Origin of the sequence: Arthrobacter sp. cf158, assembly GCF_900106835.1 — a bacterium.
In the GTDB taxonomy this organism is placed as follows: Bacteria; Actinomycetota; Actinomycetes; order Actinomycetales; family Micrococcaceae; genus Arthrobacter.
The window spans coordinates 322453-437795 of the sequence record NZ_FNNR01000001.1 but is presented as its reverse complement, the minus strand read 5'-3'; the positions used below and the strand labels follow the sequence as shown (position 1 = coordinate 437795).

General features: G+C 63.3%; 101 protein-coding genes and 2 tRNA genes (2 of these 103 only partly in view). 38 read left to right on the top strand and 65 right to left on the bottom strand.

Going from position 1 to position 115343, the window contains the following annotated elements; all coding sequences use genetic code 11:
• From BLW08_RS02040 to BLW08_RS02010, 7 genes are all read right to left on the bottom strand, one after another.
• Positions 1-1654: the 5' portion of a helix-turn-helix transcriptional regulator gene (locus BLW08_RS02040; RefSeq protein WP_091323076.1), read on the bottom strand. Its footprint begins 1007 nt before the window's first position; the window shows 1654 of its 2661 coding nt (coding positions 1-1654); it begins with the start codon at positions 1652-1654; the stop codon falls past the left edge of the window.
• 41 nt (positions 1655-1695) lie between these two features.
• The gene (locus BLW08_RS02035) at positions 1696-4428 is read right to left on the bottom strand and encodes a helix-turn-helix transcriptional regulator (protein WP_254779621.1); all 2733 of its coding nucleotides are present in this window, start codon (positions 4426-4428) and stop codon (positions 1696-1698) included.
• Between the two features lie 141 nt (positions 4429-4569).
• A complete protein-coding gene (pth, locus tag BLW08_RS02030; RefSeq protein ID WP_091323071.1) occupies positions 4570-5154 on the bottom strand; it encodes an aminoacyl-tRNA hydrolase in 585 nt (194 codons plus the stop codon).
• A gap of 121 nt (positions 5155-5275) precedes the next feature.
• Positions 5276-5845 (bottom strand): 50S ribosomal protein L25/general stress protein Ctc, encoded by a 570-nt coding sequence (locus BLW08_RS02025; RefSeq protein ID WP_090819715.1) that lies wholly within the window; start codon positions 5843-5845, stop codon positions 5276-5278.
• Positions 5846-6161: 316 nt separating this feature from the next.
• A complete protein-coding gene (locus BLW08_RS02020; protein ID WP_011774071.1) occupies positions 6162-7142 on the bottom strand; it encodes a ribose-phosphate diphosphokinase in 981 nt (326 codons plus the stop codon).
• A 2-nt stretch (positions 7143-7144) separates the two neighbouring features.
• The gene (gene glmU, locus BLW08_RS02015; protein ID WP_091323069.1) at positions 7145-8638 is read right to left on the bottom strand and encodes a bifunctional UDP-N-acetylglucosamine diphosphorylase/glucosamine-1-phosphate N-acetyltransferase GlmU; all 1494 of its coding nucleotides are present in this window, start codon (positions 8636-8638) and stop codon (positions 7145-7147) included.
• Positions 8639-8758: 120 nt separating this feature from the next.
• Positions 8759-8830: transfer RNA gene (locus BLW08_RS02010), tRNA-Gln, on the bottom strand.
• A gap of 277 nt (positions 8831-9107) precedes the next feature.
• Between BLW08_RS02010 and BLW08_RS02005 the strand changes: the two genes are divergently transcribed.
• Positions 9108-9707 (top strand): TetR/AcrR family transcriptional regulator, encoded by a 600-nt coding sequence (locus tag BLW08_RS02005; protein ID WP_091323307.1) that lies wholly within the window; start codon positions 9108-9110, stop codon positions 9705-9707.
• Positions 9708-9907: 200 nt separating this feature from the next.
• Positions 9908-10324: a VOC family protein gene (locus tag BLW08_RS02000; protein WP_091323067.1), complete on the top strand. Its 417-nt coding sequence runs from the start codon at positions 9908-9910 to the stop codon at positions 10322-10324.
• A gap of 145 nt (positions 10325-10469) precedes the next feature.
• On the opposite strand, the gene BLW08_RS01995 is transcribed toward BLW08_RS02000, so the two are convergent.
• The 5 genes from BLW08_RS01995 to BLW08_RS01975 all read right to left on the bottom strand — a co-directional run bounded on the left by BLW08_RS01995 (position 10470) and on the right by BLW08_RS01975 (position 16566).
• Complete coding sequence (locus BLW08_RS01995; protein ID WP_091323066.1) at positions 10470-12299, bottom strand: ABC-F family ATP-binding cassette domain-containing protein; 1830 nt, start codon at positions 12297-12299, stop codon at positions 10470-10472.
• A 35-nt stretch (positions 12300-12334) separates the two neighbouring features.
• Positions 12335-13327: a 4-(cytidine 5'-diphospho)-2-C-methyl-D-erythritol kinase gene (locus tag BLW08_RS01990; RefSeq protein ID WP_090819727.1), complete on the bottom strand. Its 993-nt coding sequence runs from the start codon at positions 13325-13327 to the stop codon at positions 12335-12337.
• Positions 13324-14205 (bottom strand): 16S rRNA (adenine(1518)-N(6)/adenine(1519)-N(6))-dimethyltransferase RsmA, encoded by an 882-nt coding sequence (gene rsmA / locus BLW08_RS01985; RefSeq protein ID WP_091323064.1) that lies wholly within the window; start codon positions 14203-14205, stop codon positions 13324-13326. The genes BLW08_RS01990 and rsmA overlap by 4 nt, the downstream gene beginning before the upstream one ends.
• A gap of 26 nt (positions 14206-14231) precedes the next feature.
• On the bottom strand, positions 14232-15380 hold the full coding sequence (locus tag BLW08_RS01980; RefSeq protein ID WP_091323062.1) for a resuscitation-promoting factor: 1149 nt from the start codon (positions 15378-15380) through the stop codon (positions 14232-14234).
• A gap of 289 nt (positions 15381-15669) precedes the next feature.
• Positions 15670-16566 carry a TatD family hydrolase gene (locus BLW08_RS01975; RefSeq protein ID WP_091323060.1) on the bottom strand — a complete coding sequence of 299 codons (897 nt, stop codon included), beginning with the start codon at positions 16564-16566 and terminating at the stop codon, positions 15670-15672.
• 186 nt (positions 16567-16752) lie between these two features.
• Here BLW08_RS01975 and BLW08_RS01970 point away from each other — a divergent pair, with 186 nt between their 5' ends.
• The 3 genes from BLW08_RS01970 to BLW08_RS01960 are packed head-to-tail and all read left to right on the top strand — an operon-like array spanning position 16753 to position 21795.
• Complete coding sequence (locus BLW08_RS01970) at positions 16753-17841, top strand: AAA family ATPase (RefSeq protein ID WP_090820653.1); 1089 nt, start codon at positions 16753-16755, stop codon at positions 17839-17841.
• Between the two features lie 13 nt (positions 17842-17854).
• Positions 17855-19297, top strand: coding sequence for a DUF58 domain-containing protein (locus BLW08_RS01965; protein ID WP_091323059.1), 1443 nt, complete (start codon positions 17855-17857; stop codon positions 19295-19297).
• Positions 19294-21795, top strand: a complete 2502-nt coding sequence (locus tag BLW08_RS01960) for a transglutaminase TgpA family protein (RefSeq protein ID WP_091323057.1) — start codon at positions 19294-19296, stop codon at positions 21793-21795. Before BLW08_RS01965 ends, BLW08_RS01960 begins: the two co-directional genes overlap by 4 nt.
• A 138-nt stretch (positions 21796-21933) precedes the next feature.
• On the opposite strand, the gene BLW08_RS01955 is transcribed toward BLW08_RS01960, so the two are convergent.
• Together BLW08_RS01955 and rsmI are read right to left on the bottom strand one after the other, a co-directional pair.
• Complete coding sequence (locus BLW08_RS01955) at positions 21934-23415, bottom strand: NAD-dependent succinate-semialdehyde dehydrogenase (RefSeq protein ID WP_091323055.1); 1482 nt, start codon at positions 23413-23415, stop codon at positions 21934-21936.
• 160 nt (positions 23416-23575) lie between these two features.
• A complete protein-coding gene (gene rsmI, locus BLW08_RS01950) occupies positions 23576-24451 on the bottom strand; it encodes a 16S rRNA (cytidine(1402)-2'-O)-methyltransferase (protein WP_254779645.1) in 876 nt (291 codons plus the stop codon).
• 125 nt (positions 24452-24576) lie between these two features.
• Between rsmI and BLW08_RS01945 the strand changes: the two genes are divergently transcribed.
• Entirely contained in the window at positions 24577-26388 is a 1812-nt protein-coding gene (locus BLW08_RS01945; RefSeq protein WP_091323054.1) for a dolichyl-phosphate-mannose--protein mannosyltransferase, read from the top strand.
• Positions 26389-26398: 10 nt separating this feature from the next.
• The gene (locus tag BLW08_RS01940; protein ID WP_091323051.1) at positions 26399-28231 is read left to right on the top strand and encodes an AMP-dependent synthetase/ligase; all 1833 of its coding nucleotides are present in this window, start codon (positions 26399-26401) and stop codon (positions 28229-28231) included.
• A gap of 60 nt (positions 28232-28291) precedes the next feature.
• Here the strand turns inward: BLW08_RS01940 and BLW08_RS01935 are convergent, their stop codons facing one another.
• Both BLW08_RS01935 and BLW08_RS01930 read right to left on the bottom strand, forming a co-directional pair.
• A complete protein-coding gene (locus BLW08_RS01935; protein WP_254779620.1) occupies positions 28292-29524 on the bottom strand; it encodes a TIGR01906 family membrane protein in 1233 nt (410 codons plus the stop codon).
• A 159-nt stretch (positions 29525-29683) separates the two neighbouring features.
• Positions 29684-30676 carry a stage II sporulation protein M gene (locus BLW08_RS01930; protein WP_175538545.1) on the bottom strand — a complete coding sequence of 331 codons (993 nt, stop codon included), beginning with the start codon at positions 30674-30676 and terminating at the stop codon, positions 29684-29686.
• Positions 30677-30782: 106 nt separating this feature from the next.
• On the opposite strand from BLW08_RS01930, the gene BLW08_RS01925 reads away from it, so the two are divergent.
• The gene (locus BLW08_RS01925; protein WP_090819754.1) at positions 30783-31586 is read left to right on the top strand and encodes an RDD family protein; all 804 of its coding nucleotides are present in this window, start codon (positions 30783-30785) and stop codon (positions 31584-31586) included.
• Positions 31587-31591: 5 nt separating this feature from the next.
• Here the strand turns inward: BLW08_RS01925 and BLW08_RS01920 are convergent, their stop codons facing one another.
• The 5 genes from BLW08_RS01920 to BLW08_RS01895 form a co-directional block, all read right to left on the bottom strand.
• Positions 31592-32416 carry a pentapeptide repeat-containing protein gene (locus BLW08_RS01920; RefSeq protein ID WP_090819757.1) on the bottom strand — a complete coding sequence of 275 codons (825 nt, stop codon included), beginning with the start codon at positions 32414-32416 and terminating at the stop codon, positions 31592-31594.
• A 187-nt stretch (positions 32417-32603) separates the two neighbouring features.
• On the bottom strand, positions 32604-33824 hold the full coding sequence (locus tag BLW08_RS01910) for a L,D-transpeptidase (protein ID WP_090819764.1): 1221 nt from the start codon (positions 33822-33824) through the stop codon (positions 32604-32606).
• Positions 33825-33941: 117 nt separating this feature from the next.
• Entirely contained in the window at positions 33942-35420 is a 1479-nt protein-coding gene (ahcY, locus tag BLW08_RS01905; RefSeq protein WP_091323049.1) for an adenosylhomocysteinase, read from the bottom strand.
• Between the two features lie 44 nt (positions 35421-35464).
• Entirely contained in the window at positions 35465-35683 is a 219-nt protein-coding gene (locus BLW08_RS01900; protein ID WP_090819770.1) for a Trm112 family protein, read from the bottom strand.
• A gap of 187 nt (positions 35684-35870) precedes the next feature.
• Positions 35871-36269 carry a DUF3499 domain-containing protein gene (locus tag BLW08_RS01895; protein ID WP_090819773.1) on the bottom strand — a complete coding sequence of 133 codons (399 nt, stop codon included), beginning with the start codon at positions 36267-36269 and terminating at the stop codon, positions 35871-35873.
• Between the two features lie 120 nt (positions 36270-36389).
• On the opposite strand from BLW08_RS01895, the gene BLW08_RS01890 reads away from it, so the two are divergent.
• Positions 36390-36908, top strand: coding sequence for a metallopeptidase family protein (locus BLW08_RS01890; RefSeq protein WP_091323046.1), 519 nt, complete (start codon positions 36390-36392; stop codon positions 36906-36908).
• 39 nt (positions 36909-36947) lie between these two features.
• On the opposite strand, the gene BLW08_RS01885 is transcribed toward BLW08_RS01890, so the two are convergent.
• The 3 genes from BLW08_RS01885 to BLW08_RS01875 are packed head-to-tail and all read right to left on the bottom strand — an operon-like array spanning position 36948 to position 42503.
• Positions 36948-38585 (bottom strand): DUF5719 family protein, encoded by a 1638-nt coding sequence (locus tag BLW08_RS01885; protein ID WP_254779619.1) that lies wholly within the window; start codon positions 38583-38585, stop codon positions 36948-36950.
• Positions 38578-41946, bottom strand: a complete 3369-nt coding sequence (locus BLW08_RS01880) for a glycosyltransferase family 2 protein (RefSeq protein ID WP_091323042.1) — start codon at positions 41944-41946, stop codon at positions 38578-38580. Before BLW08_RS01880 ends, BLW08_RS01885 begins: the two co-directional genes overlap by 8 nt.
• Positions 41947-41957: 11 nt before the next feature.
• A complete protein-coding gene (locus BLW08_RS01875) occupies positions 41958-42503 on the bottom strand; it encodes a WhiB family transcriptional regulator (protein ID WP_091323041.1) in 546 nt (181 codons plus the stop codon).
• Positions 42504-42879: 376 nt separating this feature from the next.
• Here BLW08_RS01875 and BLW08_RS01870 point away from each other — a divergent pair, with 376 nt between their 5' ends.
• A complete protein-coding gene (locus BLW08_RS01870; protein ID WP_091323039.1) occupies positions 42880-43575 on the top strand; it encodes a TIGR03089 family protein in 696 nt (231 codons plus the stop codon).
• A 3-nt stretch (positions 43576-43578) separates the two neighbouring features.
• Here the strand turns inward: BLW08_RS01870 and BLW08_RS01865 are convergent, their stop codons facing one another.
• Positions 43579-44148, bottom strand: a complete 570-nt coding sequence (locus BLW08_RS01865) for a GtrA family protein (RefSeq protein ID WP_090819791.1) — start codon at positions 44146-44148, stop codon at positions 43579-43581.
• A 203-nt stretch (positions 44149-44351) separates the two neighbouring features.
• On the opposite strand from BLW08_RS01865, the gene BLW08_RS01860 reads away from it, so the two are divergent.
• The 5 genes from BLW08_RS01860 to BLW08_RS01840 are packed head-to-tail and all read left to right on the top strand — an operon-like array spanning position 44352 to position 49980.
• Positions 44352-45539, top strand: a complete 1188-nt coding sequence (locus tag BLW08_RS01860; RefSeq protein ID WP_090819794.1) for a 5-(carboxyamino)imidazole ribonucleotide synthase — start codon at positions 44352-44354, stop codon at positions 45537-45539.
• Positions 45536-46099, top strand: coding sequence for a 5-(carboxyamino)imidazole ribonucleotide mutase (purE, locus tag BLW08_RS01855; RefSeq protein ID WP_091323037.1), 564 nt, complete (start codon positions 45536-45538; stop codon positions 46097-46099). Before BLW08_RS01860 ends, purE begins: the two co-directional genes overlap by 4 nt.
• A gap of 20 nt (positions 46100-46119) precedes the next feature.
• Complete coding sequence (locus BLW08_RS01850; protein ID WP_091323035.1) at positions 46120-47736, top strand: LCP family protein; 1617 nt, start codon at positions 46120-46122, stop codon at positions 47734-47736.
• A gap of 54 nt (positions 47737-47790) precedes the next feature.
• Positions 47791-49041 (top strand): mannose-6-phosphate isomerase, class I, encoded by a 1251-nt coding sequence (gene manA / locus BLW08_RS01845; RefSeq protein ID WP_091323033.1) that lies wholly within the window; start codon positions 47791-47793, stop codon positions 49039-49041.
• 3 nt (positions 49042-49044) lie between these two features.
• Positions 49045-49980, top strand: a complete 936-nt coding sequence (locus BLW08_RS01840; protein ID WP_090819806.1) for a lipid II:glycine glycyltransferase FemX — start codon at positions 49045-49047, stop codon at positions 49978-49980.
• Between the two features lie 275 nt (positions 49981-50255).
• Here the strand turns inward: BLW08_RS01840 and glpX are convergent, their stop codons facing one another.
• Positions 50256-51278, bottom strand: a complete 1023-nt coding sequence (gene glpX, locus BLW08_RS01835) for a class II fructose-bisphosphatase (protein WP_011774031.1) — start codon at positions 51276-51278, stop codon at positions 50256-50258.
• A gap of 199 nt (positions 51279-51477) precedes the next feature.
• Here glpX and BLW08_RS01830 point away from each other — a divergent pair, with 199 nt between their 5' ends.
• The 5 genes from BLW08_RS01830 (at position 51478) to BLW08_RS01810 (ending at position 56871) form a co-directional block, all read left to right on the top strand.
• A complete protein-coding gene (locus BLW08_RS01830; RefSeq protein ID WP_254779618.1) occupies positions 51478-52179 on the top strand; it encodes a DUF4245 domain-containing protein in 702 nt (233 codons plus the stop codon).
• 69 nt (positions 52180-52248) lie between these two features.
• Positions 52249-52863, top strand: a complete 615-nt coding sequence (locus BLW08_RS01825) for a carbonic anhydrase (protein WP_090819809.1) — start codon at positions 52249-52251, stop codon at positions 52861-52863.
• 87 nt (positions 52864-52950) lie between these two features.
• The gene (locus BLW08_RS01820; protein WP_090819812.1) at positions 52951-54378 is read left to right on the top strand and encodes a class II fumarate hydratase; all 1428 of its coding nucleotides are present in this window, start codon (positions 52951-52953) and stop codon (positions 54376-54378) included.
• A 142-nt stretch (positions 54379-54520) separates the two neighbouring features.
• On the top strand, positions 54521-55207 hold the full coding sequence (locus BLW08_RS01815) for a TetR/AcrR family transcriptional regulator (protein ID WP_091323031.1): 687 nt from the start codon (positions 54521-54523) through the stop codon (positions 55205-55207).
• The gene (locus BLW08_RS01810; protein WP_091323029.1) at positions 55204-56871 is read left to right on the top strand and encodes an MDR family MFS transporter; all 1668 of its coding nucleotides are present in this window, start codon (positions 55204-55206) and stop codon (positions 56869-56871) included. The genes BLW08_RS01815 and BLW08_RS01810 overlap by 4 nt, the downstream gene beginning before the upstream one ends.
• On the opposite strand, the gene BLW08_RS01805 is transcribed toward BLW08_RS01810, so the two are convergent.
• From BLW08_RS01805 to BLW08_RS01795, 3 genes are all read right to left on the bottom strand, one after another.
• Complete coding sequence (locus BLW08_RS01805) at positions 56872-57348, bottom strand: NUDIX hydrolase (protein ID WP_090819819.1); 477 nt, start codon at positions 57346-57348, stop codon at positions 56872-56874.
• A gap of 2 nt (positions 57349-57350) precedes the next feature.
• Positions 57351-57851: an META domain-containing protein gene (locus BLW08_RS01800; RefSeq protein WP_091323027.1), complete on the bottom strand. Its 501-nt coding sequence runs from the start codon at positions 57849-57851 to the stop codon at positions 57351-57353.
• Between the two features lie 124 nt (positions 57852-57975).
• Positions 57976-58521 (bottom strand): prepilin peptidase, encoded by a 546-nt coding sequence (locus BLW08_RS01795; RefSeq protein ID WP_091323025.1) that lies wholly within the window; start codon positions 58519-58521, stop codon positions 57976-57978.
• 61 nt (positions 58522-58582) lie between these two features.
• Between BLW08_RS01795 and BLW08_RS01790 the strand changes: the two genes are divergently transcribed.
• On the top strand, positions 58583-59344 hold the full coding sequence (locus BLW08_RS01790; RefSeq protein WP_091323023.1) for a hypothetical protein: 762 nt from the start codon (positions 58583-58585) through the stop codon (positions 59342-59344).
• 71 nt (positions 59345-59415) lie between these two features.
• Complete coding sequence (locus tag BLW08_RS01785; protein ID WP_091323022.1) at positions 59416-60081, top strand: GNAT family N-acetyltransferase; 666 nt, start codon at positions 59416-59418, stop codon at positions 60079-60081.
• 105 nt (positions 60082-60186) lie between these two features.
• Here BLW08_RS01785 and BLW08_RS01780 read toward each other — a convergent pair whose 3' ends face one another.
• Both BLW08_RS01780 and BLW08_RS01775 read right to left on the bottom strand, forming a co-directional pair.
• On the bottom strand, positions 60187-61554 hold the full coding sequence (locus BLW08_RS01780) for a PhoH family protein (protein ID WP_090819834.1): 1368 nt from the start codon (positions 61552-61554) through the stop codon (positions 60187-60189).
• Positions 61555-61819: 265 nt separating this feature from the next.
• The gene (locus BLW08_RS01775; RefSeq protein ID WP_090819837.1) at positions 61820-62581 is read right to left on the bottom strand and encodes an isoprenyl transferase; all 762 of its coding nucleotides are present in this window, start codon (positions 62579-62581) and stop codon (positions 61820-61822) included.
• Between the two features lie 153 nt (positions 62582-62734).
• Between BLW08_RS01775 and BLW08_RS01770 the strand changes: the two genes are divergently transcribed.
• Positions 62735-63376, top strand: coding sequence for a PAQR family membrane homeostasis protein TrhA (locus BLW08_RS01770; RefSeq protein WP_090819840.1), 642 nt, complete (start codon positions 62735-62737; stop codon positions 63374-63376).
• 28 nt (positions 63377-63404) lie between these two features.
• On the opposite strand, the gene BLW08_RS01765 is transcribed toward BLW08_RS01770, so the two are convergent.
• From BLW08_RS01765 to mca, 3 genes are all read right to left on the bottom strand, one after another.
• Positions 63405-65600 carry a thioredoxin domain-containing protein gene (locus tag BLW08_RS01765; RefSeq protein ID WP_091323020.1) on the bottom strand — a complete coding sequence of 732 codons (2196 nt, stop codon included), beginning with the start codon at positions 65598-65600 and terminating at the stop codon, positions 63405-63407.
• Positions 65578-65868, bottom strand: a complete 291-nt coding sequence (locus tag BLW08_RS01760) for a hypothetical protein (protein WP_091323304.1) — start codon at positions 65866-65868, stop codon at positions 65578-65580. Before BLW08_RS01760 ends, BLW08_RS01765 begins: the two co-directional genes overlap by 23 nt.
• Before the next feature lie 105 nt (positions 65869-65973).
• Positions 65974-66879, bottom strand: a complete 906-nt coding sequence (gene mca, locus BLW08_RS01755; protein WP_090819847.1) for a mycothiol conjugate amidase Mca — start codon at positions 66877-66879, stop codon at positions 65974-65976.
• 74 nt (positions 66880-66953) lie between these two features.
• Here mca and BLW08_RS01750 point away from each other — a divergent pair, with 74 nt between their 5' ends.
• Both BLW08_RS01750 and greA read left to right on the top strand, forming a co-directional pair.
• On the top strand, positions 66954-67412 hold the full coding sequence (locus BLW08_RS01750) for a DUF4307 domain-containing protein (protein ID WP_091323018.1): 459 nt from the start codon (positions 66954-66956) through the stop codon (positions 67410-67412).
• A 152-nt stretch (positions 67413-67564) separates the two neighbouring features.
• Positions 67565-68059 carry a transcription elongation factor GreA gene (greA, locus tag BLW08_RS01745; protein ID WP_090819852.1) on the top strand — a complete coding sequence of 165 codons (495 nt, stop codon included), beginning with the start codon at positions 67565-67567 and terminating at the stop codon, positions 68057-68059.
• A gap of 84 nt (positions 68060-68143) precedes the next feature.
• Here the strand turns inward: greA and BLW08_RS01740 are convergent, their stop codons facing one another.
• The 4 genes from BLW08_RS01740 to BLW08_RS01725 all read right to left on the bottom strand — a co-directional run bounded on the left by BLW08_RS01740 (position 68144) and on the right by BLW08_RS01725 (position 72321).
• Complete coding sequence (locus tag BLW08_RS01740; protein WP_091323016.1) at positions 68144-68758, bottom strand: rhomboid family intramembrane serine protease; 615 nt, start codon at positions 68756-68758, stop codon at positions 68144-68146.
• A gap of 14 nt (positions 68759-68772) precedes the next feature.
• A complete protein-coding gene (gene ilvA / locus BLW08_RS01735; protein ID WP_089594164.1) occupies positions 68773-70011 on the bottom strand; it encodes a threonine ammonia-lyase in 1239 nt (412 codons plus the stop codon).
• Positions 70012-70014: 3 nt separating this feature from the next.
• Entirely contained in the window at positions 70015-71295 is a 1281-nt protein-coding gene (locus BLW08_RS01730) for an AI-2E family transporter (protein WP_091323014.1), read from the bottom strand.
• 75 nt (positions 71296-71370) lie between these two features.
• A complete protein-coding gene (locus BLW08_RS01725; protein WP_254779617.1) occupies positions 71371-72321 on the bottom strand; it encodes an aldose 1-epimerase family protein in 951 nt (316 codons plus the stop codon).
• Positions 72322-72419: 98 nt separating this feature from the next.
• Between BLW08_RS01725 and galT the strand changes: the two genes are divergently transcribed.
• The 3 genes from galT to BLW08_RS01710 are packed head-to-tail and all read left to right on the top strand — an operon-like array spanning position 72420 to position 76019.
• Positions 72420-73568: a galactose-1-phosphate uridylyltransferase gene (galT, locus tag BLW08_RS01720; RefSeq protein ID WP_090819864.1), complete on the top strand. Its 1149-nt coding sequence runs from the start codon at positions 72420-72422 to the stop codon at positions 73566-73568.
• On the top strand, positions 73565-74725 hold the full coding sequence (galK, locus tag BLW08_RS01715) for a galactokinase (protein ID WP_091323010.1): 1161 nt from the start codon (positions 73565-73567) through the stop codon (positions 74723-74725). Before galT ends, galK begins: the two co-directional genes overlap by 4 nt.
• Positions 74726-74780: 55 nt before the next feature.
• Complete coding sequence (locus BLW08_RS01710; RefSeq protein ID WP_091323008.1) at positions 74781-76019, top strand: acetyl-CoA C-acetyltransferase; 1239 nt, start codon at positions 74781-74783, stop codon at positions 76017-76019.
• A 127-nt stretch (positions 76020-76146) separates the two neighbouring features.
• Here the strand turns inward: BLW08_RS01710 and BLW08_RS01705 are convergent, their stop codons facing one another.
• The gene (locus tag BLW08_RS01705; RefSeq protein ID WP_091323006.1) at positions 76147-77058 is read right to left on the bottom strand and encodes a Bax inhibitor-1/YccA family protein; all 912 of its coding nucleotides are present in this window, start codon (positions 77056-77058) and stop codon (positions 76147-76149) included.
• Between the two features lie 354 nt (positions 77059-77412).
• On the opposite strand from BLW08_RS01705, the gene BLW08_RS01700 reads away from it, so the two are divergent.
• The 4 genes from BLW08_RS01700 to BLW08_RS01685 are packed head-to-tail and all read left to right on the top strand — an operon-like array spanning position 77413 to position 81544.
• Positions 77413-78810 (top strand): branched-chain amino acid ABC transporter permease, encoded by a 1398-nt coding sequence (locus tag BLW08_RS01700; protein WP_090819873.1) that lies wholly within the window; start codon positions 77413-77415, stop codon positions 78808-78810.
• Between the two features lie 9 nt (positions 78811-78819).
• The gene (locus tag BLW08_RS01695; RefSeq protein ID WP_090819876.1) at positions 78820-79788 is read left to right on the top strand and encodes a branched-chain amino acid ABC transporter permease; all 969 of its coding nucleotides are present in this window, start codon (positions 78820-78822) and stop codon (positions 79786-79788) included.
• Positions 79785-80777, top strand: coding sequence for an ABC transporter ATP-binding protein (locus tag BLW08_RS01690; protein WP_090819878.1), 993 nt, complete (start codon positions 79785-79787; stop codon positions 80775-80777). The genes BLW08_RS01695 and BLW08_RS01690 overlap by 4 nt, the downstream gene beginning before the upstream one ends.
• On the top strand, positions 80774-81544 hold the full coding sequence (locus BLW08_RS01685) for an ABC transporter ATP-binding protein (RefSeq protein WP_090819881.1): 771 nt from the start codon (positions 80774-80776) through the stop codon (positions 81542-81544). Before BLW08_RS01690 ends, BLW08_RS01685 begins: the two co-directional genes overlap by 4 nt.
• A 57-nt stretch (positions 81545-81601) precedes the next feature.
• Here the strand turns inward: BLW08_RS01685 and BLW08_RS01680 are convergent, their stop codons facing one another.
• The 25 genes from BLW08_RS01680 to BLW08_RS01560 form a co-directional block, all read right to left on the bottom strand.
• Positions 81602-82540 (bottom strand): lipid kinase, encoded by a 939-nt coding sequence (locus tag BLW08_RS01680; RefSeq protein WP_091323003.1) that lies wholly within the window; start codon positions 82538-82540, stop codon positions 81602-81604.
• 123 nt (positions 82541-82663) lie between these two features.
• Complete coding sequence (locus BLW08_RS01675) at positions 82664-84022, bottom strand: ABC transporter substrate-binding protein (RefSeq protein ID WP_090819887.1); 1359 nt, start codon at positions 84020-84022, stop codon at positions 82664-82666.
• Between the two features lie 265 nt (positions 84023-84287).
• A tRNA-Leu gene (locus BLW08_RS01670) sits at positions 84288-84361 on the bottom strand.
• 21 nt (positions 84362-84382) lie between these two features.
• Complete coding sequence (locus BLW08_RS01665; protein WP_091323001.1) at positions 84383-85303, bottom strand: N-acetyltransferase; 921 nt, start codon at positions 85301-85303, stop codon at positions 84383-84385.
• Positions 85304-85409: 106 nt separating this feature from the next.
• Positions 85410-86864: an NAD(P)/FAD-dependent oxidoreductase gene (locus BLW08_RS01660; protein WP_090819893.1), complete on the bottom strand. Its 1455-nt coding sequence runs from the start codon at positions 86862-86864 to the stop codon at positions 85410-85412.
• Positions 86865-86902: 38 nt separating this feature from the next.
• Positions 86903-88294 carry a S8 family serine peptidase gene (locus BLW08_RS01655; RefSeq protein ID WP_091322999.1) on the bottom strand — a complete coding sequence of 464 codons (1392 nt, stop codon included), beginning with the start codon at positions 88292-88294 and terminating at the stop codon, positions 86903-86905.
• Entirely contained in the window at positions 88291-89247 is a 957-nt protein-coding gene (locus BLW08_RS01650) for a Ppx/GppA phosphatase family protein (protein ID WP_091322998.1), read from the bottom strand. Before BLW08_RS01650 ends, BLW08_RS01655 begins: the two co-directional genes overlap by 4 nt.
• Positions 89244-89927 (bottom strand): DUF501 domain-containing protein, encoded by a 684-nt coding sequence (locus BLW08_RS01645; RefSeq protein WP_175538543.1) that lies wholly within the window; start codon positions 89925-89927, stop codon positions 89244-89246. The genes BLW08_RS01650 and BLW08_RS01645 overlap by 4 nt, the downstream gene beginning before the upstream one ends.
• A gap of 68 nt (positions 89928-89995) precedes the next feature.
• A complete protein-coding gene (locus BLW08_RS01640) occupies positions 89996-90772 on the bottom strand; it encodes an FtsB family cell division protein (RefSeq protein ID WP_091322994.1) in 777 nt (258 codons plus the stop codon).
• Between the two features lie 133 nt (positions 90773-90905).
• Complete coding sequence (eno, locus tag BLW08_RS01635) at positions 90906-92186, bottom strand: phosphopyruvate hydratase (protein ID WP_090819908.1); 1281 nt, start codon at positions 92184-92186, stop codon at positions 90906-90908.
• Between the two features lie 116 nt (positions 92187-92302).
• Positions 92303-92983: a MazG nucleotide pyrophosphohydrolase domain-containing protein gene (locus BLW08_RS01630; RefSeq protein ID WP_091322993.1), complete on the bottom strand. Its 681-nt coding sequence runs from the start codon at positions 92981-92983 to the stop codon at positions 92303-92305.
• Positions 92961-94103: an adenosine deaminase gene (locus tag BLW08_RS01625; RefSeq protein ID WP_090819913.1), complete on the bottom strand. Its 1143-nt coding sequence runs from the start codon at positions 94101-94103 to the stop codon at positions 92961-92963. Before BLW08_RS01625 ends, BLW08_RS01630 begins: the two co-directional genes overlap by 23 nt.
• Positions 94104-94131: 28 nt before the next feature.
• Positions 94132-94815 (bottom strand): DedA family protein, encoded by a 684-nt coding sequence (locus BLW08_RS01620; RefSeq protein WP_091323302.1) that lies wholly within the window; start codon positions 94813-94815, stop codon positions 94132-94134.
• Positions 94816-95008: 193 nt separating this feature from the next.
• Positions 95009-95659, bottom strand: a complete 651-nt coding sequence (locus tag BLW08_RS01615; RefSeq protein WP_090819916.1) for a DedA family protein — start codon at positions 95657-95659, stop codon at positions 95009-95011.
• 87 nt (positions 95660-95746) lie between these two features.
• Positions 95747-97057 (bottom strand): thymidine phosphorylase, encoded by a 1311-nt coding sequence (locus BLW08_RS01610; protein WP_090819919.1) that lies wholly within the window; start codon positions 97055-97057, stop codon positions 95747-95749.
• A complete protein-coding gene (locus tag BLW08_RS01605) occupies positions 97054-97458 on the bottom strand; it encodes a cytidine deaminase (protein ID WP_091322991.1) in 405 nt (134 codons plus the stop codon). Before BLW08_RS01605 ends, BLW08_RS01610 begins: the two co-directional genes overlap by 4 nt.
• Before the next feature lie 2 nt (positions 97459-97460).
• Entirely contained in the window at positions 97461-98750 is a 1290-nt protein-coding gene (locus tag BLW08_RS01600) for an ABC transporter permease (RefSeq protein WP_090819925.1), read from the bottom strand.
• Positions 98747-100087 carry an ABC transporter permease gene (locus BLW08_RS01595; protein ID WP_090819928.1) on the bottom strand — a complete coding sequence of 447 codons (1341 nt, stop codon included), beginning with the start codon at positions 100085-100087 and terminating at the stop codon, positions 98747-98749. The genes BLW08_RS01600 and BLW08_RS01595 overlap by 4 nt, the downstream gene beginning before the upstream one ends.
• Positions 100080-101597, bottom strand: a complete 1518-nt coding sequence (locus tag BLW08_RS01590) for an ABC transporter ATP-binding protein (RefSeq protein ID WP_090820666.1) — start codon at positions 101595-101597, stop codon at positions 100080-100082. The genes BLW08_RS01595 and BLW08_RS01590 overlap by 8 nt, the downstream gene beginning before the upstream one ends.
• 133 nt (positions 101598-101730) lie before the next feature.
• Positions 101731-102969, bottom strand: coding sequence for a BMP family lipoprotein (locus BLW08_RS01585; RefSeq protein WP_090819930.1), 1239 nt, complete (start codon positions 102967-102969; stop codon positions 101731-101733).
• A gap of 112 nt (positions 102970-103081) precedes the next feature.
• Entirely contained in the window at positions 103082-104095 is a 1014-nt protein-coding gene (locus BLW08_RS01580) for an NADP-dependent oxidoreductase (protein ID WP_091322989.1), read from the bottom strand.
• On the bottom strand, positions 104092-104523 hold the full coding sequence (locus BLW08_RS01575; RefSeq protein ID WP_090819936.1) for an organic hydroperoxide resistance protein: 432 nt from the start codon (positions 104521-104523) through the stop codon (positions 104092-104094). The genes BLW08_RS01580 and BLW08_RS01575 overlap by 4 nt, the downstream gene beginning before the upstream one ends.
• Before the next feature lie 53 nt (positions 104524-104576).
• Positions 104577-105011 carry a MarR family winged helix-turn-helix transcriptional regulator gene (locus tag BLW08_RS01570; protein WP_091322987.1) on the bottom strand — a complete coding sequence of 145 codons (435 nt, stop codon included), beginning with the start codon at positions 105009-105011 and terminating at the stop codon, positions 104577-104579.
• 121 nt (positions 105012-105132) lie between these two features.
• Complete coding sequence (locus BLW08_RS01565; protein ID WP_090819941.1) at positions 105133-106338, bottom strand: amidohydrolase; 1206 nt, start codon at positions 106336-106338, stop codon at positions 105133-105135.
• A 110-nt stretch (positions 106339-106448) separates the two neighbouring features.
• Positions 106449-107582: a mannose-1-phosphate guanylyltransferase gene (locus tag BLW08_RS01560; RefSeq protein ID WP_090819944.1), complete on the bottom strand. Its 1134-nt coding sequence runs from the start codon at positions 107580-107582 to the stop codon at positions 106449-106451.
• A 253-nt stretch (positions 107583-107835) separates the two neighbouring features.
• On the opposite strand from BLW08_RS01560, the gene sdhC reads away from it, so the two are divergent.
• From sdhC to BLW08_RS01535, 5 genes are all read left to right on the top strand, one after another.
• Complete coding sequence (gene sdhC, locus BLW08_RS01555; RefSeq protein WP_089594138.1) at positions 107836-108216, top strand: succinate dehydrogenase, cytochrome b556 subunit; 381 nt, start codon at positions 107836-107838, stop codon at positions 108214-108216.
• Between the two features lie 3 nt (positions 108217-108219).
• Positions 108220-108696: a succinate dehydrogenase hydrophobic membrane anchor subunit gene (locus tag BLW08_RS01550; protein WP_090819946.1), complete on the top strand. Its 477-nt coding sequence runs from the start codon at positions 108220-108222 to the stop codon at positions 108694-108696.
• A 100-nt stretch (positions 108697-108796) separates the two neighbouring features.
• Positions 108797-110596 carry a succinate dehydrogenase flavoprotein subunit gene (sdhA, locus tag BLW08_RS01545; RefSeq protein ID WP_090819949.1) on the top strand — a complete coding sequence of 600 codons (1800 nt, stop codon included), beginning with the start codon at positions 108797-108799 and terminating at the stop codon, positions 110594-110596.
• Positions 110596-111378, top strand: coding sequence for a succinate dehydrogenase iron-sulfur subunit (locus BLW08_RS01540; protein ID WP_090819952.1), 783 nt, complete (start codon positions 110596-110598; stop codon positions 111376-111378). The genes sdhA and BLW08_RS01540 overlap by 1 nt, the downstream gene beginning before the upstream one ends.
• Before the next feature lie 113 nt (positions 111379-111491).
• Positions 111492-112268 carry an alpha/beta hydrolase gene (locus tag BLW08_RS01535; protein ID WP_090819955.1) on the top strand — a complete coding sequence of 259 codons (777 nt, stop codon included), beginning with the start codon at positions 111492-111494 and terminating at the stop codon, positions 112266-112268.
• 81 nt (positions 112269-112349) lie between these two features.
• Here BLW08_RS01535 and BLW08_RS01530 read toward each other — a convergent pair whose 3' ends face one another.
• The gene (locus BLW08_RS01530) at positions 112350-113651 is read right to left on the bottom strand and encodes an ABC transporter substrate-binding protein (protein ID WP_091322985.1); all 1302 of its coding nucleotides are present in this window, start codon (positions 113649-113651) and stop codon (positions 112350-112352) included.
• A gap of 109 nt (positions 113652-113760) precedes the next feature.
• On the opposite strand from BLW08_RS01530, the gene BLW08_RS01525 reads away from it, so the two are divergent.
• Positions 113761-115343, top strand: the 5' portion of a protein-coding gene (locus BLW08_RS01525) for a glycoside hydrolase family 43 protein (protein WP_254779616.1). It continues 1531 nt past the right edge of the window; only the first 1583 of its 3114 coding nucleotides appear in the window; the start codon lies at positions 113761-113763; the stop codon falls past the right edge of the window.

Genomic DNA, 115343 nt, shown 5'->3' with positions numbered 1-115343 from the left:
CATCCGTGTGCTCATCCAGCAGCATCAGCGCCTCGCGTCCTGCCTCCAGTGCTTCGGCAGCTTGGCCCTGAACCGTCAGGAGCTCACAGTGCATGGCAAGCAGGAAGACCCGGTTCATCACCAGATCCGGCTGGTCCTCTCCCAGTCCGTCAGCAAATTCCACCAAGCCTGCACGGAGTTCTTCATAACGTCCGTCATGGGCCAGCGCCGCCAGCTCCAAGGCTCTGGCATGCCTTCCCACCAGCCCGACCACCGGGTCCGACGACGGCATTCCCTCGACCAGTGCCGTGGCCGCAGCCTTGGCGTCAGAGACGATGTCCGCAGAAGCATCCCCCATCGCCGCGCGCGCAGCAGCCCACAACAGCCCTGCGCCCAGTGGTCCGGAAGGATCAGCGTCCAGGAACCCGGCATCGTCTTCAAGCAATCGTGCCGCACTGCGGAAGTCGCCGTCGTTGTAATTGACCATGGCCATCACGGCACGGGCCCTCGGTTTCAGCGCCTCCGAGCGGACCTTGCCGGCTGCAGCCATCGCCAGCGGGTTCTGGAGCAGTTTTGCGGCCAGGAAGGCTGCCTGCAGCAACTGTTCATCCTCGACGTCGGCGCCACAGTCCAGCGCCCAACTCACCGAGCGGAGCAAACCTTCAGCCGTTGGCGGCTCAGCGAGCAAGTGCTGCACCATGCGCTGGCGGATCTGGAGGCTGCGGGCAGGGGAAACAATCTGGCGCAGGGCCTCGCTGTACATCGGGTGCCACATTTTGAGGGGACTGCCGGGTCCATTGGTGGAGAGCACCAAGCGGCTGTCCATCAGCGCCCGCACGGTGTCCCTGCCCACCTGTGTATCCAGCACGGCGGCAGGGACGGGCTCGGACAACGCAATAACGTACATCGCCTCCCGCTCAGCTTCGCTTGTTCTGAGTACCCGGTTGCGCACTACCTCAGCCAAGCCCTCGCCGCTGCCCGAGAGTGCGCGGGTAAGGAACCAGACTCCGTTCCGCCGCACCAGGTTTCCATCCGCCCTCGAGTCGTCCAGGAGGCAGCGCAGCAGGAGCGGATTGCCCTCGGACACCGAATGCAGGACGTCGGCCGCGCTGGCCATGACGGTTCCGCCCAGGGTCTTTTCCGCAAGCTCGGTGACGCTCTCCCGGTCAAGGGGATGAAGTTCCAGCCTCTCCGCCAGTCCGTCATACCAGAGCTGAAGCAGTGCCGCTGGAAGGCCGGGCCGTTGCCTGCTGGTGGCCACCAGCCGCGCCCACCCTGCCGTTACCAGCTCGGCAAGGATCTGGGTGCTGCCTTCATCGAGGTCGTGGGCGTCGTCCACGATCAGCAGCAGCCGTGCGCCTGCACCGCCGCGCCGTTTCTCGAACTGGGACCAGAATTCGCGGAGGATGGCCACAGGCGATGTTGCCTGCTCCACGGGGAGGTCCAGGAGGTAGGGAGCCAGGACACCATAGGGCACAGCGGACAGGGCTGGACTCCCGTGGACCCGCATCACCACCATTTCCCCGGCCAGGCGGGCCGCAATTTCGGCGGCCAAGGCCGTTTTGCCGATGCCCGGATCGGCGATCAGGAGCACAGCTCCCGCGCCTTCCTGGCGCAATATTTCCGTCGCCAGATCCAGTTCGGCGTTCCGGCCTACAAGGTGCTCAGCCTGCATGGGCAACCCGAACCAGATTTACGGATATCGTGCTCCTTGCCTCATAGGAGCCCATTGAGCTCGCCTCGAGACGAAACACCGAGCTTGGTGAACACTTGGTACAAATGGCCTTCGACGGTTCGCACAGACACCCCAATATCCATCGCGATTTCACGGTTGCTGACACCCTTTCCAGCGAGCTTAGCAATTTGGCGTTCCCGTTCAGTCAATACCGGCGCGTCGCTGCGTGGTTGGATCGGCAATGTCGAGACGGAATGCTCCAGCCGCTCGAGCCTCAGTTGGGCCGTCCGGGCCGCAGTTGTCTCTCCGGCGTCCCGGGCGTAGTCCAGTGCCATGGCCACACACCTGGCCTCAACAACCAGCAGATCCAGGGATGCTGCGGCGTCCGCGGCAGCCAGCAACGACTTGGAACTGCGGTTGCGTGCGCCGCGGGCCAAGTCACCTGAGATCTGGGCCAGGGGCCCTTGGCGGCGGCTTGCGATGTCTTCCAGGAGGCGGTATTCCTCATCGGTACCTTCCACGGTGGCTCCGAAGAGGCAGATGCCCGCTGTGGTGAACCGCTGATTTTCGATGTCGTTGGTTACCCGCGCCAGGAGCCGCTGCTTCACATCGGGATCGCCCATCCAGCGTCCTGCCATTTCCGCGCAGAACTCCGCGACGGATTCGGAGAAGTACGTTCCCACTCCCCGGCAGGTCCTGTACAGGTCCAGGTACCGGCCGGCTTCCACCGAATTGCCCAGTTGAGCGTAGGCAAAGGCCGTGGCCGCATAGGCCACTTTGTTCATGTTCATGGCGGGCCGGAGCTCAAGTTGGGCCACGGCGGAGCGGAGGGGTTCAATGGCGCTGGCCGGTTTTCCCGCGTACGCGTAGGCCAGGCCAATGCCCAGTTCAGTCAGTGCACCCCGGTACTGAAGGCGTGAGGACCTGGACGGTGCCCGACGCATCAGTTCGATGCACTGCCTCCACTGTCCGGACAACAACAGCACCTGGAACGTGTGCCTGGCGAAGGCTTCCTCCAACGGCGCCGGGCTGGCGGCTTCCCCCAAATGCCGGGACACGGTCCTGGCAAGCTCCTGCGCCTCAAGCTCCCGGCCCAGGATGCACCGGGCCTCCACCAGGAACAGGGCTGACCGGAGCCAATGCTCGCGATCCCCGGCAGGGTCCTTGGCCACTTCCTCTTCCAAGGCCCCCACCACCGAGGCGTACTCGCCCATGTAGGTGTTGTACTCGTACCCGCACAGCTGGAGCCGGTTGCGTGCCTTGGCCAGCTTCTCAGCCGGGTGGGCATCGGCCATGGCGTCGAGCCTCTCCAGGGCATCGGAGACAACCCCCGGAACCATGCCGGCACGGCCATCGATCCATGTCATGGCCTGGCATTTTGCGGCCGTGATCTCTGCGAACTCCAGCGGGTCCAGGGTGGCAAGGTGGGCTTCGGACACCTCATCCAGCGCCTGTGCGGCATGCAGGGGCAGGTCCAGCATCAGGTACGCGGCAGCTTTCAACCGCTGCCCGGGCACCCACTCAGACTCATTGGGGTCCAAGGACTGTGTGCATTGGATGGCGAAGTTGGGATCGTAATCATCCAGCGCCGCACGTCCGGCCGCGAGTGCATGGGCAGGGGACGGCATGGGCTCGTCTTCGGAAGCGTGCATCCAGGTCGCATAGCTCAACAGGTCCTGCGACGCCATGCCATGGAGTTCGGGCTCTTTGGGCCCGTGGAGCATCAGGCGCAGTTCCCGCATCCGGCGTGTACTCAGCCATCCCCGGACGACTTCGCCAACGTAGGGGTCGCGAAGGGACACGCAGTGATCACCGGCCCGCTCCACCGTGAGCAGGCCGGATTCCTCCATCTCCACCAGGACTTCAGTCCCGAAAATGGCCGCCAGATCCGTCAGTGGTGCGCGCTGCGCACAGGCCAGGATTTCGACGACGGTCCTGCTGGCCTGTGTTTCGCGCGCCAGCCTGGAACGGACAAAGTCCTCCACCACCGTGGCGCCTTCAAGTTTAATCCGGTCACGAAGCGTCCACACGGAGTCGTTCAGGACCAGGTTGCCCGTGTGGCGCTGCTCCTCGAGGAGGGCGTGCAGGAGCATGGGGTTGCCGCCCACGGCGGAGTGCAGTGAACCAACCAGCGTGGAGGAAACATAGTGCCCCAGGACGGATCCAAGGACCTGCTTGGTCTGTTCCTCGCTCAACGTGTTGAGGTGGACTTCACCCAGTTGACCCTCAATCACCAGCCGGTGGAAGTCGGCCGGGAGGTCGCTGGCGCGCTGGACCGTTGCCACCACTTTGGCAGTGCCCGTCGCCATGAGGTTCAAGAGGACACCCGTGCTCATGGGATCCATTCCGCCCGCGTTGTCCACAATGAATACGGTGTCCCGGCCCGCGGCCTCTGTCCGGATCAGGCTGGTGACCGCATGAAGGATGCCGGTGGGAGAACTGACAGCCTCGGATGGCAACCTCGCCAGGAGGAAGCCGAGGCAACCGTAAGGGGTCTGCCCGTTCGCCACGGTGTTCCGCAACTGAAGGCTGTGCACCTTGGGGCCGAGTGAGGAGACGACGGCGCGCGCCAGGCCTGACTTACCAATTCCCCGTTGGCCGGTAAGGACCACGCCATAGGATTCGGGTACTTCAAGAAACTTGCCTGCCTTGGACAAATCGTGGCTGCGGGCCAGCAGTGACCACGTTTGGCGGTCTGTTGGTCCGCCCACAAGATCAGGAGCCGCAGCCCTCGCTGCGCCTCCACCGCTCTTGTTTAGCAACTCCGCCGACATCTGCATCCTTCGCTACACATCCGCGACAGTCCCCCACCGCTTACCTGCGTACCATGCACACTACCTTTGGGCGCCGACAGTTTGTAGGCCTTGGACTCATCCTGAGGGTCAGGCTTTGATCAGTCTTTCCTCAAGATTTGCTCAAGTTTTAGCGGGGTGGTGCTTCTGCTGGGCAGCCAACAGGCCCTGGGCCATGAGCAACTCCACAGCATCTGCCGCTTCATCCAGGAGGAACGGCAGTTCCTTCTTTTCGGCAGCAGCGAAATCGCGGAGTACGAAGTCCGCGGTTTCCATGCGACCCGGCGGCCGCCCCACCCCCACCCGCACACGCAGGTAGTCCTTGGTGGCGAGTGCCTTGGAGATGTCCCTGAGGCCGTTGTGCCCACCCTCGCCGCCACCAAGTTTTAGCTTGACTGTGTTAAAAGGGATGTCGATCTCATCATGGACGGCGATCACGTGATCCGGCGCAATGTCGAAGAAATTGCACAGGCCTGCTACAGGTCCCCCGGATACATTCATATAGGTCATGGGCTTGGCCAGCACCACGCGGGGTCCACCGACGCCCAGCCGGCCTTCCACCACCTGGGCACGCGCCTTGTGGACCTTGAATTTTCCGCCCATGCGGGAGGCCAGCTCGTCCAGCACCATGTGGCCCACGTTGTGCCGGTTGTTGCTGTACTCATTGCCGGGGTTGCCGAGGCCAACAATCAGCCAAGTGTCAGTCATGGTCTCATCCTAGGGAGGCTTCGTTAATCAGCGGGGACTCTGGACAAAGGTCAAAAAGAAAGTGGCCGGGACCCTTAGGGACCCGGCCACTCCAAGGCAAGAGCCTCAAGCAGTCAAAAGACTACTCGGCGGCCGGTGCTTCTTCTTCAGCTTCGGTAGCAGCTTCAGCGATGCGGACCACCAGGGTGTCGCCTTCGGTGAGCAAGGTGGAACCCTTCGGCAGAACCAGGTCTGCAGCATGGATGCTCTCTCCGGCCTTGAGGCCTTCGATGCTGACCTCGACGGCGGTGGGAACGTGGGTTGCCTCGGCTTCGAGGGAAACCGTGGTGGCTTCGAGGCTGGCGACAGCACCCGGAGCAACTTCACCGGAAACGTGGATGGAGATATCGACGGTAACCTTCTCGCCGGCCTTCACGGTCTGGAGGTCAACGTGCTCGATGATCTGCTTTACGGGATCGCGCTGGATGTCCTTGACCAGCGTCAGGTGCTGCTCGCCGTCGACGTCGATTGCGAGGAGGGCGTTGGAAACGCGCACTGCCAGCGTGGTGGCGCGGCCCGGCAGGTTGATGTGGATGGGCTCTGCGCCGTGGCCGTAGATGACAGCCGGGATCTGGCCGGCCATGCGTGCACGGCGGGCGAAACCCTTGCCGAATTCGGTGCGCAGTTCTGCGGTGAGCTTCTGCTCAGACATGTGTACTCCTTGATTACTGTGGCGCCCGGTGAAGTCCGGGCTGGTCTATCAGCAAGGGCGGAGGTCTGGAGACCTTCTACGCCCGGCTGAGATCGGCCGCCGAGCAGCCGTTCCGCCTGTGTTGAAGGAGATGCAGACCCAGTCGATAACGGAGACCCGCAACCCTGGTCCACAAAATGCGGACCGGATGTGCTCTCCCTCGCCAAGGTATCCCCACGAGTTTAGCAGCGCTTGGCGCTCTTTCTGAAACGGGCAAAGAAAACGGACCACCCGCACGCCCGGAGGCTGCGGATGGCCCGTCCTGAGTCAGTCAGGCTTATGCCTTGCCGTCGAACAGGCTGGTGACCGAACCGTCGTCGAACACTTCACGGATGGCGCGGGCGATCAGCGGCGCGATCGACAACACCGTCAGCGACGGGAAGCGCTTTTCGGCCGGGATGGGCAGCGTGTTGGTAACAACCACCTCGCGGGCGCCGGAATCGGCCAGTCGCTGGGCTGCGGGATCGGAGAAAACCGCGTGGGTGCAGGCGATGATGACGTCCTTGGCACCGGCGTTCTTCAGCACCTGCACAGCACCGGAGATGGTTCCACCGGTATCGATCATGTCGTCGATCAGTACACAGGTGCGTCCTTCAACCTGGCCAACAACTGTCTTGGAAACGGCCTGGTTGGGAACGGTAAGGTCGCGGCTCTTGTGCACGAACGCGAGCGGGGCACCGCCCAGGCGCTCGGCCCACTGCTCGGCTACCCGGACGCGGCCGGTGTCAGGGGAAACCACGGTGATGTTGTCGGCTTCCACCTTGGTGCGGATGTAGTCAGCCAGCAGCGGGATGGCCATCAGGTGGTCAACAGGTCCGTCGAAGAAGCCCTGGATCTGCGAAGTGTGCAGGTCCACGGACATGATGCGGTCCGCGCCGGCCGTCTTGTAAAGGTCGGCAACCAGGCGGGCGGAGATGGGCTCGCGGCCGCGGCCCTTCTTGTCCTGGCGGGAGTAAGGGTAAAACGGGGAAACAACCGTGATCCTCTTGGCAGAGGCACGCTTGAGGGAGTCGATCATGATCAACTGCTCCATGAGCCAGTTGTTCAGCGGAGCCGGGTGGGCCTGGATGACGAAGGCGTCAGTGCCCCGCACGCTCTCGGCCGAACGAACGTAGATTTCCCCGTTGGCGAAGTCGTAGGCGTCGATGGGCAGGAGCTCGGTCTCCAGCTCCTTCGCGATTTCCTGCGCCAGCTCCGGATGCGCCCTTCCGGCGGCGAGAATTAACTTCTTCTCTCCGTGTGCGGTAATTTCGCTCATGCCTATTTGCCCTCTTCTGTGGTTGCCGGGGATTGTGAGGATGTGGAGGCGGATGCCAGTTCCTGGGCGGCCTCTGCCAGCGTGGCGGATGCAGTACCCGGGCGGTTGGTGATGACCCAACCTTCGGCGTTCCGCTGGGCGGCCAGGCTGAGGGCGAGGGCACCTGCGGGAACATCCTTGCGGATGACGGCCCCGGCACCGCTGTAGGCGCCGTCGCCCACAGTCACGGGTGCTACGAAGACCGTGTTGGAACCAGTCCGGACGCCCGAGCCGATCACCGTGCGGTGCTTCTTCTCGCCGTCGTAATTCGCCGTGATGTTACCGCAACCGATGTTGGTGTCTTCGCCGATTTCGGCGTCGCCGGCGTAGCCCAAGTGGGAGAGTTTGGAACCGCGGCCGATGGTCACGTTCTTGGTCTCGTAGAAGGCGCCGATCTTGCCGGTCTCTCCAAGGACCGTGCCGGGGCGGAGGTAGGTGAAGGGTCCAACGCTGGCCTTGGCACCAATCGTGGAACCGGAGCCGTGCGTGCGGGTCACCTTGGCGCCCTCACCCACCGTGACGTCAGTCAGGGTGGTGTCCGGACCCACGACGGCGTCGCGCGCCACAGTGGTTGCACCGTGCAGTTGGGTGTTGGGCAGCAGGCGGACGTCTTCGTCGAGGGTGACGGTGGAGTCGATCCACGTGGTGGCGGGGTCCACCACGGTGACGCCTGCGCGCATCCAGGATTCGATGATGCGGCGGTTGTGCTCGGCGCCCAGCGCGGAAAGCTGGATGCGGTCGTTGGCACCCTCAACCTGCCAGCGGTCTTCGGTCACGACGGCGGCTACCCGGCCGCCGGCGTCGCGGGCCAACCCGAGGACGTCAGTCAGGTACATCTCACCCTGCGCGTTATCCGTGGTCACCTTCGACAATGCGGTGCGGAGCACGGCGGCGTCGAAGGCATAAATGCCGGAGTTGACCTCGCGGATGCTGCGCTCGGCCTCGCTGGCGTCTTTGTGCTCACGGATGCCCGTAACCGTGCCGTCCTCGGCGCGAAGGATCCGGCCGTATCCCGTGGCGTCGTCCAGGACCGCGGTAAGCACGGTGACGGCGTTGCCCTCAGCCTCATGGGTGGCCACGAGTTCGCCCAGCAATTCGCCGGTCAGGAGGGGCACATCGCCGTAGGTAACAACAACAGTGCCAGTAAGCTCAGCCCCGGCGTCGAGGGCCTTGAGGGCAACCTCAACCGCGCGGCCCGTTCCGGGAACATCGTCCTGGTCAACAATGAGGGCTTCCGGATCTGCAGCGGATACGTGCTCTGCCACCCGGTCACGTTCGTGACGGACAACCAATGCCAGCTTCAGCGGAGTGATGGACCGGGCTGCCAGGAGAGCGTGACCCACCATGGAGCGTCCGCCGATTTCGTGGAGAATCTTGGGGGTCCGGGACTTCATGCGCGTTCCAGCGCCTGCAGCCAAAACGATGACCGCTGCGGGACCGGTGGATTCGGGGCTCACGTACTGGCTCTCCTTGCTCGGTATGTCCCGGGTAACCCGGCTTCGGAATGCTGCCATCCCAATGGACCCAGGCACCGTTCGAGCCATTACAGGTACAGAGAGGAGCGCATTTTCCGACCGTTCCGCCCATAGGATTCGAACCTATACTCCACGGCTCCAAAGGCCGGGGTGCTGCCATTACACCAGAGCGGACCGTGCATGATTCACACCCTCAGACGGCAGGGTCTGACGGTTTCCCGGGTCACCGGGATGCACACACAAGAATCTAGTTTGCCATGACCATCGCGTGCTTCGCGACTTGACCCCCTGGAGCCGCTCCCCCGACGCACCATTGCGCCCGTCCATCACCCGCTCCAGAGGCCACCTGGGGCATGATGGTCAGGTGAGAAAGCGCACTGAATTCCTCCGCACGCCGCCCGCCGTCGAGCCCGTCGAGCATGTTTCCGCAAGCCCGGCGGCCCGTATCAGGATGACCGGACCACAGCGCAAATCCCAGCTCATCGGCATTGGCAGGGCCCTCTTTGCAGCCCGCGGTCTCGACGGCACCACCATCGAGGAAATCGCCGCCAGCGCCGGAGTTTCCAAGCCCGTGATCTACGAGCATTTCGGGTCCAAGGAAGGCCTGTACCGGCAAGTGGTGGAGACCGAATTCAGGATTCTGCTGGATTCGATCACCGAAGCCCTCAGCACCGAAGCCAAGCCCCGGGTGTTGGTTGAACGTGCTGCCCTGGCCCTCCTCGGCTACATCGAGGACCGCACCGACGGATTCCGGATCCTCATGCGGGACGCGCCACCGTCGCAACCCGAAGGCGCCTTCTCCACACTTCTCTCCCACGTCACCGCCCGGGTGGAACACCTGCTCTCCGACGAATTCGCGCGCCGTGGTTTCAGCGCGGCAGATGGCGCCATGTACGCGCAGATGCTCGTCGGCATGGTGGCCATGACCGGCCAATGGTGGCTCGACAGCCGCACGCCGGACAAGAGGGCCGTCGCAGCGCACCTGGTTAACCTGGCGTGGAACGGACTCACCGGGCTTCAGAAGGAGCCGGAGCTCCGCAGCGACGGCTAGCCCAACCCTCTCTCACCTCCCACCCCAAAAAACCCAACCCTCTCTCACCTCCCACCCCAAAAAACCCAACCCTCTCTCACCTCCCACCCCAAAAAACCCAACCCTCTCTCACCTGCGCGAGTGGTCGCTGGGCTGAGGTGCCTCCCGCGTTGTCGTCGTGTCAGCGAACCGGCGTCCCGGACTCTTCGTAGGATGTGAGCATGTCAGCGCCCCAGATCTACATCAGCTTTCCCGGCACAGCACGCGAAGCCCTTGGTTTCTACGCGGAGGTATTTGGCGGGGAACTAGCCCTTCACACTTACCAGGACTTCGGACGCAACGACGGACCGCCTGGGGCCATTGCCCATGGGACACTCAGCGGAGTAGTCACATTGGGTGGATCGGACGCTGCGAACGGAGAAAAGCCCGTAAGAATCGAGGGCGCCATGCTCTCTCTGCTGGGTGCAGCCGAACCCGATGTCCTCCACGAATGGTTCAACAGGCTCGCCGACGGAGGGCGGATCGTGGACCCTCTCGCCCCGAAACCGTGGGGTGCATCAGACGGCCAGGTAGTAGACCGCCACGGCTTGCAGTGGCTCATAGGCTACGAGCCGGCGTCGTCATCACGCAAAAGGTGAGAGAGCGTCCGCCCCAACACGGCGAAAGGTGAGAGAGCGTCCCACCCACCACCGCAAAAGGTGAGAGAGCGTCCGCCCCAACACGGCGAAAGGTGAGAGAGCGTCCCACCCCCCACCGCAAAAGGTGAGAGAGCGTCCGCCCCTCTTACTCGCCGAGGATTTCCGCGGCCTCCAGCCATTCCAGCTCCAGGCCCTCTTTCTCCTCGAGCAGCTCCTGCAGCTTGGCGTTCAGCTCGCCCAGGGCGTCAAAGTCACCGGACTCGGACTTGGCTGCCATTTGGGTGTGGAGTTTTTCTTCCTGCTGGGAGATCTTGCCGAGTTGGCGGTCGATCCTGTTGAGGTCCTTGCGGGCTTCACGTTTTTCGCCCTCGCTGGCGCCCGACGGCACGGCAGCGGACCCGGACCCACTGGCGGAGGTCGGCGCGCCGGATCCCCCACCGACGGCGCCGGAGGCAAGTGCCGCTTCCCGCAGCTCGAGGTACTGGTCCACGCCGCCGGGCAGGCCACGGAGTTTCCCGTCGCCCAGTAATGCCATTTGATTGTCGGTGACGCGTTCCAGCAGGTACCGGTCGTGGCTGACTACCACCAGGGTCCCGGGCCAGCCGTCCAGGACGTCCTCCACCGCGGCCAGGGTGTCGGTGTCGAGGTCGTTGGTGGGTTCGTCCAGCATGAGGACGTTGGGCTCCCCTACCAGCAGCCGCAGGAGCTGGAGGCGGCGCCGCTCACCACCGGACAGGTCTGAAACGGGCGTCCATTGCTTTTCCTTGGTGAATCCGAGCTGCTCCACGAGCTGGCCGGCGGTGAACTCCTTGCCGCCCACGCTGAAGGACCGTTTCTCGCGTTCGATCACCTCGATAACGCGCAGGTCGGAGACCTCGTCCAGCTCCTTGACGTCCTGGGTGAGGACCGCGGTGACCACGGTCTTGCCGCGCTTGACTTTGCCCGAGGTCGGCTGGATTTCGCCGTTAAGCAGTTTCAACAGGGTGGACTTGCCGGCGCCGTTAACGCCCACCAGACCGAGCCGCTCGCCCGGTGCCAGCCGCAGGGTGATGTTGTTGAACAGCTTCTGGCCGCTCTCGCCGCCTTGGAAGTCCAGGGTGACGTTTTCGAGGTCCAGCACGTCCTTGCCCAACCGGGCAGTGGCCATTTTGCTGAGCGCCACGGAGTCGCGGGGATCGGGCACGTCAGCAATGAGGTCGTTGGCGGCTTCAATACGGAATTTCGGCTTGGCAGTGCGGGCGGGCGCGCCGCGTCGTAGCCAGGCAAGTTCCTTTTTGACGAGCTGCTGGCGTTTGCTTTCGACGACGGCGGCCGTGCGGTCACGCTCGGCGCGGGCCAAAACGTAGGCGGCGTATCCGCCGTCGAACATGTCCACCATGGCGTCGTGGACTTCCCAGGTGTAGTTGCAGACTTCGTCCAGGAACCAGCGATCGTGGGTGACCACCAGGAACGCACCCTGGTTGGCACGCCAGCGCGTTTTCAGGTGCCGCGCCAGCCAGGCGACGCCCTCGACGTCGAGGTGGTTGGTGGGTTCGTCCAGCATGATGACGTCGTGGTCTTCGATGAGGAGCTTGGCCAGCGCAACACGGCGTTTCTGGCCACCGGAGAGGGCATGGACGTTGGCGTGCCAGTCCACGTCGCCCACCAGTCCGCCCATAACTTCGCGGATCTTGGGATTGGCAGCCCATTCGTGATCCGCGCGGTCGCCGACGATCGCAGCGCCGACTGTGAGGTCGCCGTCGAGCACGTCCCCTTGATCCAGGTAGCCGACGTTAACGTCTCCGCGTTTGGTGACCCGGCCGGAGTCAGGCGTCGAGCGCGAGGCGAGCAAGCGCATCAGGGTCGACTTGCCGTCGCCATTGCGCCCCACCATGCCGATGCGGTCGCCATCCTCCAAACCGAGGGTGACGCCGTCGAGGACAGTGCGGGTCGCGAACGAAACGGTGAGGTTTTCGCCGCCAAGCAGGTGGGCCAATGGGTACTACTTTCTACTGCTGGAATGCGGAGGTACTAAAGGAGGGTATCTGAGATGATCCGGGCGCCGGGCACCGGGCCATGGACCGCCAGGGCAGTGTGCCCGCGGTGGCCCAGTTCCTCGGCGAGGACGCTGGCGGAGACGGAATCCCTTGCCAACAACGCGATGGTGGGGCCGGACCCGGACACCATCCCGGCCAGGGCGCCGCGCGCTTCGCCCAGGCCGATGGTGTCCCGGAGTTGCGGTGCAAGGGTGATGGAGGCGCGCTGGAGGTCGTTGATCAGGACCCGGCTGAGGGTCTCAGGATCGCCGTTGCGCAGGGCCTGGAGGATGGTGGGATCCACGTCAACTGGTTCAGGAATCTCCAGCCCCTCGGAATCCCTGAGACCGTCCAGGGTGCGGAACACATCCGGCGTGGAGAGGCCGTAGTCCGCGAAGACCAGCACCCAATCCATTTGCGCTTTGGCCAGGGCGGGCGACAACTCGTCCCCCACTCCAAGCCCGACGGCGGTGCCTCCCAGAAGCGAAAACGGAACGTCCGCGCCGAGTTCGGCTGCAAGATGCGCGAGTTCCTCGCGCGACAGGCCGCTGTTCCACAGGGCGTCGCAGGCCAGCAGGGTTGCCGCGGCGTCGGCAGAGCCACCGCCCATGCCACCGGCCACCGGCACGCGCTTGGTGATCTCAAGATGGACGCCCGTGGGTTTCTCCGACAGTTCCGCCATGATGGCCGCAGCTTTGTAGGCAAGGTTGCGCTCGTCCAGGGGAATGTCCACGCCGTCCAAATCCAGCGTGCTGTTGGGGCTGATACTGACCGTGATTCCGTCGCCATCGGTGCTGGTGGCGGCCACTTCCTCGTACAGGGAAACGGCGAGGTAGACGCTGGCCACCGAGTGATAGCCGTCAGGCCGCAACGGGCCCACACTCAGGGAGACGTTGATCTTTCCCGGAGCTTTAACCCGGACAGTCCGGGCATGGAAGCGGTCCCCCACGACCGGGAGGCTGCCTGGCTTGCGGGCGCCCGGGTTCATGCGTCCACAGGGTGGCGGGCTTCGGCGATCTTGACGTACGCGGTGATGTCCAGGACCTCGCCGCGCGCTGTGGGGTCAACGCCGGCGGCTACAAGGCACCGCTCAGCTTCCGCTGCGCTGCCTGCCCAACCGGCCAAAGCAGCGCGGAGGGTTTTCCGTCGCTGCGCGAAGGCAGCGTCAATCACTGCGAAGACCTGTTCGCGGGTGGCGTGCGTCCGCGGCGGATCGTGGCGGGTAAAGGCCACGAGCCCTGAATGAATCTTGGGTGCCGGCCAGAACACGTTCATGCCAATGACACCTGCCTTGCGCATATGCCCGTACCAGGCTGCCTTGACTGACGGAACGCCGTAGATCTTGGACCCGGGTGTTGCGGCGAGCCGGTCGGCAACCTCGTCCTGAACCATCACCAGGCCGTGCTGCAGGCTGGGAAAATGCTGCAGCAGGTGCAGCACCACGGGAACGGCAACGTTGTAGGGCAGGTTGGCCACCAAGGCGGTGGGCGGCACGGGAAGTTCCGTGACCTTCATGGCGTCGGAGAGCACCAGATGGAAATTGTCCTCCGCCTCAGGTCGCCAGGCCCGCACTGTCTCGGGCAACTTGCCGGCCAGCACAGGATCGATCTCCACAGCCACAACGGCCTTGGCGGCGTCCAGCAACCCCAGAGTGAGCGAGCCCAATCCCGGGCCCACCTCCAGCACGGTTTCGCCAGCGTCGATATTGGCTGCGGCCACGATCCTGCGGATCGTGTTGCCGTCGATCACAAAGTTCTGCCCCAGCGTCTTTGTGGGGCGTACACCGATTTCTTCGGCGAGCCGTCGGATGTCTGTGGCGCCCAGCAGGGGCGCGACGGCGGCGGGTTCGGAATTCGGTTCAGTCACCTAGGTATCGTATCGCCTGTGCGGGCTCAGGCTGCGTGCGCGCAGCCCCAGTCACTGAGGCCGTTCTTGGCGTAGAGGCGGTTGGCGATCTCAATCTGCTGCGCTTTGGTGGCGAGGCTGGCGTTGGGAGCGTACGCTCCACCACCGTTGGCGAGCCACGTGGGGCTGGAGAACTGCAGACCACCGTAGTAGCCGTTACCCGAGTTGATGGACCAGTTTCCACCGGACTCGCACTGGGCGATCCTGTCCCACATTGCTTCGTTCGGGGCTCCTGTGGGGCCGCTGGATGCCGCAGCCCTGGCGGGAGTAGCCGCAGGGCGGGCCTTGGTGCCGACGCTCACCTTCTCGGTCACCGGCTTCGTGGTGACGTTGCTGGAGACAAGTGCTCGGGAGGCTTCACGTCCATCCACGAGGACCAGCTTGAAGGTTTTCACGAGGGATCCGGCCACACCGGCCTGCGTTACCTTCTCTTCGCCCTTGTAGAGCTCGGCAGACTCGGTCTTTACGCTTTCGAAAGGCACTTCCTCAGTGGCTTCTGCGGTCTTGCTGGTGTCCACGCGGGAGACCTTGATCACCATGTCCTGGACGATGGGCGCATTGCCGGGCTGGGAGATGCGGTCGTTGGCGCCAACAGTGATGCCGGTGTCCTTCAGCACGGTGGCGACGTCGGCCGCCGTCGTGGTGGTGCTGGTGTCCTTGCCGTCAGCTACAACGCTGATGGTCTTGGGCGTGGAGATGGATACGAAGGAACCGCTGACCTCCAGGGAGGCTTCCTTCGGTTGGGAGATCTCGGAGGAGCTGGCAACGCCAAGTTCACTGACCAGCGCGGCGACGTCGGGAGCGTTGGTATTGACCGTCTTGCGGGCGCCGTCCAATTCGATGGAGACCGCCTTGGCAAGGTTGATGTTCACCACGGAGCCGTTGTCCACGCGGGAGTCCAGGGCCGGCGAAACGCGGTCTGCGTCCTTCAACTCAACCTTGGCCGCCTTGACCACCTGGTCCACGGTGCCGCCAAAGGTCTGGATGGAGCTCACCTTGCCGTCGACGTTGAGGGTGACTGTCTTGTTGTTGCCGACGAAGGCAACAACACCGACAACCAGCGCTGCAACAACCAGCAACTGGGCACCGACTTTGAGGAAGCTGAACTTGCCATCCGTTGTGAAGAACTTGATCACGATCGCCCATAACTCTCAGACCATCCGGGCACGGGGAAAAGCACAGAAACAATGCCAGCCGCAAAAACTGAGGGCCAGGCACTGCGCCTGGTCCCACTCTTGCTGCCGGCATCTGTGCCGCCAAAAAATTCAACTAATAGGCCCGGATTCACCCGGGCCAGTTGTCCGAAGGCCTTCCCCGACCCCGGCTATTTGTTTAACACAGTAACCGATCCGTTATAAACGAACCAAGACTTCTGCATACCGGGTATTCATCCAGACGCCTCCCAACGGTGTCAGTACAGGCCCGTCAAGCCCATGAACCGTAGGCCTGGAGCGTGTTTTCGGCCAACCGCGAACATAGTTCGGAGAGGTCATTTCCTGTCACGTCCGCCATGGACCGGACAGTGTAGGGGACCATGTAGCTCGCGTTCGGGCGCCCGCGGTACGGGTGCGGTGTCAGGAAGGGCGAGTCGGTTTCCACCAGAATCCGGCTGGGCTCGGCGATGGCCAGGGCGGCGCGCAGGTTCCCAGCATTCTTGAACGTCATGGTGCCCGCGAAGGACATGTACCACCCGTTCTCGTTGCAGATGCGGGCCAGGTCTTCGTCTCCGGAGAAGCAGTGGAACACCACCCGCTCCGGCGCTCCTTCTTCATGCAGTACTTGGACAACGTCGTCGTGGGCGTCACGGTCATGGATCTGCAGGGTCAGTCCGAGCCGCTTGGCGATGTCGATGTGGCGCCGGAAAGAGTATCGCTGGTGAGTCAGCCCGTCGCCGTGGGTCCGGAAGAAATCCAGGCCGGTCTCACCGATCGCCCGGATCCGCGGGTGGGACGCCAACTCCTCGATCTCGGCGAGCGCCGAGTCCAGTTCACCTCGTCCTGCGTACACGGGGGCGTCGTTGGGGTGGATGGCTACGGCGCCAAGCAGGCGCGGATCCGCGTCCACCGCTTGCACTGTGAAGCGGGACGATTCCAGATCACAGCCAACCTGGACGGCACCCTGCACCCCTACAGCTTGAGCCGCGTCCATGGCATCCCGCACGGAAACTTCGATCAGTCCGTGCCGGAAGTCCAAATGCGTGTGGTTATCCATGACCGGCACGGGCAGGGGTTCCGGTGCCGGCGGGTACTCCCTGCGGGAATCCGGTTCAGGTGTGGCGTCCGAAGACGCACGGTACGGAGCAGGCGCGAGGGAATTACACATGCTTCCACCTTAATCGGACCGCGGTCCTCCTCCGGCAGTGATGGATAAATTCCACTTGGCACATAAATTCGGGAGCACTATGTCAGGGACGGCCAATGTCTGGGTAGTCTGGAACGGACAGGCGGCCAACATCCGCAGTGCTTAGCGAAGATTGCTGATGCAATGGCCACGGCTGAAGGGCAATCCATGGAGTCCAAGCGACAACTATCCGTTGAACCTACCCCGCTTCAAGGCGAGGCTTACAGTGCGGCGCCCCGGGATGGTGCTGCCCTCAACGGACACAAGCCGCAACTCATGGACGCTGAACGGTTCCACGATGCCAGCGAACGCATCCTCAACTCCATCAACACAGTGATTGACGGCAAAGCCGATGCCGCCAAGCTGGCCCTCACGGTGTTGCTGGCCCAAGGACACCTTCTGCTGGAAGATGTACCCGGCGTCGGCAAGACCCTGCTGGCAAAGACGCTGGCACGTACCGTGGACTGCACTGTCTCCCGCATCCAGTTCACTCCCGATCTCCTTCCATCCGACGTCACGGGCGTCTCCATCTACAACCAGTCGTCCCGCCAGTTCGAATTCCGGCCCGGCGCGGTATTTGCCAACATCGTGATCGGCGACGAAATCAACCGGGCATCTGCCAAAACCCAGTCCGCACTCCTGGAATGCATGGAAGAGCACCAAGTCACGGTGGACGGCCATTCGTACCAGCTGGGATTGCCTTTCATGGTGGTAGCCACCCAGAACCCCATCGAGATGGAGGGCACATACCCGTTGCCCGAGGCCCAGCGCGACCGATTCATGGCCAGGATTTCCATGGGCTACCCGGACAAGGAAGCCGAGATCGAGATGTTGGAGACGCACCAGGCGTCCTCGCCGCTGGTCAAGGTGACGCCTGTGGTCACGGCCAGTGATGTGGCTGCCATGATCGCCACTGTGCAGCAGGTTTATGTGTCCACGGCGATCAAGGAATACACGGTGGCCATAGGACGCGCTACCCGTGACAGCGCGCGCCTTCGCCTTGGCGCGAGCCCGCGGTCGTTGCTGCAGTTGTTGCGCGCGGCCAAAGCGACGGCCGCACTGGATGGCCGCGACTTCGTTCTTCCGGACGACGTCGTGGACGTGGCGGAATCCGTGCTGGCACACCGGATCATCCTGGACCGCAAAGCGGCAAGCTCAGGTGATACGCCGCAGAGCATCCTCCGTGGCATCCTTGCCTCCCTGCCGGTAGCCCAGGAACCGCCTGGCGCCTGGCGCAGGGACAGGCACACCGCATAGGAGGCAGGCAGTCATGGCGCTGGTGGATCGGCTCCCCAAGCATCTGTTTACTACCCGCGGCTGGGGATTGCTTGCGGCGGGGGCGATCTCCCTCGGATGCGCCTACGTCATGGGAAGGCGGGATCTCCTCAGCTTGGCCGTGCTGTTGCTGGTCCTCCCGTTGGTGGCCCTGGCTGGAGTCCGGGTGCTCAAGCCCAAGTTCCAGGTGTACCGGGAGTTCAATCCCTCAACAGTGGAAACGGCCAGTACCACCACTGTCCGGCTCGCCGTGGCGCGCTCTTCCTACTCCACCGGCCACGTGATCATGGAAGAGCAGTTGCCTCCACGCTTCGGGGAGCCTCCCGCTTTCCGTTTCCCGGCCAGGTCGGCATCCGGAGGCACCAGCCGCTATGAGTACCATTTGCGGTCCGGCAAGCGCGGGCAGTTCCGGATCGGTCCGGTCACAGCGGAGTTCAGTGACCCTTTCGGCTTGTCCTTGCGGCGGCATTCAATCGACGACGGCGATATCCTCACCGTGACGCCGGCCGCCGTCGAGCTTCCCGTCACTGGACTGGCCGGCGCGCGCGGCAACGACGGCGTGACAGCGACACGTATCCGCGCCAACCCCAGCGACGACGACATCATGACCCGCGAGTACCGGCACGGCGATCCCATGCGCCGGGTTCATTGGGCGGCCACTGCGCGCCACGGGCAGCTCATGGTGCGCCAGGAGGAATCCGTCACCACGCCGGAGGCCACCCTGGTCCTGGACCAGCGTTTCACCGCCTTCGCCGGCGGAACGGGGTCCGTTTTCGGCGGCCATGACGACGACTCGGACCTTGTGACCAGTCCTTCGTTTGAATGGATCGTCACGGCAGCCATGTCCATCACGTCCCATCTGGCAGAACGCAACTATTCGTTGCGGGTCCTGGACGCGTTTGGCAGCCCGGCGTTCAGCCGTTCCCGCTCGGCACCGGAGCCGGATGCGGAGGAATTCGCGGGCGCAGGTGGCCTGCAGGCCATTGCGGAGGGACTGGCGGCCATTGAACTCAGCGGCCCCAGGCATGCCCGGGGTGAGCACCACCGCACTGACCACAGCACCGAGCACCGGGAGACCGGAACGTCCACCGCAGACTCTGCCGATTCTGCCTTTGACGACCGGCTCATGGACAAGCTCGCAGCACACCGGCTCCGCGGCCCGCTCCTTGCCTTGCTGGGATCCTTGACGCCCGCAGAAGCCAGGGCACTGGCCCCTGCCGCCGCGTACGGAGCCAATGCTTTTGCCCTTGTGGTTGCCGATGCTTCACGGAGCAACGAGGAAGTGCTGGAAATTCTCCGCCTGGCCGGCTGGCGCGTGGCCGCAGTGACCCCCAAGACCCACCTGACGGCTGCCTGGTCTTCCTTTGATGAAGGTGGAATCGTGGCCGCTGCCGGAGCAGCCATGGATGTCCGTCGTGGAGCGGCGGTACCACGATGACCGCAACGTCCCACCGTGGCTCCCCCGGTGCCCCCAGCCAATCCGGTGGAACGCCGGGCCACAAGCAGGCCACCGGATCAGTGCGGTCCCGGACTCCCGGGCCGGGTCCCTATCCGTGGGCCATGGCAGGGTCCATCACGGTGGCCGTCCTCGGTTCCGCTCTGTCCTTGAACGGTGTCCTCAGGGGCTGGGCCTGGTTCATGCCGTTGATCACCACTGTGGTGGTGGTTGCGCTGACGTTGGCTGTCCTGCGCGCACTGCGTGCCCAGCCGCTGATTGCTACCCTCGGGTCCTTCGCCGCTCTGGCCGGCGTGCTCAGCTTCATCTTCTGCCGCCAGGACAGCCTGGCGGGTTTCATCCCCACCACCGGAACCTTTACCGCCGTCGGGCGCCTCATCAAACGTGCCGCCGAGACAGTGGTGTCGGAGAGCGCGCCAGTGGCGCCCAACGCCGGGATCGTTTTCGTCGTGTGCGCCTGCCTGGGTTTGCTGGTGATTCTGATCGATGCCTTGGCCGTCCCCCTGTCCATGCCCGCCGCCAGCGGCATTGGACTCCTGGCGGTCATGGTGGTTCCGGCCACCATCAAACCCCAGAGCGTGGGAGTGGCCGGATTCATCGGTGCCGCGGTGGGCTATCTGCTCATTCTGGGCTGCAGCCACTGGTTTGCACCCGATGCCCGGCTGCAATCCGGGGCAGCGCGGGGCGTCGGCCAGTTCAGGCGGTCAGTGGTCACAGGTGGGCTGGCACTGGCCCTGACCATGGTGGTCCCGTTGGCAATCCCCGGTTTCGAGACCGGGACTTTCCCCCAAGGTTCACGGCTGAGTCCGTGGGGCACCTCCAACGGACTCAATCCCATGATCACCCTGGGCAACAGCCTCCGGAGTCCCGTCGGCTCGGGCCGCATCACCTACGCCACCAGTTCCAGCTCTCCCCTGTATCTACGATCCGTCACCATCGATCATTTTGACGGCGAAACCTGGGCCCCGGACGATCGCGCGGCAGAGCGGCGCGTCGGTGCCGACAGGATAGAGACGGGCTACGCCGTGCAAGGCGAGGTGGTCAACGCCGTGACGTCCGTCAACGCCGGCCTGTTCACCAGCCCCTATCTCCCCGCGCCGTTCGCGCCGGCGTCGGTGAACGGCCTCAACGGCCGCTGGACCTGGGATCCGGCCACGCTGAGCATCATGAGCACCGAAACCACCACGCGCGCCCAGCGGTATGTGGTGTTCTCCGCCGCGCCCAAGGTGACGGCGCAGTCCCTGGCACAGGCCACAGCGGTTCCGCAGGGCATCCCGGAAGACTTCCTGCGCATTCCCGGCAACCTGCCGGATATCGTGCGGCAAACCGCGGATTCCGTCACGGCGTCGGCGAACACCAACTACGGCAAGGCCCTGGCACTCCAGAAGTACCTGCGCTCCGGCGAGTTTACGTACTCCCTGCAAGCGCCGGTCCAGAACGGCTATGACGGCAACGGCCTCTCTGTCCTGGCCGATTTCCTTGCCGTCAAGAGCGGCTACTGTGTCCATTTCTCCTCGGCGATGGCCGTCATGGCCCGGGCTGAGGGCATTCCCAGCCGTATCGCTGTGGGTTACGCGCCGGGCCGCCTCACGGGTGAGTCAGTGGCCTTGGTGGGTCAGGGATCGTTCCCGGAGTACGAGGTAGATGCACGCGATGCCCATGCTTGGCCGGAGCTCTATTTCGAGGGCCTCGGCTGGGTTCCGTTTGAGCCCACCCCTTCACGCGGCGTGGTTCCCGAGTACGCGACGGAATCTTCTGTTCCCGGCAATCTGAGCACCAACGCCGATGAGAAAGAGGTGCTGACCACTCCGGCGCCGGCAACCCCCGCTCCTGTCCCGCTCCCAGGTGTGGACACACCGGCCGGAGGGTCCGCCAGCGTGAACCCCCTCCCCGCCATCGGTGCCGCCGCGGGTGGCGTGCTTCTCCTGGTGGGCTTCCTGTGGTCCCCACGGCTGAGCCGGTCCGTCCTTCGTCGGCGCCGCCTGAACCGCAAGCCCGTTGACGACGCCGAAACAATCCTGCCCGGCTACAAGGATCCCGCCCCCGAACTGGCCTGGGCTGAGTTGCAGGACCTCGCCACCGATTACGGATTGCCGTCGACGCCCAGCGAAACTCCGCGGCACTTCTCGGCCAGGCTCCGTTCCAGTACCGCCCTGGGCGATGCCAACGGAATCGACGACGCCGCCCACAACGCCGTGGCGTCCCTCACCTCGGACTTCGAACGCCAGCGCTATGGCCGCCCGGCGGTGGCGTCCCAGGCAGCGGCGTCGCGCATCGCCGTCGTGCGTGAAGCGTTGCGGAACAACGCCCGCTGGTTGGTCCGCTTCCGCGCGGACTGGCTGCCGCCCTCGATGATGCACCGTTGGGTCCATGCCCTCGGCGCGCCGTTCCGGGCTCTGGGAGCGTTCATGAAATCAGTCGGATGGGCTGTGGCAAGGGTGTGGCGAACCGTCCGTGGCCTGCTACCGCAGCGCCGCTGACCATCCCCCAACGTTGCTAACCATCCCCCAGCGCAGAAAAGCAAAGGGCCCGACGCCGGAACTTGTGGTTCCGGGGCCGGGCCCCTGCATGTGTCAACCGTTCTTGTTGCGAGAGCGGTGGACCGGATCCTGCGCAGCCTAGTCGGCGTACGGGTCCGCGATACCTACGTACTGGGTGTACAGGTACTCTTCGATGCCTTCGGAGCCGCCTTCGCGGCCCAGGCCGGACTGCTTGACGCCACCGAACGGGGCGGCCGCGTTGGAGATCACTCCGGCGTTCAGGCCCAGCATGCCGGTCTCGATCCGCTCGCTGATGCGCAGGCCACGGTTGAGGTCCTTGGTGAAGACGTAGGCAACCAGGCCGTATTCGGTGTTGTTGGCCAGGCGAACGGCGTCGTCTTCCGTGGAGAAGGTGATGATCGGCGCTACCGGTCCGAAGATTTCTTCCTGCAGGATACGGGCGTCGGCGGCGACGTTCTTCAGCACGGTGGGCTGGTAGAAGTAGCCGGGGCCATCCACGTGGGCACCGCCGGTGACGGCGGTCGCGCCACCCTCCACAGCTTCGGTGACCAGGGCGTGCACGCCGTCGCGGGCCTTGCCGTCGATCAGCGGTCCAACCTTGGACTCAGGCTCGGTGCCACGGGCAGTGGTCAGTGCACCGATCTTGGCGGCGAACTTCTCTGCGAAGGAGTCGGCGATGGACTCGTGCACAATGAAGCGGTTGGCTGCGGTGCAGGCCTCGCCCATGTTGCGCATCTTCGCCGCGATGGCGCCTTCAACAGCCTTGTCCAGGTCAGCGTCTTCGAAGACGACGAACGGGGCGTTGCCACCGAGTTCCATGGAGGTGCGAAGGACCTTATCCGCCGCTTCACGGATCAGAGCCTGGCCCACCGGGGTGGAGCCCGTGAAGGAGATCTTGCGGAGGCGGTCGTCCTTGATCAGCGGACCGGTGACAGCGCCGGCCGTGGAGGTCTGGATGACGTTCAGTACACCGGCGGGGAGGCCGGCTTCCTGCATGACCTGGGCGAACAGCAGGCTGGTCAGCGGGGTCAGGTTGGCGGGCTTGAGAACCATGGTGCAACCGGCGGCGACGGCGGGGGCTACCTTGCGGGTGGCCATGGCCAGCGGGAAGTTCCACGGGGTGATCAAGAGGCAGGGACCAACCGGCTTCTTCTGCACGAGCAGGCGGTTCTTGCCGTCGGGTGCTGCGGAGTAGCGGCCCGAAACGCGGACGGCTTCCTCGGAGAACCAGCGCAGGAACTCGGCACCGTACGCGACTTCGCCGCGGGCTTCGGCCAGGGGCTTACCCATTTCCAGGGTCATCAGCAGGGCGAAGTCTTCGGCGCGCTCGGTGACCAGCTCAAAGGCACGGCGCAGGATCTCGCCGCGTTCGCGCGGCGCGGTGCGGGCCCAGTCGGCCTGGGCCGCGGCAGCGGCATCCAGGGCTGCGGCGCCGTCTTCAGCACCGGCGTCGGAGATGCTGAGCAGGACCTTGCCCGTAGCGGGGTCCTCAACATCAAAGGTCTTTCCGGATCCGGCCGGGCGCCACTGACCGTTGATCAGCAGGCCGGTGGGGACGGAAGCCAGCAGTTCGCTTTCGCGTTCAACCGTGACAGTCATGGCGACTCCTTCGTCTTGGGTGCTTTGGAGAATTGCACCACTGGGGTTCGTTGCCGGAAGTGGCTTGAATTACTGCCACGGTACTGCCACGCGAGAAGCAGTGTCTACGCCTTCACGCACTGCCAAGCAGACGCCAATTTGTGCAGCTGCACAGCGCCGGTCAACGGGCCGCAAGAACCGCCGAGTACAGCTCACGCTTGCTGACCCTGGCGTCCTCGGCCACGGCTGCCACGGCTTCCTTAAGGCGGATACCTTGTGAAATAAGCTCGTTCACGGCTGCGACGTGGTCTTCGGGCTTGCCGGGCTCCTGTTCAGGCGCACCGCCAACCACCACGGCGATTTCGCCCCGGACCTCGTTGTTCTCTGCCCACTCGAGCAGTTCACGCAACGTGCCGCGAATGACTTCTTCGTAGGTCTTGGTCAGTTCACGGCAAACGGCCACGCGACGGTCGGCCCCGAAACGCTCATGCAGGGCACGCAACATCACTTCGAGCCGGTGAGGGGCCTCGAAAAAGACCATGGTGCGGCGCTCGTCGGCAAGATCGGACAATCGGGAGTTCCGATCCCCTGACTTACGCGGCAGGAAACCCTCAAAGCAAAAGCGGTCAGTTGGCAAGCCGGACAGGGCAAGCGCCGTCAGCACAGCGGACGGCCCGGGAACAGCAGTGACTGTCAGACCTGCAGCGACGGCCCCCTCCACCAAGCGGAAACCTGGGTCCGAGACCGCAGGCATCCCGGCATCGCTCACCATGAGGATGGTCTTGCCCGCACGCACATGGTCAAGGAGTTCCCCGGTCTTGGCCACTTCATTGTGTTCGTGATAGCTGATGACGCGGCCGGAGACCTCAACACCCAGGGCCGTGACCAGCCGGTGCAGGCGACGGGTATCCTCGGCTGCAACGATGTCCGAGGTAGCCAGGAGTTCAATCAAACGCGAGGACGCATCCCCTACGTTTCCGATGGGAGTCGCTGCCAGCACAATCCTGCCAATGCCCGGGGTTGCGCCGGCACCAGCGGCAGGAGTTTCCTGGTCCAGGTCATCGCTGAAGGAAGTCTGGTCCGGGGTGCTGCGTTGTTCGTCCACCTGCCAAGCCTAATGCCGCGCCGCCTTCAGCGCCGCACCTCAACGCTGCAGCAAGGATGGAAAGGTAGCATGGGCGGGTGAACCAGTCGCCCGTTCCTGCCACCACTTCCGGAACTCCTGTGGCGTCCCCTGCACCCACCGGAGCCGGTGATACTGTGCCGGGCAACAACACACCAGAGTCTGAACTACGGAGAGCAAGTGGCTCGCCGCAGGCCCGGCGGACCACGCTCGTGGACGATGACGCGCCCTTGCCTGGCCGGGGACTGGAGCGCCATGGGTGGGTGGCCAGGCCTGCCGAGGCATACACCGCCCAGGCGTTGAAGGAACGCCTGATCGGCAGCGTGCAAAGCTGGCGCGACTATCCACCCACTTTGCGTTTGTGGTTCTGGCTGATCCCCACCATAACGGCAGTCCTTGGCGGGATTCTCCGGTTCTTCCGGCTGGAGGCCCCCCACAGCTTGGTTTTCGACGAAACCTACTACGTCAAGGATGCCTATTCCTACCTGGTAAGCGGCTACGAACGCAGCTGGCCCGCCAACGCCAACGACTCCTTCAACGCCGGAAACCCGGACATCCTCCTGAACACTCCGGAGTATGTGGTCCATCCTCCGGTGGGTAAGTGGATGATCGCCTTCGGAATGTGGCTGTTCGGGGCTGACAACCCCTTTGGCTGGCGCTTCGGGGCCGCACTCATAGGCACGCTGTCCGTCTTCCTTGTCTCGCTCATTGCACTGAAACTGTTCCGCTCACACACTCTTGGTGCTGTTGCCGGGCTCCTGCTCGCCATCGACGGCCACCACTTGGTGCTGTCCCGGACTTCACTGCTGGATATCTTCCTGGCGTTCTGGATCCTCGCGGCTTTCGGTGCCCTGCTGATGGACCGCGACGACGGCCGTCGTCGTCTTGCTTCCAGGCTCGCCGCGCAAGCGGCTTCGTCGCCACGAGGCGTCCCCTCGCCCACGCAGCTGGTGGCCGGTCCCTGGCTTGGAATGCGTTGGTGGCGCCTGGTAGCCGGACTCTGCCTGGGCCTGGCCGTGGGAACCAAATGGTCCGCGCTGTTCTTCGTGGCTGCCTTTGGCCTGATGACCGTCCTGTGGGACCTGAGCGCACGGCGCATTGCCGGCATCCGCAGTTGGTTCAGCGCCGGCGTCATCAAGGACGGGCTGCCGGCATTCGTGACCATCATCCCTGTCGCTGCCGTCACCTACGTGGCCACGTGGACCGGCTGGTTCCTGTCCAAGGACGCCTATTACCGCCAATGGGCCGCCACCAATCCCGCCCCGGGGTGGGATTGGCTACCGAACTCCGTGCGGTCCCTGGCGCATTACCACTTTGAAGCGTTCAAGTTCCATCAAGGCCTGAGCTCCGACCATCCATACGAGTCAAGCCCCTGGACGTGGCTGGTCATGGGGCGCCCGACGTCGTTCTTCTATCAGTCCCCCAAGCAAGGCACCCCGGGCTGCGTCGTGGAGACTTGTTCCTCCGCTATCCTGCCGGTGGGAAATCCGGTGGTCTGGTGGGGTGGGACCATCGCCCTGGTCATCCTGTTGTTCTGGTGGGCAGGCCGCCGCGATTGGCGCGCGGGCGCCATCCTTGCCGGTGTCGCGGCCGGTTACCTACCGTGGTTCATGTATCCGGAACGCACCATGTTCATCTTCTACGCCGTATCCTTTGAGCCCTTCCTGGTGCTGGGCCTGACGTACGTGCTGGGGTTGGTCCTGGGCCGCAGCAGCGATCCCCCATGGCGGCGGCGGTCCGGGCTCTACGTTGTGGGCCTGGTCCTGGTGCTGGCCGTCCTCGCGACCGCATTCTTCTATCCGGTACTTACCGCTGAAGTGATCAGCTACCAGGAGTGGCGAATGAGAATGTGGATGCCATCGTGGATCTAGGAGGCAGGCAGTGAGGGAAGCGAGCACGGAGCTTCTGGTCGAGGCTGACCCCGATACCAACGTGACGGACCTCCTCTTGGAACGCTGTGCCAAGGATCCGTTCGGCACCCTGTACGCCCACAAGACGGCTAACGGATGGCTGAACGTTTCGGCTGCCAGGTTCCTTGCCGACGTCACGGCGCTGGCCAAAGGGCTGATTGCCGGCGGCCTTAATCCAGGCGACCCTGTGGCTGTCCTCTCCCGGTCAAGCTTCGAATGGACGCTGGTGGACTTCGCCATCTGGATGGCGGGCGGAGTAACCGTGCCCATCTACGAGACGTCGTCTGCAAGCCAAATCGAATGGATCCTGGCCGATTCAGGTGCCCGGCGCATCTTTGTGGAGGACACCGCTAAAGCGAGCCTCGTCCACTCCCTGGTGAACCGGTCCACGGCATTGGGCGACGACCCCGTAGCGATCATGCGGATGGAGCACGACGGCGACGCCCCCAACCTGACCAGCGTCTCCGCCGTCGGCGTCGGCATCATGGACGCCGAATTGGAGCGGCAGCGCAGTGTCGCCAAACTGGCCGACGTCGCCTCCATTGTTTACACCTCGGGAACCACGGGCAAGCCCAAAGGCTGCGAAATCACCCATGGCAACTTTGTCCTGGTGGCGCGCAACGTCATCCCGTTCCTCCCCGAACTGCTCATGCAGCAGGGTGCCCGTACGCTGATGTTCCTCCCTTTGGCGCACGTCCTGGCCAGGGCAGTGCAGGTTGTATGCCTCACCGCGGGAATCACCTTGGGACACAGCGCCGGTGCCAGCGGACTGATGGCGGATCTCGGATCTTTCAAACCCACCTTCCTGCTGGCCGTGCCCCGGATTTTCGAGAAGGTCTATGCCGGCGCCGGCCACAAAGCGGCCATGAGTGGGAAGTCTGCGCTTTTCGCGGCAGCGTCGGCAACAGCCGTGGAATATTCGACGGCGGTGGACCTCGCCGCGCGTGGCCGGGGCTCCGGTCCGGGTTGGCTGCTGGATATGAGGCACCGTTTGTTCAACAAGCTCCTGTACCCCAGGGTCCGGGAGGTGTTTGGCGGGGATGTGGGCTACACCGTTTCCGGAGCGAGTCCCCTCAGCCTCCGGGATAACCATTTCTTCCATGGTGCCGGCATTCCGGTGCTGGAAGGATACGGCCTCACGGAGACCACGGCCCCCTGTACCGTGAACACGCCCGGCATGACCCGGATCGGGACCGTCGGAATCCCGCTCCCCGGGACCACCATCCGGGTGGCGCCGGACGGCGAAGTCCTGGTCAAGGGCATCGGTGTCTTCAAGGGCTACCACGCCAACGCGGCCGCCACAGAGGCAGCCTTCGTGGACGGATTCTTCCGCACTGGTGACCTCGGCGAACTGGACCAGGATGGCTTCCTGACCATTACCGGCCGCAAGAAAGACCTTTTGGTAACCGCAGGCGGGAAGAACGTCGCACCGGCTCCTTTGGAGGAGAAACTGCGCGAACATCCTCTGGTGGGCCAGGCCGTCGTCGTGGGCGAAGGCCGGCCATTTGTCGCAGCGCTGGTAAGCCTGGACCCCGAGGGCCTGGCGAACTGGTGCGCGGAGAACAAGGCCGGTTCCCTGTCCCCCGCCGAGGCGGCAGCTGACGACCGGGTGAAGGCCGCCGTGCAGTCGGCAGTGGATGAGGCAAACACGCTCGTCTCTGCGGCTGAGTCCATCCGGAAATTTGCATTCATCACGGCTGAGCTAAGCGTCGAGTCCGGACACCTGACGCCGTCCCTCAAACTCAAGCGGGCCGCGGTGGTGGGCGATTTCTCGTCCGTCGTGGAAAAGCTCTACGAAAAGTAAGGCTTCACCCCTCCACCCGGGCGTCCCCGGATCACCACGTGGTGGCGCTACCTCACGGTTCTACCGCTTGGCGTCCGTCGATTCCTTGACGTCGTGCTCGAGGGCAGTCAACCCGGCAGCTTCCTCCGGTTCCCCGGTGATCTCGCCGTCTGATTCTGTGCCGGCGACTCCCCGGCGCCGCTTGGTGGGCCACGTGAAGATGAACGTCAGCGTGGCAGCGAGGAACACCAACGCGCCGATGACGATGCCTGCGTCAACCCAGAACTGCCCTGGGAAGAGGCGGATAAGAGTGTCCTCCAGAGAGAACGTCCACGTGCCGTTGGCGAAGAAGATCCGGTGGAACTCGGTGAAGAACTGCTGCCAGCTCAGGGCTGCCAGGACGGCAAGCCCAATGATGATGACCAGCGTGACGATGGAGCCGGCAAAGAGACCGCGACGGACCCCGCCGCTGCTCCGCTTACGAAGGTAGATGATGGCGATGATGCTGAGGATGATGAGCAACAAACCTGCGCCGAAAGATGAGAGGATCACCAGTTTGACGTCGGCCATGTGGGCTACTTCGCTGTCCTTAAACAGCTTTGCGCCGTCCTGGTTGACCAAGCCACCCAGGTAGCGGGGACCGGCCCAGTTACTCAGGTAGTCCACGGCATACGAGCCGTACGTCATGCGGTCGTCAGTGCTGAAGCCGTAACCGTCGCCGGGAAAACCGGGTCGGTTGTACTCCACCCACAGGAAAAGGGGGCTGGTGACGGCCCTGACAGCCAGCACCAAGAGCACCACCGGGAAGAAAACAGCCAGGAGGACCTGGAATACCCGGGGCCCGATCGGCTTCACCTTTGCTGCCTGCTCGCGTTCGGCATTGCGTCTGGCCACTTCGTCTTCCGGCGGACGGACCTGGAGGGCCGACGTCGGCAATGGTTCCGAATAGTGCGACGGCTGCTTTTCTGTGGACGTACTGGCCAGCGTGTCCGCGAACAGCGGCGGCTCGGCCTCTGTGTCAGCGGCCTCCGCAGCCTTGCGATCCGCACGGCTTTCGGGCTGGCCTGTTCCTGCTGACGTTGTGCTTGCCGTCCCCGAGCTTGCTGAAGCCGCCGGAGTGGACCCCGTAGTGGTGGATGCAGGAGCTGCCGGGGACTGCGGGGCAGCCGCGGCTGTGGGTACGTCCTTGCCCGCAGGAGCTGCCGAGGAGGCACCGCTGGACGCCTTCGGCTTCATCCAGTCGAAGGCCGGTTCGTTGGGGTCCTCGTGGACGTCCGTGTCCGGTTCTTGTGGTTTCGGGCTCTTGTCGCTCACAGCGGGTTTCACTTCCGTAGGCATCCACCGGCGATTTGGGGTGCGGCCGGCTCTCTTGTCTGCATTCGAGCCTACCGCCCGGCAATACGCAGACACGCGGAGCCACCCCGGCTGCGACCAGATCGCAACGCAACTGTAAGGTCTCCGCGTCTGTCAGGCCTAGGCGGCGATGCTGCGATAACCGGCGTCGTGGGCTTCCAGGTCCCCTGTGACACCGGCACGGGCTGCCCGCCCGCCAAGAATCAGGGTGTACACCCAATAACCAGCCAGGACCAAGGCCCCAATGGTGATCTTGGCCCATACCGGGAGCGGACTCGGCGTCACGAAGCCCTCCACAATTCCGGAAATGAGCAGGACCAGCACCAAACCGAGGGCAATGGTGATCAAGGACCGTCCTTCATCGGCCACGGCCTGGATCCGTGTTCTGGGACCCGGACGCACCATGGCCCAAAAGATCTTGAGCCCGGCCGCGCACGCAATGAAGACCGCAGTGAGTTCCATCAGCCCGTGCGGAAGGATGTAACTGAAGAAGACATCCACCTTCCCCGTCGCGATGAAGAGCCCCGCCGCCATTCCCGTGCTTTGCGCGTTCATGAAGAGGATGAATGGCACCCAGAATCCTGTGACGCCGAACGCCACCGCCTGCGCAGAGATCCAGGCATTGTTGGTCCACACGGCCCCGGCGAAGGACGCTGCAGGATTCTCCGAGTAGTAGTCAATGAAGTCTTCCTCCACGTACTGCTGCACTTTCGCATCACTGGCTACTGCCCTGAGCGCTTCGGTTGAGGTACCTATCCACAGTGCGTAGGCCCCTGCGACCAGCACGAACGCGATACCACACCATAAAGTCAGCCACCGGATCCGATAGAACGCGGCCGGGAGGGAGATGACGAAGAACCGTGCCAGGTCCTCCATGAAGTTCGACCTCGCTCCCGTGAACCGGGTCCGTGCCTGCGCCAGTGCAGCAGACAAGGAAGCCGACAAGCCGGTCTCGGGAGCCACCGAGCGAATCAGGGACAGATGGCTGGACACCGTTTGGTACAGGCGCAGCAGTTCGTCCGCTTCAGCTCCCGTCAGCCGCCGCTTGTGCGCCAGGAAATGAAGCCGGGCCCACTTGTCCCCATGTACGGCCGAGAAGGCATCGATGTCCACGGCACCACCCTAGCGCCTGTTCCAGCCACTGGGTCAGAGCCGCGGCTAGACTCGAGATGCGGGCACGCCGGGCGCCTGCATTGTTTGCGGGTCATGGGGGCGGAGCATGAGTTCAATCATCACGGGCGAGGCAGTGGTCCTTGAGTTGCGCCCTGCGTCCTTTGCCGCCCGTGGCCTCGGCCTCATCATCGATGTCGTCTCCCAACTCGTCCTCGCGGTTCTCCTCATCATCCTGATCTCGGCAGCCTCCCGCGACCTCGACGATTCCGCCATCCGGGCCCTCATCCTCAGCAGTGTCGTTTTCTCCTTCGTCGTGGCTCCGGTTGCCGTTGAGACGCTCACCCGAGGACGATCCCTAGGCAAGCTCGCCACAGGTCTCCGCATTGTCCGCGACGACGGCGGTTCCATCCGCTTCCGGCATGCCCTCATCCGCGGACTCCTTGGCTTCCTGGAGATCTACATGACCTTCGGGGGCCTCGCCATTGGCGTTGCGCTGTTCAATGACAAGTCCAAACGGCTCGGTGACATCGTTGCCGGAACCTATTCGCTACGGCAACGGGTCCCTTCCAAGCCCCGGATCATGCCCGTAGCTCCCCACTATCTGCAGTCCTGGGCAGCAATGGCGGATATTGGGAGAGTGCCCGACGCCACCGCACGCCGGGCGGGTACGTTCGTGCAGCAGGCCTACCTCATGGCCCCCGCGTCACGGGTCACCATGGCTGTCTCCCTCGCCTCCGAACTCGCCCGGTACGTCGCCCCGCCGCCGCCCGCTGGGACCATCCCCGAGGACTACATAGGGGCGGTCCTCGGGGAACGGCGTAACCGCGAACTGGTCCGGCTTCGCCAAGCCGAGCAAAGGAACGCGAGCGTCGGTGAACGGCTGCGCAAGCTGCCGTTCACCAACCACTAGCGCCCCTACTCCCAGTGGTCCGGAGTGGTGATTCGTGGCGGCAGGAGTGTCCGCCTGTCACCTTCCGCAGCGTTGACCTGGGGTTGCGTCAGGTAGAGCGCCTTTGACAGGTCCGCTCCACTGAACTGCGTTCCCCGGAGATCTGCTCCCAGGAGATCTGCCGCCGTCAGGTCGCTGCTGCTCAGGTTTGCTCCGATCAGGTTGGCGCCGCGGAGATCGACTCCGCACCATCGTTGGTTCGCAAGGTCCGCCCCCATCAGGTCGGCGCCCGCGCAGGGCCCGCCGTCGGGTGCGTCCTTATCCTCTGCTGCATAGGCGGCGCGGACTTCCTCACTGACCTCCATCAGAAGTGTCCGCACCTCGGCATGCAAGCTTTCGACGTCGGTGCCGAGGATCGCTGAAGCATCGCCCAGGGCGGTGGTGGCTATACGCCGGGAAAGACCGTCCGCCGCCACAGCGAGGTCCGGATCGAAGGTCCGCTGCTGGGCTTCAGCCAGGTACCAGAGCATCTCGTGCAATTGCCTGACCACCTTGAAGACGGCGAACATCGACGCTGCGGATGACGGGTCATCAACCCAACTGGTCCCGGCGAAGGTGCGTTGGGACACCACTTGGCCGGCCCCGAAGCAATCGAAAACAGTGCAGCCCCGGAAGCCCCGGGGCCGTAGGCGCTGGTGGATGGCACAGGAGAAATCCTCCGCCATGTTCGGGCAGGCTGTGGCAGCCGGTTTGTCTACTGCGAAGTCAGCTGAGCGGGCAAATCCGAGCGCTGTACAGCACAGCGCAAAGCAGTCACCGCACTCCGGGCGAAGAGTTGGTTTTGTGGTCATGGGTGCTCCAAGGGGTGAAGAGGGATCCGGGGGAAGGAGCCGGGGAACCCGCAAACGGGTTCCCCTCAGGGACACCCGGAATCACCACAGAGGGCAGCACAAAATAGAGGGCCAGCGCAGGGTCAGCACTCGAGGAATGGGTCAAAGCGTGCAGGAAATAATCACTGCTTCGATCCTAACCGCAGGATTACCGCTGGGCGTAGCTGGCCCAGGGAATGTTCCAGTCGCCAAAGCCTTCCAGCGGTTCCACCGCCGGCGCTCCAGTATTCAGGATCTGGACCACGTCACCGGTCTTCATGTTGTTGAAGAACCACGCAGCGTCATCCGGCAACAGGCCCACGCACCCATGGGAAACGTTCACCCTCCCAATGGCACCCCAGGCGGACTCCAGTGCCTGGTGGACATAGACTCCGGACCAGGTGAGGCGGTTGGCATAGTCCACCACCATCGGGGCGTAGTAGCCCTTGTCCCCAGGCTTCAGGCCAATGCTGCCGGCGTTGAAGTTGGACTTGCGCTCCTGCTCCAGGATCACCGCGTACCCCGTGGGTGAGAGCCAGTCTTCGCCACCCAGCGACACAGGAGCGGTGTGGACGAGTTGCCCATCGGAGTACACGTTCATGGTCTTGGTGGTGTCATCCACCACGGCCACCCGCTGGGGGCCAGTGGTGAACGTGGAGACCACGTCCCCGTTTCCGATCATCTTGTTGCCAAAATCCACGCCCAGGAGTTTCATGTCCACGGTGACGGTGGTGCCGGAGGCCCAGAAGGCTTCCGGACGGATCCGGACTTTTTTGTCCGAATACCAGTGCCAGGCCACGGGTTGGCCGGAGGAAACAGTGATGGCAACCCGCTTTTCCATGGCGGCTTTGTCCACGATTGGTTCGCTGAAGTTGATTTCGATGGGTTGCCCGGAGCCCGCCGTGGTCCCGTTGCGGGGATAAATGGAGGCATCGGCCTCGTATGCTGCCGAGACCGTAGTGAAGGTCTGGGACTTCTTGGTTTCCTTCCCGGCGGTGTCAACCACAGTGAAGGAGTAGCTGTACTGGGTCTTGAACTTGAGCACATCGAGAGTGGTCCAGGTGCTGCCGTCGGGGCTGATTTTGCCCTGCACAGGAGTGCCGCCGTCTACGGGCGCCAGCACGACGTCCTTGACCTTGCCGTTGACAGCTTTGATCTGCGGACCAACCACCGGGTTCCATTCCACGGCGCCGTCAAGGGGGGTGATCCCCAGCTCAACGGGCTTGGCTTCCACTGTGGGAGTCGCTGAAGGAGCCGATCCGGCATCCTGGGTGGAGCCGGGCAACAATCCGGGCACCGTAGCCACCCCGATGCCGCCCACCACAATAGCGGCGCAGATCCCTGCGATGGCAAGGATCTTGCCCGTTTTCCGTTTGGCGACTTCCGTCATGGTTCCTGTCTTCCTGTCCCCCGGCAAGCAATACTGAACACCCAATTCTAGCGGAAAGGCCGGCCACGCTGGTCGCGTGTCCGGCCTTTCGCCATCGATTGGGGTAATCCGCTGCGCTTAGTAGCGATAGTGCTCCGGCTTGTACGGCCCCGCAACGTCAAGGTCGAGGTAATCAGCCTGGTCCTTGCTCAGTTCCGTCAGTTCGACGCCCAAGGCATCCAGGTGGAGTCGGGCTACTTTTTCGTCCAGGATCTTCGGAAGGACGTAGACCTGCTTCCCGTATTCCCGCTCCCCGGCCGGCTGATCCTTCTTGGTCCAGAGTTCGATCTGGGCGATGGTCTGGTTGGCGAAGGAGTTACTCATCACGAACGACGGGTGGCCGGTGGCGTTGCCCAGGTTCAGGAGGCGGCCCTCGGACAGCACAATGATGGAACGCTCCGAGGCAATTCCGGAGTCGAACACCCACTCGTGGACCTGCGGCTTGATTTCCACCTTCTTGACGCCGGCAATCTTCGCGAGCCCGGCAATGTCGATCTCGTTGTCAAAGTGGCCGATGTTGCCAACAATCGCTTTGTTCTTCATACCCAGCATGTGCTCGGCCATGATGACGTCCTTGTTGCCCGTGGTGGTGATGAAAATGTCACCCTGGGCCAGCACGGATTCCAGCTTGGCAACCTGGTACCCGTCCATGGCGGCCTGCAAGGCACAGATGGGATCAATTTCGGTGACGATCACGCGCGAACCCTGGCCCCGCAGCGCCTCCGCTGCGCCCTTCCCAACGTCGCCATAACCGCAGACGACGGCCACCTTGCCCCCCATGAGGACATCCGTGGCGCGGTTGATGCCGTCCGGCAGCGAGTGACGGATGCCGTACTTGTTGTCGAACTTGCTCTTGGTGACGGAGTCGTTGACGTTGATGGCCGGGAACAGCAATTTGCCCTGTTCTGCCAGCTGGTAGAGGCGGTGGACACCGGTGGTGGTCTCCTCGGTAACGCCCTCAATGCGCGCAGCCAGCCGTGTCCATTTCTGCGGATCAGCGGCGAGGGTCCTGCGGAGGAGGTCCAGAATGAGGACGTATTCCTCGGGATCTTCCTCAGTGGCTGCGGGGACAGCGCCCGCGGCTTCGAAGTCGACGCCCTTGTGCAGCAGCAGCGTGGCGTCGCCGCCGTCGTCGAGAATCATGTTGGGGCCCAACTCCGGGTTGGTGTCGGCGCCGGGCCAGGTGAGGATCTGCTCGGCAGTCCACCAGTATTCCTCCAGGGTTTCACCCTTCCAGGCGAAGACTGGAACACCCTGCGGGTCTTCCGGGGTTCCCTTGCCCACCACGACGGCGGCGGCGGCTTCATCCTGGGTGGAGAAGATGTTGCAGGAGGCCCAGCGGACCTCGGCGCCCAAAGCCGTGAGGGTCTCGATGAGAACGGCGGTCTGCACGGTCATGTGCAAGGAACCGGCGATCCGTGCGCCCTTGAGCGGCTGCGAGGCACCGAACTCTGCCCGGAGGGACATGAGGCCCGGCATTTCGTGCTCGGCGAGACGGATCTGGTGGCGGCCGGCCTCCGCGAGGGTGATGTCAGCCACTTTGAAATCGAAAGTCATGAAATTCCTTAGGGGTACCGTGCGGGATTGATGAGGGAGGCTGATTAGGCCTTCGAATCGTGCTGACTGGATGAGGCTGCGTTGGCTGCGGCCAGCAGTTCCGGGCGAAGGAGCAACGGGATGCCGTCCTCGATGGAGTAGCGGAGCTTTTCACCGTTGTCGGCGGCCGTGGTGGCTACCAGCTCCTCGCCCTCCTGGACCAGCGGTGAACCCGTCACGGGGCAGCGCAGGATGGACAACAGTTCAGGACTGACCTTTGGCATGAATGATGCTCCCTGGGTGGCGCCGGCGTGGCGCCGCTGGCGGATTTATCTGCAGATTCCAGCCTACCGTGCAGGATCATGCCCTTCGGAGCACAGCGACGAATTGAGTCCCGCAGCTGGTCAGGGCATCAACGCCAAGCCTCTGGGTCCCACGTTGCTGGGTTCCAGGCCGCTGGGTTTCAGGCCGCTAGGACGGTTCGCGCAGGATCCGCAAGTGCCCGCGGCGGGTTCCTTCGACGGCCACGGGCGGCTCCATCTGTGCGTGGCTGTGCCGGGCGGGTGCCTCCGGGGCTGCCGAAGCCGCCTCACGGACCGCGTTGGCCAGTGCCAGCAGGTCATCCGGGCCCGGTTCCGGCGGAGTGGTGGGCATCGCCAGACGCAGGACTTCCCACCCCCGGGGAACGGTGAGGCTTTCGGCGTGCTGCGAGCACAAGTCGTAGGCATGGGGCTCGGCATACGTCGCGAGCGGACCAAGGACGGCGGTTGACTCTGCGTACACGTACGTCAAAGTAGCCACCGCAGACTGGCGGCAGGCTGATCTTGAACACTGACGAATGGCACCCACAACATCCCAGATTAGCGCCATTTGGCATTCGCCATGCGCATTGGCGCCTGTGGCCCGCCAACTTTGCGTCCTCATCAACAGCTGCGGCGCGGTGTGGCCCATGATGTCGCGCTGTGGGTGCGCCGGGACTAAAGTCGATATATGCAGTCACAGCCACATGTTCCCGGGTTCAACATCCGGTGGACTGACGCCGATGGCGATCAGGCAGAGCAACACGCCGATTCGGGCGGGCGTGGTTTCCGGCGCCGGCGGCGCAACCGCCACGGACGCGGACTGCGTGGGGAACTCATGCTTCCCAACCTCCCCGGTTTCCGCACCCGTTCCGAAAGGTTCGATGACATGGTGCTGGACTCGGCGGAGCGGCTCCAGGATATGTGGGGCAAGCAACTCGACGGCGTTCTCTTTGCCGTCGATGAGATTCCTCCCAACCTCGAGCAGCTGGTCGCCACTGGCGAACGCGCCTCGATGGGTTCCTATACGCCCGGTGGACGGGGCGAGGCGCCCATGATTACTGTCTACCGGCGAGTGGTGGAGCAAGCCACCAACACCCGCGAAGAACTGCAGGACCTGGTCCATGACGTCGTGGTGGAGTACACAGCCGAAATGCTGGGAGTGCCGCCGGAGACGCTGGACCCGGTATACCGCCGTCGTTATCAATAACGACGGCGGTACCCGGCTGCCGATTGCTGGTGCGGTGGGCTAGTAGCCCACCGAGACCGGAACCTTCTCCAGTCCCGCCGCGGCGTCCTGGATGGCAACGACCGAAACGTCGGACCGCCCCTGTTTGCCCAGGAGAAGCGCGCCATAAATGGGGTCTCCGGACGCCGACACAATGTAGCCCGCTACCAGCGCATCGCCTGACTTCGCAGGCAGCTCGATCAACGAGGTGGTGCCACCCGACATGTCGACGTCAACGGCCTTGCCCACTGTGCCGTCGGCCGTCACCGGAGCGTAGCTGACAGTACCTCGCCCCTCGGGCACACCGAAGCTGAGGAATCGCTGGCCATCCCGGGGAACGGCCACCAGGTGCTGGCTGCCCAGCCGTGCCGACGACGGTGACCACGCGAAGTCGGTTGCTTCCTCCGCTTTGGCACCGCGTGTGATCCGGGTGGATGCCACGAAGGACACGTCCGAGCTCGCCTTCACCGTGTAGTTTCCTGCCGGAACGCCGTCGAGGTTCACAGTGGCCACGGACCCGCCCTTGACCGTGACTACTCCCCCGCTGGGAATCTTGCGCTCACCGTTGGCGCCGTAGAGGCTCACTTGCACCACGGCATCGGTGGAGCCGGGAACCGCGATCTGCAGAGCGGGCACAGCGTCGGCAAAACCGGACTTGCCGGCCAGTGCCTTGCTTGCCGCAGGGTCCTGGATATCGACGCCGGACATTACCTGCAGGTTGGACGGTCCGGTGCCCGGCGAAAGGTACTCCACCCCACCGGGAGCAAGCCCACGCAACACGCTCTGTTGGATGGTTCCGGCAACGGGACCGCCGGTGCTGCGGACGTGGACGGCGAGTTGCGATTCGCCCGGGGCCAGACCTGCGAGGTTGATGGAGCGGGTTGTGCCTGGAGCCACCAAGAGTCCCCGGGCACCCGGTGCCTGGATCTGGCCCTGGTACCCGAAGAGGTCCAGGTTTACCGTTGCCGGGGTCTCGGAAGCGTTGCTCAGATTCAGGACGGCAGTACGACCCACGGCCGTGTTGGCACCGAGAATCCACGCGTCGTTGCCGGGAGCCCGGCATTGGGCCGAAGCAAGGCCGCGGAGATCGCCGTCCGTGGCCGAGTAGCTGAGATTGGCTGCCAGGGAGGCCTGCTCATTTCCCAAAGGATCGGCCTGCACCACTGCCGGCGATGTCACCGGGCTAATGGATGCCACTCCTGCAGCCAACACTGGCGGGCCAGCGGTTGGCGTGGGGGTGCTCGTAGGTGCCTTGGCGATCTCAGCCACGGAGCCACCGCCCAGCGAGGTCACTTTGCTACCGGGTACGGTGCCCGCCGGGTTGCTGAGCACCACCGCGTTGAGGGCGCTGCTGGCGGTAGTGGATACCGGGCTGAAATCGGCATCCGTACCCACCACGGTGCCATTGACCAGCCGTGCGGGTTCCGGGCAGACGCCCACGGCGCGTCCCGCAGGAACATCGGCCTGCCGAATGTCCAACGTGGTGCCGCCAGAGGGCTCCGGCATCATTGATGTCGCCGCAACAGCGCCTCCACCGGCAGCGAGGATCACTACTGCCGAGAGGACGCCAGTGACGACGCCCCTGTTGGAGCTCCGTGAGCCCTTGCTGGTGCTGCGCGACGTTTTCTCATCGACCTGCTGCTTCGGGTCGTCAGACACTGCTGTACTCCTTACGGAGGGAGACTTCATCCCTCGACATGCCGGTTCGTGTGCGGCGAGCGGGCATCGGAATGGCCAGCAATACTGTCAATCCGATCACCACGGCCTGCAGGATTCCGAACCACGGGGCCCAGGGGTTGGTGTAGCGGATTTCCAGGTCGCCGCCAGCGGCCGGGAGCTCAAAGGCCTGCGACCAACCGGCGGTGGTGCCTTTCAGCTGACGGCCATCCAGCCATGCGGACCAGCCGGGATCGGAGCGTTCGGCGAGGACAACTTTGCGTCCCTCCTCACCCGAGGGCACCGTGGCATCCACGGACACTTCCTCGGAAGGCAGCGTGCCCACTGTCGCATTCTTGGAATCGACAATCCGCACGCGGTGCGCAGCGTCCGCGGCAGTTGCCGCAGGCTGGTTCCGCGGCGTGACGCGCCACAGCCACCCGGCGTCGGTCTGGCCCACAGCAACCAGTCCGGGGACGGCGTCGATCCTGCTGGCAGTCAACTGGGCTGCGCTGTCTGCCGCCTTAAGAACCACGAAACCCGCACCGAGCTGCTCAAGGTCGGCACGAGGATCCACGCCCGTGCTCGCAACAATGGTTGCCACCGCCTTGCGGAGAGACGCAGTGGCAGCATCGTCGGTTGCAATCTCCTCGCGACCCGGTGCACCAATGATGGTTCGGGCCGAGGCGATGGTGGACAGGCCGTCCAGGGTTGTCCCGGCACCGCGCATGAGGGACGACGTAAAGGCGCCCTGCTCACCGCTGGTGATCACCAGAGTCCGCGTGCGCTCGGGGCCCTGGCCACGGTCGACGGCGGTAGCCGGCAAAGTGCCGGAGTCCACCGGCCATACCTGCCGTTCGGAGCCAAGGGACGACGCCTGCCCCGCTGGGTTGGGTGCCGGGCTCGCCCCTGGCGCTGGCGAAGTTTGGAGGACGTTCTGGGCTGACCAAGCGCCCATGCTTGCCAGCGGGCCGGCAACAAGAAGCGTCAAGACCACCCCGGAGGCGACGCGCCGCAGCGGCAGCTTTGGCCGGTCCGAGTCGCTCGTCCGGCGGGGAGCCGTAAAGATCTTCTCGGCACCGATGACGGCCGCTGCCAGAAGCAACATGCCCGCGGCCGATACTGCGGGGCCTGTATAGGGGCCAACAATCACGTTGTTGTTCACACCGGTGGCCACGTGCCCCACCAGCCAACCACTCACCAGGATGGCCAATGCGGCGAGCCAGAAAACTCTGGCCAGGGCAGTGCGCTTACCGGGGAAGAACAAGGCCGTCACCGCAAGGATCAGGACTGGTGCGCTGACCAGCAATGCCAGCAGCAAAGCCCAAGGCATAGCTCCAGGACCGAAGAACGCCAATCCGGTCAGGCCGCCGTCGATGTCGAAGGCCAACGGCTGGCCCAACAGTTGCTGCCACAACGGCGATGCCTCAAAAGTGAGGGGGACGCCGGGATCAGCGAGCAAAGCGCGGGGCCGGTCCAGCACGGAAATGCCGTAGGGAAGGAAGATGGCAATGGTGGGCAGGAGGGACCACCACAATGTTTTGCCCCGTTGTCCTAGGATCACGGCCGCCAGGATCACGGCAACGGCGATCGGTCCCATCAACGATGGAGCCGAGGCTGTGACCACCGCCATGGCCAGGCCGGCTGCCGCTGCAGCTGTCCACGACGGCGTTCCGTTGATCCCCGGCTTCCCGAGAATCGGAGCGGGCCGTCTGCTCAGCGCCGTACCCACCTGGGAATGGCCCTGGCCGATGGCAGATCCCGAGGCCCGCAACAGGGAAAGGAGGAGCAGGGGCATCATCACGTGCGCGAAAAGCGCTCCCACCCGGCCATCGTTGATGGCAATCAGGAGCGCGGGCGCGGCGGACCAGGCGAGTGCGGCCACAGTCCGGAACCGGCGTTTGGTGGTCAGGGCCCCAGCGGCGAACCAGGCACCCAACGCTGACAAGGGCATGGCGAGGACCAGCAGCCACGCCATTGCCGAATTTCCGTCACCGCCGCCGAAGAGGGACAACAACCACAGCACGTATCCAAAGGGATCACCGTGCCCGGGCAGTCCTGCCCCGAGGGAGATCCACCACGTGGATGCGTTGGCCCAGATCTCTGCCGGCGCCGCGGACAACGGCAGTAATCCGCCACCGGCAACCGTGCCGGAGCGGACCAGTCCCAGCAAGCCAACCAAGGCGGCGGCAAGGGCCAGCAGGGCAGCAGCAACAGCGCCCGTTCCCACCCAGCCACGTTCATTGGTTGCCAGCGCTGCGAAGTCATCCGCAGCGTCTCCGCTGGGTTCAGGGGCCAGGAGATCAGAGACGGCGGCGTTGTCGTCACTGGGGCGGATCGCTTCCAGCAGCGATCGCCGGTTGGCCCGGACCTCACGGGTAGACGTTTGAAGGCCGCGGATCACGGATCGGTGGACACGTCGCGTCGCGGCCGCCACGCGACGGCCCTTGACGACTGCCAGCGGCCGGATGAGGGCGGCCACGGTAGCGGTGAACTGGGAGAAGCCATAGCCCGGTTCCTTGACCAGGATGCTCAATACCAGCCGGACAATGGCGCCGAACAGGGCTCCGATGGCCTGGAACGGCACATTCCACCACGGCGTGTGTTTGAGCCGCAGGTGGATTTGGGCTTTTCGGGCCGCGGAGGAGGTACCCAATCCGTGGGGACGGTGCTCTACATGGAACATGCGGGCGCTGGGAACTACCACCACGCGATTGCCGGCAAGCCAGTTGCGCCAGCAGAAGTCCACATCGTCGCCACTTCCGGGCAACGCAGGATCAAAGCCCTGCAACTGTTCCCAGACGTCGCGGCGGATCAACATGCCGGCAGAATTCACGGCAAAGGTATCCGAGCGGGCGTCGTACTGCCCCTGGTCCACTTCGTCCGCGTCGATCAATGTCAGCCGTTCAGCCCAACGGCTCGTGGAAAGGCCTACGTCCACCAGGTGCCGCTCGTTATCCCAGCCGAGCTGCTTGCAGCCCGCCACCGTGACCGAGGGAGCCCGCTCCACTGCATGGAGCAGCTCGGCCAACGCATCCGGCGCCGGGGCCGCATCATCATGCAGGAGCCAGATCCACTGGACACTTTTGGTTTGGCTGGCTGGGCCGTCTGTCGCGGCCCCTGCCGGAGCCAGCTCCTGAAGGCCTGCCTGCACAGCTGCACCAAAGCCGGACTTAGCCTGCTGGAAGGTGGTGACGTTGCCTTGGCCACAGGCTTCGCGGAGCAAGTCCAGCGAATTGTCCGTGGAACCTGTATCAATGCCAATGGCGGCATCTGCCGAACGCGTCTGGTCCGACAGTGCCGCCAATGTCCTGGGGAGATAATCACCGCCGTTGTGGGATACCACAACAGCAGTGACATGCACTTCCTTGAGAATTAGACCGCTCGCTTCCTTAGCCGACGACGTTCCCGCTCAGAGAGTCCGCCCCAAATACCGAACCGCTCGTCATTGGCGAGGGCATACTCCAAGCACTGCGAACGGACGTTGCACGCGCCGCAGACTTTCTTGGCGTCCCTCGTTGATCCGCCCTTTTCAGGGAAAAAGGCTTCCGGATCCGTTTGCGCACACAGCGCATCGGTCTGCCACCCAAGTTCGCCTTCGTCGTCGAAGTCGCCTTGGCCGGGAAGGCCGATCCACACCGGCTGCCCCGGCGTTTCCAGCTGACGACGCAACTCCATGGGAGGGTCATCCACATCTTCTTCCGGCCCGGCCGGCAAATCACCGATCAATGCCTCATGTGCAGCCAGGAGAGCAGTCGCCTGATCCTCCAATGACTCCTGCACATTCTGGTTGTATCGGTCTGCCGCTTCCGGATCCGCCGGGTCCACGTACCAATCCCCCGGCACTTCCCGCGAACGGTATTTCACCGACGCATGTTCTGCGACGACTGCATCTTCCTGGATACGCAACGCTTGCCCCATGGCGTCCCTCCTGAGTTTGCAGCTGCTGCTTGGATGTATTTCCGATTCCCGGTGGCGTTCCGGTCCTCTGTGCAGCGGCGTTGATTACTAATTACACGCGTGTAACTACCCACCAGTCAAGCCGCGCCGGGATAATAATCAAGAATCTGTAGAAACGTGGGATGCGCCACGCCCAACATTTTGGCCGCGCCGCCGTGCGCCCCCGCGGGAAATGGAAGTGCCGGATCGGATGAGATGAACTTTCATTGAATTTCCGCGGAAATTCGATCAGGGTCCAGGAGACGCCCAACGATTGGACGAAACACCCTGTGGTACATCTCACAATCAAGGCGCTGAGGCCAAAGACGGAGCTGGGTCACCGTGGCAAGATTGACGCATGAGCATCCCCGCAGCGAACCTGATGACCGCCCTGCGATCGGGCCATTCAACATCACCACGGCTCACGTGGTACGGGCCCGACTCCGAGCGGGTGGAGCTTTCCGGCCGTGTCCTGGACAACTGGGTGGCCAAAACCAGCAACCTGCTGCAGGACGAGCTGGACGCAGAGCCCGGGATGGCAATCCGGCTGGATCTGCCCGCGCACTGGAAATCCTTCGTCTGGGCGCTTGCGGCCTGGCAGCTGGGCATGGAGGTAGTCTTCGATGGCACTTCTGCCGATCTCCTGGTGACAGACAATCCCGACGACGGTGCCGGAGCCACCTTCGATGCGGTGGTGGCCGTCCCGCTCGCGGCCCTGGCGATGCGTTGGCCAGGTGAGCTGCCGTCCGGCGTCGTGGACTACGCGGCGGAAGTCCGCTCCCATGGCGACGTCTTCATGGCCCACAACGAGCCCGGCACGGAGTTGCCTGCCGTCCGGGGCGCAGCGGCGCTTTCGCATGAAGCCCTGATTGAGGGCTTTGCCTCCAACCAGGACCCCGGAGTCCGGCTTCTGGTACGCGCCACGGATGGGCTGGAGTCATGCCTGGCGGCGTCGTTGGGAGCCTGGAAAGAGGACGGGTCCGTGGTGCTGGTGCACCCGGACCTTGCGGTCACCGATCATTTGCTGGAAAACGAGCGCGTCAGCCGCCCGTAACCATCAAACGTTCTTGACGGAAGGCGCCTCGCCCGTGGCAGGGTTGCTGGAGCCTGGCTCGGCGGCAATCTTGGCCTTGTGATGCAGTTCGATGATCTCGTGGTCGTGCGAGTACTCGGGCTCGGCGTCCAGCTCTTCGTTGAACACCCAGAAGCGGTAGGCGAAGAAGCGGAAAATGGTACCCAGAATCAGGCCCACAACGCTGCCGGCGATAAACAGTGACGGCTTGTCGTTAAGGTCAAGGATGTACTTGGCGAACCATACACAGCCCGAGGCAATGAGAAGCCCAACGAGGTTCATGACGGCAAAGAGGACCGCTTCACGGACCACGTTGGCCTGCTTGCGGTGGCGGAACGTCCAGAAGCGATTGGCAACCCAGGAGAATACACTTGCCACAATGGTCGCAATGGCCTTCGCCCACACTTCACTGCCGTGCATCGGACCGGAGAAAAGCCAGATGAAGACGGCCGAGTCAATGACAAAAGCAACACCGCCGACGGCGCCGAACTTGGCAACCTCGCGCCAGAAAAGCGAGGCAAGTCCGCGGATGCGATCTGCAAGTGTGGTGATCATGACCCTCCATGGCCGTTTGAAAAGTGGGCCGATGGGCCAAGCCCATTTTAGCGCCCATTTCCCGACGCTGCCCCTTAGGGAGCTGTGAGAACGCCGATAAAGGCCCCTCCTCAGGCGTTGAAAGGCGTTGCCTCCTGCCCAAAAAGCTGCCAAAAGAACGGCAGAATCAGTGATCCTGCCGCCGGTTCGGTAGGCTGAACATTGTGACTTTTCCAGTAATTGGCGTTGTTGGCGGCGGCCAACTCGCACGAATGATGGCTCCGCCCGCTACCGCCCTGGGCTTCGAACTCCGTGTTTTGGCTGAAGGCGAGGACGTTTCGGCTGTAGCTGTTGTGGCCCAAGCCCCCATCGGCGACTATAAGGATCTGGAGGCCCTCCTTGAGTTCTCCAAGGGCCTGGATGTCCTGACCTTTGACCACGAACACGTTCCCACCGGGCACCTGCAGGCATTGTTGGATGCCGGCGTCAACGTCCAGCCAGGCCCCGATGCCTTGGTCAACGCCCAAGACAAGCTGGTGATGCGCGCTGCGATCGACCGCCTCGGCCTCCCCAACCCGGAGTGGTCTGCCGTCCACAACGTTGACGAGCTGGTGGCCTTCGGCGACAGGATCGGCTGGCCCGTCGTCCTGAAGACCCCTCGCGGCGGTTACGACGGCAAGGGCGTCAGAATCGTGGACTCCGCGGACGAGGCCCTGGAAACCTCGGACTGGTTCCAGGCCATGAGCCCCTTGCTCGCTGAGGCAAAGGTTGACTTCAGCCGCGAGCTCTCTGCCTTGGTGGCACGTACACCCAGTGGCGAGTCCCGGGCTTGGCCCGTTGTCCACACCATCCAGGTGGACGGTGTCTGCGATGAAGTCATTGCACCTGCCCAGAATATTTCCCTCGATGTGGCTGCGGCCGCCGAGGAAGCTGCACTCCGGATCGCCAATGAACTCGGCGTCACCGGCGTCATGGCCGCCGAACTCTTCGAAACTCCCGGAGTTGGCGCCGGCTTCCTCATCAATGAGCTCGCCATGCGCCCCCACAACACCGGACACTGGACACAGGATGGCTCCATCACCAGCCAGTTCGAGCAGCACCTGCGCGCGGTGCTGGACCTGCCGCTGGGCGCAACGGACGCCTTGGCTCCGGTAACGGTCATGAAGAACTTCCTGGGTGGAGAGAACCAGGACCTCTTCAAAGCATTCCCCATGGCCCTGGCCTATGAGCCTGCGGCCAAGGTGCACTCCTACGGCAAGTCCGTCCGGCCCGGCCGCAAGATCGGGCACGTGAACCTCGTTGGCAGTTCGGTTTCCGACGTCGACTCCGTCCGCCAGCGCGCTACGGCCGTGGCCAACATCATCCGTGACGGCCGCCGGCCGGAGCAGACCACCCTTGAGGAGACCGCATGACATCAGAATCAATTGCCCCGCTGGTAGGGCTCGTGATGGGTTCGGACTCCGATTGGCCGGTCATGGAAGCCGCCGCGGACGCCCTGGCTGAGTTTGGCATTCCCTTCGAGGCTGACGTCGTCTCGGCGCACCGGATGCCCACCGAAATGATCCGGTACGGTCAGACCGCCCATGAACGCGGTTTGCGCGTCATCATCGCCGGAGCGGGCGGTGCCGCCCACCTTCCCGGCATGCTCGCCTCCGTCACGCCGCTTCCGGTCATCGGCGTTCCGGTTCCGCTGAAGACCTTGGACGGCATGGATTCACTCCTGTCCATCGTCCAGATGCCCGCTGGTGTTCCCGTGGCTACCGTCTCCATCGCCGGCGCCCGGAACGCTGGACTCCTCGCCGTGCGCATGTTGGCATCCGGAACCGATGAACTGGCCGCCAAGCTGCGCACCGACCTTCTGGCCTTCGCCCAGGAACTGAACGACGTCGCCACCAAGAAGGGCGAAAACCTCCGTCATAAGGTCGAGGAAGTCTTCTCCCCTGCCAACGCTTCGGCCCGGAGCTCCCGCTAGGAAGGCAGCGGTTGACTACCATGCACAAGACCTCGAATCAGCCCGGTTCTGCCCTGACTGATCCTGTCCGGTATCCGTCCGGGGCATCCGCTCCGGTGCGGACCAAACGCGCCTTCGTGCTGGTTCTCCTCACACTCTTCGTTCCCGGCAGCGCCCAGATCGTGGCGGGCGACCGCAAACTTGGCCGCAATGCATTGCGCGTCACGCTCACAGTCTGGGCATTGGCCCTGGTGACGCTCTTGATCGCCCTGGTCAACCGGACCATGCTGCTGAGCATCGCCACCCACCCGGTGGGATCGCTGGTGATCATCGTGGTCCTGGTGGCGTTGGCTCTGGGCTGGGCCTACTTGTTCCTCAATACTTTCCGGATTATCAGACCCGCGCTCCTGGCACCGGGAATGCGCCCCATCATCGCCGTGGTGGTGGCAGTGTCCACAGTCCTGGCCAGCGGCTCGTTGGGTTACATCGCCTACGTCCTGAACGTTAGCCGCAACGCGATCGGCAGCATCTTCCAGGCGGGCCCGGCCATTGATCCTGTGGACGGGCGTTACAACTTCCTCATGATGGGTGGCGATGCCGGAGACGACAGGACAGGCCGCCGCCCGGACAGCCTCTCAGTGATCAGCGTTGATGCGAAAACGGGCGAGAGCGCCATCATCTCTGTGCCCCGCAACCTCCAAAACGCACAGTTCAGCGAGGGCTCGCCGATGCGCGGGATCTACCCCGAGGGCTATAACTGCGGCGACGAGTGCCTCATCAACGCCGTCAACACCGAAGTCACCAACAATTACAAAGATCTGTACCCCGGCGTCGCCGATCCCGGAGCCCAAGCAACGTTGGAGGCTGTGTCCGGCACCTTGGGCATCACCGTCCAGGCGTATGTCCTGGTGGACATGGACGGATTCGCCAAGCTCATCGACGCGATGGGCGGAATACGCATCAAGGCCGGCGGGTGGGTGCCCATCAGTGGTCCCGTTACTGACGAGGCCAACGGAATCCACGGCATGCCTGATGGCTGGATCCCGGCAGGCGACCAGCACCTGGATGGCTTTCACGCCCTGTGGTACGGCCGTTCACGCGAGTTCGTGGATGACTACGCGCGCATTGCGCGCCAGCAGTGTGTCCAGCAGGCGATGCTCAAGCAGCTGGATCCAGCTACTCTCCTGACCAAGTTCGAGGACATCGCCAACGCCGGCACCAAAGTGGTTGATTCCAACATTTCCTCCAACCAGCTCGGCAGCTTTGTGGACCTGGCATTGAAGTCGAAGAACCAGCCGGTCAAACGCCTCACCATTGGGCCTCCGGACTTTGATGCCTCCTTCTCCACGGTCCCTGACTTCGACCTGATCCATTCCAAGGTTCAGGACGTCCTGGCGTCGTCCAACGCACCCAAGGCGAGTGACGCCGTCGTCTCCCATGACCGGGCAGCAGCCGGTACCGTCATGGCCGCCGGCCCACCGGCCGGGCTCCTGCCCGCAAGTCAGTTGCCTTCGCCGTCTGCCGATTTCACCCCGGTGACCACCACGCCCGATGGCACGCCCATCACCATCGAATTGTTGAACGGCCTCAAGGCGCAAGGTGACGAGCAAGGCATCCGCGACCTCGTGGCAACCAACGGACAGTGCGCACCGCTGTAAGCTGGCTGGTCGGCGTCACCCCACGTTCAGCGCAACGAATAAGGACTTTCTTTCGTGTATCAAATTGAGAATGTTTTGCGACCCTACGCGTGGGGTTCGACGACGGCGATCGCCGGTTTGCTGGGTCGGCCGGCCTCAGGTGGTCCGGAGGCCGAACTGTGGATCGGAGCCCACCCGGACTCCCCTTCCACAGCGATTCACCCCAACGGTGTGACCCAACCCCTCGACGCTCTGATCGCCTCTGATCCCGGCCACTTCCTGGGGTCAGAGAGCGTGGCGGAGTTCGGGCCCAGGCTCCCTTTCCTCACCAAGCTCCTCGCTGCCGGGAAGCCGTTGTCCCTGCAGGTGCACCCCAGCAAGGACCAGGCCCGCGACGGCTTCGCCAGGGAGAATGCAGCCGGGATTCCCGCAGACGCCGCCGAGCGCAATTACCGCGATGACAACCACAAGCCGGAAATGATCTTTGCCCTCACGCCGTTCAAGGCACTCTGCGGATTCCGTTCACCAGCCGCTTCGCGGAGTATCTTCGAGCACCTGCGCAACGTGCTGGATTCCGCCGCGGTTGAGGTTCCTGCGATCATCAACCACGTGATCTCGGATCTGGGCCAGTCCGATGCCAACGCAGCCTTGAAGGCCGCTTTCAGCCGCCTGATCCAAGGCGGGAGCCCGGTCTCCGACGCGATTAACGAGGTGGTCGCGGTGCTGTCGGCGGGAGCCCCGCTTGAGCCGCACCGCGAAGCCCTGACGGCCATGGTGGACATCAACGAGGCCTTCCCCGACGATCCAGGGGTCCTCATCTCGCTCCTTCTCAACCACCTGTCCCTGGAGCCCGGAGACGTCGTGTACTTGCCGGCGGGCAATGTCCACGCTTATCTGCACGGCCTCGGCGTGGAGGTCATGGCGTCTTCTGACAACGTGCTCCGAGGCGGTCTCACCCCCAAGCACGTGGACGTTGGGGAACTGCTGAAGACCATCCGGTTCGAAGCGCTCGGTGTGCCCCATGTCCAGGCCAGCGGCACCGAATTCGGGCAGGAGTTGTACCGCCCGCCGTTCAAGGAGTTCCAACTCCAGCGCATTGAACTTGGCCCCGGGGCTGAACCGGTGCCGTTGGCGCAAAGTGGGCCGGCCGTCGTCGTGGTGGTCGCCGGGTCGGTGATGCTCGACTCCCCCAAGAGTGACCTCCTGCTCAAGCGCGGTGCAGCAGCATTCATCCCGGACGCCGAAGCCCCCGTCAACGTCCATCCTGTCCAGGGCGCTACGGACACCAGCATCGCTTTCGCGGTAACCACAGGTCTTGGGAACTGATTCATGGAGTTTTTCCTGCAAACGCCCGCGTGGGCCGCTGTCCAGCGCTCTTTGGGCCGCCGCGTCCATGAACAGTCCGGCCCGGGCTGGAGTTTCCTTGCCATTGAGGAGAAAAACCCGGCGGGCAAGGTCATCTACGCACCCTACGGTCCGGTAGCCGAATCCGTAGAGGCTTTCGACGCCGCTACGGCTGCCTTGGTGTCTTTGGCGAAAGCGGAACGCGCAGTCTTCGTCCGCATGGAGCCGGCCGCGGCGGGCTTCACAGCGTCCGATGCCGGTCCCCTCCTGCGCGCGCGTGGCTTGCGACCAGCTCCGGTCAACCAGCAACCCGAGCTCAGCTGGGTGGTGGACCTGGACGGCGATTTCAAGGATGTCCTGGCCGGGATGAAGCCGACCAACCGCAACTTGTACAGGAACATCCATAAGAAGGGCGTGACCTTCCGCGCTTCCCAGGATCCTGCCGATATCTCGGTGCTCCTGAATTTCCTGCACCTGACCGCAGCGCGCAACGGGTTCAAGCCACAAAGCGACGAGTACCTCACCCAAGTAGCAGCCTCCCTGCTGCCCTCCGGTGCCGGAACGCTCTTCATTGCCGAACGTGAGGGCGAGCCGATCGCTGCCGCCTTCGCCTACGATTCCGCGGACACCCGTGTGTACGCCCACGCAGCCCTGGATGACACCCACCGGAAGCTCAGCGCGGGAATCCCCCTCCTGGTGACCCTGATGGCTGACGCGAAGGAAAAGGGCCTCAAGCACGTGGATCTTTGGGGCGTGGCGCCCGAGGACCAGCCTGATCACAAATGGGCGGGTTTCACGGCCTTCAAGAAGTCCTTCGGAGGCCGCGAGGTCTCCTACCCGGGCACCTGGGACCTCCCGGTGAACAAACTCCGCTACGGCGCCTACCAATTGGCGAGAAGCCTCCGGGACAAGCTCCGCTGATTCCCCACCGCTCCGACACCCGTACCGCCAACACCGACTTTGATCCCGCCGAGGCCCCGACACGCCGTGAATCACGGCGTGTCGGCAGGGTTCCAGCGTCAAAGTGAGTGAGGACGGAACACCCCCCGCTCTGCCCTACCCACAACAGCGCGAAGCCGAACTTGGCAGGACACAGAGAAGGACGGCGAGTCTCGCGAAAGCGGCATCAAATCGACGTGGTACGAGGAGATAGCCGCCGAGCGATGCCCGCCGTCCTTCTGTTAGCTGCGTAGGGGTTACGGCTTGCGCGCGTACGTCTCCCACTTGGACGCGTGGTGTTCAGCCTCAACGAATCGCACAGTCCCGGACTTGGAGCGCATCACGATGGACTGCGTCATGACGCGGTCCTTCTGGTAGCGCACGCCGTGGAGCAGGTCACCGTCGGTGATGCCCGTTGCTGCGAAGTAGCAGTTGTCCGAGGTGACGAGGTCGTTGGTGGAGAGGACGCGGTCGAGGTCGTGTCCGGCGTCGATGGCCTTCTGCTTCTCTTCGTCCGACGTCGGCCACAGGCGGCCCTGGATGACGCCGCCGAGGGACTTGATGGCACAGGCCGCGACGATGCCTTCCGGTGTGCCGCCGATACCCATGAGGGCGTCCACACCGGTGCCGGAGCGGGCTGCTGCGATGGCGCCGGCCACGTCACCATCCATGATGAACTTGGTGCGGGCACCGGCTTCGCGGATTTCCTCCACCAGGGGGCGGTGACGGTCGCGGTCCAGGATCATGACGTTGAGCTGGTTGACCTTGACGCCCTTTGCCTTGGCAATGAGGTGCAGGTTCTGCTTGACGGGCAGGCGCAGGTCCACCATGTCGGCAGCTTCGGGGCCGGTGACGAGCTTCTCCATGTAGAAGACGGCCGAGGGATCGAACATGGAGCCACGCTCAGCCACAGCCAGCACAGCGAGGGCGTTGTTGATGCCGAGGGCGGTCAGGCGGGTTCCGTCGATGGGGTCGACGGCGACGTCGCACTCGGGACCGGTGCCGTCGCCAACCTGTTCACCGTTGAACAGCATGGGGGCTTCATCTTTTTCGCCTTCACCGATGACCACGACGCCGTTGAAGTGGACGGTGTGAAGGAACGAACGCATGGCATCGACGGCGGCGCCATCGGCCTTGTTTTTGTCACCGAATCCTACCCAGTGGCCACCGGCAATTGCCGCGGCCTCGGTGACACGGACGAGTTCAAGCGCAAGGTTGCGGTCGGGTTCGTCGATGCCGACGGCGAGCGACGGCGAAATCGTGGAATACTGCTGGGTCATTGGTGCAGGAGACACTTGAACCTCTTCTTCGAGTGACGATTCACGGGACCGGACATGGTTGCACGGGGCAACCCGGGGTTCCTCTATAACGATCATAGTCGCCGCACCGTCCGCGAGTCGTTGGATGACCACCTGCCGCAATACCGGTGGTGAGGTTGCAGGATGTGTGTTCCCTGCCGGGATAAGGGATCATGGAGTGGTGAGTGAAACGCAGGACAAGCCCGCAGCGGAGAACCAGTCAGAAGCTGCAGCGGCCAACCAGACCGGTACCCAGCCCGCCGTGGATGCCCCTTTTAAACCCGTCATTGCGGCGAAAGCTGCCAAGCGGGCCAATGCTTCGGTCATCGGCATGGTCATCGCGTTGCTGGTCTGTGTGTTGGCGTTCCTGCCCATCGTCCTGATGAACCCTGCGCCCAAGGGCGAAGGTTTCAGGCCGAACGTGGATGTGGCTGCCATCGCCCGCAACGCCACAGGTGTGGCAGGATTCACACCCGTCACTCCGGATACCGGCGACACATTCAAGCCGAACTACGCACGATGGGAGTCCGGTACGGGTTCAGGCGTACCCACGTGGGAAATCGGATTCCTGACGCCTAAAGAGGCCTTCATCGGCCTGACGCAGACCAGCCAAGCCAACCCCACCTGGGTTTTGCAGCAGACGGGCAACCTCCCCATCACAGGAACACGCAATGCCGGTGGCCAGGACTGGGAACTTCGGGACTCCGGCAAGGAAAAGCGCAGCATGGTCCTTGAATACCGCGGGACCACCCTCATCCTGAGCGGCACGGCAAGCCTTGATGAATTCGCAACGCTCGCCGCCGCCGTCGTTAAGTCCGCAGATCAGGCGCCGCTCCCCTCGGGTTCAGCCAGTGCATCCGCTTCGGCCCAGCCGTCCAGCTAGCCCAGCCGTCCGCCTCACCCGGCGCAACAGTTTCACAGACTGCATCCTCTGCGACGTAAAGTAAGGCTCGTGCCTACTTACCTGACTCCAGCCCTGGCGTGGCGCCGTCTCCGCGAGGGTAACGAACGTTTTGTCTCCGGCGAATCCCTGCACCCCAACCAGGATGCTTCGCGACGATCTTCCCTCATTGAGAACCAGAATCCCTTTGCCGTGATCTTCGGCTGCTCGGATTCCCGTCTCGCTGCGGAAATTATCTTCGACCTCGGACTGGGCGATGCCTTCGTGGTCCGTACGGCCGGCCAGGTCATTGACGATGCCGTTCTTGGCTCCCTCGAGTACAGCATCAGCGAACTTCGTGTTCCGTTGATCGTCATCCTGGGCCATGACAGCTGTGGTGCCGTCAAGGCCACCAAGGCCGCCGTTGAAACCGGCGAGATGCCTCCCGGCTTCATCCGCGACCTCGTCGAGCGCATTACACCGTCGGTATTGACGGCCAAGCGCAATGACCAGGACGACGTCAACGACATGGTGGTGGAGCACGTCAAGCAAACTGCGGCCCGCCTGGCTGACAGCTCGCGTGTGATTTCCGACGCCATCGACGACGGCCGCGTTGCTGTCATCGGCCTGTCCTACAAGCTCGATGAGGGCCGCGCAGCCCTCGTTTCCGGGATCGGCAAGCTCTAGGAGGCCGTGCTCCGGCCCCAGCGCCGGAGCACGTAGCACTCCCCTTCGGGTTTTCTGTGCGGCGCCCAATCGCCATAAGCTAGCCCCATGACTTCCACCACTGAGTTCCGTATTGAACATGACACGATGGGCGAAGTTCGCGTCCCCGTGAACGCCCTGTACCGCGCCCAGACGCAGCGTGCTGTGGAGAACTTCCCGATCTCCGGCAAGACGCTTGAGCGCACCCATATCGAGGCCCTTGCCCGCGTCAAGAAGGCAGCCGCACTGGCGAACGCCGAACTGGGGGTGCTCGACGGCGAGCTCGCCGAGGCCATCGCCGCTGCTGCCGATGAGGTTGCCACTGGCAAGTACGACGGCGACTTCCCGATTGACGTCTTCCAGACCGGCTCGGGTACGTCCTCCAACATGAACACCAACGAGGTCATCGCAGAGCTCGCATCGCGCGCCCTGGCCGCTGCCGGGAGTGACAAAGTTGTCCACCCGAATGACCACGTGAACGCTTCGCAGTCCTCCAACGACGTCTTCCCCACGTCCGTTCACGTTGCCGCCACCTCGGCCCTGATCAACGATTTGATCCCGGCGCTGGAGTACTTGGCTGCATCCCTGGACCGCAAGGCTGTGGAGTTCAAGGACGTCGTCAAGTCCGGCCGCACGCACCTCATGGATGCCACCCCCGTCATGCTGGGCCAGGAGTTTGGTGGCTACGCTGCCCAGGTCCGCTACGGCATCGAGCGCATCAATGCCTCCCTCCCCCGCGTCGCTGAGGTCCCCCTCGGCGGCACCGCCGTGGGCACGGGCATCAACACTCCGGCCGGGTTCCCGGAGCGCGTCATCGAGCTCCTCGCCGCGGACACCGGCCTGCCCCTCACCGAAGCGCGCGACCACTTCGAGGCACAGGCAAACCGCGACGGCCTGATCGAGGGCTCCAGCCAGCTGCGCAACATCGCAATCTCGTTCATGAAGATCAACAACGACCTCCGCTGGATGGGCTCTGGCCCCAACACGGGCCTGGGCGAAATTGCCATTCCGGATCTCCAGCCGGGCTCGTCCATCATGCCGGGCAAGGTCAACCCGGTTATCTGCGAAGCCTCGATCATGGCCTGCGCCCAGGTCATCGGCAACGACACCACCATCGCCTGGTCCGGCACCAACGGCGCGTTCGAACTGAACGTCGGCATCCCTGTCATGGCCGCAAACCTTCTTGAGTCCATCCGCCTGCTGGCCAACACCAGCCGCGTCATGGCCGACAAGATGATCGACGGCATCACCGCCAACGTGGAGCGCGCCCGCTTCCTGGCCGAGGCTTCCCCGTCCATCGTGACGCCGCTGAACAAGTACATCGGTTACGAAAACGCAGCAAAGATCGCCAAGATCGCCGTCAAGGAGGGCCTGACCATCCGCCAGGCCACCGAGAAGCTCGGCTTCGTCGGCGAAGGCGAAGGCCAGGTTTCCGAGGCCGATCTGGACAAGGCCCTGGACGTCACCACCATGACATCCCCGGCCCACAAGGCCTGACCTCTGGTCTAAAACTTAGAGCACGACGACGGCCGGTACCTTTCGCAGGAAAGGTACCGGCCGTCGTCGTACCCGGAACTATGATCAACGGCACATTGCTATCTTTTTGCACTTTCCAGTTGAGAGTGCAAAACTTTACTTTGTGAGTAATAGTGCAAATATCGACGGCGGCCTCCGCGAGCGCAAGCGGGCTGCCACGCGGACGGCGATTACCGCCGTCGCGCGTTCCATGACCGCTGCGCATGGCCTTAGCGGTTTCACGGTTGAGGAGGTCTGCGAAGCGGCAGGGATTTCACGCCGGACCTTCTTCAACTACTTCCACTCCAAGGAAGACGCCGTCATCGGCTCGTTTTCGGACGAGTTGCCGGAAGAGGCGCTGGAAGCCTTCACCCGGAATCCTTCCCGCACACCGGACAGCATCTCCCATACGCTCCTGGCAGCATTGCATGTGCTCACTGTGACGCTGATGGAGCGTTCATCCATCAGCCGCACCGAGGTCCAGCAGTTCATAGCGGCCATCACGGCGGAACCACAACTACTGGCACGACTCACCCTTGAAGGGGAGGCCCGCGAACGCCAGTTCGCAGGGCTCGTGGCCACCCGCGAGGGCCTGGATCCGGAGCACCCTGAAGTCCTGACGGCGACTGTGTTGTTCGGGGCTGTCTCCAAGAAAACGGCACAGCAGTTCTTCTCCGAGGACAACACCCGCCCGTACCGCGGGATTCTGGAGCAGAACCTCAACGCCGCACGCAAACTCTTCGCCCAGCCGTTGGCCACGAACCATCAGCTGGGACCCAACCCCCTTGAAACCTCGAAGGACCCCGCATGAGTACACTCTCGAAGGCAGCTGAACCATTGCTGCTGACCCAGAAACGTATCTGGATCATCTTCTCGGCGCTGATCGCAGGCATGCTCCTGTCCAGCCTCGACCAAACCATCGTCTCCACCGCCATGCCCACCATCGTGGGCAAGCTGGGCGGCGTGGAGCACCAAGCCTGGATCACCACGGCCTACCTTCTGGCCACCACCATCGTGATGCCGATTTACGGCAAGTTCGGTGACATCCTGGGCCGTCGCAATCTGTTCCTGGTGGCCATCGCGCTCTTTACGCTCGCCTCCGTGGGTTGCGCGTTCGCCACCGATTTCTGGGGCTTCGTAATTTTCCGGGCCATCCAGGGCCTGGGCGGCGGTGGTCTCATGATCTTGTCGCAGGCAATCATCGCGGACATCGTTCCAGCCAAGGAGCGCGGCAAGTACATGGGCCCCCTGGGCGCCATCTTTGGCCTGTCCGCAGTGGCCGGGCCCCTGCTTGGTGGGTTCTTCGTTGACCATCTCACCTGGGAATGGGCCTTCTACATCAACATCCCCATCGGCATCGCCGCATTCATCACAGCCTGGTTCACCCTGACACTGCCGAACAAGAAGGCCGAGAAGAAGATCGACATCCTTGGTGTCCTGTTCCTCTCCGCTGCCACCACGTGCCTCATCTTCTTCACTGACTTTGGTGGCAAGAAGGACGAGGGCTGGGATTCGCCCCTCACATGGGCCTTTGGTGCCGGCATGGTCCTGGCGGCCTTCGCCTTCGTAATGGTGGAACGGCGTGCCGAGGACCCCATCATTCCGCTGAGCCTGTTCAAGAACCCCATCTTCATCAACGCAACAGCCATCGGCTTCACGCTGGGCCTGGGCATGTTCGCTGCCATCGCCTTCGTTCCCACGTTCCTGCAGATGTCTTCCGGCACTTCCGCAGCTGAGTCCGGCTTGCTGATGCTGCCCATGATGGTTGGCCTGATGGGCACGTCCATTTACTCCGGTATCCGCATCTCCAAGACCGGCAAGTACAAGATGTTCCCCATCCTGGGTGCTGCCTTGACCATCGCTGCGATGCTCTGGCTGACCACCCTCGCAGCCTCCACCCCCATTTGGGTGATCTGCGTGCAGCTCTTCATCTTCGGCGCCGGTTTGGGCCTCATCATGCAGGTCATCGTCCTGGTGGTGCAGAACTCAGTCCCCGCTGACCAGATAGGTACGGCGACCAGTACCAACAACTACTTCCGCGAGGTAGGTGCCTCATTGGGTGTCGCCGTCTTCGGTGCCATCTTCACCAACCGCCTGGCGGAGTCATTGACCGATGCCTTCACCGGAGCCGGCGCCTCTGCTGAACAAGCTTCCCAGTCCACCAGCACACTGGACCCCCAGGCCCTGGCCCAGTTGCCTGAACAGTTGCGCGACGCGATCGTCAACGCCTACGCCAACTCCTTGGCGCCAGTCTTCTGGTACTTGGTGCCCTTCATTGCCATCGCCTTGATCCTGGCTATCACCCTGAAGCAGATCCCGCTGTCCGATACCGCCGGGATGGTGGCACGTGGAGAGGCTGTGGGTGGCGAGGAAGCCGAACGGCTTGAGGCTGAGCGTTCAGAAATGGCGCAGCTGGTATCCACCGCCGAGGACCTCGACAAAGATCGTCCAACCGCTGACGCGGGACGTCCGTAGCTAGTCCTCCAATTGGTATGCCACGGGGCCTTCGGGCTCCGTGGCAAGCCTGATGGCCTCAAGATTTCCGGCACTCATGTCCGGCAGGTCATCCAAGGCAAACCACCCTACGGCCAGTGATTCGTCGTCGTTCACCGTGGCTTCTCCCGATACGTACCTGCAGCGGAACGTGATGTCCAGGAAGTCGCACACGTCGCCGTTGGGGAAGGTCACCGGACCCACAACTCCGACGCCGATGATCCGCTCCGTTTCGGCCACCACCGCAGTTTCCTCAAAGATTTCCCGCACCAGCCCGGGCGCTGGGTGTTCGCCGGGCTCCAGCATTCCGGTGATGAGGGTCCAGTGACCGTTGTCGGCGCGTTGGCCCAGCAATACCCTGCCGTCGTCGTCGAAGACCACGCCCCGCACGGCAGGAAGCCACAGGGGGTCGTTACCGATCTTTTCCCGCAGTTTGAGCACAAAATCCGGTGCACCCATGGTCAGTTTTCCTTCAGTTCAATCGTTGCGTGTGAGTTGCTCAAGATGAGGGTATCGCCGTCGAGCTTCCACTGAACGGGCTGCTCGAAGAGCTTCTCCGTCCAGGCCTGGTAGCTGCCCGTTGGCTCCTCGCAGCCGCGGTCGGTGGCCGTCCGCCAGCCCGGCGTCAGGATGTCACCGCTGACCGAAACTTCCACCTGTAGATAGTTGCAGGGTGTCCCAACGTTCAAGATCCACTCTCCGTCGGCACGCGTCGAGCTCACCTTTAGCGGATGAGTGCCGAGCCACGCTACATCTCCTGCAGCATCGCTCCCCCGCACGGAAGTGAACTTGGAGCAGCCCAGCGGAGTCCCGCAGGACATGACCGGTTGCTGGGCGGTGTTCGACGTGATGTCTGACGGCGCCGGCACGGAGGTGCCGCTGCCTGCCTGCGCGCATCCGTTCAGCAGGGCGGTGCTGGCTGTGAGCACTCCCATGATGACCGTTATCCCGATCCGCTGCATCGCAACCTCTCCCGGCACCCTCAGGCTCGTCAGAACACTTCTGGGCCAAGCATGCCGCACCGCGGTGAACAGCGAGAATACGGGGAGCGTTGCAATTTGGCCGCAGTTGGTCCTGCAGAGGGAGCTACGCAGGCAGGAAGACCATCGCGGTCGCGGCGCCTGCCAACATGAACGGGCCGAACGGGATGGCCGAGCCTAACGTGCCTCTCCGGGCCACCAAGATGGCCAGGCTCCACAGCCCACCCAGCAGGAAGGCCGCGAACGTCCCTGCGAAAAGATGTCCCCAGCCCAGGTAGCCCAGGTACAGTCCCAACACTCCGGCGAGCTTGACGTCCCCGAATCCCATCCCCGGCGGGTAAATGAACCTCAGCACAAAGTAGAACAGCCAAAGGACTGCGCCTCCTGCAAGGACACGCAGGCCAGGAATGCCGAACAATGCGGCGCCAACCGGGGCAGCGGCATCAGCAAAAAACCCCACCAGCGCCGCGGCCAGAAGGAGCACCCCGGCCACCGCATACGACGGGAACACGATGCGGTTGGGCAGCAGGTGGCTCCGGACGTCGATGACCGTGAGACGGACCGCCATCACCAGAAAGTACAGGCACGCGGCCACCACCAGCCAGAAGCCCAGCGGGCTGGCATCCCAAAGGTCGGAGAGTCGTCGGATCACTCTCGGATGCTATCCCGCTTTGGCCGCCTAACCTGCTTGAAGGCGTAGGTAAACTGTGGATATGGGGCGCTACAGTGCAGGAGGACCGGCTTTCGACTTGTCCTCCACTTTCCGGAATCTTTGCCGTTCTTCACCATGGAAATGGACGAGTCTCCGCTTCGAGTACCTTGAGCGGCCAGGGACTGGCGCCAGCATGGTACGCGCATGGCTTCGCCGACCGGGAGCGCTCCGTCTGGAAACACCGGACGGCCAGTTGCTGCACAGCACCACCGGTATCAACGACTCCCGGGACGATCTGTACGTCAGTGCCACACGGCGTTCGTGGTTGCTTCCGGCGCACTTGGTAACCCCGGTCTATGACGATGCCGGCCTGGTCCGCCGACGCCCGGAGGCGGCCTACGGGGAGCCTTCCTTCGGCAACGGCCGGCTGGCTGCGGCATTGGATCCGGTGGAACTCGCCGGCAACGCACCTGTGCCTTTGGAATTCCCGGATACCAACCGCGTGTTCCTGGAGCAGCCCCGGGAAGTTGACCATGAAGGCCGCCTTGCCTTGGAAACGATCGTCACGCCCAGCCGAACATACGTTGCCTCTGATCCGGCAGCGCCTCTGGCCCATCCCGGCAGGACCCTCATCAGGATCGACGCCGGTACTGGAGTTTGCGTCGCCAGCCAGAGTCTCGATGGGGACTCGTCCGGCAAAGGCCACTGGCTCAAGATCCTGGGCGTTGACGAGTACATGCTGGACGACCTTTTCCTGGCCGATTCCATGAACCTGACGGACGTCCGCCGCCACATCTCCTGGGATATAGGCCCGGCCGCCTAGCACGAGGCCACAGACGCGCTGGGACCGGCCTTTGACTCGCCTGAACCCAGCCTCCGGGCTAAGCTACGGCGATGACATCGCTGGCAGAAATCTGGCCCCCGTTCGGACTCACCCTCACCACCCCGAGGTTGACCATCCGTCCCATTCTTGACGCCGACATCCCGGCCGCCGTGGCCGCAGCCCGTTCCGGGGTCCATGAGCCGGGGAAGAGCCCGTTCAGCACGCCGTGGACAGAGTTGCCGGAGGACGAGCTGGCTCCCAACATGGCCCAGTGGTACTGGCGCTGCCGGGCGAACTTCACGCCTGAATCCTGGACGCTGCTGTTGGCCATATGGCATCACGACGAGTTCCTGGGAGTCCAGGACATCGCGGCCAAGAACTTCCAGACGCTCAAGACAGTCGGGACGGGCTCGTGGCTCAAGCAGTCCGCACAAGGCCAGGGCTTCGGCAAGGAGATGCGCGCCGCCGTCGTGAGTTACGCCTTCGATTACCTGAACGCTGAGGTGGCCGAATCCGAAGCGGCCGCCTGGAACCGGCAATCCCTGGGCGTCTCCACCAGCCTGGGCTACGAACCAAACGGCATCTTCCGCGACGGCTGGGGCGATACCGTCCAAGACGTCCAAAAAGTCCGCCTCACCCCCACCACCTTCAAACGCCCGGACTGGACCCTCCACGTCCAAGGCCACGAAGCCTTTTCCTCCTACCTCGGAATCGGGCACCTTCCGGCGGGTGACTGAAAGGCGAAGGCCAGGCATCCGGCAGCGTGCGTCAAAAGCGAGGAACGAGCTAGCACGCAGAGGATGTCTGGCCTTCGCCTTTGGGTGGGCAGGGCGTCGACGGAGTTAGATTTCAGCCCCTTCGAGCAACTCTGTCACCAGGGCAGCAATCGGCGACCGCTCGGACCGGGTCAGGGTGATGTGCCCAAAGAGCGGGTGTCCCTTGAGTGTCTCCACCACTGCCGCGACGCCGTCGTGCCGCCCCACCCGGAGGTTGTCGCGCTGTGCAACATCGTGGGTGAGGACGATCTTGGAGTTCTGTCCGATGCGGCTCATGACGGTCAGCAGGACGTTCTTCTCTAGGGACTGGGCTTCGTCCACAATCACAAACGCGTCGTGCAGCGACCGTCCGCGGATATGGGTCAGAGGCAGGACTTCGAGCATGCCCCGGTCCATGACTTCTTCCACGACTTCCTGGCTTACCAGCGCACCCAATGTGTCAAAGACTGCCTGCGCCCAGGGGTTCATTTTTTCGGATTCGGATCCGGGGAGGTAGCCGAGTTCCTGGCCGCCGACGGCGTACAGAGGACGGAAGACCACCACTTTGCGGTGTTCGCGCCGTTCCAGGACGGCTTCGAGGCCTGCGCAGAGGGCCAGTGCGGATTTGCCCGTGCCCGCACGGCCGCCGATCGAGACGATGCCGACGGACGGGTCCATGAGCATATCGATGGCTAGCCGCTGTTCGGCAGAACGTCCGTGGAGTCCGAAGACGTCCCGATCGCCCTTGACCAAGCGGACCTGCTTGTCAGCCCCTACCCGGCCCAGCGCGGAACCGCGGTTGGAGAGGAGCACCAGCCCTGTGTTGACGGGAAGTTCAGCGGCCGCAGGGATGAACACTGGTTCATGGCCGTACAGGGTGGTGATTTCGTCGTCGTTGGCTTCCACCTCGGCCATGCCGGTCCAGCCGGAGTCCTTAACCAGTTCGTTGCGGTACTCGTCAGCCTGCAGCCCCATGGCAGATGCTTTGACACGCATGGGGAGGTCTTTGGAGACGACCGTGACGTTGTGGCCCTCGTTTGCCAGGTTCTTTGCAACGGCCAGGATCCGGCTGTCGTTATCGCCTCCGCGGAATCCGGCGGGCAGGACTTCCGGTGAGATGTGGTTCATTTCCACCCGGAGGATTCCGCCGTCCTTTCCGATGGGGATGGAATGGTCCAAACCGCCGTGTTCAATCCTCAGGTCGTCCAGGAGCCGCAGTGCTTTCCGGGCGAAGTAGCCCAGTTCGGGGTCGTGGCGTTTTCCTTCCAGTTCGCTGATGACAACGATGGGGACAATGACCTCGTGCTCGGCGAAGCGCAACAACGCGTGGGGATCGGACAGCAGGACTGACGTATCAATCACGTAGCTGCGGCCTGTGGCGGACGTTGAGGTCCGGCCTTTTTGTGAGACCCGCTTGGTGCGAGAGGTAGCTGCACTTTCCCCGTCGGAAACCATTGCGGGCAGTTGCTCAGAAATAGCCACATCGACTCCAGCCCCGGGCAGTTCGCCCGGCCTAATGGTGAAGCGGCTCGGCCGGAAGGCCGGGCGTGGCCTCCCATGTAACTGGTGCGATAGTTCGCTCCATGTACTGGCCTCCCCGATCAGCGGGCGGTTTTGCCTGCTGATGGGATTAACGTAATCCCCGGCACATTCATTTCCGCAATCCGTCGTCGGCAAGTCGTATGTCCGGATCGTTAAATTTTGATGAACCGGAGCGCTTCTAGGTTCCGTACCGGCGCTGGCGTCCGGCGTAATCCCTGAGCGCCCGCAGGAAATCGACTTTCCGGAAGGCGGGCCACAGGGCTTCGCAGAAGTAGAACTCGCTGTAGGCGCTTTGCCACATGAGGAAGCCCGAGAGCCTCTGCTCGCCTGAGGTCCGGATGACGAGGTCGGGATCCGGCTGGCCCCGGGTATAGAGGAAACGCGAGATGTCGTCCACCGAAAGTTCATCTGCGACGTCGGACATGGTGCGCCCTTTGTCCACGGCGTCGTGCAGGAGTTCCCGCACGGCGTCGACGATTTCGCGCCGGCCACCATAGCCCACCGCAACGTTCACGTGGATCTTTTCGTGGACCGGGGTGCGCGCAGTGAGTTTGTTGAGCCGGTCGGCAAGGTAATCGGGAAGGAGCTCGGGTGCGCCCATGGCGTGGACTGAGACATCCTCGTCTTCGTCCAGGCGGTCCATGGTGTTGGCGATGATGCCCATGAGCAGGTCCAGCTCCTCACCGGAGCGGTTCATGTTGTCCGTGGAGAGCATGTAGAGCGTCACTACTTTGACGCCGAGCTCCTGGCACCAGCCGAGGAATTCGTGGATTTTGTCGGCGCCGGCCTGATGTCCCTGGCTGGTGGGGGCATTGAACTGCCGGGCCCACCGACGGTTGCCGTCCACCATGACGCCGATGTGCCGTGGGATCTGGTCCTGCTTGAGGGAGCGCAGGAGTTTGCGCTCGTAAAAGCCATAGAGGAAACCGGGCAGCTCCACCGGACTCTCACCTGACTTCCTTGCTTGATACGACGACGGCGCACATCCAAGGCTACCTTCCCAAGCTGTCGAGCCGGTGCAGTAGGCGGTCAAATTCCCACGGATGCTTGTTACCGCTCAGTAACTTACCGGAACGTAGGTTATTCTTGAACCATGGCCGAGCTCCTTGAAACCAAGCCCCTCTGGCGCGGATGGATCCACGCTGTTGCCGCTCCTTTCGCACTCGCTGCAGGCATTGTCCTGGTCACAGTTGCCCCCACCACAGACCGCAAAATCACCTCTGCCATCTACGCCTTGACAGGTTTCCTCCTGTTCGGGGTAAGCGCCGTTTACCATCGTGGAAACTGGTCCCCCAAGGTCCGGATGCTGCTCAAACGCCTGGACCACACCAACATCATGCTGGTGATCGCCGGCAGCTACACGCCCTTGGCCTGGTCCCTTTTGGACCGGTCCTCGGCCATCACCCTGTTATGGCTCATTTGGTCTGGTGCCATCCTTGGCGTGCTGTTCCGGCTGCTCTGGACGCATGCACCACGCTGGCTGTACGTCCCGGTCTACATCGCCTTGGGCTGCGGCGCGTTGTTCTACCTGCCCCAGTTCTTCGCCGCCAACGCTCCCGCTGCGATCCTCATCTGCGTCGGCGGCGCCCTGTACATCGCAGGCGCAGTGTTCTATGCCCTTAAGAAGCCAAACTTCAGTGTTCAGCACTTCGGCTTCCACGAGCTGTTCCATGCGTTCACCGTGCTCGCCTTCGCGGCACACTTCATAGCGATCATGATGGCGGTCCTGAGCTAGCTGTACCTGCCCGAGCTCACTGGTTCGGCTAAGAGCCGCCAGAGGCCATGGCCGATAATTGGGACAGCACCTCAGCCACATCACCCAACGGCCGCTCACACACCATGCCCCGGCACAGGTAGACCTGCGGTGATCCGTCCGGCGAACCTGACCTGTGGAGCAGCAGCGGTACCTCTCTTTCCGCGGCCGGGGACCCGCCGTCGTCGGTTTGCAGGGCCACCACCAGCCCAGGGCTGGGCGATGCCAACAGGGCCTTGTGCAGCGCGTTGCGCGCAGGCGAATCGGGTCCAACTACAGCAGCCTCCACGGGACCGGCAAGGGCCGCTTGGGCCGTGGCCAGGAGCCAGCCTGCGACGCGGGGCGCACGTGTGGCGAGCGGCGGAAGCAAGCCGAGAATGTTACCGGCCATGAGTCTATGCTCGTGCGATCCCGAGTAGGCGGAGTACGTCAGCAATGCCCCGGCGAACGCGGCAGCACCGCTCGGCGTGGCATTGTCGAACGGGTCCAGAGCTGCATGTTGGCCCTGCGCGTTGAAGACCTGGGCGGATTCCCCTGCCGAGTCGGCCAACTGCCCGTTGTCCACAAAGTGCGTGCAGGCGGCACGAATGAGCTCTTCGGCCAGCCGATACCAACGCTTGGTACCCGTCACTGCGTACAGCGCCAGCAGGCCATCGGCGCAGAATGCGTAGTCCTCCAGCAGGCCGCCGATGCCGCGGGCCCGCGAGTCGTGCGAAACCCGGATGAGCACGTGTGAACCCTGGTCCCAGTGGACGTCCTTGAGATACCCGGCCACCTCTTCCGCAGCCCCCACCAAGTCCGGTCGATCCAGGACAGCCCCGGCCTCAGCAAGGGCGGCCACCGCAATGCCGTTCCAACCAGCCACCACTTTGTGATCCCTTGCCGGCAGGCTTCGGAGGTTGCGGGCCGCACTAAGAATGGGGCGGACCCGGGCCCACAGCGTAGCTTCGGCGTCCGTCAACGTCCGCGCAGGATGCAACGGCGACCCGAGCTCCGAGACCGTCCCTTCAGAACGGATATTCATCATGCCGGCTACTGCCCCAGCATCTTCGGGGCCGAGTGCTTCCACCAACGATTCCGGGGTCCACAGGTACGTGGCGCCCTCGTGATGCACGCCTTCGACCACGGAATCGGCATCCAGGGAGGAGGCCAGACCACCGCTGTGGAGCCGCAACGAGTCCACCATCCAGTCCGCGCACCTGGACGCCACGGCGGCGGCCTCACCGGCAGGGAAGACCACGTTGCCGCCGAGCCGCACCCAGTGGGTGTAGACGCGCAGCAGCTGCGCATTGTCGTACAGCATTTTTTCGAAGTGGGGCACAGACCAGTCAGCCGTCACCGAATAGCGGGCGAATCCGCCGTCGAGCTGGTCACACAGCGCCGAACGCGCCATGCCCGCCAGCGCACGCCCTGCCATGTCCCGCGCGGCGTCAGCCGTCTGGGACGGCGCGGCAGCGTGACGGATGAGGAACTCAAGAACGGCCGACGGCGGGAACTTGGGGGCGGCGCCGAACCCACCGGCGTCGGGGTCTTCGGAGCGGGCAAGAAGCGCAACCGCGTCCGGCAGGAGGTTCGCGTCCAACAGCTCCGGCGGGCCGTCAAGCCTGACCGCCCCTGACAGCTGCGCAGCGCCCATGCTGGCCGCCAGTCCCCTGGCGTTGTGCTCCACACCTGCCCGGCGCTCCACCCAGGCCTCGTGAACAGCTTCCAGAACATTGCGGAATGACGGCCGGCCAGGCAAGGGAATCGGCGGAAAGTACGTTCCCGCATGGAAAGCAAGACCATCGGGCGTCAGGAAAACGGACATTGGCCAGCCGCCCTCGCCACTGATCGCCTGCGTGGCGGCCATATACACCGAGTCCACGTCCGGGCGTTCCTCGCGGTCCACCTTGACCGGGACAAAATGTGCATTCAGATAGTCCGCGGTCTCCTGGTCCTCAAAGGATTCGTGGGCCATGACATGGCACCAGTGGCACGCAGCGTAGCCAATGGACAGAAAAACGGGAACGTCCCGCTCAGCGGCGAAGCCAAAGGCCTCATCACCGAAGGGACGCCAAAAGACAGGGTTGTCAGCGTGTTGCCGCAGATACGCGGACGGCTCCGAACCCAGGGCGTTGTTTGCCCCGGGCCAATCGCCTGAACTGGCCGGGTTGGGAATGCCGGCCGGGTTGGGAGTGCCGGGCTCAGCGGGTTCCGGAACCGGCATCGTCGTTATCGTCCGGGGTACCGCCTGCACCAGCAGGTTCCCCCGGCTCCGCCGCCAGGCGGGCTTCCTCCACCTGCGCCCGGTACCGGACCCTGCGGATGCGGCGAACCATGTCCACGATCAGGAAGGTGGTCAGAATGACGATGAAGGCCGTGAGGACGAAGCCCCACGTCCCGGGCGTCACCTGGTCCTCGGACAGGCCGGGCCGCAGCGTGCCCGTGGGATCAGGCGACGGGGTGACGGTCAGGGCGAGAATCAAGTGGTGCACGTTCAAACCTTCTATGGGAGCTGATGCGTGCCGATTGGCAGCGCGTAGCCGGAAGCTGGTTGGCCGCCGGGCAATTTCTACGAGCGATAGAAACTGTCGGCGCTCCTATCTTATCCCTGCGAAGAGGTCCTTCTCCGGCAGCTCGGACTGGACCAAGGACTTGACCAGCGTGTAGTCCTCCCAGGGCCACGCTGTCCGCTGCAGGTCCGGCGAGACGGCGAAGAAGAACCCCAGTGGATCGATCTGCGTCCGGTGTGCCCGGAGGGCGTCGTCCCGCGCTTCGAAGAAGTCGCCGCAATCCACCTGGGTAGTTGTCTGATGTGCGGGCACAGGCGGCGTGTGACCCTCCGCGTCGGCCTCCAACCACGCCGCAAGCCGTTCTGCATAGGGAGACTGCAGGCCGGCGTCCTCCAGAGCAAAGTGCAGCGCACGGAAGCGTTCGGGGCTGAAGGCACGGTCGTAGTACAGCTTGCTGGGAGCCCACGGCTCCCCCATCCCGGGGTAGCGCCCGGCATCACCGGCGGCCTCGAACGCCTCAACGGCCACCTTGTGGGCCATGATGTGGTCCGGGTGCGGGTAACCGCCGTTTTCGTCGTAGCTGAGGATCACATGGGGCTTGAAATGCCGGACCAGTCGCACCAAGGGAGCCGTGGCGCGCTCCAGTGGCTGCAGCGCGAAGCAACCCGGCGGCAGCGGCGGGAGGGGATCTCCTTCTGGAAGACCCGAGTCGACGAAGCCGAGCCAGCGTTGTTGGATGCCCAGGACCGCAGCCGCGTTCGCCATCTCTGAGCGCCTGGCCCCGGCCATATCGCGCTTGGGATGCGGCGCGTCTTCCATGGCGGGATTCTGAATATCACCGCGTGATCCATCCGTGCACGTGGCGACCATCACGTCGACTCCCGCGGCGGCGTACATCGCCATGGTTGCCGCACCCTTGCTGGACTCATCATCCGGGTGGGCGTGGACGGCGAGCAGCCGCAGCTGCTGCTCGGAACTGCTGGACGCTGTCACGTGACGGCTCCTCTTTCGTGTATCAAGCTCTGGGGGCGGTGATGGGGCGCCGGGATCGGCACTAAACTGGACGGGTGACTTCAGAGGACCTTTCGGCCACCCAAGTACCGGCAAGCACCAGCCTAGCCAATCGCTACGGCGGTCAAAAGCGCGCCATGACCCGCAAAACCAAGCGGAACATCATCATCGCTGCCCTGGTCATCGGGATTGCCTTCGCTGCCTACGTGGCAACGGGGTCTGCGCAAGCTCCGGTCACGTTCAAGGACATCGGCTACAGCACGGTTGACGACACCCAGGCTGAAGTGGACTATCAAGTCACAAAGTACCCCGGGGCTACCGCCAAATGCGCCATTAAGGCCCTGGATTCCAAGTTCGCTGTGGTGGGTTGGAAGGTTGTGGAGATTGGACCGAACGATCCCCAGGACGACCCCGACGGCGGCCGGACCACCGTTCAGCGCACAGTACTTCGGACCGAGTCACCTTCGGTCTCCGGGGTCGTGGACGGCTGCTGGATAGTGGACAGCGGTAAATAACAATCGTGTGACCCACGACTCAACCGGTTTGGGTTCGTCCAAAGGATTTACTACAATGGATGAAACCTTCACCCCGTTAAGTTGGTTACTGAGTTTTACGAGTGGCCACCTCGGCGGGGTCTTTTGCATTGTCAGATCTAGAGGAGAAATCCGTGTCTACCACCAACAGCGCCACTGCGGCTTGGCTTACCCAGGAAGCTTTCGACCGCTTGAAGGCTGAGCTGGACCACCTTTCCGGCGCTGGCCGGGCGGAAATCGTCCAGAAGATCGAAGCTGCCCGCCAGGAAGGCGACCTCAAGGAAAACGGCGGTTACCACGCAGCCAAGGAAGAGCAGGGCAAGATCGAGGCCCGCATCCGTCAGCTCACGGCCCTCCTGCGCGATGCCCAGGTGGGCGAAGCGCCGGCCGATGACGGAATCGTTGAGCCCGGCATGCTGGTTGTTGCCCGCATCGCAGGCGACGAAGAGACCTTCCTGCTCGGCTCCCGCGAGATCGCCGGAGATTCCGATCTTGACGTCTTCAGCGAAAAGTCCCCTCTGGGTGCCGCAATCATCGGCCACAAGGAGGGCGACAAGCTGAGCTACGTCGCTCCCAATGGCAAGGAAATCCCGGTGGAGATCGTTTCCGCCAAGCCGTACGTCGCCTAAACAGCAGCCCATCGGCCTGAAATACACGACGCCGGCCCACCCCTCCGCGGGGCGGGCCGGCGTTTTTTCGTCTCCGGCTGCAGGTTAGGCCGTGAGCTTGGACTTGGGGCGCAGCAAGACAGCGGCAACGATGCCCCCCAAGGCGCCTCCGAGGTGCGCTTGCCAGGACACGTAGCCCATCACCGTGGGCAAAACCCCAAAGAGGATGCTGCCGTAGGCCATGAAGAGCACCACGGAGAGCAGGATCTGCCACCAGTTCCGGTTGAAGAAGCCCCGTACCAAGAGGAATGCAAAGAATCCGAACACCAACCCGGATGCCCCCACTGTCACTCCTCCCCCGCCAATCAGCCACACCGCGAGTCCGGAACCCAGCCAGCTGAACGCCAACGCGGTGATGAACACGCGGATGCCGGACAGGAACACCAGAAAGCCAAAAATGATCAGCGGCAGCGTGTTGGAGAGCAAGTGATTGAAGTTCGCGTGCAGCAAGGGGAACGTCAGGATGTCCAGCACGCCGTCCAGGGAGCGGGAGCGCAGGCCAAACGTGGGGTTCAGGCCATGGCGCATCAACGTATTGAGGATCTCGATGACGTAGAGCAGAATGACGAAGCCGCCCATGAAGAGCAGGCCGCCCTTCGCCCGCCCAGCCAAGGACTCCCGGGCCTCTTCCTTTGAACCTTCAGGTGTTCCAAGCACCATGGGCGCCCCTCCCGTCAGTGCACCACGATCGGCTGGAACCCCTCGGCCCGCAGCGCGCCGAGAACCTGTTCGCCGTGTTCGTGGCCTTTGGTTTCCAGGTTGATGGTGATGGAGACATCGCCCATGCTGATGGAACCACCCAACCGTGTGTGGTCCAGGCCCGTGACGTTGGCATCGTTCTCGGCGATGATGCGCGCGATCGTGGCCAAGGAGCCGGGGCGGTCATCCAGCATCATGCGGACGGTCATGAACCGGCCAGCGGCCGAAAGACCACGCTGGATGACTTTGAGCATCAGCATCGGATCGATGTTGCCACCGGAAAGCACGACGGCGGTGTTTCCGGGGTTTTCGATCTTGCCGTCCATGAGTGCGGCTACTCCCACGGCGCCCGCAGGCTCAACCACCATCTTGGCCCGTTCCAGGAGGAAGATCAGCGCCCGCGCCAGTGAATCCTCGCTGACAGTGACAACATCGTCCACGAGTTCGCGAATGATGCTGAAGGGCAGCTGTCCCGGCCGTCCAACGGCAATACCGTCGGCCATGGTGGTGACCTTCTTCAGCGGAACCAAGGCGTCTGCGGCCAGGGACGGCGGGTAGGCTGCGGCGTTCTCAGCCTGTACGCCGATCACCCGAATCTCGCGGCCAAGCTCCTTTGCCCTTGCTTTGATGGCTACTGCCACGCCGGCCAGCAATCCGCCGCCGCCGACGCCCATAAGGATAGTGTCCACGTTGGGGATCTGGTCCAGGATTTCCAGCCCGATGGTGCCTTGCCCGGCCACCACGTCCACGTTGTCAAAAGGATGCACAAAGACAGCACCGGTTTCATTGGCGTAGCGCTGTGCTTCCGCCAGGGCCTCATCCACGTTGTGTCCGTGGAGAATGACCTCGGCGCCGTGGCTGCGCGTGGCTGCCAGCTTGGGCAGTGCCACGCCAAGGGGCATGTAGATGCGGGCGTTGATGCCCAGGCTCTTTGCGGCCACTGCCACACCTTGGGCGTGGTTGCCTGCCGAGGCTGCTACCACTCCGCGCTTCTTCTCATCCTCGGTCAGGCGCGCCATACGGACGTAGGCGCCGCGGACCTTGAAGGAGCCTGCACGCTGAAGATTCTCGCACTTGAAAAAGACGTTGCCGCCCACGAGGCTGCCAAGAGCACGGGACGACTCCACCGGAGTCTTGGTAATAATGCCCTCGAGCAGCTCCTGCGCCTTAAGGACATCGTCCAGGGTGACGGGCAGGGTTTCGAGGGTATTCACTGACTATTCTCCTTTGTTGGTGTCGGCTGCAGGGCCCTCAACGGAGGAGGTCCCTGAAGCCTTGTTCTTGCCTGCGGTGCCTTTTCCAAGGCGTGACTCAGGCCGTGGAAGGTGGACATCCTTGAAGTTGGTGTCTTCGCCCGACCCCGCCGAAGCGGCCGCCGGCTGGAGTTCCACGCCGCCCAATCCTTCATCATGTTCCCACGTCCTGCCCGCAATGTAGCGAACTGCCGTGTTTACTACGGCGAGCAGCGGGACGGCGAACAGTGCCCCCGGGATGCCGGCAAGGTAGGAGCCCGCGGCGACGGAGAGGATCACGGCCACCGGGTGCAACGCCACGGCCTTGCCCATCACCAACGGCTGCAGGATGTGGCTTTCCAGCTGCTGCACCAGCAGGACGATTGCCAGCATGATGAGCGCGTTGATGGGTCCGTTGGCCACCAATGCGAGCAGCACTGCGATGGCACCGGTAACCAGCGCACCTACTACCGGAATGAAGGAGCCGATGAACACGAGGACGGCCAGGGGAAGTGCGAGCGGTACCTGGATGATGGCCGCACCAACTCCAATGCCCACTGCGTCAACAAAGGCAACGAACATTTGGATCCGCACGTAACTGACCATTGAGGTCCAGCCACGACGCCCCGCGCCGTCGGTTGCCCTCCGCGCCGTCTTGGGCAGCAACCGCACCAGGAACGCCCAGATCCGGCTTCCTTCCAGCAGGAAGAAAATCAGGATGAAAAGCGCCAGGACCAACCCGGCCGCGAAGTGTCCCGCTGTGCTGCCAAAGGAGAGAGCGCCACTGAGGATGCTGCTGCTGTTGTTCTGCAGGGCGTTGGCGCCATCGGCGATGTACTGGTCGATCTGGTCTGCTGTGAGGTGGAGTGGACCGTCCGCCAACCACGTCTGAATCTGTTGGATCCCTGCCAGCGCTTCCTGCCAAAGCTCCCCGAAACCGGAGACCAGCTGCCTTCCCACCAGGGCCAGCGCTCCCGCGATCACACCGATGAAGCCGACTACCGTGATGGCCACCGCGGCGCCGTTGGGAATCTTGCGGTGACGCAGCCACACCACCACCGGGTAGAGGAGGCCCGCCAAAAGCGCAGCCACCATCACGGGAATGATGAGGAAGCTGACCTTGCCCAGAAGCCACACCAAGGCCCCGATCATGAGCAGGATCAGTCCTGCCCGCCACGACCAGGCAGCAGCAATGCGGACCCCATACGGGATGTCCTCGGCAATTTGGCGGTCTGAACGTGTTTTGGCGTCCGATGTTGGCGTCATAAACCCATAATTCCGTAGCCCACGCCGTATGGGAAACCGACCCGCTCCCCCATGGACAAACACGGGGCACAAAGCCTAGAGGGAAGCTGCGATGCCCCAGGTCATGGTGAAGGCTTCACCGGGCTCCAGCCACCGCAGGCCATCGCCGCTGTTGAATGCATTGGCGGGGCCCGTCATGGGTTCGATCGCCACTGCTTTGGAACGTCCAGGGAACGTGTCAGTGACAAAAACATGGACGTACTGACAGCTTTCGTCCTGCTCCAGGCTCACACTGCGGCCATCAGGTGCCGTCAGCGTGTGGCGCGCTGTGCCGGCGTCGTACGTCAGATCCGTCAAGGCGACATCAATCACGAGGCGGCCAACCGCACCCCCTGCCGAGAGGTCGTACTCGCCGTCCGCCGCGGCGGTGCTGCGGGGAATCAAGCGTTCGTCTGCCACCAACCGGGTTGCAGCCCGCACCGTCAGGACAAGGTCCTCCGGGGCAACGTCACCGAGGCGCAGGTATGGATGGGCTCCCAGCACAAAGGGCGCCGTGCCCTGGGAGTCGTTGACCAAGGTCTGCCACACGCGCAGGTCCAGCGAATCGTCCAGTTCATACCGCACCCGGTGCCTCACCAGGAACGGGTACCCGTGCTGCGGGAAGACGGTGGCTTCGAGCGTCACGGAGAACTCCGACTCGTCCACCAGCGTGTAGGCCGTGTTCCGGAGCAGGCCATGGCTGGCGTTGTTGCGCGATACCTCGGTGATGTCCAGCTGTTGCTTCTTGCCGTCGAGGTACCAGGTCCCGTCCTCCACACGATTTGCCCAGGGCGCCAAGGTGATGCCGGTTGCGCCGGGCGAAATTTCGTCGTCGCCGTAGCTTTCGGTCAACTGGACGCCGCCACGGGAGTAGAGGCGCAGACCTGCCGCGAGCTCGGTGACGACGGCGAGCGCGTCGCCCCTGCGAAGTTCGAATTGGCGGCCGGTGGCGAAGCGGCGGGGCTCAGACTGAAGGCCGTTTTCGGCGGATGATGGCGAGACAGACATGGCAATACCGTACTGCATCGTGGAGCAGGCTTCCCCAGCTGGATGTTTGCTTTTGTTAGAAACTATGCGTTTTTGGTCACTTGTGGAATGATGGATTCATGAGTCGCATCACCAGCACCCGCCTTGCGGACAGCCGCGAGCTGATCTACTTCGACGACCCCGCAACTCCGGAACGCACACCGGAATCACTGGTGGACCACCGCGAACTTCCGGCACGTGGTGAACCCGGCGAGGTCAGGTATGACGCCCTGTCCGGCGACTGGGTAGCAGTGGCCGCGCACCGTCAGGCCCGGACCCACCTTCCGCCTGCTGACCAGTGCCCCATTTGTCCCACCACCCCGGCGAATCCTTCGGAAATCCCGGCTTCCGATTACGACGTCGTGGTCTTCGAGAATCGCTTCCCGTCATTGGGGCCGGCCGTGGGCGACATCCCCCCGCTTCCAGCGCCGGGCCACAGCGGCCACGGAACCACCGGACCCGCGTTTGGCCGCTGTGAGGTGGTGGCGTTCACCCCGCAGCACACCGGTTCGTTCGCAGAACTGGGCGAGACCCGGGCCCGCACGGTCATTGAAGCGTGGGCCCAACGGACCGAAGCCCTGAGTGCCCTGCCCGGCATCAAGCAGGTGTTCCCTTTCGAAAACCGCGGGGCGGACATCGGTGTCACCCTGCACCACCCGCACGGCCAGATCTACGCCTACCCCTACGTCACTCCCCGCGCCGCCCAGCTCGGTGCTGTGGCACGGAAGTACTACGACGACGTCGACGCGAAGGAAACGCTGGCGGCCTCACTCCTGAAGGCCGAACGTGAGGACGGCAGCCGCATGGTGTTGGAGGCAGAACACTTCAGCGCCTACGTACCCTTCGCAGCGCGCTGGCCCCTGGAGATCCATCTGGTCCCACACCGCAGTGTGCCCGATCTGGCTGCGCTCAGCGGCGGGGAGCGCGATGAACTCTCGCACGTCTACCTGGACCTGCTCAAACGGCTGGACTCCCTTTACCCGACCCCCATGCCCTACATCTCCGCCTGGCACCAGGCGCCGCTGGACCCCAGCCTCCGGCCGGCAGGTCAACTGCACCTGCAGTTGACGTCCCCCCGCCGCGCGGCCGATAAGCTCAAGTACCTGGCTGGCTCCGAGGCCGCCATGGGAGCGTTCATCAACGACACCACACCCGAAGCGGTGGCTGAGCGGCTACGGAATGCCGCTGCACCGGCTTCCTCCAAGACACTGGAAGGCACCCGAGCATGACCACCACCACCGATACCAGCGTCCTCGCCACCCGCTTCCAGGAAACGTTCGGCGCAGATCCCGACGGCGTGTGGCAGGCACCGGGGCGGGTCAACCTCATCGGCGAGCACACGGACTACAACGAGGGCTTCGTGTTGCCTTTTGCCATCGACAAGACAGCGAAGGTGGCCCTGCGCGTCCGCGACGACTCTGCAGTCCGGATGTTGTCCACCTTTGGCGGACACGGCGTGGTGGAGGCCGACCTCGCGGACTCGGAACCCGGCTCCGGCGAGGGCTGGTCCCGTTACCCCCTCGGTGTGGCCTGGGCTTTGAAGGAACGTGGCATCGAGGTGCCCGGCTTTGACCTGCTGCTCGATTCCGATGTCCCTTCAGGGGCCGGCCTGTCGTCGTCACACGCGATTGAGTGCGCCGTCATCAGTGCGCTCAACGAATTGACCGGAGCCGGCCTCGCTGCCGAGGACCTGGTACTGGCAACTCAGCGTGCCGAGAACGTTTTTGTTGGCGCGCCCACCGGGATCATGGACCAGTCAGCCTCCCTGCGGGGCGCGAAAGGGCACGCCGTCTTCCTGGACTGCCGTGACCAGCACGTGGACCTTGTCCCCTTCGATGCCGAAGCCTCGGGCCTGGTGCTGCTGGTTATCGACACCAAGGTGTCGCATTCACATGCCGACGGCGGTTACGCCTCCCGTCGCGCGTCCTGCGAGCTGGGTGCCGAGATCCTCGGCGTCAAAGCACTCCGCGACGTCGGTGTCGAGGCTTTGGAGGAAGCGTCCGGGCTGCTGGACGACACCACGCTTCGGCGCGTGCGCCACGTTGTCACCGAAAATGACCGGGTGCTCCAGACAGTGGAAATCCTGGGCACTCAGGGACCCGCCAGCATCGGTGCGTTGCTGGACGCCAGCCATGTGTCCATGCGGGACGATTTCGAGATCTCCTGCCCGGAGCTGGACCTGGCCGTAGATACCTCCCGCGCGAACGGAGCTATCGGTGCCCGCATGACCGGCGGCGGTTTTGGCGGTTCTGCCATCGCACTGACCCCGGTAGGCGAAGAGCAGCAGGTGCGGGACGCCGTCGTGCGTTCATTTGCAGAGGCAGGCTACGCGGCCCCGGACATCTTCACCGTGACCCCGGCCGCCGGCGCACTTCGCCTGGCCTGAAGCCCTCCCGGCCTACGCCCGGCGTCCGCCCAGACGCCGGGCGTAAGCTGGGGCCATGACTGAGGCCGTCGTAGTTTCCACAGCCCGAAGTCCTATTGGCAGGGCTTTCAAAGGCTCCCTCAAGGACGAACGCCCGGACGATCTGGCCACCGCCATGGTGCAGGCGGCCCTCGACAAGATCCCCGGGTTTGATCCCGCTGCGGATGACGCTGGCGGACTGGATGACATCCTCCTTGGCTGCGCAGAACCCAGCGGTGAGGCAGGCTCCAACATGGCCCGGGTGGTGGCTGTCCTTGCCGGACTGGATCGGGTACCGGCTGCCACCGTCAACCGTTTCTGCGCCTCAAGCCTCCAAACCCTGCGGATGGCATTCCACGCCATTAAAGCCGGCGAAGCCCACGCGATCGTCTCCGCCGGAGTGGAGAGCGTGTCCCGGTACCAGAACTGGGCCGGTGCCGGTGAGACCGATACCGCCAACCACAACTCCCTGTTCAGGGCAGCTGCACAGCGGACGGCGGCCCGCGCGGCGTCGAACATTCCCTGGACCGATCCCCGGCTGGGCGGAAGGCTCCCGGATATCTACATCGCCATGGGCCAGACAGCCGAGAACGTGGCCACCACCTATGGGATCAGCCGGGCCGAGCAGGACGAATGGGGAGTACTGAGCCAGAACCGCGCCGAAGCCGCCATAGCCTCCGGCTTTTACGCCCGCGACATCACGCCGTACACGCGCAAGGACGGCACAGTGGTGGACCAGGACGACTCCCCCCGGGCAGGGGTCACCCTCGAAGCGGTATCGGCCCTGCAGCCCGTGTTCCGCACGGAAGGCACCGTGACGGCGGGCAATGCATGCCCACTCAATGACGGCGCGGCCGCGATGGTGGTCATGAGCGACTCCCGCGCCCGCGAACTTGGCCTTGAACCATTGGCACGGGTGGTCTCAACCGGCGTGAGCGCCCTCTCTCCCGAGCTCATGGGCATGGGACCGGTGGAGTCGTCGCGGCGGGCTCTGGCGTTGGCCGGGCTCACCATGGACGACATCGACCTCGTGGAGCTCAACGAAGCCTTCGCCGTGCAGGTTATTGCCAGCGCCCGCGAGCTGGGCATCGACCCGGCAAAGCTCAATGTCCACGGCGGAGCGATTGCCCTGGGACACCCGTTCGGAATGACTGGCGCCCGAATGACCAGCACCCTTTTGAATGGGCTCAAGGAACGCGACGGGACGCTGGGCCTGGCGACGCTGTGCGTGGGTGGCGGGCAGGGAATGGCGGTTGTCTTTGAACGCCTGTGCTAGCTCGGGCGCGGGAGCCGGTGTGAATCCTTGCGCCTGTTTGGGCCTCGCAGCGAAAAGTTCCCCAAGGACACAAAAATGCCCCCGAAGTATCTTCGGGGGCATTTCGCGTTGACGGACTCCGATGGAGTTAGTCGTCGCCCCGCAAAATTGCGAGCAAGCGGATGATTTCGACGTAGAGCCACACCAGGGTGACCGTCAGTCCGAAGGCAGCAACCCAGGAGTAACGTTCCGGGGCGCCGGCGCGGACGCCTTCCTCAATGCTGGTGAAGTCCATGATGAGCGAGAACGCTGCCAGGCCAATCGCGAGGATGCCGATGAAGACACCCAGCGGAATGCCTGCAATGGTGATGCTCGAGCGGAGGCCGAAGGGCTCCTGCACTGCGCCGGTCCACATCATCACCATGTTGATCAGGGCGAAGACTGCGTAACCGATGGTGGCGATCATGAAGAAGCGCACCATCTTGGGTGTGGCGCGGACCTTACCGCTCTTGAACAGCACCAGCGTCACGCCGAAGACTGCCAGGGTCCCGATGACGGCCTGCAGGCCAACGCCCGGATACATGCCATCCAGGATGCGGGTAAGGCCACCGAGGAACAGGCCCTCGAGTCCGGCGTAGGCCAGGATCAAGGCCGGTGACGGCTGCTTCTTGAACGTGTTGACGAGGGCAAGAACGAATCCGCCCAGCGCACCAACGATCATGAGCATGGTGGAGAGTGCGGGAGCCACGAACAGCGTGACGCCTGCGCCGAGAACCAGGACCACGAGGCAGGCGACGGTCTTCATGATGACGTCGTCATAGGTCATGCGTCCGGTATCGGCCGGCCCAGCCGAAGGCTGGTTGTACATCTGCTGCAGCTGTTCATTCGTCATGTTCTGCTGCTGGGCCGACCATGCTGCCTGGCCGTCCATGACCTGTCCGGGTGGCCGGCCAGGTGCCTGGCTAAATTGCTGGCCGTACGGATTTTGCGGTACAGGCGGGGCCTGCTTTGCTCCACGGAAATTCTTTCCGTTGAAGACTGGGTTTCCGCCAAGTGCCATTGCGGTTGTCCTCCTGAAAAAGGGCTAAGTGATAATTCACGGTACCAATTACCACGCGCGTGCGGCAGGGAAAGTTCCCTTGTTCACCCAGACGAAACGCAACCGTGACACGAAAAGGGCACAGTGGCTGGATGGGCCGCCCGGTGGAACGTTTAGTAACACCCTTAAACAACAAAGGTTTACTTAAGCACAGCTACATTGCTTGTTGCCTATAGCTTCACAGTTGTTATCCGATCGCGATCTTCGCACCCCCGAACTGGGCATTCTTTCCGCCCACCGAGCGGTAACATAGGCCACACATGGGTGACTTAGATCACAATCGAGGCAGCTAGGCAAGAACCGTTCACAAGCCCCATGACCGTTCGCACCGGCTGCAATGGCGCAGCCGGGACCACCCCCACTGTGGAGGTTTCCATTTTGAGAAGCACACTGCGCGACCCGTCCAACAGACGGTCCAAGGGACTACAGAGAGTCGTGGGGGCATTTTTCGCCGCCCTCATCGCCACTCTGTTGATCGCCGCCCCCTCGGCACAGGCAACCACCCCCTCGCCTTCGCCGTCACCGACGACATTCCAGAACAACATCAGCGGTTTCCTCCGCGATGACGCCAGGGCCCCCATACCCGGCGTCAAGATCAAAGCCACAGGCAATGGGTTCGAAGGTGACGCCACCTCCGGAGCCAATGGAGCGTGGTCCATCGGCGTTCCCGTCCAGGGCACCTACACCATTGAGCTGGATACCTCCACCTTGCCGGAGGGCATCAAACTTGCCGATGGCCAGGACAATCCCCGCGATGTCACCTTCAGCCAAACATCCAACCTGTCGGTGATTTTCGCCTTCGGCAAAGGCATCGTTGTCCAGCAACAAGACTTCGGCCAAAATCTCCTGAACCGCTTGGTTGCGGGCCTGAGCTTCGGCCTGCTCCTTGCACTCGCCTCCGTGGGCCTCTCCCTGATCTTCGGAACAACGGGCCTCACCAACTTCGCCCACGGCGAGATGGTGACACTCGGCGCGGTGCTCGTCTTTATGTTCAACGGCTTTGGACTGCCTTTCTGGCTGGCCATCCTGCTGGCGCTGGTAGGCGGCGGGCTGTTCGGCTATGTCCAGGACGCCGGGCTCTGGCGGCCACTGAGGAAACGGGGATCCGGACTGGTCCCCATGATGATCGTCAGCATCGGCCTTGCCTTGGCCATCCGCTACGTCATCCAGTTCTTCTTTGGCGGTGCAACCCAGCAGCTGCCGGGTGCCCAGAGCGCCGAGATCCAGATTGGGCCTGTTTCCATCTCGCCCAACAACCTCTGGTCGCTGGTCATCAGTGCCGTGGTCATCGCCTTGATCGGCATCGTCCTTTTGAAGACCCGACTCGGAAAGGCGACGCGTGCCGTAGCGGACAACCCCGCCCTGGCAGCAGCCTCCGGCATCGACGTGGACTCCGTGATCCGCATCGTGTGGATTGTGGGTGGCGTGCTCGCCTCCCTGGGCGGCATTCTGTGGGCTTACTACCGCCCAGGCGTCACGTTCGACATGGGATCGCAAATCCTGCTTCTCATCTTCGCCGGCGTGACTCTCGGTGGCTTGGGAACAGTCTTCGGCGCACTGATCGGCTCTATTGTCGTCGGCATCTTCGTGGAACTGACTACCGTGTTCGGCCTTCCTGCCGACCTCAAGTACGTTGGGGCCCTTTTCATCATGATCGTTGTTCTTCTGTTCCGACCGCAGGGTATCCTCGGCCGGCGTGAGCGTGTGGGTTAGGAGCGGGCCATGGATTTCGGATTTATTCTCTCCAGCGCCCTTGGCGAACTATTCAGTCCAACGACGGCGGCCTACGCACTTGCCGCTTTGGGCCTTGCCGTTCACTTCGGCTACTCGGGCCTGTTGAACTTCGGCCAGGCCGGTTTCATGGCAGTGGGAGCCTATGGCTTTGCCATCTCCACCCTGACGTTCGACGCCCCGTTCTTCCTGGCACTGATCATCTCCATTCTGTGCTCGGTGATCTTCGCCTTCATCCTCGGTATCCCCACGCTTCGGCTCCGCGCCGACTATCTGGCCATTGTCACCATCGCAGCGGCAGAAATTGTCCGCTACGTGGTCACTACCAACCAGCTCACCAGCGTCACAGGTTCGGCAAACGGTTTGGCAGCGTTTGAGAACACGTTCTACGCCATGAACCCCTTCCCCGAGGGCTCCTACATGGGCATGAACAACCGCGACTTCTTCATCCGCGTAGTCGGCTGGGGACTCGTGATCGTGTGCTGTGTCTTGGTGTGGCTCCTCATGCGCAGCCCGTGGGGTCGCGTCCTGAAGGGCATCCGCGAAGACGAGAACGCCGTCCGCTCGCTCGGTAAAAACGTCTACGCCTACAAGATGCAGGCCCTGGTCATCGGCGGTGTCCTGGGCGCCTTGGCGGGCATGATTTTCACCCTTCCCCGCGGCGCTGTCCAGCCGTCCAACTACGGCACGGAACTGACATTCTTCCTGTGGACCTGCCTCCTGCTCGGCGGTATGGCCACAGTCCTTGGGCCGGTCATCGGAGCCATGATCTTCTGGGTTGTCCTTTCGCTGACCCAGAGCCTGCTCTACGGCCTCATTGAATCAGGGGCCGTCACTTGGCTGACAACTGTCCAGGCGGGCCAGTTGCGCTACATCCTGGTGGGTGTTGCCTTGATGCTCCTGATGATCTTCCGCCCGCAAGGCGTCTTCGGCAATAAGAAGGAGCTTGCTTTCGCATGAGTGAGACCAACCAAAACAACACCGAGAATATCGACTACATGACCGACTCGCGGCCCATCGCGGTCGGGGAAAATACCCCTGGTTGCAAGAAGCGCGATCCCATTGTGGTGGCAGAGGACGTGACCCGTTCCTTTGGCGGCATCAACGCCGTGGACGTGGAATACCTCGAGATCCCGCGCCATAAGATCACCGCATTGATTGGTCCCAACGGAGCCGGCAAAACCACCCTGTTCAACCTCCTCACCGGCTTTGACACTCCCAACACGGGCAAATGGCAGTTTGAAGGCAGCAGCCTGGCCGGCGTCTCCTCTTACAAGGTTGCCCGCATGGGCATGGTCCGCACGTTCCAGCTGACAAAGGTCATGGGCAAGTTGACGGTCATGGAGAACATGCGCCTGGGAGCAGCAGACCAGCCCGGCGAACGTCTTTCCAAAGCCCTGTTCAAGGGCATGTGGGGCGGCCGCGAAAAGGAGATCACCGCTCAGGCAAACGTGCTGTTGGAGAAGTTCAAGCTGGATGCCAAGAAGGACGACTATGCAGCGTCCCTTTCAGGCGGTCAGCGGAAGCTCCTTGAAATGGCACGGTCCTTGATGGTCAAGCCCAAGCTGGTGATGCTCGACGAGCCCATGGCTGGTGTGAACCCGGCGCTGACGCAGTCATTGTTGGACCACATCAAGAACCTCAAGGCAGAGGGCATGACCGTGCTGTTCGTGGAGCACGACATGAACATGGTCCGCCACATCGCTGACTGGGTTGTGGTCATGGCCGAAGGCAAGGTTGTTGCCGAAGGACCTCCGGGCGAAGTCATGAAGAACCCCGCGGTCATCGACGCCTACCTCGGCGCCCACCACGATGTGGACCTCGGTGACGCTGAAGGCATCAAGGTGCTCGAGGCAGAACTCGAAGCCGACGAAGAGTCGGTGGTGGGAACCGAAGATGCGGGCATCCTGTCCGAAATCGTAGAAACCAAGAAGGAGGACGGACAATGAGCAACACCAGCGCAATGCCCGCCTCGGCAGATGCCCCCGCGTCCGACTCGGTGGTCAAAGTCACCGATCTGGTGGCGGGCTACATTCCCGGCGTCAACATCCTCAACGGCTGCAGCATCGAGGCCCGCAAGGGCGAACTGATCGGCATCATCGGGCCTAACGGTGCGGGCAAGTCCACGCTCCTGAAAGCCATGTTCGGCTTGGTGAAGGTCCACTCCGGCACAGTCGTGGTACGCGGCCAGGACCTCACAGGGTTGAAGGCCAACAAGCTGGTTACTCAGGGCGTGGGCTTCGTGCCGCAGACCAACAACGTCTTTGCCACGCTGACCATTGAAGAGAACCTGCAAATGGGGATGTTCCAGCGGCCCAAGGACTTCTCCGAACGCTTCGACTTTGTAACCAGCCTCTTCCCGGAGTTGGGTAAGCGGCGTGCCCAGCGTGCAGGCTCCCTCTCCGGTGGTGAACGCCAGATGGTGGCCATGGGCAGGGCACTCATGATGGACCCGGCTGTGCTGCTGCTCGATGAGCCATCGGCAGGTCTCTCCCCCGTCAAACAAGACGAGACGTTCCTGCGGGTGCACGAGATCAACCGCGCCGGCGTCTCGGTGATCATGGTGGAACAGAATGCCCGCCGCTGCCTGCAGATCTGCGACCGCGGATATGTCCTGGACCAGGGCAAGGATGCGTACACCGGTACAGGCCGGGAGCTCATGAAGGACCCCAAGGTCATCCAGCTCTACCTGGGCACCCTGGCCGACGAAGTCTAACGACGTCAGTCACGAAGGCCTGGTTCCGGTGTCGCCAGAACCAGGCCTTCGCTGTTTTCAGCTGCGTCCCTCGAATGTCGCGCTGTTGCTGTTCTTCGGCACCACCACATGCACCGCATTCCGCTCAACAGTGAAGTTCGTGGGCGTGCTGGTTGCGATCTCGCCGTCGAGGTTTACCGGCAGCGGCGGATTGGTGACCAGCCTGACGCTCCGGCTGGTGAGGTGGTACACCCGCTCGTTTTCCACAAATTTGCCATTCTTGAGCGAACGGGCGATCTTGGCCTGCTCCCGCAGCGGCGCAGCCAGGATCGCATAGATGTCCAGGGTGTGATCGTCAATCCCCGCCGTGGGAGAGACCGCGTTGCCGCCGCCGTAGTATCGTCCGTTCCCTACTGCCACTTGAAGCAGGTCCTCCAGCTCCACGGGCTCATGGTCCCCCTCCGGGAACTCAAGCCGGGCGTGGAAGGGCCTGTGCTTGGCGTAGGAGCGCAGGGTTGCCACACCGTATGCCAGGGGGCCAATGAGACGCTTGAGGCGGGGGGTGAGCGCCTCCGTGACCGCCACGGAGAGGCCGGCAGAAGCCACATTCAGGAACGGCTGGCCGTTGGCCCGTCCGAGGTCGATGTCCACCACTTTTCCCTCCGCGAAGGCAGCGCAAGCGCGGCTCAGTTCCCGTGGGATCTCCAGGGTCCTGGCAAGGTCATTGGCGGTGCCCAGAGGAAGGACACCAAGTACGACGTCGGTACCGGCCACGAGCCCGGCTGCGGAGGCAACCGTTCCGTCGCCTCCCCCCACCAGCACAAGATCGTGCCCGCCGGTAACCGCCTGCTCCAGGGTGCGGCCGAGGTCCCCGCCTCCGTCCACCATATATACGGCGGAGACCGGGAGCTCCGCCCTTTCCAGGCTCTGGGTCACCAGCTTTCGAGCTGCGGCACCTTTGCGTGAACCGGTGTTGATGACCACCGCGATGGAGCGGGCTTCCCGGGTTAGCTTCATGAGGACATGGTAGGTGTACCGCCTGTGTAATGGCTTTGGACGTCATGGCTTTGGACGCAGAACGGGTCCCCTTCCTTACAGGAAGGGGACCCGTTGCTAACTGCGGTTCAGCGTGAGCTTGGCTTAGAGCTTGCCGAACTCTTCGCGGACCGGCTTGTAGGTGTTGTCATCCTGGTACTCGTAGATGCCGATGTATGCCTCGGTGGGGTCACCGGCATCGGAGAACGTTACAGGACCGGACTGGCCGTCGTAGTCGATGTCCTTGCCCTCGCGGAGCAACGTGACACAGGCTGCGAAGCTGGTGCACTTCTCGCCGCCCTCAGAGACTTCCTTCAGCTTGGCTGCGATATCCGTGCCCTTGGTGCTCTTGGCTGCCTCAGAAGCCAGCGCGATCAGGTTCACGGCGTCGTAGGACTCGCCTGCGTAGCTGTAATCCTTCAGTGCGGGATCGATAGCGAGGAGCTTCTGCTTGAAGGCGTCCTTGGCGAACGTACCGGGAATGGTTCCCTGTGCGCCCTTCAGGGTGCCTGCCTGGAAGTCCTTGCTGTAGTCCGAGGTGTTGCCATCAACCATGAACAGCTGGGTGGGCTTGATGCCCTTGCCGGTGATCAGGGGGACGATGCTCTTGGCTTGGTCGAACGTGATCAGGGCGATGGCGTCCGGCTTGGCTGCGAGGACCTTGTCCACCTGGCTGCTGAACTGCGAATCGCCCTCGTTGAAGAGTTCTTCAGCAACAACCTTGCCGCCGGCTGCCTCAAAGGCTTCCTTGACGTTCTTCTGGAGGCCGGTACCGTAGGCGTCGTTCAGAACGATCATGCCGACGGTCTGGGCGCCACAGGTAGCCATGTAGTTGCCCAGGACCTTGCCCTGCAGCACGTCGGACGGTGCAGTGCGCCAGTACAGGCCCTTGTCATCCCACGTAGTGAAGTCCGGGGAGGTGTTCGCAGGCGAGAATTGGATGACTCCAGCGCCGGTGATCTGGTTGATGACCGTCTTGGAAACACCGGAGGATGCGGCACCGATCACGGCGCTCACGCCCTGTCCCAGCAGGGCGGTGGTGGATTGGGTTGCGATGTCAGTCTTGGTGTCACCGGAATCGCGGTGAATCACGGAGACGGGAGCACCCAGGACGCCGCCGGCGTCGTTAACTTCCTTGATACCGAGGTTCACACCGGCAATTTCGGGCGGACCGAGGAACGCCAGCGACCCCGTTGTCGGCAGGAGCGATCCTAGTTTAAGCGGCGTTGACGTGGTGGTGGTCGAGGGAGGTACAGGTCCCGTGTTGGTGGCAGCCTGGCTGTTGCCGGCTCCCGCCCCGCTGCTGGGTGCCGGGCAGGAGATGCCTGCTGCGGCGGCGGCGGATGAAGACCCAGTCTGGGTTGGAGTCGAAGACCCACCACAAGCTGTGGCCAAGAGAGCGACCCCAATGCCAAGCGCTGTTAGCTTGGCGGCTCGGGGCGCCGCTGGGGAAAGATCAAACATTCGTTGTCTCCTCGATCGAAAGGTGCGAACTGCCTTTGATGCGATTACTCAGGTGTTCCTGATTAAGACTCAAACTAGTGCAATTGATCCACGAACATAAGTGATTCAGGTCACATCCCTATAACACTCGTTGCCTGTGGGGAATCTACGAGCATGCTGGGAAATCTCACTGAAGTAGGGGGAGGCTCCAACGCAAGGGAGAATTCGCTCTCGCCTACAGAACAGGGCACTCCCCCAAAGAACAGTGCCCTCCGCCAAAGAACAGTGCCCCAGGTGGGACTCGAACCCACAACACGCGGATTTTAAGTCCGCTGCCTCTGCCAATTGGGCTACTGGGGCGCCCGGACCATGGTATCCCAGCTACAGCTGGTTGAACGGCTCGGCATAGCGGAAGGTGCCGCTGACGCCGTCGGGCCATCCGGGGAGCGTCAGCAATTGGAAGTGATCACCCCACACCGTTTCCGGCGGTTCAATGCCCAAGGAGGTGGCCGGAACGTACCCGAAGCGCGGGTAGTAAAGAGGGCTGCCGAGCAAGGCGATCCCGGGCTCTCCGAGGGCAGTGGCGCGGGCAGCCGTCTCGCGCATCAACGCGGAACCCACTCCGCGGCGCTGGAACGGCGGAAGCACGCCGATCGGACCGAGGGCAACAAGCTCCAATGCTCCCACCCACCCCCGGGTACTGATGGCATGACCCACAATTTCTCCGCCCATCTCCGCCACGATGCTGAGCTCCGGAATGTACTCGCCGCACTCAAAAAGCTCCCGCAGCAGCCCCACTTCAACGGGAGTGCCCACCACAGGCTCGCCGGTCACAGGTGAAACGGAGAAGGCCCGGGCAGTCAACTCCAGGATCTCTTCCCGGTCCTCGGGCAGCTCGGATCTCAGGACCACCCCACGGGCCAGCAATCGCAGCACGTCCATGGCCCGGCCGGCATCAGCTGTGGGCACCAGCAGGTGGTCGTGGTGGAACCCGGCCAGGACGTTGCAGCTGATTCCCGAGTGTGTCAGCGCTGCACTCACCGCCGCGGTCAGTCCTACGGCTTCGAGGGCCGAGTGAACCTGCAGCGTGATCCAGGTGGCCACGAAATCGTAGCTGAGGCCCAACGAATCTGCTTCATCGCGGTGAAGGACAACCGTCAGGCCTTCAGCCTCCCGAACGGCCGCTTCGATGCCGCCTTCCAGCGGCCGGCCGTGCGGCCAGAGAGCGTACACATACTCACCGTCGCGGGCCACAGGGTGCAGGGATTCCAGAAGCGTCTTCAGATCGGTTTCACCGGACATGGGAACAGTCTAGGGGCACCGCAAACACTGCAGGCCAGGAAAGTCCAGTGGTTAAACGCCGACGGCGGCCACTCCCCTGAAGGGGGCGGCCGCCGTCGGGCGTGTACTACTTGGCGTCAGCAGTTACCGGGGTCTTGGCTTCCTCGGCAACAGGCTTGGCTTCTACGGGTGCCGGTGCAGCTGCAGGCTTGGGAGCCGGCGTCGCTGCGGCCACGAAGGCACCGCGGGGGTTGTCCAGGTCGATCAGCTGCGTGGTGTCGCGGCCTGCGAAGAATGCAAGGATCCAGCCGAAGATCACGCGGAACTTGCGCTCAACGGTGGGCATGGCCATGCCGTGGTACCCACGGTGGGCCAGCCAGGCGAGGCCGCCCTTGAGGCCGATGCGGCCCAGCAGGTTGATGTTGGCAACACCCTTCCACTCGCCGAAGCCGGCAACAGCACCAAGGTTCTTGTGCTTGTAGTCGTGCAGCGGCTTGTCCCAGCGGGAAGCCCAGAGGTTCTTGGCGAGCTTCTTGGCCTGGCGGAGTGCGTGCTGGGCGTTGGGGACGCAAGTGCCGTCCGGCAGGCCCTTGCCCGTGAGGTCCGGGACGGCGGCGATGTCGCCGGCTGCCCAGGCGTTCTCCACGATGCCTTCGTCGCCTGCGATGCGCAGGTCCGGGAGGACGCGAACGCGGCCACGCGGTTCCAGCGGGAAGTCCGTGGAGCGGATCATCGGGTTGGCCTGCACACCGGCAGCCCACACCAGGGTGTCAGCTTCAACTTCCTGTGCCGGGGTCTTGTCCGGGAGGTTGATGAGCTTGAGGTTGCCCTCGGCGCTATCCAGGGAGGTGTTCAGCAGAACTTCGATGCCGCGGCTGCGGAGGTGCTCCACAACCCATTCAGCCTGCGAGGCGGTGACCTCGGGCATGATGCGTCCCATGGCTTCGACCAGGATGAAGCGGACTTCTTCCTGGCGGATGCGCGGGTTGTTACGCACGGCGGCGCGGGCGAGGTCTTCCATTTCGGTGAGGCACTCAATGCCGGCAAAACCGCCACCGACAACAACGAACGTGAGGGCCTTGGCGCGCTCTGCGGGGTCCGTCATGGTGGAAGCGGCTTCAATGCGCTCCAGCACCTTGTTGCGCAGTGCAACAGCTTCCTCGATGGTCTTCAGGCCGATGCCCTTGTCCGCGAGGCCCTTGATGGGGAACGTACGGGTGATGGCGCCAGCTGCAATGACGACGTCGAAGTACGGGATTTCGAAGTTTTCGCCGCCATCGGACGGAGCGATGACCGCAGTCCGGTTGGCGTGGTCGATGCTGGTGACGCGGCCCTGGATGAGCTCAGTCTGCTTCAGGTGCTGACGGTGGGAGACGACGGCGTGGCGTGCCTCGATGTTGCCACCTGCAACTTCCGGGAGGAAGGGCTGGTAAGTCATGTAAGGCAGTGGATCCACGACGGTGACGATGCCACCTGCATTCGCGATCTTCTTCTGCAATTTGAGGGCTACGTAGAGGCCGACGTAGCCGCCGCCGACGACGAGAACCCGGGGACGGTCAATGAGCTCAGGGGTGGTTGCCATGAGACCAGAGTACCGTACTTTGTGAAAATCTTCACTAACTACTTTTTGACGGGTGGATCCACCTTCATCATCGCGCCCGTTTCGGCTTCCTCGGGCACCGCCGGCGGGTTCTTCGACACCCTCCGCAACTGGATCGCGGCTCCGGTGACAAGAGCGATAAACAGCGCACCAAACCCAAGCACGACGGCGGCGGGAAGGGCATCGTCCACAGTGGCCGGCGTCTTGGCTACAGGGACGGTCGGATCGGCAAGCGTGGGTGCCGCGCTGGTAGGACTCGCAGCGGGTGCCTGCGACGGCGTACTGAAATCACCACGGCGGTGCACACGGATCCAGTCCGCAATCGAACCCAACGGGTTGCTGCTGGCCGTGGGCACGTCATCCTTCAGCGCCGCCTCGGCATTCAGGATCCCGTAACCGTAGAGCGGATCCTTGCCCGGAGCGCCTGCGTCCTTGGCCGTGCTGACAATCCTGTTGATGACCTGTGTGGCACTCATCTCCGGCCATTTGGAGCGGATCAGTGCGGCAACGCCGGACACGATGGGCGCTGCACCGGAGGTACCAGCCCACTCGGCGTAGCCGCCCCCGGGAATGCCGCCCACCAGATTCTCTGCAGGTGCGGCCACCCCGATGCTGATGCCCTGGGAGGAGGAGTCCACGCTGGCCCGCCCGTCGCCGTCCAGTCCGGCAACCGTAAGGACACCGGGGATGGTGGCCGGAGCTCCCACCTGGATGTTGCCGCCCACGCGGTTTCCGGCAGCCGCGACGATCACGACGTCCTTCTGCTCGGCGTACAAGAACGCGGCGTCCCAGCTCTGTGGCCAGTCCGGGGATGTACTTCCCAGGGAAATATTGATGACCTTGGCACCGTTGTCCACTGCCCAGCGGACGGCGTCCGGAATCTGCTCCTGATCCGATTTACCGCCGGGGTTGGGCGATCCGAGCCACGTTGACACGGCCAGGATCTCCGCTTCAGGTGCCACACCCGTGATGCCTTCCGGTCCCCCGGCTGGAGGGACCGTGGGTGGGGCAGCGGGAGTTGCGGACGCAGATGGTGACGGCGATGCCGTAGGGGTCGTGTGGCCACGGCCGGCCAGCATGGTAGCCACCAGGGTTCCGTGCTCGGTCTTGGCCCCGATGCTCTTCTGCCCGTTGGGAGCGCCGGCTCCGGAGACGTCCGTGCCACCCACCACCACACCCTTCAGGTCAGGATGGTTGCCGTCGATGCCGCTATCGATGATGGCCACCTTGACCCCGGCACCCTTGGAAACCTGCCACGCGTTGGTGACTCCTGATTCCTTGAGCCAGAACTCCTTGTCCCGCCAGGCGTCCGCGCTGGCGGCCGGAGCCGTCAACAATGCACCCGCCAGCGCGCTGCCGGCCATGAGGGTGGCCAATGCGGCGGAGAAGGTGCGGCGGTATCGCACCGTCATTCGGCGTCCCGGATACTCAGTGCGATGCCGTCCAGAATGTCGTGCTCGCTGGAGACAGCCACAGTGATCCGGCCATCGCTGACGGTTGCCAGCCGGTCCAGGATGCGACGCCATACCAAGGCGCCGGCGCCGATGACATCCACGCGGCCGGGGTGCATGAAAGGAAGTGCCACACGTTCGTCCCGCGTCATTTCCAGCAAGCTGGTGCAAGCGTCGCTGATGGTCTGCAGATCCAGTGAAGCCCCGTGGATCCGGCTGGGCGAGTATTCGCTCAGGCCCAATGCGTGCGCCGTGATGGTGGTGATGGAACCCGCCACGCCAACCACAGCGGTGGCGCGGTCAAGCGGCACCTCTTGCCCGGCAAGGTCAAGCGCGGCATCGACGTCGGACTCTGCTGCAGCGATTTCCGCTGCGGTGGGCGGATCACTGCGAAGGTGACGCTCAGTCAGCCTCACGCAGCCAATATCCACCGAGCGGGCAGCGATGACGCCATTGGAGTCACCCAGCACGAATTCGGTACTGCCGCCGCCCAGGTCCACCACAAGGATCGGGTCTGCCCCGGTAACCGGCAGGACACTGCTGGCGCCGGCGAAGGACAGCGCAGCTTCCTCGTTACCCGAAATTACTTCCGGTTCCACGCCCAACAGTTCACGAATGCCGTCCACAAAAACCTGGCGGTTGCGGGCATCGCGGGTTGCGGACGTCGCAGCGAACCGGACTCGTGTGGCGCCATGGAGCTGGATGAGCCCGGCGTAGTCCTTTGTGGCTGCGAATGTGCGTTCCAAGGCCTCGGGGGCGAGTTCGCCGGTGGCATCAACGCCCTGGCCCAGGCGGACCACGCGCATTTCACGCACAACATCGGTCAACGGTCCCGGCGCTCCGTTGACTGAGGCGTCTGCGATGAGGAGGCGGATGGAGTTGGTTCCACAGTCGATCGCTGCGACGCGGCTCATGCAGTGCCTTCCTGCTCGCCCGGAGCACTGGTTTTTGCTGTCCTTACCGGCGCGGGACGTCCAACGATGTCCGGCAAGCCCTGCGGGCCGTGGCGGCTCAGGTCCTTCGAGGGGGCCTCACCTGCGGTATCCCAGGCGCCGTCGCAATAGCAACGGTCTTTGGTCCACCACTCAGTGATGGACTCCAAAGCCTCGTCACCCAGCGGATTCACCCCCGGACCCGCGGCGAGCGAATGGCCCACCAAAACATGAAGGCACTTGACGCGGGTGGGCATGCCGCCGGCAGAGATGCCGTCAATCTCGGGCACCGCGCCGGTTCCCGAACGGCCGGCGATGTCGTTGCGGGCCTGCAGGTAGGCCTCGTGGGCGCCACGGTAGGCTCCAGCCAATTCCTGGTCTGCGGTCAACCGCTCGTTCATCTGGTTCATGAGCCCTGCCGCTTCCAGCCGCGACACCGCGGAGGTGATGACCGGGTGGGTCAGGTAAAACGTGGTGGGAAACGGTGTTCCGTTGCTCAACCGGGGCGCGGTGGCCGCAACCAGCGGGTTGCCGCATACGCACCGCGCCGGGATCTCGACGACATCCCGGACCGGCCTGCCGAGCTGGCGGCTAAGGACCTCGAGATCATGTGCTGATGGCTGGCGGGATTCCTGCGGCACGGCTGCCGTGTACTCTTCCACTTGCGCTGCCAACCTTCCTGCCCTTATAGCCGCGTCCTCTCAGGACACGACGGCGGCGGGCACCGCTTCTAGTCAGTTGCCGATCGTCTGATGGACTCCCAGAGAGCATCCACCCAGGGCAGATTCTCCGGGTTTGCAGAAGATCCGGAGCCGGTGCGGCCACCCGGCGTGCCGGCGGCTTCTTCTCCCCCAAACACCCAGTAACCTGTTTCACCCGGCATAACCATGTTAATGCGGTCGCGGGCCTGTTGTTTCACGTAGTTGGGGTCCTGCCACCGGGAGATCTGTTTGTTGAGCTCAGTTTGCTCCGCTTTCTTGCCGGCAATCTCGCCCTCCAGCGCGGAAATCTCGGCTCGTTTCTCCAGGAAGATCTTTACAGTGGGGGCCAACATGATGGTGATGGCAATCATCACCACGGCCAGCGCCAGCATTCGTCCGGAAAACGCCTTGGCCGGAACGGGATCAAGGTGGTGGTCATCCTTGGCTGCGGAACCTGCTGTACCCGGGGACTTCGCTGCCGTCTTGTTCGAACCGCCGGCTGAGCTCCTGCCGGTCGTCGGCTTCTTCCCGGCAGCTGCCTTGCCCGCCACAGCATGTGTGGCAGCAGCGCTGTTCCGGCCAGCGGCCGACGTCGAGGTTTTGGGGGCAGCGCGCGTGGCCCCGAACTCCCCCTTGATGACGTCTGCCCCGTCCGGATTTCCGCCGTGCGGATTTGCAGCATCAGGAGCTTTAGGCGCAGGACGCGGGGTTCCGTTGGGAGGCCGGGTTCCACTGGGAGGCGTAGCTTGGTGGGCAGGCCGGCCAAGGGCGTCGGCCCTGGGGACCTTGGGACGACGGGTGGCCATGACACTCCTGTAATGCCCGGTGCTTGCCTGGCGGGGTTGCTGCTCTTGCTTGTTCTGACCAGGCCAGCGTTAAACAGAACCGGTGGCCATGGTCTTTCCACCATAGCCACCGGTCAGCTGTTTTTGCTGAAGGCTAGCCCTTGAAACGCGGGAACGCGCTGCGGCCGGCGTAGCGTGCGGCATCATCGAGTTCTTCTTCGATGCGCAGCAGCTGGTTGTACTTGGCGACGCGCTCGGAGCGTGCCGGGGCACCGGTCTTGATCTGACCTGCGTTGGTGGCAACGGCGATGTCAGCAATGGTGGTGTCCTCGGTTTCGCCGGAGCGGTGCGAGGTGATGGTGGTGTAGCCGGAGCGCTGGGCCAGGGAAACGGCGTCCAGCGTCTCGGTCAGGGAACCGATCTGGTTGACCTTGACCAGCAGGGAGTTGGCCGTGGCGGCGTCGATGCCCTGCTGCAGGCGGACCGGGTTGGTGACGAAGAGGTCGTCGCCCACCAACTGGACCTTGTCACCAATGGTGTCGGTGAGGGTCTTCCAGCCTTCCCAGTCGTTCTCGTCCAGCGGGTCTTCGATGGAAACCAGCGGGTAGTCGGCAACCAGCTCGGCGTAGTACGCGCTCATCTCGGTGGCAGAGAGTGCCTTGCCTTCGAACTGGTAAGCACCGTCCTTGAAGAACTCGGAGGATGCAACGTCCAGTGCCAGGGCGATGTCCTTGCCCGGGGTGTAGCCGGCGTTCTTGATGGCTTCCTGGATCAGGTCCAGTGCAGCGCGGTTGGAGGGCAGGTTGGGGGCGAAGCCGCCCTCGTCACCCAGGCCGGTGGAGAGGCCCTTCTCCTGAAGAACGGACTTGAGGTTGTGGTAAACCTCAACGCCCCAACGCAGGCCTTCGGAGAAGGTCTCGGCGCCGATCGGAGCGATCATGAATTCCTGGATGTCCACGTCGGAGTCGGCGTGCGAGCCACCGTTGAGGATGTTCATCAGCGGAACCGGCAGGACGTGGGCGTTCGGGCCGCCCAGGTACTTGTACAGCGGCAGGTCAGCGGAGGCTGCGGCAGCGTTGGCAACGGCCAGGGAAACACCCAGGATGGCGTTGGCGCCCAGCTTGCCCTTGTTGGGGGTTCCGTCCAGGTCGATCATGGCCTGGTCGATGCTGCGCTGGTCTGTGGCGTCGAAGCCAATCAGTGCCGGGGAGATCTCGTCGATAACCGCGTCAACGGCCTTCTGGACACCCTTGCCGAGGTAACGGCCCTTGTCGCCGTCGCGAAGCTCAACGGCCTCGTGCTCACCGGTGGAGGCACCGGAGGGTACTGCTGCGCGGCCGATCTGGCCGTCGGAGAGCAGAACCTCAACTTCTACGGTCGGGTTTCCGCGGGAATCAAGGATCTCGCGTGCGTGGATGGCATCGATAAGCGCCATGGATGTGCTCCTTATGGGCGAATTACAGGAATGTGGAGGGAAATTCTCAACGTCCTCGTCGCTACTAGCGTAGTCGAGAGTGGCTTAGGTTACGGCACGGCTTCCAACGGCTCACGTCATGAAGGCGACGCGTGGCCTTTCTGAAACGATCGAACTGCAGCGCGAAGGGCCCGCTCGGCGTCCAACCCCTGTTCCCGGGCACCGGCGACGACGGCGAGCAGCAGCTCGCCAAGCGCCTCTTCGGTTGCGGGAATGACGGGAAGTACGACGGCGGATTGCCCGCCTGCCGCTCCAACGGGCAGGCCGGCGCGGGCCGCCCTGTCCATGGACTTTTGTGCCGCTGCCAACGCCGGAAGGTGCGGGGGTATGCCCTGGAAAGGGTCCTTCCGTTCAGGCATTTCCGCCTTCTTTGCCGCGTCCCACGTGACGATGATCTCCTCAACGCTGGCCGGAAAACTTTCCCGCAAGGATCCGTCAGGCGTGAAAACGTGCTGGTTGCGCCGGATCATCTTTTCGTTGATCCCCTTGGCTACGGCATCGAAGTCAAAGCTGCCGCGCTCCTCGGCGAGCCGGGCGTGAAGCACTACCTGCAGCAGTACATCGCCCAGCTCGCCGCGGAGCTCGTCGTCAACATCGCCGGCCTCGATCGAGTCCACCACTTCGTAGGCTTCCTCAATCAGGTACTCCACCAGCGACTCGTGCGTCAACGCACCCATCCACGGGCAATGTTCACGCAGCTCAGCGATCGTCCCCAGCAGCTGGTCCAGCGGAGAATTAGCCGAGGTTGGCGTAGGCATCGTTGATGTACTCAACCAAAGCTTCACGCTCGTCCAGCGGCAGGAAAGCTGCCTCTGCGGCGTTAAGGGTCAGTTCGAGCAGATCATCAAGATCGTAATCGAAGGTTTCCACCAGGAGCTCAAACTCATCCGTCAGGGTGACACCGCTCATGAGGCGGTTGTCAGTGTTGATGGTGACGTTAAAGCCCAGCTGGAAAAGCATGTCCAGCGGGTGGCTTTCAATGCCCTCGCCAAAGCCGGAAATGGCACCGGTCTGGAGATTGGACGACGGGCAGATCTCCAAGGCGATTCCGCGGTCGCGTACCCAGGCGGCAATGCTGCCGATGGTCACCATGCCAACAGTGTCCTCGCCGTCGTCGTCCGAGTTGTCCTCGAACTCCACCGTGATGTCCTCGGCGATCCGCACGCCGTGGCCCAGGCGGAGCGCGCGTCCATCCACGAGTGCGGACTGGATGCTCTCCAGGCCGGCGGCTTCACCAGCGTGGACGGTGGCCGGGAAGTTGTTCTCGGCCAAGTATGTGAAGGCGTCCTTGAAGCGGGAAGGCAGGAAGCCGTCTTCAGCACCGGCAATGTCGAAACCAACGGCGCCGTTGGCCCGGTGACGAACAGCGAGTTCCGCGATTTCCTGACCACGGTCAGCGTGCCGCATGGCCGTGATCAGCTGACCAACCTGGATCTGCTGGCCGCGCTCTTCTGCCGCGTCGACGCCTGCTTCCAAGCCAGTCTGGACGGCTTCTACCACCTCATCCAGGGTCAGGCCCTTCTGCAGGTGCTGCTCGGGCGCCCAGCGCACTTCGCCGTACACCACGCCGTCCTCGGCAAGGTCTTCCACGAACTCCTTGGCGACCCGGAACAGGCCTTCCTTGGTCTGCATGACGGCAATGGTGTGGTCAAAGGTTTCGAGGTAGCGAACCAGGGAGCCGGAGTCGGCAGACTCGCGGAACCATTCGCCCAGCGCGACGGGATCGGTGGAGGGCAGCGTGTGGCCGACGGCCTCAGCCAGCTCAATGATGGTGGCGGGGCGGAGTCCCCCGTCCAAATGGTCATGGAGGGAAACCTTGGGAAGGCTCTTCAGATCGAAGTCAAGGGCAGGGGCAGCGTCAAGTATGGGCTCAGTCACGTACTAACTGTAGGGGGACTGCAGGAGCTTAGCCAGCAGGCTTGGAAGCGTCGACGCCGGCAATCACGTTCGTGGGGGCCTCATTCGAAGGGGCCTCCGGGTTCAGGGCGGCACCACGGGCGGCGTCCTTCTTCTCCAGATATTTATGCCACCAGCGCAGGGCGTGATCCACCACGATGCCCAGGACCACGGCGAACGCAACGGCGATGCCAACCCCCAGGAGCGGGTTGTTGTGCACCCATTGCCCCGCCAGCAATCCAATGCCGATGGAGTATGCAACCCACGTGACGCAGGCAAAAGCGTCCAACCAGAAGAAGGTCCGGTGGCGGAACCCCGTTTGCCCGGCGACGTAGTTCACCGCAACGCGGCCCCACGGAATGTAGCGGGCCGTGAAAATCAGGACGGCACCGCGCTTGTCCAGCTCATATTGGGCCCAGGCGAACATCTTTTGGACCTTGGGCCTGCGCATCCACTTCCAGCGGGTCAGTCCGATCTTGCGGCCAAGCATGTAGGCCATATTGTCGCCGGCCATCGCCCCCACCAACGCTGTGGCCCCAAGGATCCACAAGTTGGGTTCTCCGCTGTGAAGTGACAGCGCCGAGAGACCCACAATGGCTGTTTCGCTGGGGAGGATGGTGGCAAATCCGTCAATGAAGAAGAAGACCAGGAGGACCGGGTATATCCAGGGCTGCCCGGCTGCATGCTCGAGCATTTGGTTCAAAAACTCCACGCGGCGGTAGCTCCTAGGCGAATATGACTTGACACTGTGACGGAAGTCGCTCTTAGTGTCCCATGGCCGGGACGTCGTTCGCTACGTCCCAGCCTTGGGATCACGCGTTTAACGCTATACGTGCTGATAAGGTGCCGTCGTCAACCGCGGGGCTGATCTTCCGGGGCCGGAAGCGTCATACCGTGGGTGGAGTCTGGGCGTCTTCCTCGGGGATGTTTTTGCCGTCCAGCGGAACTGATCCCCGGACTTTACTGATGATGCGATCGATGATGACCCCAAGAATCACCGCCACAACTATGGCGATGACTGCACCCAGCAAGTGGTTGTGCTCGAACCAGACCCCGAAGAAGTACCCCAGCACCACTGAATACGAGGCCCACAGGATAGCCGACATGGCAGTGAGTGCTACGAAGCGGCGGTGGTTGAAGTGTGTTGCCCCGGCGGTCAGATTGACGGCCACCCTGCCAATGGGGATGAACCTGGCCACCATGATCAGCGAGGCAGCGCGACGTCGAAGTTCCTTGCCTGCCCATCGGAAGGCACCCTGCATCCGCTGCGTGCGCATCCACCGCCAGCGGTGGATGCCGATCCGGTGGCCAATGATGTACGCGATGTTGTCGCCGGCGAAAGCTCCCAAGGCTGCCATCACGCCAAGCAGCCATACGTTGGGCGAGCCGCTGCTGCCGGACACTGCACTCAGGCCCACCACCACGGATTCGCTGGGAATTGGCGGGAAGAAACCATCAATCACACAACAGGCCAGCACAAGGAACAACACCCACGGCTGCTCCGCCGCGGCGAGGATGAAATCGTTGATGCCCTGCACGGTTTCCTTACGGTAGCCGGCTCCCCCACAGGCGCCGGATGACTGGTGTTCCGGGCCGTCCGTGCGGACAACCCGGAACACTTAAGCCTAGGCGATGCGATCGATGATGAGCTGATGGGCCGGGCGTGAACCCTCAGGGGCAATCACCACGGCATCCTGCAGCGCTTCCTTGGCCCGTTCAAACTTCTCCGGGGTGTCCGTCAGAAGTGTCATCAACGGCTCTCCGGCACGGACCAGCGCACCGGGTTTCGCATGCAGTCGAACACCTGCTCCGGCCTGGACCTGGTCTTCCTTGCGTGCCCGTCCTGCGCCAAGGCGCCAGGCCGCCACCCCAACGGAGAGCGCATCCAGTTCCACCAGGACTCCATCCGCCGGCGCGTAGACAACCTCGGATTCCCGGGCCACCGGCAATGCAGCCCGGGGGTCCCCACCCTGGGCTTCGATCATCCTGTTCCAGACGTCCATGGCGCGGCCGTCCTTGAGTGCGGCAGCAGGATCGGCGTCGTGGATGCCGGCACCGGCCAGCATCTCCTCAGCAAGGCGGACGGTCAGCTCGACGACGTCTTCCGGCCCACCCCCGGCCAGGACCTCAACGGATTCCTCAACCTCGATGGCGTTTCCAGCAGTCAATCCGAGCGGGGTGGACATGTCCGTGATCAGCGCTACCGTGTGCACGCCTGCGTCCTTGCCCAAGGCCACCATGGTCCCGGCCAGCTCGCGGGCCCGGGCTTCATCCTTCATGAAGGCGCCCGAACCAACTTTGACGTCCAGCACCAAAGAGCCCGTGCCCTCCGCGATCTTTTTACTCATGATCGAGGAAGCGATCAGCGGAATGGCTTCCACGGTGCCCGTGACGTCGCGGAGGGCGTACAGCTTCTTGTCGGCAGGCGCCAGCCCCGAACCTGCGGCGCAAATGACGGCTCCCACGTCCTGGAGCTGCGCCATGATCTCGGCGTTGCTCAGGTTGGCGCGCCATCCCGGAATCGCCTCAAGCTTGTCCAGGGTGCCGCCGGTGTGCCCCAGGCCCCGGCCCGACAGCTGCGGCACCGCGACTCCGAAGACGGCCACCAGGGGTGCCAGGGGCAACGTGATCTTATCCCCCACCCCACCGGTGGAGTGCTTGTCGCTGGTAGCCTTCTGACCGCCGTCGGGCCTTGTCAGGGACGAGAAGTCCATGCGCTCGCCCGAGGCGATCATGGCGGAGGTCCACCGCGATATCTCGGCGCGGTCCATGCCGTTGAGCAGGATGGCCATGTTCAGTGCGGCCATCTGCTCCTCGGCAATCACGCCACGTGTGTACGCGTCGATGGTCCAGTCAATCTGCTCGGGTGAGAGGGTGCCCTTGTCCCGCTTGATGGAAATGATCTGGACGGCGTCGAACGCTTCAGTGCTGGTCACGTGGTTTCCTCCAGGTTTTCGGGACCGAAGGCGTCAGGCAGCACCTGGTCCATGGATTTGATTCCCTGCGTCGTCATAAGCTGCATTCCCGGCGCCCTGAATTCGTAGAGCAGCTGACGGCAACGCCCACACGGCATGAGGATGTTGCCTTGGCCGTCAACACAATAGAAGGCGGTCAGCCTGCCACCACCGGTCATGTGGAGCTGTCCCACCAGCGCGCATTCGGCGCAGAGGGTCAGCCCGTAGCTGGCGTTCTCCACGTTGCAGCCGCTGACAATCCGGCCGTCCTCGGTGAGGGCCGCAGCCCCCACCGGGAACGTCGAGTACGGCGCGTAGGCATTGTGCATGGCCTGCTTTGCCGCCTCTTCCAGTGCCTGCCAATCGATGTCATTCGCCGGCATGGTCAACCCTTCACGTACGGTATGCCGCTTGCGGCCGGTGGCCGCGACTTACCCACCAAACCGGCGACGGCGAAGATGGTCACCAAGTACGGCAGCATGGCCATGAACTGGCTCGGCACCGGGGTACCGATGATGCCCAGGATCGACTGCAGGTTGTAGGCGAAGCCGAACAGCAGCGAGGCCAGGAAGGCCCCGATGGGGTTCCAACGGCCAAAGATCAGGGCCGCCAAGGCAATGAAGCCGCGACCGCCGGAAATGTCCTTGGTGAAGGAGTCGATGGTGACCAGCGTGAACACAGCGCCACCGATACCCGCGATGGCTCCACCCAGGGTGACGTTCCAGAACCGGGTGGCGTTGACGTTGATGCCGAGGGTGTCGGCGGCCTGCGGGTGCTCGCCGACAGCGCGGACACGAAGTCCCCAGCGGGTCTTGAACAGGCCAAACCACACCACTGCCACGGCAATGTACATGAGATAACCGGCAATGGACTGCTCGAACAGGATGGGCCCGATGATGGGGATGTCCGAAAGCAGCGGGATCGGCAGGATGTCCAGACGGCCCGGGGTGTTGAACTGTTCTTTGTTGGGAACCATGAGGGTGCCATAGAGGAAGCCAGTGAGGCCCGAGACCAAAACGTTCAGAACCACACCAACGATGATCTGATTGACGAGGTACTTGATGCTGAAGACCGCCAGAACCATGGACACTGCGGCACCGGCGGCCGCAGCCGCTATCAGGCCGATGTAAGGGCTCCCTGTCATGGTTGCCACGAGTGCGGCAGTGAACGCTCCGCCCAGAAGCTGACCTTCGATGGCAATGTTGACTACACCCACACGCTCACAGAGCACGCCCGAGAGCGAACCGAAGACCAAGGGCACCGCCAAGGTCACCGAACCGGCAACAAGACCGGCCAGGGAAATCGACGGCTGGCGGGCACCTGCCACAATCCACACCAGCAAGGCGAAGACGAACACCACGGCAAACGCAATGGGTAGCCACTTGGGTGACTTTTCGCCCTGCGTCCAGAGGTAGACCGAGTAGGCAGCCATGGCGAGCAGCAGGATGCCAAAAACGATGCCCCCTACCTGTCCCGGAATCATAAGTGCCGGAACTGCAACGGCGTCGCCGGCATCGCTGATCTTCATCTCGGCGGTTTGGTCCGGGCCCATAAAGCCAAAGAAGAACAGGGCGATGAGCGCCAGGACGCCCAGCGAGACGGGAACCTTCAGGGAAGGCCGGAACACAGGCAGGGCCGTTGAACCCGGCTTGGGAGCGGTGGTTGTCGCGCTCACTTGGCACCTCCAGAGGCGTTGGCAAGGGCAGCCTTCGGGGCGGCCTTGGGCGTCTTGTTCTTCTTTTTGGGCTCAAGCCGGAAGATGGACCTGATCAGCGGTGGGGCTGCGATGAAGAGGACGATCAGGGACTGCACCACCAGCACGATGTCGATGGGTGTTCCAGTCTGGATCTGCATCTGCACTGCACCTGCACGGAAAGCTCCGAACAGCAAGCCCGCGAAGAAGGTTCCCCACGGTGTACTGCGGCCCAGCAGGGCAACGGTGATGGAGTCGAAGCCGATCTGCGCGGCAACACCGCCGGTGAGCACCTTTTCGGTACCGGCCACCTGGGCCACACCGCCGAAAGCCGCAAGGGCTCCGGCAAAGGCCATGACCAGAATGGTGGCACGGGAAACCTTGACGCCGGCTGTGCGCGCGGCCACCGGATTGGCACCGACTGCACGGAACTCAAAACCGATGGTGGAGCGGTTCAGCATCCACCACACGCCAAATGTCAGGGCAACTGCTACCAGGAATCCGAGGTGGAGCCGGGAACCAGGGATGAGTACCGGGTAGGTTGCCGTTTCATCCAGGCGGGGTGAAATCGGGCTGTTGTCCCCCGGCCGGCGGAAGGCAGCGGTGTTCAACAGGAAGTCCAGGAGGAACAGCGCCACATAGTTCAGCATGATGGTCACGATGACCTCGTGCGCGCCGGTTCTGGCCTTGAGGATGCCGACAATCGCACCCCACGCTGCACCGCCCAGGACACCCATGATGATGACCACCAGCAGGTGCAGTCCGAACGGCAGGTGCCAGGCGAAACCGACATACGCCGCGAGGGTGGCACTAATGATGATCTGGCCCTGCGCGCCGATGTTGAAGAGACCGGCACGGAAAGCAAGTGCCACACCCAAACCGGCACAGATCAGCGGCGTTGCCACCGTCATGGTCTCAAGCAGGGGCTTGAAGCCCTCGCGGGCATTGAACACAGCGCCTTGGAACAAGGCCACATAGCTCTCGGTCATGGCAGCCCAGAGAGCCTGAAGGAAGTCACCTGGGCGTGCCAGGAAATAGCCCGCTGTCTTGGCTACCTGGCTATCAGTGCTGGCTATCAGCAGGCCGCCGAGGAACAGAGCCACGATGACCGCCAGGACAGAGACGAAGCCGTTGCCCATGACGATCCTGCGCAGGACGTTGCCTTCCTGGTGGCCGGGATCACCGCTCTGAGAGGAAACCGGCACGATGGACGGCCCCATCGCGCCACCAGCGGTATCAAGTGCAACATCAGCCGCACGCACTTCCGCGCTGGGAACGTCAGGGGTCTGGTCTTTGCTGGATTGCCCGTTGTTAGTCATCGGAGCCTCCTTCGGGGCCGACTCCGGCCATCATCAAGCCAAGAGTGTCGCGGGGTGTTCCCGCAGGAACGATTCCCACGAGCTTTCCCTTGTAAAGCACCGCGATGCGGTCCGCGAGCTCAATGACTTCATCCAGTTCTGTGGAAACAATCATGACCGGGGTTCCGACATCCCGTTCGGCAACGATGCGCTTGTGCAGGAACTCGATGGAGCCGACGTCCACACCGCGCGTGGGTTGGCTTGCGATGAACAATCGGAGAGGCCGGGAAAGTTCCCTGGCCATAACCACCTTTTGCTGGTTGCCGCCGGAGAGTGTGCCGGCCGCGGAACCAGCCGAAGGTGTCCGGATATCGAACTCCTCAATCTTGGCTTTCGCGTTCTCCGCCACTTTGGCAGGCTTCATGCTGATGCCGCTCGCAAACGGAGCCTGGTCGTACAGATCCAGTACCAGGTTCTCGGCCACCGAGAAGGGACCCACCAGCCCGTCCACGGTTCGGTCTTCCGGCACGAAGCCGACGCCGGAGCGCAGCACATCCTTGACCGGAAGTCCCAGCAGTTGTTTGCCATCCAGCGTTACCGATCCGGTCACGTGCTCTTGCACGCCGAGGATGGCTTCCGTCAGTTCCGTTTGGCCGTTTCCCTGGACACCGGCGACGGCGAGGATCTCGCCTTGCGCGATGTCGAAGCTGATGCCGTCCACCACATTGGTGCCATTCGCGGCGCGGACCGTGAGGTTTTCCACCACAAACGTGGTTTCTTTCGGCTGCGCAGGAGCCTTGTTCAAGCTCAGGCTCACCGGGCGGCCTACCATCATGGAAGCGAGTTCAGTCGCGGACGCAGTGGGCGGCGCGTCCCCCACTACCTTGCCGCGACGGATCACCGTGATGACGTCTGAGACAGCTTTTACCTCGCGAAGCTTGTGCGAGATAAAAACGATGGACGTTCCGCCTGCTTTGAGCTGGCGCATGATGTCCAGGAGTTCATCCGTTTCCTGCGGCGTCAGCACAGCCGTAGGTTCGTCCAGGATCAGGACCTTGGCTTCGCGGACCAGGGCCTTGATGATCTCGACACGCTGCTGGACTCCCACGGGGAGATCTTCCACCAGGGCATCAGGATCTACGTCAAAGCCGTACCGATCCGAAATTTCCCGGATCTTCTTCCGGGTTTCGTCGATGCTGAGGACACCGCCGAATGTTGTAGGTTCCGCGCCGAGGGCTACATTTTCTGCCACCGTAAAGACGGGGACAAGCATGAAGTGCTGGTGCACCATGCCGATGCCAACGGCCATGGCGTCACCAGGGCCGCGGAAATTGACGGCCTGATCGTCCACCAGGATCTGGCCCGCCGTGGGCTCGTACAGCCCGTAGAGCACGTTCATGAGTGTTGATTTACCGGCACCATTTTCGCCAAGGAGGCAATGGATTTGGCCGGATTCGACCACGAGGTCGATGTCTTGGTTGGCGTAGAAGGTCCCGAAGGCTTTCGAGATCCCCTTCAATTCGAGTTTCACAACTCCCACCGTTCTGTGAGTCCGAGGGACAGCTGAACAGCTCCAAAGCCACGAGCTTTGGGTTCAGCCTAGTCAGGGCAAAAACGCGCCGCCAGTACCGAGGCTCGGTACTGGCGGCGCGTCCAGGAATTGCTTACTTCTTGGGGCTTGCCTTCGACTCGACAACCAGCTTGCCGGAGATGATGTCCGCCTTCAGGGCATCGAGTTCGGACTTGGTCTCGGCAGAAACTGCAGAATCGAGGTCGTGGAACGGAGCGATGGCAACGCCGTCGTTCTCCAACGTGCCAACGTAGGCCGTGTTGCTGAACTTGCCGTCCTTGTCGTCCTTCACTACGGTTTCAACGGCCTCGCCCATCTGCTTCACCACGGAGGTCAGCATGAGGTCCTTGTACTCGGGAGCCGTCAGATAGCCGTCGGAGTCAACCCAGATGAGCTTGACGTCCTTGCCGGCGGCCTTGGCTTCCTTGAGCGCGGCGCCTGCACCCTTGCCCACCGGGCCGGCTACGGGCATGACGATGTCCGCACCCTGGTCCAGAAGGTTGATGGTGACCTGCTTGCCGGTGTCCTGCTTTTCGAAGTCACCGGTGAATGAGCCATCCTGGGTGTTCTTGTCCCAGCCGACAACCTGGACTGACTTGTTCTTGGCCTTGTTGTAGGCCTGGACGCCGTCGTAGAAGCCATCCATGAAGATGGTGACGGTAGGAATCTTGATACCGCCGAAGGTACCCACCTTGCCGGTCTTGGTGGTGGCGGCAGCGGCGTAGCCTGCCAGGTAGGCAGCCTGGGCGGTGTCGTAGACAACAGGCTTCACGTTGGCGATCGGAGCATCGTAGGCGAAGTCGATGATCGCGAAGTGCTTGTCGGTATTCTTCTCAGCAGCAGCCTTGGTGGCATCGCCCAGGAGGAAGCCGACGGTGACCGTAAGGTTGCAACCTGCCGAGACCATGCCGTTCAGGTTGGTCTCGAAGTCGCTGTTTGCCTTGGACTCGGCCGACCGGACCTGGATTCCGAGGTCCGTCTCAGCCTTCTTGAGGCCTTCGAATGAGGACTGGTTGAAGGACTGGTCGTCGAATCCGCCTGAGTCGGAGACGATGCATCCGAGGAAGTCGCTCTTGGTCGCCGCGCCGGATCCGGCGTCGGGAGCCTGGCCGCAACTGGTCAGCAGGAGCGCTGCTGCGCCGAGAGTGGCAACACCGGCCATGGAACCGCGCTTCAGGGTGGCACGCAGTGGTTTCTTCAATTTTCCTCCAGGAAGAAAGTGATTGGCGCTACGACGGATGGTCAATGAGTGTCCGTTTCCTATACCTGAGGCAGAAATTCTGTTTTCACTGATGCTCGCAGCTGCGCCTAAGCGCATTGATGACACCAACACTAGTGGCCTGGAACACACCCGGATAGCACAAAGTACTACTCCTGGTCAGATTGTTGACCTTTTGTTACCAAGCAGTAGCCGGGCGCGCAAGTCACACCCGGCTACCGCCGCGTCACAACCGGACGAGCATCTTTCCGGTGTTGGCACCGTCCAGCAAATCGATGAACGCCTGCGGTGCATTCTCCAGTCCATCAACGATGGTCTCGTCATAGGAGACGCTTCCGTCGGCGAGCCAGCCGGCCATCTTTTGCGCGAACTCGGCAGCGTGCTGGCGCTGGCCGCCCACCAGGAAACCACGCAGGGTCAGCTGCTTGCCAATGGCAACGGCCAGGTTCCTGGGCGCTACTGCGGGCTCGGTGGAGTTGTACTGCGCGATTGCGCCGCACATGGCCACACGGCCGCCAACAGTGAGCGTGGCCAACGCGGCTTCGAGGTGTTCGCCGCCGACGTTATCGAAGTACACATCGATGCCGCGCTCCCCCGCCGCTTCGCGCAGCTGATCGAGCACCGGGGCGTCGTTGTAATTGAACGCAGCGTCAAAGCCGAGCTCCAGCAGGCGGGCCACCTTCTCCGGCGAACCAGCGCTGCCAATGACCCTGGATGCGCCCATCGCCTTGGCAATCTGCCCCACCATGGAGCCAACAGCACCAGCCGCACCGGAGACGAAGACGACGTCGCCTTCCTTGAACTCGGCCACCTTCAGCAAGCCGGCATAGGCGGTCAGGCCGGTCATGCCCAGCGCTCCAAGGAACGCCGACGTCGGGGCAAGCCCGCTGGGCACAGGGGTGGTTGCCGCTGCATCAACCACTGCGTGTTCGCGCCACCCCAGTTGATGCACGACGACGTCACCCACCTTGTGCGCGTCCGACCGGGACGCGATCACCTCACCTACTGCACCGCCGTCGAGGGCTGCGTCGAGGCGGAATGGCGCTGAGTAGGACTTGACGTCGTTCATGCGGCCGCGCATGTAGGGATCCACGGACATGAACTGGTTCTTCACCAGGAGCTGTCCCTCGGCGAGCTCTGGGAGCTGTGCTGCTGCCAGCCGGAAGTTCTCCGGGGCCGGACGGCCAACGGGGCGGGAGGCCAGCTGGATTTCGCGGGTTTCGGTGGCGACGGCGCTCATGCTGCGAACTCCACGAGCTTGAGGTCCACGGCCATGTTGCCGCGGGTTGCGTTGGAGTAGGGGCAGATCTGGTGCGCCTTCTCCATCAGCTGCTCTGCCGTGGAGCGGTCCAGCGCCGGCAGGGCAATCTCGAGCTCGGCAGCCAGGCCATAGCCTTCGCTGTCCGTCAAGGCACCGAAGTGGATCTTGGCAGCAACCGCCGAATCGCTGAGGTCAACGCGTTCCTTGCGGCCCACCAGGCGCAGGGCAGAGTGGAAGCAGGCAGCGTAACCGGCAGCGAAGAGCTGCTCAGGGTTGGTTCCTTCACCGTTGCCACCCAGTTCCACGGGGCTGGCCAGAGCAACGTCCAGTTTGCCATCGTTGGTGCGGGCGTTGCCGTCCCGGCCTTCGCCGGAGGCGAGTGCCTCGGCAGTGTAAAGAGTCTTCATGGTGTTTCCGTTTCTCTTTGGGAATGGATGGCCCGGGATTCTCCGGGAGTCTGTCAGAGTGAGCTGTTCAGGGCCGCGGTGAGCTTGCCGAGACTGGCATGAAGCTGTCCGATTTCCTCGGGCGAAAGCCCGGCAGCGTCCGCGAGGCGCTGTGGCACGGCCTGAGCGCGGTCACTCAGGGCAGTGCCGGCGTCTGTCAGTACGACGTCCACGCGGCGCTCGTCCTCGTCCGAGCGGCGACGCTCCACGAGCCCCAGGCCTTCAAGGCGCTTGAGCAGTGGTGACAATGTGCCGGAGTCGAGGCCCAGTTCTGCGCCCAATTCACGGACACTCCGCGGTTCCTGCTCCCACAGCACCAGCATCACCAGGTACTGCGGGTACGTCAGCCCCAGATCTTCCAGCACGGGGCGGTAGACCGCCGTCGCAGCTTTTGAAGCCGAGTACAGCGCAAAGCAGACCTGGTGGCGGAGGCGGGGTGCATCACTCATGGATAAAACGATAGTGCACAATTCAATTGTGCACAACTCATTCTCGCCGAAAGCACCGGGTGAGTCGCAGTTCAGTCTGTTTTGTGATCTCACAACGGACTGAACTGCGAGTCAGCTGGGTCTACTGGTTGAGGTCCCGGATCGTCCGGAGGGCGGCGGCGGTGAGAACGCGGATGGCGTAGCCCAAGGCGCGCTCGTCCACGATGAAGTCACCACGGTGGAGATCGTATTCCTCGCCACCCGGCGTATGCGTGCCCAGGCGCATCATGGCACCGGGGAGGTCCGCCAGGAACCACGCGAAGTCCTCGCCGCCCATGGACTGCGGGGTGAGGACCACTGCGTTCTCGCCCAGCTCGGCGCGGGCGGAGGCTTCGATAAGGGCCGTCTCATGCTCGGAATTCACCACGGGCGGCACGCCGCGGGTGTGCTCAAGGTGCACGTCCACGCCGTAAGGAGCAGCAACCTGCCTCACAACATCGTCCAGCAGCTCCCCTGCACTATGCCAGGCATCGCGATCCAGGCAGCGCATGGTTCCAGCCATATAGCCGGATCCGGGAATGGCATTCGGCGCCGAGCCGGCCGAAATCTGGCCCCAAACCACTGATACGCCGCTGCGGACGTCCACGCGACGGGAAAGAACCGCCGGGACGTTGATGGCGATCTGCGACAAAGCGAAGACCAGGTCCTCAGTCAGGTGCGGGCGGGAGGTGTGGCCGCCGCGTCCGGAAAGTTCAATCTTGATGGTGTCCGACGCCGACGTAATGGCGCCGATGCGCGTGCCGATCTGACCCACATTGATCCGGGGATCGCAGTGCAGCGCCAGGATGCGCGGCACGCCTTCAAGCACGCCCTGCTCGATGCAGGACAATGCGCCACCGGGCATGGTTTCCTCGGCAGGCTGGAAGATGATCCGGACCGTGCCACCCAGCGGATTGTTCTTGTGCATCCGCTGCAGCGTCAAGGCAATGCCCAGCATGGCCGTGGTGTGGACGTCGTGCCCGCAAGCATGGGTTACGCCATGGTTCTTCGACGCGAACGGCAGGCCGGTTTCCTCAATGATGGGCAGTGCGTCGATGTCTCCGCGAAGGGCTGTGGCAATGGGGCCCTCACCCACGTCAACCGTCAGCCCGGTCTCCTCGAGCCGACGCGGTTTCAGTCCGGCCGCTTCAAGCCGCTCCACCAGCTTGTCCGTGGTGCGGAATTCCTTGAAGGACAACTCCGGGTGCGCATGGAGGTCACGCCGGAATTCGATAAGTCCGGGAAGCAGTTCATCAACCCAAGGACTCACCACGGGAGCAGGCTCGGTTTCAGTCGTGTAATTGCGCACGTCACAACTCTAGCCATGCGTGGCCCCCGAAGAACGAAAGCCACCTCTTGGTTACGCTGCGTTCAGCGGCAGGACAACCAAAGAGGTGGCTCACGGTATAAGAGGAAGTACTAGAGCACGTCCGTATCGCCGCTGGCTTTCAACGCGTCAACGGTGCCTTTCACCAGTTGCGCGTGTTCCTTGGTGGTGACCAGGAGCGCGTCCGGGGTGTCAACGATGACCACGTCCTTGATGCCGATCAGGGCGATCACGCGCTTGGTATCGGAGACCACAACACCACTGGCATTCTCCGCAAACACGCGGGCGCCTTCACCGAGCACCGTCACTTCATCGACGTCGCCGGCGTTGTTGAGGCGGCCGATGGCGGCAAAGTCACCAACGTCGTCCCAGCGGAAGGTGCCAGGTACGACGGCGACATCGCCGGCTGCCGCTGCAGGCTCGGCTACCGCGTAGTCAATGGCAATCTTGGGCAGGGTGGGCCAGACACGTGCTGTCACTTCTGCGCGCTGCGGAGTATCCCAAGCCTCGGCGATCTCCTGCAGGCCGGCAAAGAGCTCCGGTTGGTTGGCTTCAAGGTGCTTGAGCATGAGGGCCACAGGGGCCACGAACATGCCGGCGTTCCAGACGTAGTCGCCGGCCTCCACATACTTGTTGGCAACTTCCTGGCTGGGCTTCTCCACGAACTCCGCTACGGCAAGCGCGTTCGGTGCACCTTCAACGTTCAGGGCTGCGCCGGAGCGGATGTAGCCAAAGCCGGTGGAAGGGTGTGTGGGCTTGATGCCGATAGTGACGATCTTGCCCATGGCAGCGGTATAAATCGCCTCGCGCACAGTTTCCTGGAAGAGGTCGTCGGGGCTGATGACCTGGTCCGCGGCGAAGGAACCCATGATGGTCTCCGGATCCCGGCGATACAGGATGGCAGCGGCCAGACCGATGGCGGCGCCGGAGTCCTTTGGCTCGCTCTCCAGCACCAGCTCGTCATCTCCCACCTCGGGGAGCTGGCGGCATACGGCGGCACGGTGTGCCTCGCCGGTTACTACGAGCACGCGTTCGCCTGCCAAGGGCTCAAGGCGGTCGTAGGTGGCCCTCAACAACGTACTGCCGGAACCGGTCAGGTCGTGGAGGAACTTGGGCGCAGCGGCACGCGAGAGTGGCCACAGCCGGGTGCCCACACCGCCCGCCGGAATAACCGCATGGAAGCGGTTCATGGGCGATTCCGGGTATTTCGCGTCTTCTGTACTCACCGCAACACTTTATCCGACGCAACCGGGAAGCCCCGCAGAACGCCACGCATGTGGTGTTCGTCTCAAGCACTACGCAAAATTGCCTGAATACGGGCAGGAAACATGGAATTAACAAGCAAAGAAGCCAGTCCTAAATTGAATATGCTGTGAGCGAAGCCTAGATTTAGGCGTGAGCTACGAGTGCTCTCGCAGCAGGCGTTCCCCCCGCGTGGATCCCATGCCAGCGCCGCTGTGTTGCAGGAAGGTTTAATCAGTGCCGACAAAACCAGCTGGCACCTTGTACCGCGGCCGTGAAGGCATGTGGTCCTGGGTTGGACACCGTATTACCGGTGTAGTGATCTTTTTCTTCTTGTTGGTCCATGTGCTGGACACCTCATTGGTGCGCGTGTCCCCGGAGGCCTACACGGCCGTTATTGGCGCTTACAAGAACCCCCTCATGGCCCTGGGTGAAACGGGCCTGGTCGCCGCGATCATCTTCCACGCCTTCAACGGCCTGCGTGTGATCGCCATCGACTTCTGGAAGAAGGGCGCGAAGTACCAGCGCCAGATGCTGTGGATCGTGCTTGCGCTGTGGCTGGTCACGTTCGCCGGCTTCGCCATCCGCCACCTTTCCCTCGCGCTGGGAGGCCACTAAGCCATGACAACCATCGAATCTCCGCGCAGCGGAAAAATCAGCAGTGGCAAGATCGCACCGAAGTACAACCGCACGGGCTCAAGCCGCGGCAACTTCGAAATGATCGCCTGGCTCTTCATGCGCCTCTCCGGCATCGTCCTGGTGGTGCTGATCTTCGGCCACCTCTTCGTGAACCTGTTGGTGGGCGAAGGCATCCACGCCATTGACTTCGGCTTCGTTGCCGGCAAGTGGGCCGATCCCTTCTGGCAGTTCTGGGATCTCGCCATGCTCTGGCTTGCCATGCTGCACGGCACCAACGGCGTCCGCACCATCATCAACGACTACGCCGAGAAGGATTCCACGCGCTTCTGGCTCAAGATGGTCCTTTACGCGGCCACCCTGGTCATCATCATCCTGGGCACGCTGGTGATCTTCACCTTCAACCCGTGCCCCGTGGTGGACGGCGTTCAGCTTCCTGGCGGGTTCTGCCCGGCCCCGTAGCGGCCGGGCCACAGCGGCGATGCCGGCTTGATCCGGCACGCCTGACGTAGCGGAGCAGCCTCCGCGACCATCTGAATTTTTGAAAGAGAGAGCATCTGGTATGCAGGTCCATAAGTACGACGTCGTCATTGTCGGTGCAGGTGGCGCCGGCATGCGCGCCGCGATCGAGTCCGGTCAGCGCGCACGCACAGCGGTACTGACCAAGCTCTACCCCACCCGCTCGCACACCGGTGCAGCCCAGGGTGGAATGTGTGCAGCACTGGCCAACGTCGAAGAAGACAACTGGGAATGGCACACCTTTGACACCATCAAGGGTGGCGACTACCTGGTTGACCAGGACGCAGCCGAGGTCATGGCCAAGGAAGCCATTGACGCCGTGCTGGACCTGGAGAAAATGGGTCTGCCGTTCAACCGCACGCCCGAGGGCCGGATCGACCAGCGACGCTTCGGTGGCCACACCCGTGACCACGGCAAGGCACCCGTACGCCGCGCCTGCTATGCAGCCGACCGTACCGGCCACATGATCCTGCAGACGCTGTACCAAAACTGCGTCAAGCACAATGTTGAGTTCTACAACGAGTACTACGTCCTTGACCTGCTGATCGTCGAAGAAGACGCAGTGCGCGAAGACGGTACCCCGTACAAGCAGAAGCGCGTAGCCGGCGTGGTCTCCTACGACCTCGCTTCCGGTGAGCTTCACGTGTTCCAGGCCAAGTCCGTCGTTTTCGCTTCCGGTGGTGCCGGCAAGGTCTTCAAGACCACGTCCAACGCCCACACGCTCACGGGCGACGGCATGGGCATCGCGTTCCGACGCGGTATCCCCCTGGAAGACATGGAGTTCTTCCAGTTCCACCCGACCGGCCTCGCCGGCCTGGGCATCCTCCTGACCGAGGGTGCACGTGGTGAAGGTGCCATCCTGCGTAACTCCGAGGGTGAGCGCTTCATGGAGCGTTACGCCCCCACCATCAAGGACCTCGCACCCCGTGACATCGTGGCCCGCGCCATGGCGAACGAAGTGCGTGAAGGCCGCGGTTGTGGTCCGAACAAGGATTACGTCCTGTTGGACCTGACCCACCTTGAGCCCGCCCACATTGAGGCCAAGCTTCCGGACATCACCGAGTTCGCCCGCACCTACCTTGGTGTGGAACCGTTCACCGATCCTGTCCCCGTTTTCCCCACGGCCCACTACGCCATGGGCGGCATCCCCACCAACATCACCACCGAGGTGCTGCAGGACAACGACACGATCGTGCCGGGCCTCTACGCAGCCGGTGAAGTTGCCTGCGTGTCCGTTCACGGCTCCAACCGCCTGGGTACCAACTCCCTCCTGGACATCAACGTCTTCGGCAAGCGCGCCGGCATCGCCGCTGCGGAGTACTCCAAGACGGCCGACTACGTCGAGCTGCCCGAGGACCCCGAGGCAATGACCCGCGGCATCCTCAATGGCCTCCTCACGGGCAACGGCACCGAGCGCGTTGCGCAGATCCGCAAGGAACTGCAGGACACCATGGATGCCAACATGCAGGTGTTCCGCACCAAGGAATCGCTGGAGCAGGTTCTGAGCGACATCGCTTCCTTCGAAGAGCGGTACAAGAACGTCACGGTCCAGGACAAGGGCAAGCGCTTCAACCTGGATCTCCTGGAAGCAGTGGAGCTGGGCTTCCTGCTGGACATGGCCAAGGTCATGACCGTCGGTGCCCTGCACCGTGAAGAGTCCCGCGGTGGCCACTACCGCGAAGACTTCCCGGACCGCAATGACGAAAAGTTCATGAAGCACTCCATGGCCTACCTGGACAATTCCGTCACCGTCGACTCCTCGGCGGAATCCGTTGCGGGCATCCGTCTGGAGACGAAGCCCGTCATCTTCACCCGTTACGAGCCGATGGAGCGTAAGTACTAATGACGACCGAAATGGCAGAGCCCGCTTCCAAGATCGAGCTCCCGGCAAGCGTTGCCGGCGACGGTGAAATTCCCACATTCCACATCACGCTGCGCGTGCGCCGCTACGATCCGGAAATCTCGGACGAAGCACGCTGGGATGACTACAAGCTGACCATGTATGGCACTGACCGCGTGTTGGACGCCCTCCACAAGGTCAAGTGGGAGATCGACGGCAGCGTTTCCTTCCGCCGCTCCTGCGCGCACGGTGTGTGCGGTTCCGATGCCATGCGCATCAACGGCCGTAACCGCCTCGCCTGCAAGACGCTGCTGAAGGATCTGGATACGTCCAAGCCCATCACTGTGGAACCGATCAAGGGCCTCCCTGTGGAGAAGGACCTGATTGTGGACATGGAACCCTTCTTCCAGTCCTTCCGCGAAGTCATGCCGTTCCTGATCAACAAGGGCCACGAGCCCACCAAGGAACGCCTGCAGTCCGTTGAGGACCGTGAGCGCTTTGACGACACCACCAAGTGCATCCTTTGCGCTGCCTGCACCTCGTCCTGCCCGGTCTTCTGGACCGACGGCCAGTACTTCGGTCCGGCGGCGATCGTCAACGCACACCGCTTCATCTTCGATTCCCGTGATGACGCCGGCGACATGCGCCTTGAGATCCTCAACGACAAAGAAGGCGTGTGGCGTTGCCGCACCACCTTCAACTGCTCGGAAGCATGCCCGCGTGGCATCCAGGTGACCAAGGCAATCGCTGAGGTCAAGCAGGCCATCCTGTCCCGCAAGATCTAGTTCGCCGTTCCTTCAGGAACAGCACGACGACGGCGCCGCTCACCTACGTTGGTGACGGCGCCGTCGTCGTTAATCACTTTCCCTACCGGTCATCTCGACGCAAGGAGACCAGCGTGTCACGCTCCGAAAAGATCAGCTTCACTGGAAGCACCGGCGATTCGCTGGCTGGCATCGTGGACGTTCCCGAGGGTCCGGTGCGGGGCTGGGGCGTGTACTCCCATGGCCTCACACTGGGAAAGGACAGCCCTGCGGCTTCCCGTATCTGCAAGGGCCTGGCTGACCAGGGCGTGGGGATGCTGCGCTTCGACAACCTGGGCTTGGGCGGCTCTGCCGGTGAATGGTCTGCGGGGTCCTTCAGCGTGAAGGTGGCCGACACCATCCTGGCGGCCGGATTCATGCGGGAGCAGGGCCGGGACATCTCCCTGCTGGTGGGCCACTCGTTCGGCGGTGCGGCCGTTCTTGCAGCAGCCCGCGACATTCCCGGGTTGAACGCCGTGGTAACCGTGGGTGCGCCCTACGAACCCAAACACGTTGAGCATATGTTCGACGCTGAAATAGACGACATCCTGCGCGATGGCAGCGCTGTGGTGGACCTTGGAGGGCGGCCCATGGAGGTCCGCCGCCACTTTGTAGAGGATGTGGAACGCGCAGATCTGCGGGACTGCATCCGCACCCTCCACAAGCCGCTGATGGTGATGCACTCCCCCACTGACAACACCGTGGGAATCGACAACGCCAGCGAGATCTTCCGTACTGCCCGGCACCCCCGGAGCTTTATCTCCTTGGAGGGCAGCGAGCACCTCCTCACCGGGAAGGGCCAGGCAGCCCGGGTTGCGCGCATTATCAGTGCCTGGGCAGATCCTTACCTTGAGGTCCGGGACGCCGGTTAAGGGCCCTGCCCGCCACAGCCGGGCAGCAATAGAGCGCGTTCCGGTAGCCCACAACGCGCTCTACTGTGTCCCGGCCGGTACCTACTTGCCGATAGCCGCTTTACTTTCACTCAGCCACTGCTCTGCGGCCTTCTCCGGGCTCAGCCTCTTGAACAGGACCTCGGTGTTGATGCGTGCCGTGATCTCGGAGACTGCCGTCGAACCGGTGGGACCAATGAATGTTGGCGCAAAGTCCATCTTTCCGATCTGGTCGATGTAGGCGGCCTCCACCTTGCCCTGGGGCGTCAACAGATCCTGGATGGCCGTGCGCATGCCGGAGTTACTGGGCACGCCACGGTCGCTCTGGATGATCTTGGCGGCAGCCTCATTGTTGACGAGGAAGCTGACCAGCTTGGCTGCAGCATCCGTGTGCTTGCTGCGGGCGGAGATGGTGTAGAACTGCGATGACTGAAGCCAGATGCCGGGGGTTGGGGTCTCGCCGGGCAGCTTCAGGAGCTTCAACTCCGCCCCGGAAGCCTTGCTCAGCGCCGAGAGCGAGTTGCTCCACGTGAGCATCATCCCGGCCTGCCCCATGCCCATCAGAGTCTGTTCGGTGCTGACGTTGAGCTTTTCCACAGTCTCGGAAGCGCTGGGGGCGGCGCCGGATTCACTGAGTTTCAGCGAGTAGTCGAAGTACGCCTGAACAGTGTCCTTGTCCAGGCCGAGCTGCCCGTCCTGGGTGTAGAGGGACTTGCCGCGCTGGCGGGCGAAAGCGTCCAAGGAGTCATGGGTGAGGACGGTAGCTGTGCCGTAGGTGCCCTTGGGGCTCATGGCGGTGATCTCCTCTGCGATCCTGGCGAACTCATCCCAGGACCACGTGCTGTCATCCGGGAGTGAAACACCGGCAGCTTGGAAGACGGCAGGATTCACGACGATGGCCAGAGCGTTGGCGCCTGTGGAGACTCCGTATTGCTTTCCCTGGACCTGCCCGTTCTCCAGGGCTCCCTGATCCAGCTTGGACAGGTCCAGGGACGCATCGACCTTTGACAAGTCCAGAAGTGCGCCGCGATTGGCGTACTCGGCCGGGTAGGCGCCACCCATGGTGATGACGTCGGGAGCATCGTTCGCTGCCACCTGCGTGGCGAGTTTGTCGAAGTAGCCCGTGATGTCACCGTACTCGGGCTTGACCTTGATGTTGGGGTTCGCTGCCTCGAACTCCTTGATGGCCTTGTTGGTCAACTCGGCACGGTTGGCGTTGCCCCACCAGGAGAACCGGATTTCCACGGGGCCATCTTCAGGCTGGTTGGAGGAGGAGCTGGAGCAGGCTGCTGTGAGGCCAAGGAGGCCAACAGCTGTGACGAATGCGATTGATTTTCGGATACCACGGAGAGATTTACGCGCCATTGGGTAAGCTTCTTTCAGACTCAAGAAAACGGTTCCTGAAACGTATCAAGGCAGTGTATATTCGTCAATAGTTTGCACTATGAACTATTTCCCACAGGAGGAACCACCCATGTCCCAGCCCCTGGAACAGATCCAGATCCGGGATCCATTCGTCCTCACCCTGCCGGAGTCCGGGGAGTATTTGCTGTTCGGCAGCACAGACAAGAACATCTGGTCGGGACCGGCCACTGGTTTCGACTGCTACCGAAGCACCGATCTGGAGACATGGGAGGGGCCGCTCCCCGCCTTCCGCCCCGCAGCGGACTTCTGGAGCAAGGAGCAGTACTGGGCGCCCGAGGTCCACGAATACCAAGGGCGCTACTTCATGTTTGCAACGTTCACAGCGCCTGGTCATGTCCGAGGAACGCAGATTCTCTCTGCAGCCAAGCCCGAGGGCCCCTACGAACCGTGGAGCGCTGGCCCTGTCACTCCCGGCGGCTGGGAGTGCCTGGACGGGACGCTCCACGTAGACAAAGAGGGAACACCCTGGATGGTGTTCTGCCACGAATGGAAGCAAGTACATGACGGCGCCGTGGTGGCCCAGCGCCTCAGCCCCGACTTGAGGGCTGCCGAAGGTGATCCCGTTTTCCTCTTCAGCGCTTCCGAGGCGCCTTGGTCCCGTGCCCTGGACGTCCCTTCCGTCAAGGACCGGGAATTTCCGGTGTACGTCACCGACGGTCCGTTCCTTTTCCGTCTTGCCAGCGGAAAGCTCATCATGCTGTGGTCCAGTTTTGGCGACCATGGCTACGCCATGGGAATCGCGCGCAGCGGATCCGGAACGGTTTTGGGACCATGGATTCAGGAGCCGGAACCACTCTGGAGCACCGATGGCGGCCACGGCATGATCGGCCGGAACCTCGATGGCGGCCTGTTCCTGACACTCCATCAGCCCAACAAAAGCCCCAACGAGCGGGCAGCATTCTTCCCCCTGCGGGAACTCGAGGACACGGTGGTCCTGGGGTCAGAAGGCACTGCGTCAGGGTCCCCCATCGATCGCCAAGCCTTGGTCCAGCGCCATAATGTCCGGCAGCAACATCTCGACCCACGAAGCCCGGTATCCGTGGGCAACGGCGAATTCGCTTTCACCATGGACCTCACCGGGCTGCAGTCTTTGCCTGACGCCTACCCCGTTGGCGCCCGCGACGACCTTCCCCCGGGAACGCTTTTGGGAACCCAGGCCCAATGGGGTTGGCACTCCGTCCCGCCGGAACAGCCTTACGACCTGGCCGGATCCACCGTCCTTTACGCCTCGCCCCGGGGTCCTGTGCCGTATGTAGACATGGTGGGCGAGATCGTCAACGACCGCGAGACAGATACCTCCCAGGCAGAAACCTGGCTCCGGGCCAACTCCCATCGATTGGACCTGGGGCGCATTGGCTTCCACTGGCTGGAGAACGGCACCGAACGGCCCCTCACCACGGCAGACATCGATGACACCGAACAAACGCTCGACCTCTGGACGGGAGTGGTCACCAGCCGCTTCGCAATCGCCGGTCACCCTGTCACGGTCACGACGGCGTGCCACCCCGACCGCGATGAACTCGCCGTCCGCGTTGAGTCGCCGGCGCTTGCTGCCGGTTTGGTGGTGGGCATCGGTTTCCCCTACGGCTCTGAAGCCTGGCATGACGCCGCGGACTGGAACAGCCCGGAAGC

Bases quoted from the DNA above. Each gene is read 5' to 3' on its own strand.
- BLW08_RS01730 (WP_091323014.1), bottom strand. From the start codon at position 71,295: ATGACGCCAACATCGGACGCCAAAACACGTTCAGACCGCCAAATTGCC.
- BLW08_RS01685 (WP_090819881.1), top strand. From the start codon at position 80,774: ATGAGCAACACCAGCGCAATGCCCGCCTCGGCAGATGCCCCCGCGTCC.
- BLW08_RS01530 (WP_091322985.1), bottom strand. From the start codon at position 113,651: ATGGCGCGTAAATCTCTCCGTGGTATCCGAAAATCAATCGCATTCGTC.
- purE (WP_091323037.1), top strand. From the start codon at position 45,536: ATGACATCAGAATCAATTGCCCCGCTGGTAGGGCTCGTGATGGGTTCG.
- BLW08_RS01975 (WP_091323060.1), bottom strand. From the start codon at position 16,566: ATGTGTAATTCCCTCGCGCCTGCTCCGTACCGTGCGTCTTCGGACGCC.
- BLW08_RS01740 (WP_091323016.1), bottom strand. From the start codon at position 68,758: ATGGTGCTTGGAACACCTGAAGGTTCAAAGGAAGAGGCCCGGGAGTCC.
- BLW08_RS01840 (WP_090819806.1), top strand. From the start codon at position 49,045: ATGGAGTTTTTCCTGCAAACGCCCGCGTGGGCCGCTGTCCAGCGCTCT.
- BLW08_RS01725 (WP_254779617.1), bottom strand. From the start codon at position 72,321: ATGTCTGTCTCGCCATCATCCGCCGAAAACGGCCTTCAGTCTGAGCCC.
- BLW08_RS01580 (WP_091322989.1), bottom strand. From the start codon at position 104,095: ATGAGCGCCGTCGCCACCGAAACCCGCGAAATCCAGCTGGCCTCCCGC.
- BLW08_RS01800 (WP_091323027.1), bottom strand. From the start codon at position 57,851: ATGCAGCGGATCGGGATAACGGTCATCATGGGAGTGCTCACAGCCAGC.
- BLW08_RS01550 (WP_090819946.1), top strand. From the start codon at position 108,220: ATGACAACCATCGAATCTCCGCGCAGCGGAAAAATCAGCAGTGGCAAG.
- BLW08_RS01875 (WP_091323041.1), bottom strand. From the start codon at position 42,503: ATGGGGCAAGCGTTGCGTATCCAGGAAGATGCAGTCGTCGCAGAACAT.
- BLW08_RS01765 (WP_091323020.1), bottom strand. From the start codon at position 65,600: ATGCCGGTTCCGGAACCCGCTGAGCCCGGCACTCCCAACCCGGCCGGC.
- BLW08_RS02000 (WP_091323067.1), top strand. From the start codon at position 9,908: ATGTCAGCGCCCCAGATCTACATCAGCTTTCCCGGCACAGCACGCGAA.
- BLW08_RS01955 (WP_091323055.1), bottom strand. From the start codon at position 23,415: ATGACTGTCACGGTTGAACGCGAAAGCGAACTGCTGGCTTCCGTCCCC.
- BLW08_RS01595 (WP_090819928.1), bottom strand. From the start codon at position 100,087: ATGACTAACAACGGGCAATCCAGCAAAGACCAGACCCCTGACGTTCCC.
- galT (WP_090819864.1), top strand. From the start codon at position 72,420: ATGAGTCGCATCACCAGCACCCGCCTTGCGGACAGCCGCGAGCTGATC.
- BLW08_RS01870 (WP_091323039.1), top strand. From the start codon at position 42,880: ATGAGCATCCCCGCAGCGAACCTGATGACCGCCCTGCGATCGGGCCAT.
- BLW08_RS01960 (WP_091323057.1), top strand. From the start codon at position 19,294: ATGACCGCAACGTCCCACCGTGGCTCCCCCGGTGCCCCCAGCCAATCC.
- BLW08_RS01605 (WP_091322991.1), bottom strand. From the start codon at position 97,458: ATGCCGGCGAATGACATCGATTGGCAGGCACTGGAAGAGGCGGCAAAG.
- BLW08_RS02025 (WP_090819715.1), bottom strand. From the start codon at position 5,845: ATGTCTGAGCAGAAGCTCACCGCAGAACTGCGCACCGAATTCGGCAAG.
- BLW08_RS01660 (WP_090819893.1), bottom strand. From the start codon at position 86,864: ATGGCAACCACCCCTGAGCTCATTGACCGTCCCCGGGTTCTCGTCGTC.
- BLW08_RS01820 (WP_090819812.1), top strand. From the start codon at position 52,951: ATGACTTCCACCACTGAGTTCCGTATTGAACATGACACGATGGGCGAA.
- BLW08_RS01965 (WP_091323059.1), top strand. From the start codon at position 17,855: ATGGCGCTGGTGGATCGGCTCCCCAAGCATCTGTTTACTACCCGCGGC.
- BLW08_RS01570 (WP_091322987.1), bottom strand. From the start codon at position 105,011: ATGAGTGATGCACCCCGCCTCCGCCACCAGGTCTGCTTTGCGCTGTAC.
- BLW08_RS01695 (WP_090819876.1), top strand. From the start codon at position 78,820: ATGGATTTCGGATTTATTCTCTCCAGCGCCCTTGGCGAACTATTCAGT.
- BLW08_RS01780 (WP_090819834.1), bottom strand. From the start codon at position 61,554: ATGGTTTCCGACGGGGAAAGTGCAGCTACCTCTCGCACCAAGCGGGTC.
- sdhA (WP_090819949.1), top strand. From the start codon at position 108,797: ATGCAGGTCCATAAGTACGACGTCGTCATTGTCGGTGCAGGTGGCGCC.
- BLW08_RS01785 (WP_091323022.1), top strand. From the start codon at position 59,416: ATGACATCGCTGGCAGAAATCTGGCCCCCGTTCGGACTCACCCTCACC.
- BLW08_RS01700 (WP_090819873.1), top strand. From the start codon at position 77,413: ATGACCGTTCGCACCGGCTGCAATGGCGCAGCCGGGACCACCCCCACT.
- BLW08_RS01710 (WP_091323008.1), top strand. From the start codon at position 74,781: ATGACTGAGGCCGTCGTAGTTTCCACAGCCCGAAGTCCTATTGGCAGG.
- pth (WP_091323071.1), bottom strand. From the start codon at position 5,154: ATGACTGACACTTGGCTGATTGTTGGCCTCGGCAACCCCGGCAATGAG.
- galK (WP_091323010.1), top strand. From the start codon at position 73,565: ATGACCACCACCACCGATACCAGCGTCCTCGCCACCCGCTTCCAGGAA.
- eno (WP_090819908.1), bottom strand. From the start codon at position 92,186: ATGGCGCTTATCGATGCCATCCACGCACGCGAGATCCTTGATTCCCGC.
- BLW08_RS01850 (WP_091323035.1), top strand. From the start codon at position 46,120: ATGCACAAGACCTCGAATCAGCCCGGTTCTGCCCTGACTGATCCTGTC.
- BLW08_RS01910 (WP_090819764.1), bottom strand. From the start codon at position 33,824: ATGACGGAAGTCGCCAAACGGAAAACGGGCAAGATCCTTGCCATCGCA.
- glpX (WP_011774031.1), bottom strand. From the start codon at position 51,278: ATGACCCAGCAGTATTCCACGATTTCGCCGTCGCTCGCCGTCGGCATC.
- BLW08_RS01970 (WP_090820653.1), top strand. From the start codon at position 16,753: ATGGAGTCCAAGCGACAACTATCCGTTGAACCTACCCCGCTTCAAGGC.
- BLW08_RS01865 (WP_090819791.1), bottom strand. From the start codon at position 44,148: ATGATCACCACACTTGCAGATCGCATCCGCGGACTTGCCTCGCTTTTC.
- BLW08_RS01640 (WP_091322994.1), bottom strand. From the start codon at position 90,772: ATGGCCACCCGTCGTCCCAAGGTCCCCAGGGCCGACGCCCTTGGCCGG.
- BLW08_RS01770 (WP_090819840.1), top strand. From the start codon at position 62,735: ATGGCCGAGCTCCTTGAAACCAAGCCCCTCTGGCGCGGATGGATCCAC.
- BLW08_RS01805 (WP_090819819.1), bottom strand. From the start codon at position 57,348: ATGGGTGCACCGGATTTTGTGCTCAAACTGCGGGAAAAGATCGGTAAC.
- BLW08_RS01680 (WP_091323003.1), bottom strand. From the start codon at position 82,540: ATGAAGCTAACCCGGGAAGCCCGCTCCATCGCGGTGGTCATCAACACC.
- BLW08_RS02020 (WP_011774071.1), bottom strand. From the start codon at position 7,142: ATGAGCGAAATTACCGCACACGGAGAGAAGAAGTTAATTCTCGCCGCC.
- BLW08_RS01790 (WP_091323023.1), top strand. From the start codon at position 58,583: ATGGGGCGCTACAGTGCAGGAGGACCGGCTTTCGACTTGTCCTCCACT.
- BLW08_RS01810 (WP_091323029.1), top strand. From the start codon at position 55,204: ATGAGTACACTCTCGAAGGCAGCTGAACCATTGCTGCTGACCCAGAAA.
- BLW08_RS01675 (WP_090819887.1), bottom strand. From the start codon at position 84,022: ATGTTTGATCTTTCCCCAGCGGCGCCCCGAGCCGCCAAGCTAACAGCG.
- BLW08_RS02035 (WP_254779621.1), bottom strand. From the start codon at position 4,428: ATGTCGGCGGAGTTGCTAAACAAGAGCGGTGGAGGCGCAGCGAGGGCT.
- ahcY (WP_091323049.1), bottom strand. From the start codon at position 35,420: ATGACTTTCGATTTCAAAGTGGCTGACATCACCCTCGCGGAGGCCGGC.
- BLW08_RS01665 (WP_091323001.1), bottom strand. From the start codon at position 85,303: ATGTCCGGTGAAACCGATCTGAAGACGCTTCTGGAATCCCTGCACCCT.
- BLW08_RS01705 (WP_091323006.1), bottom strand. From the start codon at position 77,058: ATGGCACTTGGCGGAAACCCAGTCTTCAACGGAAAGAATTTCCGTGGA.
- BLW08_RS01920 (WP_090819757.1), bottom strand. From the start codon at position 32,416: ATGACCACAAAACCAACTCTTCGCCCGGAGTGCGGTGACTGCTTTGCG.
- BLW08_RS01895 (WP_090819773.1), bottom strand. From the start codon at position 36,269: ATGGCGCTAATCTGGGATGTTGTGGGTGCCATTCGTCAGTGTTCAAGA.
- BLW08_RS01620 (WP_091323302.1), bottom strand. From the start codon at position 94,815: ATGCTCGAGCATGCAGCCGGGCAGCCCTGGATATACCCGGTCCTCCTG.
- BLW08_RS01990 (WP_090819727.1), bottom strand. From the start codon at position 13,327: ATGAACCCGGGCGCCCGCAAGCCAGGCAGCCTCCCGGTCGTGGGGGAC.
- BLW08_RS01630 (WP_091322993.1), bottom strand. From the start codon at position 92,983: ATGCCTACGCCAACCTCGGCTAATTCTCCGCTGGACCAGCTGCTGGGG.
- BLW08_RS01655 (WP_091322999.1), bottom strand. From the start codon at position 88,294: ATGACGGTGCGATACCGCCGCACCTTCTCCGCCGCATTGGCCACCCTC.
- BLW08_RS01900 (WP_090819770.1), bottom strand. From the start codon at position 35,683: ATGCCAAAGGTCAGTCCTGAACTGTTGTCCATCCTGCGCTGCCCCGTG.
- BLW08_RS01690 (WP_090819878.1), top strand. From the start codon at position 79,785: ATGAGTGAGACCAACCAAAACAACACCGAGAATATCGACTACATGACC.
- BLW08_RS01925 (WP_090819754.1), top strand. From the start codon at position 30,783: ATGAGTTCAATCATCACGGGCGAGGCAGTGGTCCTTGAGTTGCGCCCT.
- BLW08_RS01890 (WP_091323046.1), top strand. From the start codon at position 36,390: ATGCAGTCACAGCCACATGTTCCCGGGTTCAACATCCGGTGGACTGAC.
- BLW08_RS01540 (WP_090819952.1), top strand. From the start codon at position 110,596: ATGACGACCGAAATGGCAGAGCCCGCTTCCAAGATCGAGCTCCCGGCA.
- BLW08_RS01650 (WP_091322998.1), bottom strand. From the start codon at position 89,247: ATGAGCCGCGTCGCAGCGATCGACTGTGGAACCAACTCCATCCGCCTC.
- BLW08_RS01575 (WP_090819936.1), bottom strand. From the start codon at position 104,523: ATGAAGACTCTTTACACTGCCGAGGCACTCGCCTCCGGCGAAGGCCGG.
- BLW08_RS02005 (WP_091323307.1), top strand. From the start codon at position 9,108: ATGACCGGACCACAGCGCAAATCCCAGCTCATCGGCATTGGCAGGGCC.